The 109,927-nt window shown below is 70.3% G+C and carries 107 protein-coding genes (2 of these 107 running past the window's edge); 41 read left to right on the top strand and 66 right to left on the bottom strand.

Translation table 11 applies throughout. The features are described 5' to 3' along the window. The 6 genes from DES41_RS12960 to DES41_RS12935 all read left to right on the top strand — a co-directional run. On the top strand, positions 1-1,199 hold the 3' portion of the coding sequence (locus DES41_RS12960) for a hybrid sensor histidine kinase/response regulator (RefSeq protein WP_114468064.1). The gene continues 778 nt to the left of window position 1, outside the view; 1,199 of the gene's 1,977 nt are visible here — the last part of the coding sequence; its start codon lies beyond the left edge, outside the window; its stop codon occupies positions 1,197-1,199. Then, on the top strand, positions 1,196-1,942 hold the full coding sequence (locus tag DES41_RS12955; RefSeq protein WP_114468063.1) for a response regulator transcription factor: 747 nt from the start codon (positions 1,196-1,198) through the stop codon (positions 1,940-1,942). Before DES41_RS12960 ends, DES41_RS12955 begins: the two co-directional genes overlap by 4 nt. A 100-nt stretch (positions 1,943-2,042) precedes the next feature. Further along, the gene (locus DES41_RS12950) at positions 2,043-2,360 is read left to right on the top strand and encodes a DUF485 domain-containing protein (RefSeq protein WP_425466359.1); all 318 of its coding nucleotides are present in this window, start codon (positions 2,043-2,045) and stop codon (positions 2,358-2,360) included. Next, positions 2,357-4,084, top strand: coding sequence for a cation acetate symporter (locus tag DES41_RS12945; RefSeq protein WP_114468062.1), 1,728 nt, complete (start codon positions 2,357-2,359; stop codon positions 4,082-4,084). The genes DES41_RS12950 and DES41_RS12945 overlap by 4 nt, the downstream gene beginning before the upstream one ends. A gap of 141 nt (positions 4,085-4,225) precedes the next feature. Then, positions 4,226-4,660 carry a YeeE/YedE family protein gene (locus tag DES41_RS12940; RefSeq protein ID WP_114468061.1) on the top strand — a complete coding sequence of 145 codons (435 nt, stop codon included), beginning with the start codon at positions 4,226-4,228 and terminating at the stop codon, positions 4,658-4,660. 10 nt (positions 4,661-4,670) lie between these two features. Further along, the gene (locus DES41_RS12935) at positions 4,671-5,090 is read left to right on the top strand and encodes a YeeE/YedE family protein (RefSeq protein WP_114468060.1); all 420 of its coding nucleotides are present in this window, start codon (positions 4,671-4,673) and stop codon (positions 5,088-5,090) included. Positions 5,091-5,221: 131 nt separating this feature from the next. On the opposite strand, the gene msrA (DES41_RS12930) is transcribed toward DES41_RS12935, so the two are convergent. From msrA (DES41_RS12930) to guaB, 7 genes are all read right to left on the bottom strand, one after another. After that, complete coding sequence (gene msrA / locus DES41_RS12930) at positions 5,222-5,728, bottom strand: peptide-methionine (S)-S-oxide reductase MsrA (RefSeq protein ID WP_114468059.1); 507 nt, start codon at positions 5,726-5,728, stop codon at positions 5,222-5,224. Between the two features lies 1 nt (position 5,729). Then, a complete protein-coding gene (gene msrB / locus DES41_RS12925) occupies positions 5,730-6,173 on the bottom strand; it encodes a peptide-methionine (R)-S-oxide reductase MsrB (protein ID WP_114468058.1) in 444 nt (147 codons plus the stop codon). A gap of 180 nt (positions 6,174-6,353) precedes the next feature. Beyond that, positions 6,354-8,405, bottom strand: coding sequence for a RecQ family ATP-dependent DNA helicase (locus tag DES41_RS12920; protein WP_114468057.1), 2,052 nt, complete (start codon positions 8,403-8,405; stop codon positions 6,354-6,356). 55 nt (positions 8,406-8,460) lie between these two features. Then, positions 8,461-9,063, bottom strand: a complete 603-nt coding sequence (locus tag DES41_RS12915; protein WP_170168169.1) for a 2'-5' RNA ligase family protein — start codon at positions 9,061-9,063, stop codon at positions 8,461-8,463. Beyond that, complete coding sequence (gene guaA / locus DES41_RS12910; RefSeq protein ID WP_114468055.1) at positions 9,060-10,673, bottom strand: glutamine-hydrolyzing GMP synthase; 1,614 nt, start codon at positions 10,671-10,673, stop codon at positions 9,060-9,062. The genes DES41_RS12915 and guaA overlap by 4 nt, the downstream gene beginning before the upstream one ends. Before the next feature lie 58 nt (positions 10,674-10,731). Beyond that, positions 10,732-11,229, bottom strand: a complete 498-nt coding sequence (gene lysM / locus DES41_RS12905) for a peptidoglycan-binding protein LysM (protein WP_114468054.1) — start codon at positions 11,227-11,229, stop codon at positions 10,732-10,734. Between the two features lie 34 nt (positions 11,230-11,263). Further along, positions 11,264-12,733, bottom strand: a complete 1,470-nt coding sequence (gene guaB / locus DES41_RS12900) for an IMP dehydrogenase (RefSeq protein WP_114468053.1) — start codon at positions 12,731-12,733, stop codon at positions 11,264-11,266. A 69-nt stretch (positions 12,734-12,802) separates the two neighbouring features. Here guaB and DES41_RS12895 point away from each other — a divergent pair, with 69 nt between their 5' ends. Then, entirely contained in the window at positions 12,803-13,315 is a 513-nt protein-coding gene (locus tag DES41_RS12895; protein WP_114468052.1) for a DUF4124 domain-containing protein, read from the top strand. Here the strand turns inward: DES41_RS12895 and DES41_RS12890 are convergent. Together DES41_RS12890 and DES41_RS12885 are read right to left on the bottom strand one after the other, a co-directional pair. Beyond that, positions 13,309-13,650 carry an RnfH family protein gene (locus DES41_RS12890; RefSeq protein WP_114468051.1) on the bottom strand — a complete coding sequence of 114 codons (342 nt, stop codon included), beginning with the start codon at positions 13,648-13,650 and terminating at the stop codon, positions 13,309-13,311. The two genes, DES41_RS12895 and DES41_RS12890, sit on opposite strands and share 7 nt — an antisense overlap. After that, complete coding sequence (locus DES41_RS12885; protein WP_114468050.1) at positions 13,647-14,090, bottom strand: type II toxin-antitoxin system RatA family toxin; 444 nt, start codon at positions 14,088-14,090, stop codon at positions 13,647-13,649. Before DES41_RS12885 ends, DES41_RS12890 begins: the two co-directional genes overlap by 4 nt. Before the next feature lie 69 nt (positions 14,091-14,159). Between DES41_RS12885 and smpB the strand changes: the two genes are divergently transcribed. Further along, positions 14,160-14,636, top strand: a complete 477-nt coding sequence (smpB, locus tag DES41_RS12880; protein WP_056900867.1) for an SsrA-binding protein SmpB — start codon at positions 14,160-14,162, stop codon at positions 14,634-14,636. Positions 14,637-14,654: 18 nt separating this feature from the next. Here smpB and DES41_RS12875 read toward each other — a convergent pair whose 3' ends face one another. Next, positions 14,655-16,814, bottom strand: coding sequence for a putative bifunctional diguanylate cyclase/phosphodiesterase (locus DES41_RS12875; RefSeq protein WP_114468049.1), 2,160 nt, complete (start codon positions 16,812-16,814; stop codon positions 14,655-14,657). A gap of 107 nt (positions 16,815-16,921) precedes the next feature. After that, positions 16,922-19,096 carry a putative bifunctional diguanylate cyclase/phosphodiesterase gene (locus DES41_RS12870; protein WP_114468408.1) on the bottom strand — a complete coding sequence of 725 codons (2,175 nt, stop codon included), beginning with the start codon at positions 19,094-19,096 and terminating at the stop codon, positions 16,922-16,924. A gap of 138 nt (positions 19,097-19,234) precedes the next feature. Here DES41_RS12870 and DES41_RS12865 point away from each other — a divergent pair, with 138 nt between their 5' ends. Together DES41_RS12865 and DES41_RS12860 are read left to right on the top strand one after the other, a co-directional pair. Continuing rightward, entirely contained in the window at positions 19,235-20,245 is a 1,011-nt protein-coding gene (locus DES41_RS12865) for a P1 family peptidase (RefSeq protein WP_114468048.1), read from the top strand. Next, complete coding sequence (locus tag DES41_RS12860; RefSeq protein WP_114468047.1) at positions 20,242-21,594, top strand: TAXI family TRAP transporter solute-binding subunit; 1,353 nt, start codon at positions 20,242-20,244, stop codon at positions 21,592-21,594. Before DES41_RS12865 ends, DES41_RS12860 begins: the two co-directional genes overlap by 4 nt. Here DES41_RS12860 and ettA read toward each other — a convergent pair whose 3' ends face one another. Next, positions 21,595-23,256, bottom strand: a complete 1,662-nt coding sequence (gene ettA / locus DES41_RS12855; RefSeq protein ID WP_114468046.1) for an energy-dependent translational throttle protein EttA — start codon at positions 23,254-23,256, stop codon at positions 21,595-21,597. Positions 23,257-23,518: 262 nt separating this feature from the next. Between ettA and DES41_RS12850 the strand changes: the two genes are divergently transcribed. After that, positions 23,519-25,249, top strand: a complete 1,731-nt coding sequence (locus DES41_RS12850; RefSeq protein WP_114468045.1) for a DEAD/DEAH box helicase — start codon at positions 23,519-23,521, stop codon at positions 25,247-25,249. Positions 25,250-25,254: 5 nt separating this feature from the next. Here the strand turns inward: DES41_RS12850 and DES41_RS12845 are convergent, their stop codons facing one another. Continuing rightward, on the bottom strand, positions 25,255-25,638 hold the full coding sequence (locus DES41_RS12845; RefSeq protein WP_114468044.1) for a cupin domain-containing protein: 384 nt from the start codon (positions 25,636-25,638) through the stop codon (positions 25,255-25,257). Between the two features lie 71 nt (positions 25,639-25,709). On the opposite strand from DES41_RS12845, the gene DES41_RS12840 reads away from it, so the two are divergent. Together DES41_RS12840 and DES41_RS12835 are read left to right on the top strand one after the other, a co-directional pair. Continuing rightward, positions 25,710-26,606, top strand: a complete 897-nt coding sequence (locus DES41_RS12840; RefSeq protein ID WP_114468043.1) for a 2-dehydro-3-deoxygalactonokinase — start codon at positions 25,710-25,712, stop codon at positions 26,604-26,606. Positions 26,607-26,610: 4 nt separating this feature from the next. Then, the gene (locus tag DES41_RS12835; protein ID WP_114468042.1) at positions 26,611-27,249 is read left to right on the top strand and encodes a 2-dehydro-3-deoxy-6-phosphogalactonate aldolase; all 639 of its coding nucleotides are present in this window, start codon (positions 26,611-26,613) and stop codon (positions 27,247-27,249) included. A 22-nt stretch (positions 27,250-27,271) separates the two neighbouring features. On the opposite strand, the gene DES41_RS12830 is transcribed toward DES41_RS12835, so the two are convergent. Together DES41_RS12830 and DES41_RS12825 are read right to left on the bottom strand one after the other, a co-directional pair. Beyond that, positions 27,272-31,063, bottom strand: a complete 3,792-nt coding sequence (locus DES41_RS12830) for an EAL domain-containing protein (RefSeq protein ID WP_114468041.1) — start codon at positions 31,061-31,063, stop codon at positions 27,272-27,274. Between the two features lie 89 nt (positions 31,064-31,152). Next, positions 31,153-31,638, bottom strand: a complete 486-nt coding sequence (locus DES41_RS12825) for a MarR family winged helix-turn-helix transcriptional regulator (RefSeq protein WP_114468040.1) — start codon at positions 31,636-31,638, stop codon at positions 31,153-31,155. 48 nt (positions 31,639-31,686) lie between these two features. On the opposite strand from DES41_RS12825, the gene DES41_RS12820 reads away from it, so the two are divergent. Together DES41_RS12820 and gloA are read left to right on the top strand one after the other, a co-directional pair. Next, on the top strand, positions 31,687-32,229 hold the full coding sequence (locus tag DES41_RS12820; RefSeq protein ID WP_211332965.1) for a PaaI family thioesterase: 543 nt from the start codon (positions 31,687-31,689) through the stop codon (positions 32,227-32,229). Between the two features lie 26 nt (positions 32,230-32,255). Beyond that, positions 32,256-32,666, top strand: coding sequence for a lactoylglutathione lyase (gloA, locus tag DES41_RS12815; protein WP_114468038.1), 411 nt, complete (start codon positions 32,256-32,258; stop codon positions 32,664-32,666). Positions 32,667-32,696: 30 nt separating this feature from the next. On the opposite strand, the gene DES41_RS12810 is transcribed toward gloA, so the two are convergent. The 5 genes from DES41_RS12810 to edd form a co-directional block, all read right to left on the bottom strand. Continuing rightward, positions 32,697-33,692, bottom strand: coding sequence for a tripartite tricarboxylate transporter substrate-binding protein (locus DES41_RS12810; protein ID WP_114468037.1), 996 nt, complete (start codon positions 33,690-33,692; stop codon positions 32,697-32,699). Positions 33,693-33,736: 44 nt separating this feature from the next. Next, positions 33,737-34,918 (bottom strand): CaiB/BaiF CoA transferase family protein, encoded by a 1,182-nt coding sequence (locus tag DES41_RS12805; RefSeq protein WP_114468036.1) that lies wholly within the window; start codon positions 34,916-34,918, stop codon positions 33,737-33,739. A 22-nt stretch (positions 34,919-34,940) separates the two neighbouring features. Further along, positions 34,941-35,918, bottom strand: coding sequence for a tripartite tricarboxylate transporter substrate binding protein (locus tag DES41_RS12800; RefSeq protein ID WP_114468035.1), 978 nt, complete (start codon positions 35,916-35,918; stop codon positions 34,941-34,943). A 105-nt stretch (positions 35,919-36,023) separates the two neighbouring features. Further along, a complete protein-coding gene (locus tag DES41_RS12795) occupies positions 36,024-36,671 on the bottom strand; it encodes a bifunctional 4-hydroxy-2-oxoglutarate aldolase/2-dehydro-3-deoxy-phosphogluconate aldolase (protein ID WP_114468034.1) in 648 nt (215 codons plus the stop codon). Further along, positions 36,662-38,506 carry a phosphogluconate dehydratase gene (gene edd / locus DES41_RS12790; protein WP_114468033.1) on the bottom strand — a complete coding sequence of 615 codons (1,845 nt, stop codon included), beginning with the start codon at positions 38,504-38,506 and terminating at the stop codon, positions 36,662-36,664. The genes DES41_RS12795 and edd overlap by 10 nt, the downstream gene beginning before the upstream one ends. A gap of 187 nt (positions 38,507-38,693) precedes the next feature. Here edd and DES41_RS12785 point away from each other — a divergent pair, with 187 nt between their 5' ends. Further along, complete coding sequence (locus DES41_RS12785; RefSeq protein ID WP_245965710.1) at positions 38,694-39,239, top strand: gamma-glutamylcyclotransferase; 546 nt, start codon at positions 38,694-38,696, stop codon at positions 39,237-39,239. Here DES41_RS12785 and DES41_RS12780 read toward each other — a convergent pair. The 4 genes from DES41_RS12780 to DES41_RS12765 form a co-directional block, all read right to left on the bottom strand. Further along, positions 39,223-39,774, bottom strand: a complete 552-nt coding sequence (locus tag DES41_RS12780) for a nucleotidyltransferase family protein (RefSeq protein ID WP_114468031.1) — start codon at positions 39,772-39,774, stop codon at positions 39,223-39,225. The two genes, DES41_RS12785 and DES41_RS12780, sit on opposite strands and share 17 nt — an antisense overlap. Before the next feature lie 5 nt (positions 39,775-39,779). Continuing rightward, entirely contained in the window at positions 39,780-42,002 is a 2,223-nt protein-coding gene (locus DES41_RS12775) for a xanthine dehydrogenase family protein molybdopterin-binding subunit (RefSeq protein WP_245965709.1), read from the bottom strand. A gap of 53 nt (positions 42,003-42,055) precedes the next feature. After that, positions 42,056-42,514, bottom strand: a complete 459-nt coding sequence (locus tag DES41_RS12770) for a (2Fe-2S)-binding protein (protein ID WP_114468030.1) — start codon at positions 42,512-42,514, stop codon at positions 42,056-42,058. 87 nt (positions 42,515-42,601) lie between these two features. Then, a complete protein-coding gene (locus tag DES41_RS12765) occupies positions 42,602-43,174 on the bottom strand; it encodes a TetR/AcrR family transcriptional regulator (protein ID WP_114468029.1) in 573 nt (190 codons plus the stop codon). 71 nt (positions 43,175-43,245) lie between these two features. Between DES41_RS12765 and pdxH the strand changes: the two genes are divergently transcribed. The 3 genes from pdxH to DES41_RS12750 all read left to right on the top strand — a co-directional run bounded on the left by pdxH (position 43,246) and on the right by DES41_RS12750 (position 46,096). Continuing rightward, on the top strand, positions 43,246-43,893 hold the full coding sequence (gene pdxH / locus DES41_RS12760; RefSeq protein ID WP_114468028.1) for a pyridoxamine 5'-phosphate oxidase: 648 nt from the start codon (positions 43,246-43,248) through the stop codon (positions 43,891-43,893). Between the two features lie 122 nt (positions 43,894-44,015). Further along, the gene (locus DES41_RS12755) at positions 44,016-44,963 is read left to right on the top strand and encodes a sugar ABC transporter substrate-binding protein (RefSeq protein ID WP_114468027.1); all 948 of its coding nucleotides are present in this window, start codon (positions 44,016-44,018) and stop codon (positions 44,961-44,963) included. A gap of 11 nt (positions 44,964-44,974) precedes the next feature. Next, positions 44,975-46,096 carry a nucleoside hydrolase gene (locus DES41_RS12750; RefSeq protein ID WP_114468406.1) on the top strand — a complete coding sequence of 374 codons (1,122 nt, stop codon included), beginning with the start codon at positions 44,975-44,977 and terminating at the stop codon, positions 46,094-46,096. Positions 46,097-46,198: 102 nt separating this feature from the next. Here DES41_RS12750 and DES41_RS12745 read toward each other — a convergent pair whose 3' ends face one another. The 14 genes from DES41_RS12745 to DES41_RS12680 form a co-directional block, all read right to left on the bottom strand. After that, entirely contained in the window at positions 46,199-46,648 is a 450-nt protein-coding gene (locus DES41_RS12745; protein WP_114468405.1) for a GNAT family N-acetyltransferase, read from the bottom strand. A gap of 22 nt (positions 46,649-46,670) precedes the next feature. Then, positions 46,671-47,063 carry a D-ribose pyranase gene (gene rbsD / locus DES41_RS12740; protein ID WP_114468026.1) on the bottom strand — a complete coding sequence of 131 codons (393 nt, stop codon included), beginning with the start codon at positions 47,061-47,063 and terminating at the stop codon, positions 46,671-46,673. Continuing rightward, positions 47,060-48,001, bottom strand: coding sequence for a ribokinase (rbsK, locus tag DES41_RS12735; protein WP_114468025.1), 942 nt, complete (start codon positions 47,999-48,001; stop codon positions 47,060-47,062). Before rbsK ends, rbsD begins: the two co-directional genes overlap by 4 nt. Further along, positions 47,998-49,008, bottom strand: a complete 1,011-nt coding sequence (locus DES41_RS12730) for a LacI family DNA-binding transcriptional regulator (protein WP_114468024.1) — start codon at positions 49,006-49,008, stop codon at positions 47,998-48,000. The genes rbsK and DES41_RS12730 overlap by 4 nt, the downstream gene beginning before the upstream one ends. Before the next feature lie 2 nt (positions 49,009-49,010). Further along, the gene (locus DES41_RS12725; protein ID WP_114468023.1) at positions 49,011-49,991 is read right to left on the bottom strand and encodes an ABC transporter permease; all 981 of its coding nucleotides are present in this window, start codon (positions 49,989-49,991) and stop codon (positions 49,011-49,013) included. A gap of 56 nt (positions 49,992-50,047) precedes the next feature. Further along, a complete protein-coding gene (locus DES41_RS12720) occupies positions 50,048-51,586 on the bottom strand; it encodes a sugar ABC transporter ATP-binding protein (RefSeq protein WP_114468022.1) in 1,539 nt (512 codons plus the stop codon). A gap of 2 nt (positions 51,587-51,588) precedes the next feature. After that, positions 51,589-52,539: a sugar ABC transporter substrate-binding protein gene (locus DES41_RS12715; protein WP_114468021.1), complete on the bottom strand. Its 951-nt coding sequence runs from the start codon at positions 52,537-52,539 to the stop codon at positions 51,589-51,591. Positions 52,540-52,832: 293 nt separating this feature from the next. Continuing rightward, the gene (fahA, locus tag DES41_RS12710) at positions 52,833-54,104 is read right to left on the bottom strand and encodes a fumarylacetoacetase (RefSeq protein ID WP_114468020.1); all 1,272 of its coding nucleotides are present in this window, start codon (positions 54,102-54,104) and stop codon (positions 52,833-52,835) included. A gap of 13 nt (positions 54,105-54,117) precedes the next feature. Then, the gene (locus DES41_RS12705; RefSeq protein ID WP_245965682.1) at positions 54,118-55,104 is read right to left on the bottom strand and encodes a Bug family tripartite tricarboxylate transporter substrate binding protein; all 987 of its coding nucleotides are present in this window, start codon (positions 55,102-55,104) and stop codon (positions 54,118-54,120) included. A gap of 27 nt (positions 55,105-55,131) precedes the next feature. Beyond that, complete coding sequence (gene hmgA / locus DES41_RS12700) at positions 55,132-56,442, bottom strand: homogentisate 1,2-dioxygenase (protein ID WP_114468019.1); 1,311 nt, start codon at positions 56,440-56,442, stop codon at positions 55,132-55,134. Between the two features lie 10 nt (positions 56,443-56,452). Beyond that, on the bottom strand, positions 56,453-57,409 hold the full coding sequence (locus tag DES41_RS12695) for a Bug family tripartite tricarboxylate transporter substrate binding protein (RefSeq protein WP_114468018.1): 957 nt from the start codon (positions 57,407-57,409) through the stop codon (positions 56,453-56,455). A 27-nt stretch (positions 57,410-57,436) separates the two neighbouring features. Next, positions 57,437-57,640 carry a DUF2783 domain-containing protein gene (locus DES41_RS12690; RefSeq protein ID WP_114468403.1) on the bottom strand — a complete coding sequence of 68 codons (204 nt, stop codon included), beginning with the start codon at positions 57,638-57,640 and terminating at the stop codon, positions 57,437-57,439. Between the two features lie 11 nt (positions 57,641-57,651). Next, positions 57,652-59,304 carry an FAD-dependent oxidoreductase gene (locus DES41_RS12685; protein ID WP_114468017.1) on the bottom strand — a complete coding sequence of 551 codons (1,653 nt, stop codon included), beginning with the start codon at positions 59,302-59,304 and terminating at the stop codon, positions 57,652-57,654. A gap of 24 nt (positions 59,305-59,328) precedes the next feature. Beyond that, a complete protein-coding gene (locus DES41_RS12680; protein ID WP_114468016.1) occupies positions 59,329-60,288 on the bottom strand; it encodes an MBL fold metallo-hydrolase in 960 nt (319 codons plus the stop codon). A 106-nt stretch (positions 60,289-60,394) separates the two neighbouring features. Here DES41_RS12680 and DES41_RS12675 point away from each other — a divergent pair, with 106 nt between their 5' ends. Beyond that, the gene (locus DES41_RS12675; protein WP_114468015.1) at positions 60,395-61,255 is read left to right on the top strand and encodes an IclR family transcriptional regulator; all 861 of its coding nucleotides are present in this window, start codon (positions 60,395-60,397) and stop codon (positions 61,253-61,255) included. 198 nt (positions 61,256-61,453) lie between these two features. On the opposite strand, the gene DES41_RS12670 is transcribed toward DES41_RS12675, so the two are convergent. Next, on the bottom strand, positions 61,454-61,963 hold the full coding sequence (locus DES41_RS12670; protein ID WP_114468014.1) for a hypothetical protein: 510 nt from the start codon (positions 61,961-61,963) through the stop codon (positions 61,454-61,456). A 167-nt stretch (positions 61,964-62,130) separates the two neighbouring features. Between DES41_RS12670 and DES41_RS12665 the strand changes: the two genes are divergently transcribed. Continuing rightward, positions 62,131-62,844: a response regulator gene (locus tag DES41_RS12665; protein WP_114468013.1), complete on the top strand. Its 714-nt coding sequence runs from the start codon at positions 62,131-62,133 to the stop codon at positions 62,842-62,844. A 26-nt stretch (positions 62,845-62,870) separates the two neighbouring features. Then, positions 62,871-64,793 (top strand): sensor histidine kinase, encoded by a 1,923-nt coding sequence (locus tag DES41_RS12660; protein ID WP_170168167.1) that lies wholly within the window; start codon positions 62,871-62,873, stop codon positions 64,791-64,793. Positions 64,794-64,826: 33 nt separating this feature from the next. Here the strand turns inward: DES41_RS12660 and DES41_RS12655 are convergent, their stop codons facing one another. Beyond that, positions 64,827-65,447 (bottom strand): glutathione S-transferase, encoded by a 621-nt coding sequence (locus DES41_RS12655; protein ID WP_114468402.1) that lies wholly within the window; start codon positions 65,445-65,447, stop codon positions 64,827-64,829. Between the two features lie 115 nt (positions 65,448-65,562). Here DES41_RS12655 and DES41_RS12650 point away from each other — a divergent pair, with 115 nt between their 5' ends. Further along, positions 65,563-66,465: a LysR substrate-binding domain-containing protein gene (locus DES41_RS12650; protein ID WP_114468011.1), complete on the top strand. Its 903-nt coding sequence runs from the start codon at positions 65,563-65,565 to the stop codon at positions 66,463-66,465. Positions 66,466-66,495: 30 nt separating this feature from the next. Then, positions 66,496-66,849 (top strand): hydroxyisourate hydrolase, encoded by a 354-nt coding sequence (locus tag DES41_RS12645; RefSeq protein ID WP_114468010.1) that lies wholly within the window; start codon positions 66,496-66,498, stop codon positions 66,847-66,849. A gap of 4 nt (positions 66,850-66,853) precedes the next feature. Here the strand turns inward: DES41_RS12645 and DES41_RS12640 are convergent, their stop codons facing one another. The 3 genes from DES41_RS12640 to msrA (DES41_RS12630) form a co-directional block, all read right to left on the bottom strand. Continuing rightward, positions 66,854-68,932, bottom strand: a complete 2,079-nt coding sequence (locus DES41_RS12640) for a TonB-dependent receptor (protein WP_114468009.1) — start codon at positions 68,930-68,932, stop codon at positions 66,854-66,856. Between the two features lie 81 nt (positions 68,933-69,013). Beyond that, positions 69,014-69,334: a hypothetical protein gene (locus DES41_RS12635; RefSeq protein WP_114468008.1), complete on the bottom strand. Its 321-nt coding sequence runs from the start codon at positions 69,332-69,334 to the stop codon at positions 69,014-69,016. A 7-nt stretch (positions 69,335-69,341) separates the two neighbouring features. Continuing rightward, positions 69,342-69,872: a peptide-methionine (S)-S-oxide reductase MsrA gene (gene msrA / locus DES41_RS12630; RefSeq protein WP_114468007.1), complete on the bottom strand. Its 531-nt coding sequence runs from the start codon at positions 69,870-69,872 to the stop codon at positions 69,342-69,344. Between the two features lie 99 nt (positions 69,873-69,971). On the opposite strand from msrA (DES41_RS12630), the gene DES41_RS12625 reads away from it, so the two are divergent. From DES41_RS12625 to DES41_RS12605, 5 genes are all read left to right on the top strand, one after another. Beyond that, the gene (locus DES41_RS12625) at positions 69,972-70,751 is read left to right on the top strand and encodes a YdcF family protein (protein WP_114468006.1); all 780 of its coding nucleotides are present in this window, start codon (positions 69,972-69,974) and stop codon (positions 70,749-70,751) included. Between the two features lie 75 nt (positions 70,752-70,826). Continuing rightward, a complete protein-coding gene (locus DES41_RS12620; protein ID WP_114468005.1) occupies positions 70,827-71,528 on the top strand; it encodes a TetR/AcrR family transcriptional regulator in 702 nt (233 codons plus the stop codon). A gap of 32 nt (positions 71,529-71,560) precedes the next feature. After that, a complete protein-coding gene (locus tag DES41_RS12615) occupies positions 71,561-72,247 on the top strand; it encodes a protein-L-isoaspartate O-methyltransferase family protein (RefSeq protein WP_114468004.1) in 687 nt (228 codons plus the stop codon). Between the two features lie 4 nt (positions 72,248-72,251). Further along, positions 72,252-72,578 carry a rhodanese-like domain-containing protein gene (locus tag DES41_RS12610; protein ID WP_114468003.1) on the top strand — a complete coding sequence of 109 codons (327 nt, stop codon included), beginning with the start codon at positions 72,252-72,254 and terminating at the stop codon, positions 72,576-72,578. Positions 72,579-72,587: 9 nt separating this feature from the next. After that, entirely contained in the window at positions 72,588-73,946 is a 1,359-nt protein-coding gene (locus DES41_RS12605) for a TolC family outer membrane protein (protein ID WP_245965681.1), read from the top strand. 11 nt (positions 73,947-73,957) lie between these two features. On the opposite strand, the gene DES41_RS12600 is transcribed toward DES41_RS12605, so the two are convergent. From DES41_RS12600 to glgC, 6 genes are all read right to left on the bottom strand, one after another. Continuing rightward, positions 73,958-75,217, bottom strand: a complete 1,260-nt coding sequence (locus DES41_RS12600; RefSeq protein WP_114468002.1) for a 3-deoxy-D-manno-octulosonic acid transferase — start codon at positions 75,215-75,217, stop codon at positions 73,958-73,960. After that, complete coding sequence (gene waaC / locus DES41_RS12595; protein WP_114468001.1) at positions 75,217-76,200, bottom strand: lipopolysaccharide heptosyltransferase I; 984 nt, start codon at positions 76,198-76,200, stop codon at positions 75,217-75,219. The genes DES41_RS12600 and waaC overlap by 1 nt, the downstream gene beginning before the upstream one ends. Positions 76,201-76,222: 22 nt before the next feature. Then, positions 76,223-77,620, bottom strand: a complete 1,398-nt coding sequence (locus DES41_RS12590) for a phosphomannomutase/phosphoglucomutase (RefSeq protein ID WP_114468000.1) — start codon at positions 77,618-77,620, stop codon at positions 76,223-76,225. 63 nt (positions 77,621-77,683) lie between these two features. After that, positions 77,684-78,874 (bottom strand): AAA family ATPase, encoded by a 1,191-nt coding sequence (locus tag DES41_RS12585; RefSeq protein ID WP_211332964.1) that lies wholly within the window; start codon positions 78,872-78,874, stop codon positions 77,684-77,686. Beyond that, the gene (gene glgA, locus DES41_RS12580) at positions 78,871-80,322 is read right to left on the bottom strand and encodes a glycogen synthase GlgA (RefSeq protein ID WP_114467999.1); all 1,452 of its coding nucleotides are present in this window, start codon (positions 80,320-80,322) and stop codon (positions 78,871-78,873) included. Before glgA ends, DES41_RS12585 begins: the two co-directional genes overlap by 4 nt. Then, positions 80,319-81,587, bottom strand: a complete 1,269-nt coding sequence (glgC, locus tag DES41_RS12575; protein WP_114467998.1) for a glucose-1-phosphate adenylyltransferase — start codon at positions 81,585-81,587, stop codon at positions 80,319-80,321. The genes glgA and glgC overlap by 4 nt, the downstream gene beginning before the upstream one ends. A gap of 177 nt (positions 81,588-81,764) precedes the next feature. Here glgC and DES41_RS12570 point away from each other — a divergent pair, with 177 nt between their 5' ends. The 5 genes from DES41_RS12570 (at position 81,765) to DES41_RS12550 (ending at position 90,771) form a co-directional block, all read left to right on the top strand. Beyond that, complete coding sequence (locus DES41_RS12570) at positions 81,765-84,200, top strand: glycogen/starch/alpha-glucan phosphorylase (protein WP_114467997.1); 2,436 nt, start codon at positions 81,765-81,767, stop codon at positions 84,198-84,200. Next, on the top strand, positions 84,197-86,116 hold the full coding sequence (glgB, locus tag DES41_RS12565; protein ID WP_114467996.1) for a 1,4-alpha-glucan branching protein GlgB: 1,920 nt from the start codon (positions 84,197-84,199) through the stop codon (positions 86,114-86,116). The genes DES41_RS12570 and glgB overlap by 4 nt, the downstream gene beginning before the upstream one ends. Before the next feature lie 82 nt (positions 86,117-86,198). Then, positions 86,199-88,307: a glycogen debranching protein GlgX gene (gene glgX / locus DES41_RS12560; RefSeq protein WP_114467995.1), complete on the top strand. Its 2,109-nt coding sequence runs from the start codon at positions 86,199-86,201 to the stop codon at positions 88,305-88,307. A gap of 7 nt (positions 88,308-88,314) precedes the next feature. Further along, a complete protein-coding gene (malQ, locus tag DES41_RS12555; protein WP_114467994.1) occupies positions 88,315-89,817 on the top strand; it encodes a 4-alpha-glucanotransferase in 1,503 nt (500 codons plus the stop codon). Positions 89,818-89,844: 27 nt separating this feature from the next. Beyond that, positions 89,845-90,771: a cation diffusion facilitator family transporter gene (locus DES41_RS12550; RefSeq protein ID WP_114467993.1), complete on the top strand. Its 927-nt coding sequence runs from the start codon at positions 89,845-89,847 to the stop codon at positions 90,769-90,771. 3 nt (positions 90,772-90,774) lie between these two features. Here DES41_RS12550 and DES41_RS38400 read toward each other — a convergent pair whose 3' ends face one another. Then, the gene (locus DES41_RS38400) at positions 90,775-91,857 is read right to left on the bottom strand and encodes a helix-turn-helix transcriptional regulator (protein ID WP_170168166.1); all 1,083 of its coding nucleotides are present in this window, start codon (positions 91,855-91,857) and stop codon (positions 90,775-90,777) included. Between the two features lie 233 nt (positions 91,858-92,090). Between DES41_RS38400 and DES41_RS38395 the strand changes: the two genes are divergently transcribed. The 3 genes from DES41_RS38395 to DES41_RS12540 all read left to right on the top strand — a co-directional run bounded on the left by DES41_RS38395 (position 92,091) and on the right by DES41_RS12540 (position 93,445). After that, entirely contained in the window at positions 92,091-92,426 is a 336-nt protein-coding gene (locus DES41_RS38395) for a hypothetical protein (RefSeq protein WP_170168165.1), read from the top strand. A gap of 111 nt (positions 92,427-92,537) precedes the next feature. Further along, positions 92,538-92,696, top strand: coding sequence for a hypothetical protein (locus DES41_RS38390; protein ID WP_170168164.1), 159 nt, complete (start codon positions 92,538-92,540; stop codon positions 92,694-92,696). Beyond that, the gene (locus tag DES41_RS12540) at positions 92,693-93,445 is read left to right on the top strand and encodes a DNA/RNA non-specific endonuclease (protein WP_245965680.1); all 753 of its coding nucleotides are present in this window, start codon (positions 92,693-92,695) and stop codon (positions 93,443-93,445) included. The genes DES41_RS38390 and DES41_RS12540 overlap by 4 nt, the downstream gene beginning before the upstream one ends. 48 nt (positions 93,446-93,493) lie before the next feature. Here DES41_RS12540 and DES41_RS12535 read toward each other — a convergent pair whose 3' ends face one another. Genes DES41_RS12535 through DES41_RS12520 form a run of 4 tightly spaced genes read right to left on the bottom strand, consistent with a single transcriptional unit; the run spans position 93,494 to position 96,596 of the window. Beyond that, entirely contained in the window at positions 93,494-94,237 is a 744-nt protein-coding gene (locus DES41_RS12535) for a 2OG-Fe dioxygenase family protein (RefSeq protein ID WP_114467990.1), read from the bottom strand. A 55-nt stretch (positions 94,238-94,292) separates the two neighbouring features. Beyond that, complete coding sequence (locus tag DES41_RS12530) at positions 94,293-94,613, bottom strand: DUF3325 family protein (protein WP_114467989.1); 321 nt, start codon at positions 94,611-94,613, stop codon at positions 94,293-94,295. Beyond that, positions 94,606-96,285 (bottom strand): PepSY-associated TM helix domain-containing protein, encoded by a 1,680-nt coding sequence (locus tag DES41_RS12525; protein WP_114467988.1) that lies wholly within the window; start codon positions 96,283-96,285, stop codon positions 94,606-94,608. The genes DES41_RS12530 and DES41_RS12525 overlap by 8 nt, the downstream gene beginning before the upstream one ends. 11 nt (positions 96,286-96,296) lie before the next feature. After that, positions 96,297-96,596 (bottom strand): iron uptake protein, encoded by a 300-nt coding sequence (locus DES41_RS12520; RefSeq protein ID WP_114467987.1) that lies wholly within the window; start codon positions 96,594-96,596, stop codon positions 96,297-96,299. An 86-nt stretch (positions 96,597-96,682) separates the two neighbouring features. Here DES41_RS12520 and DES41_RS12515 point away from each other — a divergent pair, with 86 nt between their 5' ends. Further along, positions 96,683-97,477 carry an SDR family NAD(P)-dependent oxidoreductase gene (locus DES41_RS12515; protein WP_114467986.1) on the top strand — a complete coding sequence of 265 codons (795 nt, stop codon included), beginning with the start codon at positions 96,683-96,685 and terminating at the stop codon, positions 97,475-97,477. Positions 97,478-97,523: 46 nt separating this feature from the next. Here the strand turns inward: DES41_RS12515 and DES41_RS12510 are convergent, their stop codons facing one another. Genes DES41_RS12510 through egtB form a run of 3 tightly spaced genes read right to left on the bottom strand, consistent with a single transcriptional unit; the run spans position 97,524 to position 100,091 of the window. Beyond that, on the bottom strand, positions 97,524-97,805 hold the full coding sequence (locus DES41_RS12510; protein ID WP_114467985.1) for a DUF427 domain-containing protein: 282 nt from the start codon (positions 97,803-97,805) through the stop codon (positions 97,524-97,526). A 25-nt stretch (positions 97,806-97,830) separates the two neighbouring features. Continuing rightward, a complete protein-coding gene (gene egtD, locus DES41_RS12505; protein ID WP_114468399.1) occupies positions 97,831-98,790 on the bottom strand; it encodes an L-histidine N(alpha)-methyltransferase in 960 nt (319 codons plus the stop codon). Positions 98,791-98,798: 8 nt separating this feature from the next. Further along, complete coding sequence (egtB, locus tag DES41_RS12500; RefSeq protein WP_114467984.1) at positions 98,799-100,091, bottom strand: ergothioneine biosynthesis protein EgtB; 1,293 nt, start codon at positions 100,089-100,091, stop codon at positions 98,799-98,801. A 242-nt stretch (positions 100,092-100,333) separates the two neighbouring features. Here egtB and DES41_RS12495 point away from each other — a divergent pair, with 242 nt between their 5' ends. Next, on the top strand, positions 100,334-100,771 hold the full coding sequence (locus DES41_RS12495) for a universal stress protein (RefSeq protein WP_114467983.1): 438 nt from the start codon (positions 100,334-100,336) through the stop codon (positions 100,769-100,771). Between the two features lie 261 nt (positions 100,772-101,032). Here the strand turns inward: DES41_RS12495 and DES41_RS12490 are convergent, their stop codons facing one another. The 4 genes from DES41_RS12490 to DES41_RS38385 form a co-directional block, all read right to left on the bottom strand. Next, the gene (locus tag DES41_RS12490) at positions 101,033-101,401 is read right to left on the bottom strand and encodes a DUF1428 domain-containing protein (RefSeq protein ID WP_114467982.1); all 369 of its coding nucleotides are present in this window, start codon (positions 101,399-101,401) and stop codon (positions 101,033-101,035) included. 112 nt (positions 101,402-101,513) lie between these two features. Continuing rightward, a complete protein-coding gene (locus DES41_RS12485; protein WP_114467981.1) occupies positions 101,514-101,798 on the bottom strand; it encodes a hypothetical protein in 285 nt (94 codons plus the stop codon). 143 nt (positions 101,799-101,941) lie between these two features. Then, positions 101,942-103,834 (bottom strand): sensor domain-containing diguanylate cyclase, encoded by a 1,893-nt coding sequence (locus tag DES41_RS12480; protein ID WP_170168163.1) that lies wholly within the window; start codon positions 103,832-103,834, stop codon positions 101,942-101,944. Positions 103,835-103,967: 133 nt separating this feature from the next. After that, a complete protein-coding gene (locus tag DES41_RS38385; protein WP_170168162.1) occupies positions 103,968-104,864 on the bottom strand; it encodes a hypothetical protein in 897 nt (298 codons plus the stop codon). Between the two features lie 152 nt (positions 104,865-105,016). Here DES41_RS38385 and DES41_RS12475 point away from each other — a divergent pair, with 152 nt between their 5' ends. Next, the gene (locus DES41_RS12475) at positions 105,017-105,391 is read left to right on the top strand and encodes a hypothetical protein (protein ID WP_147282846.1); all 375 of its coding nucleotides are present in this window, start codon (positions 105,017-105,019) and stop codon (positions 105,389-105,391) included. Positions 105,392-105,406: 15 nt separating this feature from the next. On the opposite strand, the gene DES41_RS12470 is transcribed toward DES41_RS12475, so the two are convergent. Next, positions 105,407-106,192 carry an SDR family NAD(P)-dependent oxidoreductase gene (locus DES41_RS12470; RefSeq protein WP_114467978.1) on the bottom strand — a complete coding sequence of 262 codons (786 nt, stop codon included), beginning with the start codon at positions 106,190-106,192 and terminating at the stop codon, positions 105,407-105,409. A gap of 192 nt (positions 106,193-106,384) precedes the next feature. Here DES41_RS12470 and DES41_RS12465 point away from each other — a divergent pair, with 192 nt between their 5' ends. Beyond that, positions 106,385-107,548 (top strand): zinc-dependent alcohol dehydrogenase, encoded by a 1,164-nt coding sequence (locus tag DES41_RS12465; protein WP_114467977.1) that lies wholly within the window; start codon positions 106,385-106,387, stop codon positions 107,546-107,548. A gap of 258 nt (positions 107,549-107,806) precedes the next feature. On the opposite strand, the gene DES41_RS12460 is transcribed toward DES41_RS12465, so the two are convergent. From DES41_RS12460 to DES41_RS12450, 4 genes are all read right to left on the bottom strand, one after another. Further along, positions 107,807-108,979 (bottom strand): zinc-dependent alcohol dehydrogenase, encoded by a 1,173-nt coding sequence (locus tag DES41_RS12460; protein ID WP_114467976.1) that lies wholly within the window; start codon positions 108,977-108,979, stop codon positions 107,807-107,809. 13 nt (positions 108,980-108,992) lie between these two features. Then, complete coding sequence (locus DES41_RS12455) at positions 108,993-109,646, bottom strand: SRPBCC family protein (RefSeq protein ID WP_114467975.1); 654 nt, start codon at positions 109,644-109,646, stop codon at positions 108,993-108,995. Further along, positions 109,643-109,810, bottom strand: coding sequence for a hypothetical protein (locus DES41_RS38380; protein ID WP_170168161.1), 168 nt, complete (start codon positions 109,808-109,810; stop codon positions 109,643-109,645). Before DES41_RS38380 ends, DES41_RS12455 begins: the two co-directional genes overlap by 4 nt. Before the next feature lie 85 nt (positions 109,811-109,895). Further along, a protein-coding gene (locus DES41_RS12450; protein WP_114467974.1) for a glutathione-independent formaldehyde dehydrogenase crosses the window boundary here: on the bottom strand, positions 109,896-109,927 show its end. It continues 1,108 nt past the right edge of the window; only the last 32 of its 1,140 coding nucleotides appear in the window; its start codon lies off the right edge, out of view; it ends in the stop codon at positions 109,896-109,898.

Genomic DNA, 109,927 nt, shown 5'->3' with positions numbered 1-109,927 from the left:
ACGGCAGCGTGAGCGGCTGCTTCGAGCTGACCTTCGACATCACCGAGGAGCGGCGCGCCCAGGTGCTGCTGGCGCGCGCGCACAAGCTGGAGTCGCTGACCCACCTGACGGGCGGTCTCGCGCACGACTTCAACAACATCCTGACCGTGGTCATCGGCAACCTCGACGCGCTGGCGCGCAGCCAGCCCGAGGACGCCGCCACACAGGAGTACGTGCTGCCGGCGCTGGGCGCCGCACGCCGCGGTGCCGATCTGGTCAAGGGCCTCATGAGCTTCGCACGGCGCCAGCCGCTGGAGGCGCATTCGGTCAGCGTGGGCGCCCTGCTCGCCACCGTGGCCGGCCTCGTGCGGCGCGTGCTGCCCGAGGCCTTGCAACTGGAGATCGACACCGGCAGCGAACCGCTGTGGACCTGGATCGACCCCACGCTGCTCGAGCAAGCCCTCATCAACATGGTGCTCAACGCGCGCGACGCCTGCGAGTCCCTGGGCCCGCAAGCGCGCATCCGCCTGCGTGCCTGCGCCACGCGCATCGATGCCGCCGCCGCCGCACCCCTGCAACTCTCTCCCGGCGACGCGATCCGCATCGACGTGCAGGACAACGGCATCGGCATGGACGCCCACACGCTGGCCCATCTGTTCGAGCCCTTCTTCACGACCAAGCGCGGCGGCCGCGGCACGGGCCTGGGCATGGCCGTGGTCTATGGCTTCATCAAGCAGTCCGGTGGCGCCGTGGACGCGCGCAGCGCACCCGGGGAAGGCACGACGGTGTCGGTCTGGCTGCCGGCGGCGCAGGCCCCGGCCGAGGCGCCGCGCCAGGAGCGGCCCGCCGCGCGCGCCGCGCCGCGCCAGCGCGGCCTGGCCCTGCTCGTGGACGACGATGCCCAGGTGCGCCGCGTGGTGCGGCGCAACCTGCTCGAACTCGGCTATGTGGTGCTGGAGGCCGAGCACCTGGCGGAAGCCCGCAAGCTCCTGGCCGCCACGCCCGACATCGCGCTGGTGCTGACCGATCTCGTGATGGCCGGCCCGCTGGACGGCGTGCAGCTCGCCCGGGCTGCGCGCGACAGCCGCTGCGCGAAGGCGGTGGTCATCATGACCGGCAACGTGCCCGACGACTGGCCGCGCGATGCGGGCAGCCCTTTGCTGCGCAAGCCGTTCACCACAGAGCAACTGGCCGCCGCCATCGAACAGGGAAAAACATGAGTGCCGAGACACACCACCGCGCCGGCAACGACGCCAGCGCCCCGCCCGCCCTGGTCTATGTGATCGAGGACGATGCCGACGTGGCCAAGCTCGTGCTGACGGCGCTGCGCGACTTCGGCTTCGCCTGCGAGGTGTTCGGCACGGGGGGCGCCGTGCTGCGCCGCCTGCAGTTCGAGAAGCCCGACCTGTGCATCGTCGACCTGGGCCTGCCCGACATGGACGGCCTGGACCTCATGCGCCGCATCGCCGCGGCATCCAGCGCCGGCGTGCTGATCCTGACCGGCCGCGGGCACACGGCCGACCGCGTGATGGGCCTGGAGCTCGGCGGCGACGACTACGTGACCAAGCCCTTCGAGTCGCGCGAACTCGTCGCGCGCGTGCGCAGCATCCTGCGCCGGCGCAGCCTGGCCGCTGGCAGCGCACCGGGCCAGCGCCGCTACGCCAACTTTTTGGGCTGGCGCATCGATTGCGCGGCCAATGTGCTGCGTGCGCCCGATGGCAGCGAACACCTGCTGGGCACGGCCGAGACCCAGGTACTGCGCTGCTTCGTCGAGCGCCCGCACCAGATCCTCACGCGCGAGCAACTGATGGGCGAGCGCGACCTCTCGCCGACCGACCGCAGCATCGACGTGCGCATCTCGCGGTTGCGCAAGAAGATCGAACCCGACGCGCACGAGCCCACCATCATCAAGACCGTCTACGGCGCGGGCTACCTGTTCGCGGCGGATGTCAGCTGGGAGTAAGCGCGATCTCGCGGCCCCATATGACGAATGGTTGCGCCGCCACCGCAAGCCGGCATGCCAGGCAGAAGATGCGCACCAGGAACACTACCTGGAGACAAGCATGGCCAAGGACATGGCGGACGTGGTGCAACGCATCCAGTCCCACCCCCGATACCAGGCGCTGCGGCGCAAACGCAGCCGTTTCGGCTGGACGCTGACGGTTTTGATGCTGGTCGTCTACTACGGCTACATCGGACTCATCGCCTTCGACAAGCCCTTTCTGGCCCAGGCCATCGGCAGCGGCGTCACGAGCATCGGCATCCCGATCGGCCTCGGCGTCATCGTGTTCACCATCCTCATCACGCTGCTCTACATCCGCCGCGCCAACGGCGAGTACGACCGAGAGACCGCCCAGATCCTGAAGGACGCCACACCATGAACGCGCGCCGCAACACCTTCTTCGCGCTGGCGCTCGCTGCCTGCGCCGCCCTTGCACACGCGGCCGGCGGCGACATCGGCCAGGCCGCCAAGCAGCCCACCAACTGGATCGCGATCGGCATGTTCTCGGTCTTCGTGCTGGGAACGCTCTACATCACCAAGTGGGCCGCAGGCCGCACCAAGTCGGCCTCCGACTTCTACACCGCGGGCGGCGGCATCACGGGCTTTCAGAACGGGCTGGCGATCGCGGGTGACTACATGTCGGCCGCCTCCTTCCTGGGCATCTCGGCGGCCGTCATGGCCACCGGCTACGACGGCCTGATCTACGCGATCGGCTTCCTCGTGGGCTGGCCCATCCTGACCTTCCTGATGGCCGAGCGGCTGCGCAACCTGGGCAAGTTCACCTTTGCCGATGTGGCCGGCTACCGCTTCAAACCGGGCCCGATCCGCGCGTTCGCGGCCTCCGGCACGCTGGTCGTCGTGGCCTTCTACCTGATCGCCCAGATGGTCGGCGCGGGCCAGCTCATCAAGCTGCTGTTCGGCCTGGACTACTGGATGGCGGTGGTCATCGTGGGCGTGCTCATGATGGTCTACGTGCTGTTCGGCGGCATGACGGCCACCACCTGGGTGCAGATCATCAAGGCCTGCCTGCTCCTGTCGGGCGTGACCTTCATGGCCATCATGGTGCTGGCGCAGTTCGGCTTCTCGTTCGAGGCGCTGTTCGCCCGGTCGGTCGAGGTGCGCACGCAGATCGCATCCAACACCGGCAAGACGCCGCAGGAGGCCGCGTCCATCGGGCTGTCCATCATGGGGCCGGGCGGCTTCGTGAAAGACCCGATCTCGGCGATCTCGTTCGGCATGGCGCTGATGTTCGGCACCGCCGGCCTGCCGCACATCCTGATGCGCTTCTTCACCGTGCCCGACGCCAAGGAAGCACGCAAGTCGGTGGGCTGGGCCACGGTCTGGATCGGCTACTTCTACCTGCTGATCTTCATCATCGGCTTCGGCGCGATCACACTGGTGCTGACCAATCCGGAGTTCGCCGACACCGTGACGGGCGTCATCCACGGTGGTGCCGGCGCGTCCAACATGGCGGCCGTGCTGGTGGCCAAGGCCATCGGCGGCAACGTGTTCTACGGCTTCATCTCGGCCGTGGCCTTCGCCACCATCCTCGCGGTGGTGGCCGGGCTCACGCTGTCGGGCGCATCGGCGGTCTCGCACGACATCTATGCCACGCTGGTCAAGCACGGCAAGGCCGACAGCGCGTCCGAGCTGCGCGTCTCGCGCATCACCACGCTCGCGCTCGGCGTGGTGGCCGTGGTGCTGGGCATCGCGTTCGAGAAGCAGAACATCGCCTTCATGGTCTCGCTGGCCTTCGCGGTGGCGGCCTCGGCGAATTTCCCGGTGCTGTTCCTGTCGATCATGTGGAAGGACTGCACGACGCGCGGCGCAGTGGTCGGCGGCTTCCTGGGGCTGATCTCCTCGGTTGGCCTGACGATCCTGTCGCCCTCGGTCTGGGAGGCCACGCTGGGCCACCCGGCCGGCTCGGCCCCCTTTCCCTATGCATCGCCGGCGCTGTTCTCGATGACCATCGGCTTCGTCGGCATCTGGCTGTTCTCGGTCACCGACAAGAGCCGCCAGGCCCAGAAGGAACGTCCGCTGTTCGCGGCGCAGCAGGTGCGCTCGGAGACCGGCCTGGGGGCTTCGACGGCTTCGGCGCACTGAGCATTTCCAAGGACTTGCGCCTCGACGGCCACCTTGCGGTGGCCGTTTTTCCTCGGCGGCACATGCAGCCGCGCGTCCCTGCCCGTCGGGCCGGCCGATCTTCTACAGTGGGCAATCGTCTTGCTGCCCGAGGAGCGCCCTTTGACCATCGCCTGGAACACGTTCACCCCTTACGCCGCGCTGGCCGGCGGCGCCCTGATCGGCCTGGCGGCCGCGATCCTGGTGCTCTGCAACGGCCGCATCGCTGGCATCAGCGGCGTTCTGGGCGGACTGCTGCGCCCGTCCGCAGAGGGTGTGGGCTGGCGGCTGGCCTTCTTGGCCGGGCTGCTTGCCGCGCCCATGGTCTACGCCCTCGCCGCCGCCCTGCCCCGGCCGCAGATCGATGCCGGCTGGGCCACGCTCGTGGCAGCCGGCTTGCTGGTCGGCCTGGGCACGCGCTACGGCGCGGGCTGCACCAGCGGTCACGGCGTGTGCGGCCTGTCGCGTCTGTCGTTGCGCTCGCTGGTCGCCACGCTGGCTTTCATGGGCGCGGGCTTCGCCACCGTCTACGTGGTGCGCCACGTGGTGAACGGCTGAGGCACCCGCCATGCCCCTCGTCACCGCGCTGCTCGCGGGCCTGGTCTTCGGCCTGGGCCTGCTCGTGTCCGGCATGGCCGATCCGGCCAAGGTGCTGGGGTTCCTGGACCTCGCGGGGGCCTGGGACCCTTCGCTGGCGTTCGTGATGGCCGGGGCCATCGCCGTTGGCCTGGTCGCCTTCACCTTGGCCAGGCGGCGCACGCGCAGCCTGCTCGGCCTGCCGATGCAGCTGCCGCAAGGCCATGGCATCGACCGGCGCCTGGTGCTGGGCGGCCTCGTGTTCGGCATCGGCTGGGGCCTGGCCGGCTTCTGCCCGGGGCCGGCGCTCGTCGCGTTGGGCATGGGCGAGGCCAAGGCGGCCGTGTTCGTGCTGGCCATGCTGGCCGGCATGGGCATCTTCGAGTACGGGGAACGGCGTACCCGCCGCTGAAGGGGCATGGCGCCGCCCATGCCAGCCCGAATGGGGCGACCTGGAATCACAGCCCCACAACGCGCGCGTGGCCAGCCCGGGCGATCGCTACGGCGCGCTTCCTGTACCGGCTGTCGCAGGGCGGCTAGACGTCAGGCCGCGCCGCGCCGCGGCAAGACCCAGCCGGGCCGTACGAAGTGGCAGGTGTAGCCGCCGGGGTGTTGCTCCAGGTAGTCCTGGTGCTCCGGCTCTGCCTGCCAGAAGTCCCCCACTGGCGCCACCTCCGTGACCACCTTGCCCGGCCACAGGCCCGACGCCTCGACGTCCTGGATGGTGTCGAGCGCTTCGCGCCGCTGGGCATCGGATGCGAAGTAGATCGCCGAGCGGTAGGATAACCCGCGGTCGTTGCCCTGCCGGTTCGGCGTCGTCGGGTCGTGGATCTGGAAGAAGAATTCGAGCAGGCGCCGGTAGCTCAGCACGGCCGGGTCGAACACGATCTCGATGGCCTCGGCATGGGTGCCGTGGTTGCGGTATGTAGCGTTCGGCACGTCGCCGCCCGAGTAGCCCACCCGCGTGGACACGACGCCCGGCATCTTGCGGATCAGGTCCTGCATGCCCCAGAAGCAGCCACCCGCCAGCACTGCGCGTTCGGTCGCCATCTCAAACCTCCTCGACCTGGTTCAGGTACTCGCCATAGCCCTGGGCCTGCATGTTCTCGCGGTGCACGAAGCGCAGCGAGGCCGAATTGATGCAGTAGCGCAGGCCGCCGCGGTCGGCCGGGCCGTCGGGGAAGACGTGCCCGAGGTGGCTGTCCCCGTGGACCGAACGGACCTCGGTGCGCACCATGCCGTGGCTCGCGTCGCGCAGCTCGTTCACGTACGCCGGCACGATGGGCTTGGTGAAGCTCGGCCAGCCGCAGCCCGACTCGAACTTGTCGGACGACGCGAACAGCGGCTCGCCCGAGACGATGTCCACATAGATGCCCGGCGCGTGGTTGTCCAGGTACTCGCCCGTGCCGGGGCGTTCGGTGCCGCTGCGCTGGGTCACGCGGAACTGCTCGGGCGTGAGCTGGGCGATGGCTTCAGGAGACTTGGTGTAGGGCATCTTCGGTTCCAGTTCGTTGCCTTCGGACTCCTCACGTGGGTCCGCAGGGACAGCTTTTCAACCCGGCTGCCTGGCGCGTGGAAGTCGCCGTCGCGCGTCTGCCCTCTCGACGGCGCGCACAATTCAGCCAGGCGGATCAGGCAGGCATCGGCCGCAACGGCTGGCACGGTGTCGGTCAGCTCAAGGCGCCTGGTGCAACACCAGCGGCAGCACCGCCCCGGCACCCGCCTCGCGCAGCAGTGCCGCGGCCACCGTCACAGCCCAGCCGCTGCGGTAGCGGTCGGCGACGAGCAGCAGCGGCCCTTGCGGTACATCGATCCCAGGCTGCAGCGCCAGCGCCCGGTTCAGCGCGGCCACCTTGGCGCCGGATGCGAGATCGGCATCCGGCAACGGCCCGGCCAGCCGCAAGGCATCGACAAGCTGCAGCCGCCCCACCTGCGCCACGTGCGCGGCCACCGATGCCACCAGCCGGGGATGCGTGGCCGAGGGCATGGGCACCACGGCCACCGGCCGCGTGCCCCAGCTGCGCCGCCAGCGGCCGAGCACGGCCACCACGCCGTCCAGCACGGGTTCCGGTGCCTCGGCATCGACGGCTGCGAACAGCGGCAGCAGCGCATCGGCCCAGCCGGGATCGTCGGCGAAGGCCAGCGCGCGGCCTTCACCGCAACCCGTGATGCGGCCCTTGCGCGCACCGCCCGTGGGCCAGAGCTTGCGCGGCTCGATCACCACGTCCTGCCCGCGCGCGTAGGCGCGCGCAGCCTCCACGCGCGCTGCGCCGGGCTGCGCGCCTGGCGCCGGCAGGCGGCCCGTGCACACGCTGCAGCGGCCGCAGTCGCTGGGCGCGGGGTCGTCCAGTGCCTCTTGCAGGAAGCGCATCAGGCAGCCCTGCCCGGCGGCGAACGCCCGCATGAGGCCCGCCTCGCGCTGCCGCACCGCGCCCAACGCCTGCCAGCGCTGTGCATCGAAAGTCCAGGGCTGGCCGGTCAGCGCCCATGCCGGGCCCTCGCGCTGCACCACCTCTTCCACGGCCAGGATCTTGAGCAGCCCTTCGAGCCGGCCGCGCCGGATGCCGGTGGCGTTCTCCAGCGCCACCAGGCCCTGGGCGCCGCCGGCCAGCGCCCCGAGGATCTGGCCCACGCGCCGCTCGTCGGGCACGCCGGCCGTGGCGAAGTAGGCCCAGATGCGCTCGTCGGTCTCGGCCGGCAGCAGCACGGCCACGGCATCGTCCAGCGCGCGGCCGGCGCGGCCCACCTGCTGGTAGTAGGCCACCGGCGAGGACGGCGAGCCGACGTGGATGCAGAAGGCCAGGTCGGGCTTGTCGTAGCCCATGCCCAGCGCGGACGTGGCCACCACGGCCTTGAGCGCGTTGCGGCGCAGCGCGTCCTCGACGTGCTGGCGCGCCGCAGTCTCCAGCCCGCCGTGGTAGGCCGCGACCTCGAAGCCGCAGGACTGCAGGAAGCCGGCCAGCCGCTCGGTCTCGGCCACTGTCAGCGCGTAGACGATGCCCGAGCCCGCAAAGGTGTCCAGCGCATCGGCCACCCAGGCCAGGCGCTCCAGCGGCCCCAGCCCGGGCACCACGGCCAAGCGCAGCGAGGACCGTGCGAGCGAGCCGCGGAAGGTCTGCGTGTCCGGGCCCAGCTGGCGCGCGATGTCCTCGGTCACGCGCTGGTTGGCCGTGGCGGTCGTTGCCAGCACCGACGTGCCGGCCGCGATGCCCAGCAGCGTCTTCGACAGGCGCTGGTAGTCGGGCCGGAAGTCGAAGCCCCAGTCGGAGATGCAGTGCGCCTCGTCGATGACGACCAGGCCGGTCGTGGCGAGCAACTGGGGCAGGCGCCGTGCGAAGCCGGGATTGCCGAGCCGCTCGGGCGAGACCAGCAGCACGTCCAGCCGGTCGGCGGCGATGGCGTCGAAGACGCTGTCCCAGTCGTCGAGGTTGGTCGAGTTGATGGTGGCCGCGCGCAAGCCGCCGCGTGCGGCCGCGTCGACCTGGTCGCGCATCAGCGCCAGCAGCGGCGAGACGATCAGCGTGGGGCCTTTTCCCGTGGCGCGCAGGGCCGAGGTCGCGGCCCAGTAGACCGCAGACTTGCCCCAGCCGGTGGCCTGCACGACGAGCACGCGGGCCTGTTGCTCGACCAGCGCTGCCACGGCGGCGAGCTGGTCTTCACGCGGGCGCGCGGCGGGCCCGGCCATCGCCGCGAGGACCTGGCGCAAATGGGTATCGGCGAGAGACATGGCCGCGATTGTGGAGGGGCCGGACCAGCGCGCCAACCGGTCAGGCGGCCGATGCTCAGGCCAGCGGCCAGTCGCCGATCCGCTGGTACTGCTTGCGGCCCACATGGCTCCAGATCAGCCGCAGCCGGCGCGCCGTCCAATGCGTGGGCGCGACGGCCGTGGGGACGAGCGCCACCGGGCTCCACCACAGGCTCAGGTGGGGGACGAACGTGCGCTGGGGCACCGGCACGCCGGCGTCGGCCAGCGCGATGCCCAACTGCAGGTGCAGGTCGCGCAAGGCCTGGTTGGGCCGGGCGTTGTCGACCACGGCGGGGCGCCTGTCGCCGGCGCCGAAGCTCAGCAACCGGTCAAAGGCCAGGTCGATCGGCGGGAAGTGCAGGCTCTGGCCGGCACGCAGTGCCTGCTCGACCAGGCGCTCGGGCACATGCGCATGCTCGCCCAGGCCATGCAGTGAGACGTGCAGCCGTTCTGGCGCCACCCGGTAAGCCGATGCGCCCTGCAGCAACGCATCGGCCTGCGCCGTCAGCCGCTGCGCGTCCTCGGGTTCGGGCTGCAGCGCGAAGAACAGCGCGCAGGCATGGCCGGGCGCCGGCGGTTCCGGCCGCTCCAGCGGCGCGGGCGCCGGTGCGGCGTCGCCGAACAGGCCGTCCTGGCTCACTCCCACTCGATGGTCGCGGGCGGCTTGCTGCTCACGTCGTAGGTCACGCGGTTGATGCCGCGCACCTCGTTGATGATGCGGCTCGAGACCTTCTTGAGCAGCGCATAGGGCAGCTCGGCCCAGTCGGCCGTCATGAAGTCGCTGGTCTGCACGGCGCGCAGCGCGACCACGTAGTCGTAGGTGCGGCCGTCGCCCATCACGCCCACGCTCTTGACGGGCAGGAACACCGTGAAGGCCTGGCTGGTGAGGTCGTACCAGGTCTTGCCCGTCGTGTCGTCGCGGAAGTTGCGCAGCTCCTCGATGAAGATCGCGTCGGCGCGGCGCAGCAGGTCGGCGTATTCCTTCTTGACCTCACCCAGGATGCGCACGCCCAGGCCCGGGCCCGGGAAGGGGTGGCGGTAGACCATCTCGGGCGGCAGGCCCAGCGCCACGCCGAGTTCGCGCACCTCGTCCTTGAACAGGTCGCGCAGGGGCTCCAGCAGCTTGAGGCCGAGCTGTTCGGGCAGGCCGCCCACGTTGTGGTGGCTCTTGATGGTGACGGCCTTCTTGCTCTTGGCGCCGCCGGACTCGATCACGTCGGGGTAGATCGTGCCCTGGGCCAGCCACTTGGCGCCCTTGGCGCCTGCGCCCACGAGCTTGGCGGCCTCCTGCTTGAACACGGCGACGAACTCGCCACCGATGATCTTGCGCTTGGCCTCGGGGTCGCTGACGCCCGCCAGCTTGCCGAGGAACAGGTCGCTCGCGTCGACGCGGATGACCTTGGCGTGCAGCTTGCCGACGAACATGTCCATCACGAGGTCGCCCTCGTTCAGGCGCAGCAGGCCATGGTCGACGAACACGCAGGTGAGCTGGTCGCCGATCGCGCGGTGGATCAGCGCAGCAGCGACGCTGGAGTCGACACCGCCGGACAGGCCCAGGATCACCTCCTCGTCGCCGACCTGCTCGCGGATCTTCTCGACGGCTTCGGCGATGTGGTCCTTCATGACCCAGTCGGCCCCGGCCGCGCAGATGCCGCGCACGAAGCGCTCCAGGATCGCGTGGCCCTGCTTCGTGTGCGTGACCTCGGGGTGGAACTGCACGGCATAGAAGCGGCGCGCCTCGTCGGCCATGCCGGCGATGGGGCAGCTGTCGGTCGAGGCCATGAGCTTGAAGCCCGGCGGCAGCTCGGTGACCTTGTCGCCATGGCTCATCCAGACGTCCAGCATGCCGTGCCCTTCGGGCGTGGCGAAGTCCTGGATGCCATCGAACAACTTCGTGTGCCCGCGGGCGCGCACCGACGCAAAGCCGAACTCACGCTTGTGGCCACCCTCCACCTTGCCGCCCAGCTGGTGCGCCATGGTCTGCATGCCGTAGCAGATGCCCAGGACCGGAACGCCGAGCTCGAACACGGCCTGGGGTGCCTTGTCCGTCGTGTCCTCGTAGACGCTGGCATGGCTGCCCGACAGGATCACACCCTTCAAGTGGCCGTCGGCCGCGTAGGCGCGCACCCATTCGTCCGTCACGTCGCAGGGGTGCACTTCGCTGAGCACATGCGCCTCGCGCACGCGCCGTGCGATCAGCTGCGTGACCTGGGAGCCGAAGTCGAGGATGAGGATCTTGTCGTGGTTCATGGCTTGCGAAAGTGAAACGGGCAGCGTGTGCTGCCCGTGCCGTGGAGATGCGGGGGAATCAGGCCTGCGGGGGAATGCGCAGCACCTGGCCTGGATAGATCTTGTCCGGGTGCGAGAGCATCGGCTTGTTGGCCTCGAAGATCTTGGGATAGGCGTTGGCGTTGCCGTAGAACTTCTTGGCGATGGCCGACAGCGTGTCGCCGCGCACCACGGTGTGGTACTGGCTCAGGTCGGCCGGCTCGGTCGAAACGATCTCGTCGTTGACACCGACGACGCCCTCCACGTTGCCGCAGCACAGGACGATCTTTTCCTTGATCTCCTGCGTAGGCACCGTTCCGGACACGGTGACGATCTGGCTCGCGCCATCGAAGGCGATCGTCAGCGCATCGGCCGGCAGGTTCTGCGCGCGGATGTAGTCGCCGATGGCCTTGGAGGCCACCGCGTTCGCAGCCGCCAGCTTGTCCTGGCTGCTGGGCTCGGCGGCGGCCGCGGCCACCTCGGGCTTCTTGCCGAACAGTTTCTCGCCAGCTTCCTTGATGAAAGACATCAGACCCATGAATCGCTCCTTGTATACGGTTGAGAGGCGCGGATCATTCTGCCCGATAGTTCGGCGCTTCCTTGGTGATCTGCACGTCGTGCACGTGGCTCTCGCGGATGCCGGCCGTGGTGATCTCGACGAACTCGGCCTTGCTGCGCATCTCCTCGATGCTGGCGCAACCGCAGTAGCCCATGCTGGCGCGCACGCCGCCGGCCATCTGGTAGACGATGGAGATCATCGAGCCCTTGTAGGGCACGCGGCCTTCGATGCCCTCGGGCACGAGCTTGTCGGCGTTGGGGTTGCCGGTGGTCGATTCCTGGAAGTAGCGGTCTGCGCTGCCTTGCTGCATGGCGCCGATGCTGCCCATGCCGCGGTAGCTCTTGTAGCTGCGGCCCTGGAACAGGATGACCTCGCCGGGCGCCTCCTCGGTGCCGGCGAACATGCCGCCCATCATCACGGTGTGGGCACCGGCGGCGATCGCCTTGGCGATGTCACCGCTGTAGCGGATGCCGCCGTCGGCGATCAGCGGGACGCCCGAGCCGGCCAGTGCCGTGGCGACGTTGTCCACCGCCATGATCTGCGGCACGCCGACACCGGCCACGATGCGCGTGGTGCAGATCGAGCCGGGGCCGATGCCGACCTTGACCGCATCGGCGCCGGCTTCCACCAGCGCCAGCGCGGCCGCGCCGGTGGCGATGTTGCCGCCGACCACGTCGACCTGCGGGTAGTTCTGCTTGACCCAGCGCACGCGCTCGATCACGCCCTTGCTGTGGCCGTGGGCGGTGTCGACCACGATGGCGTCGACGCCGGCCTTGACCAGGGCCTCGACACGCTCCTCGGTGCCCTCGCCCACGCCGACAGCCGCGCCGACACGCAGGCGGCCCGAGGCATCACGCGCGGCGTTGGGGAAGCTGGTCTGCTTGGTGATGTCCTTCACCGTGATCAGGCCCTTGAGCTCGAAGGCGTCGTTGACGACCAGCAGGCGTTCGAGCTTGTGCTTGTTCAGCAGCGCCTTGGCGTCCACCAGCGTGGTGCCGTCCGGCACGGTGATGAGGCGCTCGCGCGGCGTCATGATGTCGCGCACCTTGACGTCGTAGCGCGTCTCGAAGCGCAGGTCGCGGCCGGTCACGATGCCGATGACCTTGCCGCCCTCGAGCACCGGGAACCCCGAGATGCCGAGTTCGTCGGACAGCTGCATGACCTGCAGCACCGTGTGGTCGGCGGTGATGACGACCGGGTCGCGCAGCACGCCGGATTCGTAGCGCTTGACGCGCGCCACCTCGGCCGCCTGCTGCTGGGCCGTGAGGTTCTTGTGCACGATGCCCATGCCGCCCTCTTGCGCGATGGCGATGGCCAGGCGCGCCTCGGTCACCGTGTCCATGGCGGCGGACACCAGAGGCAGGTTCAAGGCAATGTTGCGGGAGAAACGGGTCGCGAGGGAGGTGTCCTTGGGCAGGACTTGGGAGAACGCCGGCACCAACAACACATCGTCGAAGGTGAGCGCTTTTCCGAGGAGGCGCATGAGAAAGCTCCAAAAAAAAGATTGTACCCGGGTGCGATTCGCGCGGAAACCGGCCGCTACACTGGCCCGATGCGCACCGTGGTTGCTCTGTTGCTGATCCTGGGAACAGCCTTGTCCATGCCGGCTGCGGCCCAATGGATGTGGCGCGACGCCAACGGCAAGGCCGTGTTCAGCGACCGACCGCCGCCGGCCGACATCCCCGAAAAGAACATCGTGCAACGGCCCAGCGGCGCGGCACGTGCGGTGGCGCCCGCGCCGGCTGCAGTTGCAGCGCTTGCAGCCTCCGCCACGCCCGCCCCGCCCAGCGGCCAGGACAAGGAGCTCGAGCAGCGTCGCCAACAGGCCGAGGCCGCAGAAGCCGCCAAGCAGAAGGCCGCCCAGGAGGTGCAGGCCAAGGCCCGTGCCGAGAACTGCGCGCGTGCCCGGCAAAACAAGGCCAGCCTGGATTCGGGCATCCGCATCACGCGCACCACCGCCCAGGGCGAGCGCGAGTTCCTCGACGATGCGCAGCGTGCCGCCGAGACGCGCCGTACGCAGGACGTCATCGCACGCGACTGCGCGCGCAACGCCCAGCTTCAGTAACCGGCCTTGGCGCCAGGCCGGCGCTTGGCGAACAGGCCTGTCGCGCGTGCGCCCTGCTGCGCGAACCGCTCGCGCCGCGCCACCTTGGGGTCCACCAGCAAAGGCCGGTAGCACTCGACGCGGTCGCCCTCATGCAAGCGCTGCGCGGGCATCGCCTTGCGCCCCCAGATGCCGGTCGGCATCTCGGCCAGCACCAGGCCCCCGAATTCCGCCAGGGCCTGCGCGGCTTGCAAGGCATCGGCCAGGCAGGCGCCGGCCGGCAGCTGCAGACGGGCCTCGACCACCTGCCGCGGCCCGGCCGCCGCCACCACCTCGACGCTGATGGAGGGCGTCATCCGCCGTAGACCTGCTCGGCACGCTTGACGAAGGCGTCGACCAGGCTGCCCGCGATGCGGTCGAACACCGGGCCGACCACGGCCGCCAGCGCCATGCTGGAAAAGCCGTAGCGCAGCTCCAGGCCGACGCGGCAGGCGCCCTGCGTGCCGTCGCCTACGGGCTGGAAGCTCCAGTCGCCCTCGAGCTTGGAGAACGGCCCCTTGACCAGCCGCATGGCGATCTGCCGGCCCGGCACATGGGTGTTGCGCGTGGTGAATCCCTGGTGGATGCCGGCAAAGGCGATGCCGACCTCGGCCGTCATGCCGTCTGCATGGCGCTCGAGCACGGCGGCCCGGTCGCACCAGGGCAGGAACTGGGGATATTGGTCGACCTGGGCCACCAGATCGAACATCTGCTCGGCGCTGTACCAGATCAGGACGGACTTCTGGACGGTTTTCATAGAATCACGGGTTCCGCCGGATTCTAGACAGGCTTGCTTCGCAGGCATTTGTCCCCACCTGCACAGGCCATGGCCAAGAAACCCCAAGCAACTTCCTCCCGCATCGCCGACAACAAGAAGGCCGCCTTCAACTACTTCTTCGAGGAGAAGTACGAGGCCGGCATGGTGCTGGAAGGCTGGGAAGTGAAGGCCTTGCGCGAAGGCAAGGTGCAGCTGACCGATGGCTATGTGATCGTGCGCGACGGCGAGATGTTCATCGTCGGCTGCCAGATCAATCCGCTGCGCTCGGCCTCCACGCACGTGAACCCCGACGCCGTGCGCACCAAGAAGCTGCTGCTGCACAAGGAGCAGATTAAGCGCCTCACGGGCAAGATCGAGCAAAAGGGCTACACGCTGGTGCCGCTCAACCTGCACTGGAAGGACGGCCGCGTGAAGTGCGAGATCGCGCTGGCCAAGGGCAAGGCCGAGCACGACAAGCGCGACACCATCAAGGACCGCGAAGGCAAGCGCGAGGTCGAGCGCGCGATGAAGTCGCGCAACCGCTGAGGCCGCCCGAGCCGCGCTCTACAGCGCGCCCAGCACGGACGCGGAGAACACCAGCGGCGGCTGGGCCGTCTGCTGGCCGCGCGCCCAGGCCAGCAGCGCATCGGCCGGCATCGGCCGGGCGAAGTGGAAGCCCTGCAGTTCGTCGCAACCCATCTGCAGCAGGATCTGGCTCTGGCCGGCGGTCTCCACGCCTTCTGCGACCACGCGCAGGCCGAGCGCATGCGCGAGCCGGATCACGGCATCCACCACGGCACGCGCATCCTGGCTTTGCTCCAGGTCCTGCACGAAGCTGCGGTCGATCTTGAGCTGGTGCGCCGGCAACTGGCGCAGGTAGCTCAGGCTGCAATAGCCCACGCCAAAGTCGTCGATGGCCAGGAACACGCCGACGCGCGCCAGGTCGTCGAACACGCGCTGCGTTTCCTGCACGTCTTCCATCGCCACCGACTCGGTGATCTCGCACAGCAGCTGCGAGGCCGGCACGGCATGGTTCTGCAGCGCCTGGGCGATGCGCTGCACGAGGTCGCTCTCACGCAGCTGGTGCACCGACAGGTTGATGGACACGCGCATGTGCAACCCCTCGCGGGCCCAGGCCGCCATCTGGCGGCAGGCCTCCTCGATGACCCACGCGCCCAACTGGTTGATGAGGCCGAAGCGCTCGGCCAGCGTGATGAAGCGGTCCGGCTCCACCAGCCCGCGCACCGGATGCTGCCAGCGCAGCAGCGCCTCCACGCCGTGGACCACCCCGCGCTGCCCGTCGACCTTGGGCTGGTAGTGCAAGGCCAGCTGGCCGCGCGCCACGGCTTGGCGCAGGTCGTTCAGCAGGCTCATCTGCTCGCCGGCATTGAGGTCCATGTGCGCCTCGAACAGGGCGCAGCCGTTGCCGCCGTTGCGCTTGGCGGCGTACATCGCCGCATCGGCATTGGCCACCAGCTTGTCGCGCTGGCCGTGCTCCGGATAGACCGCCACGCCGACCGAGCCGGCCACCCGGACAGTGCGCCCGGCAGCCAGAAAAGGAGCGTCCAGCGCCTGCACCACGCGGCCGGCCAGCGCCATGCAGTCGGCCACGCTGCCGGCATCCTCCACCAGCAGCAGGAATTCGTCGCCGCCCATGCGCGCCACGGTGTCGCTGTTGCGCGCGAGCCGCTGCAGGCGCTCGCCCGCCTCCCTGAGCACCGCATCGCCGGCGGCATGGCCATAGGTGTCGTTGACGGGCTTGAAGCCGTCCAGGTCGACGAACAGCACGCCGATCTTCTCCGGCTTGCGTCCGCCGCCGCGTTCGGCCGCCCGGTCGTGCCGCTGCAGCGCGTGCAGCAACCTGTCCTCGAACAGCAGGCGGTTCGGCAGACCGGTCAGCGCATCGCTGAACACGCGCCGGTGCAGCGCGTCATTGGCCGACTCCACCGAACGCAACCGCGCATGGGCGGCTCCGAGCGATGCGTTGTCGCGCTGCACGCGGCTGTCCAGCGCGGCCAGAACCAGCGTCGCTGCCAGCAGCACGGCACAGACCAGGCCCACCGCCACCGCCAGGGCGGAGCCGCCCAATGCATCCGCGCTGAGGCATAGCGTTCCTTCCGGAAAGGCCGCGGCCTGCATGCCGGTGTAGTGCATGCCCGAGATCGCCAGGCCCATCACCGCGGCCGCGCCGAACTGGTAGGGCCTGCGCCGCAGGTCGTCGAAGCTGCGCAGCCAGAAGAACAGCCACAGCGCCACGCCCGAGGCCACGACGGCGATCGTCGCCGAGGCCAGCACCCAGGCCGCGTCCCAGACGATGGCGGGCGACATGTCCAGGGCGGCCATGCCGGCGTAGTGCATGGTGCAGATGCCCATGCCCATGACCAGCGCACCGGCCACCAGCCGGGTGGCGTCCAGCCGCCGCTGGCTGGCCACGCCGAGTGCCACGGCGGACGTCAGCACGGCGGCGCACAGCGATGCGAGGGTCAGGCCGTGGCTGTAGCCGAGCTGGGTCGGCAGGGAGAACGCCAGCATGCCGATGAAGTGCATGGACCAGATGCCGACGCCCATCACCAGCGAACCACCCATTGCCCAGAGCAGCGCTGCCAGGCGCTCCGGCCGGTGCACGCGCGACGCCAGGTCGAGCGCGACATAGGACGCCAGCGCAGCGATCACCACCGAGGCCAGGACGCCCCAGGGGTCGTGCGAAGTCGGGAGATAGAGCATCGGGGACACCTCCTGCCTCGCGCTCCCACGCGGACTGCGCAGTGCGGTTTCTATTTGTTACCGGAATCGTACCATTCAGCTGAAACTTTGGTGCGATTTTCCGAGCATCAAACGTTGCCGAGCACCGAGTCGGAAAACGCCAGCGGACTGTTGCCGGCACTGCGGCGGTTGTCGCCGTCCTGGGCCCAGGACTGCAGCGCCTGTGCCGACATCGGCCGGGCGAAGTGGTAGCCCTGCAATTCGTCGCAGCCCATCTGCAGCAGGATGTCGTTCTGCGCCGCAGTCTCCACGCCCTCGGCCACCACGCGCAGCCCCAGGGCGTGCGACAGGCGGATCACCGCGTCGACCACGGCGCGTGCGTCGTTGCTGCTCTCCAGGTCCTGCACGAAGCTGCGGTCGATCTTCAGCTGCCGCGCAGGCAGTTGGCGCAGGTAGCTCAGGCTGGAGTAGCCGGTACCGAAGTCGTCGATCGACAGGTACACGCCGATGCGCGCGAGGTTGTCGAAGGTGCGCTGCGTGGCCTTGATGTCCTCCATGGCCACCGACTCGGTGATCTCGCACAGTAGCTGCGAGGCCGGCACGAAGTTGCGCTGCAGCGCCTGTTCGATGCGCCCCACCAGGTCGCTCTCGCGCAGCTGGTGCACCGAGAGGTTGACCGACACGCGCATGCGCAAGCCCTGGTCGGCCCAGACATGCATCTGCCGGCATGCCTCATCGATGACCCAGCCGCCCAGCTGGTTGATGAGGCCGAAGCGCTCGGCCAGCGGAATGAATTCATCCGGCTCCACCAGGCCGCGTTCGGGATGCTGCCAGCGCAGCAGTGCCTCCACGCCATGCACCTGGCCGCGCTTGCCGTCGATCTTGGGCTGGTAGTGCAGCACCAGCTGGCCGCGCGCCAGCGCCTGGCGCAGGTCGCTCAGCAGGCTCAGCTGCTCACCGGCACTGCGGTCCATGTGCGCCTCGAACAGCGCGCAGCTGTTGCCGCCGTTGCGCTTGGCCACATACATGGCGGCGTCCGCGTTGGCGACCAGCTTGTTGCGTTCGCCCTGGTCCGGGTAGACCACCACGCCGATCGAGCAGCCGATCTGCACGCTGCGGCCCGCCACCTCGAAGGGCTGGCTCAGCGCCTGCGCCACGCGGCCGCCCAGCGTCATGCAGTCCGCGACGCTGCCGGCGTCCTCCGCCAGCAACAGGAATTCGTCGCCGCCTACGCGTGCCACGGTGTCGCTGCTGCGCGCCAGCTCCTGCAGCCGGCCGGCCGCGGCCTTGAGCACCGCGTCGCCGGCGGCGTGGCCGAAGATGTCGTTGACCGGCTTGAAGCCGTCCAGGTCGATGAACAACACGCCGATGCGCTCGGCCTTGCGCTGGCTGATGCTCTCGTCGGCACGGTCGTGGCGCGACAGGGCGTGCGCCAGCCGGTCCTCGAACAGCAGCCGGTTCGGCAAGCCGGTCAGCGGGTCGCTGAAGGCGCGCCGGTGCAGTTCGTCATTGGCCGACTGCAGCTCGGCATTGGCCGCCCGCAGCGACGACGACAACGTGGCCGTGCGGCGCTGCATGCGGTAGTCCCACGAGGAAACGGCCAGCGTCAGCAGCAACAGCAGCACGCAGGCGACACCCACGGCAATGGCCAGCCCGCGGCCGCCCAGGGCATCCACGCTGAGGCAGACAGCGTCCTGCGGGAACGAAGCCGCCGCCATGCCCGCGTAGTGCATGCCGGAGATCGCCAGGCCCATCACCGCCGCGGCCACGATCTGGTAGACCCAGCCGCGCAGCCCCTGGAAACCGCGCAGCCAGAAGAACAGCCACAGGGCCACGGCCGAGGCGCCGACGGCGATCGCCGCCGAGGCCGCCACCCAGCCCATGTTCCAGACGATGCCGGGTGCCATGTCCAGCGCTGCCATGCCCGTGTAGTGCATGGCGCAGATGCCCAGGCCCATGACACCGGCGCCGACCAGCACGCGCACCAGGCCCAGCCGTCCCAGGCTGGCAATGCCCAGGGCCACGCCCGAGGTGAACACCGCCGCGACGAAGGAGGCCGCCGTGAGCCCCGGCGTGTAGCCCAGCTGGATGGGCAGCGAGAACGCCAGCATGCCGACGAAGTGCATGGACCAGATGCCCGTGCCCATGACCAGCGAGCCGCCGAGCCACCACAGCAGCGCCGCCAGCCGGTCGGGCTGGCGTACGCGCCGTGCCAGGTCCAGCGTCACATAAGACGCCACGCTGGCGATCAGCACGGAGGCCAGGACGCCCCAGACGTCGTACGAGGTGGGAAGAAAGCGCATCGAACCGTGCAGCCCCGCGTGGTCCGGAAGCGCGTGTGGCGAAGGCGCCATTATTGCCATTTCCGTTCGATTAATCTGTAGGTTTGTCATCGATTTAAGGACAGATCGGCGGCGCCGGCCCGCCCATAATCGCCGCCCATGTCTTCGCCTACTTGGCCGGCCCGTGCCGGCGCCATCACCGACGTGGACGGCATCGCGGTCGGCCATTTCACAGATCCCCGCCGGCCCACCGGCTGCAGCGTGGTGCTCGCGCGCGGCGGGGCCGTGGCCGGCGTGGACGTGCGCGGCGCGGCGCCCGGCACGCGCGAAACCGACCTGCTGGCGCCGTCCAACCTGGTGGAGCGCGTGCACGCGGTCATGCTGGCTGGCGGCAGCGCGTTCGGCCTGGCCGCCGCAGACGGCGCCATGCGCTGGCTCGAGGAGCAAGGCGTGGGGCTGGACGTGGGTTTCGCCACCGTGCCCCTGGTGCCGGCCGCCGTGCTGTTCGACCTGCCGCTGGGCGACGCCCGCATCCGCCCCGACGCAGCCGCGGGCTATGCCGCCTGCGCCGCCGCCACCCGCGAAGCACCGGCACAGGGCAATGTGGGTGCCGGCGCCGGGGCCATGGTGGGCAAGGTGTTCGGAGCGGCGCGCGCCATGAAGGGCGCCATCGGCACGGCCAGCGTGCGCGTGAACGGCGTGACCGTGGGCGCGCTGGTGGTGGCCAACCCGCTCGGCGATGTCGTCGACCCGGCCACGGGCCGCGTGATCGCCGGTGCCCGCACGGTCGACGGCCGCGCCCTGCTGGACACACGACGCGCGCTGCTGGCCGGCGAGGCGCCCCGCCCCATCCTGGCCGGCACCAACACCACGCTGGCCGTGATCGCCACCGACGCGGCCATCACCAAGGCGCAGGCGCACCGCCTGGCCCAGGCCGGCCACGACGGGCTGGCCCGCACCATCAACCCGGTGCACACCATGTCGGACGGCGACACGGTGTTCGCGCTGGCCACTGGCCTGGCAACGGCGCCTTCGCCCGGCATGATGGTGCTGGCGACCATGGCGGCGGAGGCCGTGGCGCGGGCCGTGCTGCAGGCCGTGTGGGCGGCCGAGGCGGTGAGCGTGGGCGCCCTGCAGCTGCCTGCAGCACGCGATTTCGCCCGTCCATGAAGGGCCTGCCACGCACGCTGCGGCTCGCGCTGCTGGGGCTGCGCGACCTGCTGGTGTCCGCCGGCCCGCTGGTGCTGCTGCCCATCGCCATCCTGGCCGCGGCCTACTGGTATCTGCAGCCCCAGCCGCCGACCAGCCTGCGGCTGGCCACCGGCCCGGCGGGCAGCGCCTACGCGGCCTTCGGCCAGCGCTATGCCGATGCGTTGCGCAGCCACGGCATCGCGGTGGAACTGGTGCCCACCGATGGCTCGCTGGACAACCTCGCGCTGCTGCGCCGGGGCGAGGCCGAGGCGGCGTTCGTGCGCGGTGGCAGCGCCGACCCGGTGGCCGACGAGGAGGCCGGCCTGCAGTCGCTGGGCGCGCTGTTCTACGAGCCACTGTGGATCTTCTACCGGCCCGACGCGCTGCGCCCGGCGCAGCGGCGGGCGGGGCCATTGCAGTCGCTGGCTGCGCTCAAGACCTTGCGCGTGAACGTGGACAAGGCAGGCAGCGGCGTGCCCGACATCCTGGAGCGCATGCTGCGCGCCAACCGGCTCGACCCGGCCGCCATGCAGGTCTCGCACCTGGCGCAAAGCCCGGCCACGGAGGCGCTGGAAGGCGGCCTGCTCGATGTCATGGTGCTGGCCTCGGCCCCCGAGTCGCCGTTGGTGCAGCGCCTGCTGCGCGCGCCCGGCGTCGCGCTGATGGACCTGCGCCAAAGCGATGCCTACACGCGCATCTTTCCGTTCTTCTCGTCCGTGAGCCTGCCGCGCGGCATCGTCGACCTGGCCCAGGATCTGCCGGCCGACGACGTCGCCATGCTGGCGGCCACCACTTCGCTGCTGGTGCGCGAGCAGACCCACCCCGCGCTGCGCCAGCTGCTGGCCCAGGCCGGCCAGGGCATCCATGGCGGTGCCGGCTGGTTCAACCGCGTGCGCGACTTCCCGAACACGCGCACCAGCGAGCTGCCCGTCAGCACCGAGGGCGACCGTGCCATCAATGGCCAGCCGCCGTTCTGGCAGCGCTACCTGCCGTTCTGGGCCAGCAACCTGGTCGAACGCATGTGGCTGGTGCTGGGCGGCCTGCTGGTGCTGCTGCTGCCGCTGTCGCGCGTGGTGCCGCCGCTCTACACCTTCCGCGTGCGCCGGCGCGTGTTCCGATGGTACGCACGGCTGCGCGAGATCGAGGCGCGCACCAGCGATGCCGACGCATCGCCCGACCGGCTGCTGGAAGAACTCGACCACCTCGACCGCGTGGTCGACAAGGTGGCGGTGCCGCTGTCCTACGCGGACGAGCTGTACGCGCTGCGGCACAACATCCACGCGGCGCGCAAGCGGGTGCTCGCGCGCCGCCTGGATCCCGGCGACTGATTACTTCAGCGCCTTGAAGCGCACGCGCTTGGGCTTGGCGCCCTCCTCGCCCAGGCGCTTCTTCTTGTCGGCCTCGTACTCCTGGTAGTTGCCGTTGTAGAACACCCATTGCGAGTCGCCTTCGGCCGCCAGGATGTGGGTGGCAATGCGGTCGAGGAACCAGCGGTCATGGCTGATGACCAGCACGGTGCCGGCGTATTCCAGCAGCGCGTCTTCCAGGGCGCGCAGGGTTTCCACGTCCAGGTCGTTCGACGGCTCGTCGAGCATCAGCACGTTGCCGCCCTGGATCAGCGTCTTGGCAAGGTGCAGCCGGCCACGCTCGCCGCCCGACAGGTTGCCCACCTTCTTCTGCTGGTCCTGGCCGTTGAAGTTGAAGCGGCCCGCGTACGCGCGGCTGGCCATCTGGAACTTGCCGACGTTGATGATGTCCAGGCCGTTGGAGATGTCTTCCCACACGGTCTTGTTGTTGGCCAGCTCGTCGCGGTGCTGGTCGACAAAGGCCATCTTGACGGTCTGGCCGACGATGACTTCGCCGCTGTCGGGCTGTTCCTTGCCGGCAATCAGCTTGAACAGCGTGGACTTGCCCGCGCCGTTGGGGCCGATGATGCCGACGATGGCACCGGGTGGCACGATGAAGTTGAGCTTGTCGATCAACACCCGGTCGCCAAAGCTCTTGCTGACGTCCTTGAACTCGAAGACCTGTTGGCCCAGGCGCTCGGCCACGGGGATGAAGATCTCGTTGGTCTCGTTGCGCTTCTGGTAGTCGACGTCCGACAGCTCCTCGAAGCGCGCCAGCCGCGCCTTGCTCTTGGCCTGGCGCGCCTTGGGGTTCTGGCGCGACCATTCCAGTTCCTTCTTCAGGGCCTTGGCGTGGGCTTCTTCGCTCTTTTGTTCCTGCGCCAGGCGCTCGCCCTTTTGCTCGAGCCAGGTGCTGTAGTTGCCCTTCCACGGAATGCCACGGCCGCGGTCCAGCTCCAGGATCCACTCGGCCGCGTTGTCCAGGAAGTAGCGGTCATGGGTGATGGCGACCACGGTGCCCGTGAAGCGCTGCAGGAACACTTCCAGCCACTCGACCGACTCGGCGTCCAGGTGGTTGGTAGGTTCGTCGAGCAGCAGCATGTCGGGCTTGGACAGCAGCAGCTTGCACAGCGCGACGCGGCGCTTCTCGCCACCGGACAGCAGGCCGATCTTGGCGTCCCATGGCGGCAGGCGCAGGGCGTCCGCGGCGATCTCGATCTGGTGCTCCGAGTCGGTGCCGGCCGCGGCAATCACGGCCTCGAGCTGGCCTTGCTCAGCCGCCAGCGCGTCGAAGTCGGCGTCTTCCTCGGCATAGGCGGCGTAGATCTCCTCGAGCCGGGCCTTGGCGGCGTTGACCTCACCCATGGCCTCGTTGATCGCATCACGCACCGTGTGCTCGGGGTCGAGCTTGGGCTCCTGCTCCAGGTAGCCGATGGACAGGCCGGCCATGGGCATGGCCTCGCCCTCGAACTCCTTGTCGACGCCGGCCATGATCTTGAGCAGCGAGGACTTGCCCGAGCCGTTGAGGCCCAGCACGCCGATCTTGGCGCCGGGGAAGAAGGACAGAGAGATGTCTTTCAAGATCTGCCGCTTGGGCGGCACGGTCTTGGAGACGCGGTTCATGGTGTAGACGTACTGGGCCATGCAGAAGGTCCTGGACAGAGCGAAAAAAAGAAGGGCCGTGAGACCGGCCGAATGGGGGATTATCGTCTGCGTGCGACAATGCGCCGGTCGGTGGCCTTCCAGTTGGCCATCGCACCAGCGCTCTGCTGGGGGGTTTCGCGCATCACTGCTGCAGCCGACACCCTGCTTCTCTCTCCATACGTCTGCCTAAGACTGGTGCGATGGCTCCCCATCGCGACAGGCCGATTCCATAGCGCCCAGGAAGGGTGCCCCATTGCTGTCCATGACATTTGACGAACTGAACCTGGCTCCGGCCATCCTGCAAGCCGTGCGCGAGCAGGGTTACGACACTCCCACCGCGATCCAGGCCCAGGCCATCCCGGTCATCCTCGAAGGCCGCGACCTGCTGGGCGGCGCCCAGACCGGCACCGGCAAGACCGCCGCCTTCACGCTGCCGATGCTGCAGCGCCTCTCGCAATCCGAAGCTCCGCGCAACAAGTTCAACGGCAAGGGCATCCGTGCCCTGGTGCTGACGCCGACGCGCGAACTCGCCGCCCAGGTCGAGGAATCGGTCCAGACCTACGGCAAGTACCTGAACCTGACCTCCACCGTGGTCTTCGGCGGTGTCGGCATGAACCCGCAGATCAACAAGGTCAAGGCCGGCGTTGACGTGCTGGTGGCCACCCCCGGCCGCCTGCTGGACCTGCTGCAGCAAGGCGTGCTGGACCTCGGCCAGGTGCAAATGCTGGTGCTCGACGAAGCCGACCGCATGCTGGACATGGGCTTCATCCACGACGTGAAGAAGGTGCTGGCCGTCGTGCCCAAGGCCAAGCAGAGCCTGCTGTTCTCGGCCACCTTCAGCGACGAGATCCGCGAACTGGCCGCCACGCTGCTGCGCGACCCGCAATCGATCCAGGTCACGCCGCGCAACACCACGGTGCAGCGCATCACGCAGGTGATCCACCCCGTGGGCCGCGCCAAGAAGAAGGCTGCCCTGCTGCACATCATCCAGCAGCACAACTGGAGCCAGGTGCTGGTCTTCACGCGGACCAAGTTCGGCGCCAACCACGTGGCCGAATTCCTGTCCAAGAACGGCGTGACCGCCATGGCCCTGCACGGCAACAAGAGCCAGGGCGCCCGCACCCAGGCGCTGGCCGGCTTCAAGAGCGGCGACATCCGCGCGCTGGTGGCCACCGACATCGCGGCCCGCGGCATCGACATCGACGAGCTGCCGCACGTCGTGAACTACGAGATCCCCAACGTCAGCGAAGACTACGTGCACCGCATCGGCCGCACCGGCCGTGCCGGCGCCAGCGGCGAGGCCGTGAACCTGGTCTGCATGGACGAAGAAGGCTTCATGCAGGACATCGAAGACTTCACCAAGCAACGCATTCCCGTGCAGCTGCTGGAAGGCTTTGGCCCCGAACCCGGCGAAAAGGGCGAACCCATCGCCATGGGCCGCCAGACCCTGTGGGGTGGCGCCGGCAAGCCGCCGAGCCGTGAAGTCATGGCCGCTGCCGCCAAGGCAGCGCGCAGCGAGATGATGCAGCGCATGCGCGACAGCAAGGGCCAGAGCGGTGGCGGTGGCGGCGGTGCTGGCCGTGGCCAAGGCGGCGGCAACGGCGCAGGCCGCTCGGCGCAAGCCCAGCAGCAACGCGGACCGCAAGGCGGTGGTGGCCGTCCGGCCGGAGGCCACAACGGCCCGCGCCACAACGGCGCAGGCGGTGGTGGTGGCTACGGCGGCAACGGTGGCGGCGCAGGTGGCGGCCACGGCCAGCCCGATCCGCTGCGCACGTCCACGCTCGGCGGCCGTGCCAAGCCGGCACCGCGCAGCACTGCAGGCGGCCAGCCTGATCCGATGCGCACCAGCGTGGACAGCATGGGCGGCGGTGGCCGCAACCGCGGCTTCGGCGGCGGTGGTGGCGGCCGTGGCGGCCGCAGCGGTGGCCACGGCGGCGGCGGCGGTGGTTCCCGCGGCGGCTTCGGTGGCGGTGGCGGCGGCTACGGCCGCTGAACCGGCTAGTCCCTGACGAACAGCGTGCGCAGGGGCTGGTCGCCGACCTGGCGACTCCAATGCCCGTGCACGCCGGCATCGAACGTGCTGCCGGCCGGCAGCACGTCGGCCGAATAGAAGTGCTCCCCAGGACCGAAGACACGCGAGCTTCCGTCCTGCAGGCCGATCTCCATCTGGCCCGACAAGATCACCACCCACTGCGGCGTGACCGTCACATGGAACTGGCTGCGAAAGCCCACCGGGCTCTCGCGCAGCTGGTAGCCCCCGCTGGGCCGCAGCGCCGACAGCGCCGACAGCGGCGTGCCTTCATCCAGTGCCACGTCTTCCTCCTTGAAGCGGGCGCGGCCATCGGTGTCGGTGAACAGGATCGTCTTGCGAAAGTTGGGCATCTGGGAGGTCCTCGAAAAGCCCGGCATTGTCGCGTCTGCCTTGCGGCGCGGCCGCGGTATAAACGCCGCCCATGCCTTCCCCTTCTTTCCCTTTGCTCGCCATCGACTGGGGCACGAGTTCGCTGCGCGGCGCGCGCATCGCGGCCGATGGCCAGGTGCTGGAGCAGCGCGGTTTTGCGCGCGGCATCCTGAGCGTGCCGGCCAGCGGCTTCGAGGCCGTGCTCGACGAGTGCTTCGGCGACTGGCGCGCCCAGAGCGCGCGCTGCCTGGTCTCCGGCATGGCCGGCAGCCGCCAGGGCTGGACCGAGGCGCCTTACTGCCCCTGTCCGGCCGGCTTCGCGGAACTGGCGGCCCAGCTGGCCTGGGTCCCCGGTGCGCGCAGCCCGGTGGCCATCGTGCCCGGCCTGTCCATGGACCAGGGCGGCCTGCCCGACGTGATGCGCGGCGAGGAGGTGCAGATCTTCGGCGCCATGCAGTTGGGCGGCCAGTCCGAGGGCCTCTTCGTGCTGCCCGGCACGCACAGCAAATGGGCCCAGGCCGCGGCCGGCCGCGTCACCGGGTTCCGCAGCTTCATGACCGGTGAGGTCTATGCACTGCTGAGCCAGCATTCCATCCTGGCGCGCACGCTGAACGCCGAGGCGCCTTTCGACGAAGCCGCCTTCGTGCAGGGCGTGGCCCGTGCGCGCGATGCGGGTGGCCTTCTGCACCACGCCTTCGGCGCGCGCGCCCTGACCCTCTTCGGCCAGCTGGACGCCGACCGGATGGCCAGCTACCTCTCGGGCCTGGTGATCGGTGCCGAGTTGCAGGGCGCCGCACCCAGACCCGATGCGCCCGTGGTGCTGATCGGTTCCGAGCTGCTTTCGGCGCGCTATGCGCTCGCGCTCGAAGTCCATGGCGTTGCGAGCCGTCGGCTCGGCGCCGAAGCCACCTGGGCCGGGCTGCATGCCCTGGCCCGCACCCTGGATTGACACCATGCCCGCCCACGATCTCCTGAGCGCAGCCATGCGCACCCTGCCCCTGGTCGCCATCCTGCGCGGCCTGACGCCGGCCGAGGCCCCCGCCGTCGGCACGGCGCTGGACGCCGCCGGTTTCGCCATGCTCGAAGTGCCGCTCAACTCGCCGCAGCCGCTGGACAGCATCGCGCTGCTGGCCGCGAGCCACCCGGCCAAGCTGGTCGGTGCAGGCACCGTGCTGACGGCAGCCCAGGTGCGCGAGGTGCACGCTGCCGGCGGCCGCCTGGTGGTGGCGCCCAACTTCGACGCCGAGGTGGTGCGCGAGGCCGTGCGCCTGGGCATGGTCTGCCTGCCCGGCATCCTGACGCCGACCGAGGCCTTCGGTGCGCTCGCGGCCGGAGCGCACGGGCTCAAGCTGTTCCCGGCCGAGATGGGCTCGCCCGCCGTGGTCAAGGCCCTGCTGGCCGTGCTGCCGGCCGGCACGCCGCTGCTGCCCGTGGGTGGTGTCTCGGTGGTCAACATTGCCGAGTGGCGCGCCGCCGGCTCGGCCGGCTGCGGCATCGGCTCGGCGCTGTACAAGCCGGGCAAGAGCGCAGAGGCCGTGGCCCGGGACGCCCGCGCGTTCGCGGCGGCCTGGCACGGCACGCAGGCCGCCTGAGGCCCTCGGCCGGCCGGGGCGGCTAGGGGCCGGCCACGCCCTGCTCGCGCAGCAGCCGGTCCAGCGCCTCGGCCACCAGCGGGCGGCTGAAGAAGTAGCCCTGGAAGGCCTCGCAGCCCTCGCTGGCCAGGAAGTCGCGCTGGGCGGCCGTCTCCACGCCTTCGGCGATCACGTTCAGGCCCAGGCTTTGCGCGAGCCGGATCACGGTGCGCGCGATGGCCGAATCGTTGGCGTCCACCAGCACGTCGCGCACGAAGGACTGGTCGATCTTGAGCTGGTCCAGCGGCAGCTTCTTGAGGTAGGTCAGCGACGAGTAGCCGGTGCCGAAGTCGTCGAGCGCGAAGCGCACGCCCATGTCCTTCAACGCGTCCATCTTGGAGACGATGGCCTGCATGTCGTCGACCAGCACGCTCTCCGTCAGCTCGAGCTTGAGACGGCGCGGGTCGGCACCGGTCTGCTCGATCACCGAGCGCACCTGGCGCACGAACTCGTTGTGCCGGAACTGCCGCGCACTGACGTTGACGGCCATGGTCAGCCCCGCCAGCGCCGGCTGCCGGCCCCATTCGGCCAATTGCCTGCAGGCGATCTCCAGCACGCGGTGGCCCAGCAGCAGGATCATGCCGGTCTCCTCCGCGAGCGGGATGAACTCGGCCGGCGAGACCAGGCCGCGCGTCGCGTGGCGCCAGCGCACCAGCGCTTCCACGCCCGTGATGCGGCTGGCGCCATCGACCTGCGGCTGGTACTGCAGGAAGAACTCGCGCTGCACGAAGGCCTGGCGCAGGTCGCCCTCCAGGGCCGCACGCGCCGTCACCGCGGCCTCCAGGCCCGGATCGAAGAAGCGCAGCGTGTGCTTGCCGGCCGCCTTGGCCTGGTACATCGCGATGTCGGCCTGCTTGAGCAGCTCGCCCGCGCTCTCGGTGCCGGCGCCGAAGCTGGCCACGCCGATGCTGGCCGTGCTCTGGTGTTCGTAGCCTTCGAGCCGGTAGGGCTGGGCCAACGCGGCCAGGATCTTCTCGCCCACGCGGCGTGCCTGCACGGCGATCTCCTGCGGCACGGCGCTGAGTTCCTCCAGCACGATCACGAACTCGTCGCCCCCCAGCCGCGCCACCGTGTCGACCTCGCGCACGCAGGACACCAGCCGCATCGCCACCTGCTGCAGCAGCATGTCGCCCTTGTCGTGGCCGAGCGTGTCGTTCAGGGTCTTGAAGTTGTCCAGGTCCATGCACAGCAGCGCGCCGCCGGTGCGGTGGCGCACGCAGCTGGCCAGCGCCTTGTGCAGCCGGTCCTGCAGCAGCTGGCGGTTGGGCAGGCTGGTCAGGCCGTCGTAGAAGGCCAGCTTCTGGATCTTGGCCTCGGCCTGCTTGCGCTGGGTGATGTCGGTGTCGATCATGAGCACGGAGCGCGGCACGCCCTGCTCATCGCGCACCAGCGTCCAGCGTGCCTCCACCTGCACGGCCTGGCCCAGCTTGCGCCGCCGCGACACCTCGCCGTTCCATTCGCCGCTGGCCATGAGCTCGTCATGGGCGTGGCCGCCCATGGCTTCGTCGTCGAACAGCAGCCTGGCCACCGGTTGGCCCATGGCCTCGTCGGCGCGCCAGCCATACAGCCGCTCGGCGCTCTTGTTCCAGTACTGCACGCGGCCGCCGGTATCGGCCACCACGATGGCGTCGCGCGCCTTGTCCAGCAACGAGGCCTGGTGGCGGATGTGCTCGTCGGCCTTGCGGCGGTCGAGTTCGGCGGCCACACGCACGGCGAAGATGCGCAGCGTGGAGACGAGGAATTCCTGCTGGCGCAGTGGCTCGGAGAACACCACCAGCACCAGGCCGCTCACGCGTTGCCCGGCGTCGAACAGGCTGTGCCCGGCATAGGCCTGGCCGCCGATGGCGGCGAGCAGCGGATAGGGCGCGAAGGCCTCGGCCACGCCCTCGGTGACCACGTAGGCACCGCGGTCCAGCAGGCTCGCCAACCGGCTGCCCTCCAGCGGCGCATCGAAGTTGCGCCGCACCTGCCCGTGCACCACCGCGCCCAGCGTGCGTGCCACCATCGAGCCCGGCTTCAGCGTGGCGATGAAGCTGGCCTGCGCGCCCAGCGCGTCGGCCATGTTCAGCGCCAGCTGCTCGAAGAACTCCGTGCCGGTGCTGGCCGACACCGCAGCCGCCACCTTGAGCATGGCCGTCTGCACGCGGTGCTGGGCTTCCTGCGTAAGACGCTGCTGCTCGCGCGCACGCAGCGTCACGAGGCCGAAGGCCAGGTCTTCCGCCAGCGCCTGCAGCAGCGTCACCTCGTCCTCGGACGGCGTCGCCACCTCGGCCGAGTACAGGTAGAACAGGCCGAAGGTGCGCTCACCGTCGCGCAGCGGCAGGCAGACCAGGCCGCGGTAGCCGTGCGCCAGGGCGTTGGCCGCCCAATTCGTGCAGCGCGGGTCGTCCTCGACGTTGGGCACGATGATGAGCTGGCCCGTGCGGATGGTGAGCCCCACCGGGCCCTGCCCGGCCGGCGTGTCGGCCGCCCAGCTCATCGGGAAGCTGCCGATGTAGCCGCCCTCGTCGCCCACCTTGGCGGCCGGTTCGACGCTGCGCTCGGCATCGTCGCGCGCGAAGCCGACCCAGGCCATGGCGTAGCCGCCGATGTCCACCGTGATGCGGCACAGCTCCTCGAGCAGCGATTGCTCGGAACTTGCGCGGACCAGGCTCTCGTTGCAGGCCGACAGCATGCGCTGGGCCCGGCTCACGCGGGCCAGGGCCGCCTCGGCGCGCAGGCGCGCGCTGACATCCAGGCTGCGCACCAGGCGTGCCGGCCGGCCGGCGAAGTCGATCGTGGTGCCGGAAACCTCGACATCGAATTCGCTGCCGTCCTGGCGGCGGTGCCGCAGCCGCAGGTTGGCGAAGGCATCGCCCGGCATGGCGACGCGCGGCGCCATCTCGCCGGGCGCGCGCAGGTCGGTCATGGGCCTGCCGAGCAACTCCTGCGGCTCGTAGCCGTACATCTGGGCTGCGCTGCGGTTCACGGCCAGCACGCGCAGCGTCGGCAACTCGGTCACGAACATGGGCTGCGGGTTGAGGTCGAACAGCGCGCGGTACTTGTCGGCCGCTTCGCGCAGCCGGGCGTGCATGCGGTGGCGGTCGATGGTCACGCCCAGCGTCTCGCCCAGGATCTGCAGGTTGCCGATGTCGCGGTCGTAGAAGGCCTGGGGCGCGGCATAGGCCGCCAGCAGCACGCCGACCATGCCCTCGCCCGAACGCAGGGGCGCAACGATCATGGAGCGCACGCCATCGGCCCGGGCCCGCGCGCGGTCCAGCCGGTCGTCGAACAGCGTGTCGTCGCTGATCATCACGCGGCCTTGCGCCAGGGCCTTGGCCGCCAGGCTGATGTCCATGTTGGAGCGTCGGCCGACCTGCTCGCGCAGCAGGCCGGAGCCGGCAGCGAGCACCAGCACGCCCTGCTCGTCGGCCAGCTCCAGCGACATGCCGTCGGCGTTCAGCAGTTCCTGCGTGCGCTGCACGGCGCGGTCCATCAGCGACTGCAACGGCACATCGAGGGCGGCGAATTCCTGCTGCAGCTGGGCGATGCGGATGCGGTCCTGTGCATCGCGCCGGCTTTCCTGCTTGGCGCGGGTGTGGGCCGTGAGGTCGGTGCGGCCGGCCATCTCCAGGAAGCGCTGCTGGCTCTCGGCCACCGCGCTGCGCAGCGGCTCCTGCTCGGCGTGCACGCCGAGCGCCTGCAGCAAGGGGGCCAGCATCCAGTCGAACTCCGGGTCCGGCGGCCCCGCCGGCGGCAGCCGGACACTGTCGGGGGGAATGTCGGGCGGGGGCATGTTCACAGTAGACCATGCTGGCACAGCGCCAAGCCAGGGCCTGGACCCCGGGGCGCCGCGCGTCGGGCCCGGCTGGCCGTCCGGCCGCCTCAGCCCGGGTCTTCGGCCGCGTCTTCGGCCGGGTCCGCCGGCTCCGGCGCCAGCAGCGCCAGCGATTCCTGCAACAGCGCATGCAGCGCCGCCACACGCGCATCGCCCAGCAGGCGGTTGAGCTCCAGCTGGGCGCATTTCCAGCACTGGCGCGCCTCCGCGCACTTGGCGCGGCCGGCGTCGGTCAGCTGCACCAGGCGGCTACGGCCGTCGCCGCCAGGGCCCTGCTCCACCCACCCCGCGGCCACCAGCGGCTGCAGGTTGCGTGTGAGCGTCGACGGCTGCAACCGCAAGGTCTTCGCCAGCTGCCCGGGCTGGACCGGGCCCAGCTTGTGCAGCGCGCTGAGCAGCGAGAACTGCGTGGTCTTGAGCCCGGCCCTGGCGAGTTCGGCGTCGTACAGCCGCGCCACGCGGCGCATGAGCTGGCGCAGCTGCAAATGGGTGCAACCCTGCGGTATGGCCTTGGCCTGGAGCGCGGTTCCCATAGAATGATTGTAGCTACAACAGTTGTGGCTGCAATCGACGGAGAAGACATGAGCACAGAAGAAGAAACCCGTGTCCGGTGGGAGCAGGAACTCGACGCCACCGTGCTGCGCATGCGCACGGGTGGCGGCAAGGCCGGACTGGCCCGGCCCGAGCAGATCGCCGGCAAGACCGGGCTGCAGACCATGCAGGCCATGCTGGCCGGCGAACTCCCCTACCCCCACATCGCCGACACGCTGGACTTCGCCCTGGTCGAGGTCGGCTATGGCATGGCCGTGTTCCAGGGCACGCCGCAGCTCAAGCACTACAACCCGCTGGGCAGTGTGCACGGCGGCTGGTTCGCCACGCTGCTGGATTCGGCGCTGGGCTGCGCCGTGCACACCACCCTGCCCGCCGGCCGCGGCTACACCACGGCCGAGCTGGGCCTGAACATCGTGCGCGCCGCCACCGTCAAGAGCGGCCCGCTGCGCGCCATTGGCAAGGTGATCCACAGCGGCAGGCAACTGGCCACCGCCGAGGCCCGCATCGTGGGGCCGGACGACAAGCTCTACGCCCACGCCACCACCACCTGCCTGGTGTTCGAAGCACGGTGAGGCCGGGGCCGCGGCAAAATGGCCGCATGCGACTACTCCACACGATGCTGCGCGTTGGCAACCTCCAACGCTCGATTGACTTCTACACGCAGGTGCTCGGCATGAAGCTGCTGCGCACCTCGGAGAACCCCGAGTACAAGTACTCGCTGGCCTTCGTGGGCTATGGCAACAACCCGGACCATGCCGAGCTGGAGCTGACCTACAACTGGGGCGTGGAAAGCTACGAGCTCGGCACGGCCTACGGCCACATCGCGCTGGGCGTGCCCGACGCCTACGCGGCCTGCGAGCGCATCAAGGCCGCCGGCGGCAAGGTCACGCGCGAAGCCGGCCCGGTCAAGGGCGGCACCACGGTGATCGCCTTCGTGACCGACCCCGATGGCTACAAGGTCGAATTGATCCAACGCGCGGACGAGGCTAGCGGCGGCGGCCTGCGCTGAACCGCCGGCAGGCGCCTGCGCCGCGCAGCGCTACTCTGCGCTGACGCCGGCCGCCTTGATCACCTTGCCCCACTTCTCGGTCTCGGCCGCGAGATGGCTGCGCAGCCCCTCGGGCGTGACCTTGTCCATGGGCACGATCTCCGAACTCAGGTCTGCCAGCCGCTGCTTGACCATGTCGTCCTGCAGCGCGCTGCGCAGGGCCTGGTTGATCTTGGCCAGCACCTCCGGCGGCGTGCCCTTGGGTGCGTACACGCCGTGCCAGACCTTCACGTCGAAACCCTTGAGGCCCTGCTCGTCCAGCGTCTTCACGTCGGGCAGGCTGGCCAGGCGCCTGGGCGTGGTCACGCCGAACACCTTGACACGCTGGCCGTCCTTGATGACGGGCACGGTCTGCGTGGTCTGGTCGCAGATCAGGTCGACCTGCCCGCTCATGATGTCGGCCAGCGCCGGGCCAGCGCCCTTGTAGGGCACGGTGGTGAGATCCACGCCGATCTGGTGTGCCAGCAGCATGCCGCACAGCTGCGAGACCGCGCCGATGCCGGCGTTGGCCAGCGTGACCTTGTCCTTGTGCTGCTTCACATAGGCCAGCAGCTCGGGGAAGGTGTTGGCCGGGAAGTCCTTGCGCGAGAGCAGCGTCATCGGCACGTCCATGACCTGGCCGATGTACTCGAAGTCCTTCAGCGGGTCGTAGGGCAGCTTCTTGTACAGCGCCGGCGCGGTCGCCATGCCCATGTGGTGGATCAGGATGGTGTAGCCGTTGGGCTGGGCCTTGGCCACGCGCGCCGGGCCGATGGTGCCGCCGGCGCCCACGGTGTTCTCGACCACCAGCGGCTGGCCCAGCGTCCTGGCCATGGGAATGGCCAGCATGCGCGCCACCACGTCGGTCGGGCCCCCGGCGGAATACGGCACCACCAGGGTCACCGGCCGTTCGGGCCAGGCGGACTGTGCCCAGGCCGCGCCTTGCAGCAGCAACACTGCGGCCAGGGCCGCGCAGCGGCGGACGCCGGTGGGGGAACAGAACTTCATGCGGTCTCCTTGGTCTCGATCTGTGGGGGTGGAAAAACCGGGCCTCAGATGGCGCCGGCGGCACGCAGCGCAGCGATGGCGGCCGCATCCAGGCCAACTTCGCGCAGCAGCGCTTCCGTATGCTCGCCGACAGCCGGCACCGCGTCCATGCGGGCTTGCCAGCGGTTGCTGCGGCCCGGCGGCAGCAGCGCCGGCAGTTCGCCGGCCGGCGAGCCGACGGTCTGCCAGCGCCCGCGCGCCTTGAGCTGCGGATGCGCCCACAGACCGGCCATGTCGTTCATGCGTGCATTGGCGATCTGTGCCTCGTCCAGCCGCGCGAGCACCTGGTCGGTCGACAAGGTCGAGAAGGTCTCGTCGATCCGCGCCGCCAGCGCGGCGCGGTTGGCATTGCGCTGGGCGTTGCTCGCAAAGCGCGGCTCGGTCGCCAGCGGCGTGTCGCGCAGCACCACATCGCAAAAGACCTTCCACTCGCGCTCGTTCTGCAGGCCCAGCATCACGGTGCCGCCGTCGCCCGCCTGGAACGGGCCATAGGGGTAGATCGTGGCGTGCGAGGCCGCGTTGCGCGGCGGCGGCGTGGCGCCGTCGAACGCGTAGTACATGGGAAAGCTCATCCACTCGGCCAGCGATTCCAGCATCGAGACGTCGATGTGCGCGCCCTCGCCCGTGCTGGCGCGGCGCAGCAGCGCGGCCAGGATGTTGGTGTAGGCGTACATGCCGGCCGCGATGTCGGCGATCGAATTGCCGGCCTTGCTGGGCTGCTCCGGCGTGCCGGTGACCGAGAGGAAGCCGGCCTCGCTCTGGATCAAGAGGTCGTAGGCCTTCTTGTCGCGGTAGGGGCCGTCCTCGCCGTAGCCGGAGATGTCGCAGACGACCAGCCGCGGGTTCAATTGGCTCAGCGTCGCGTAGTCCAGCCCCATGCGTGCAGCGGCGCCGGGCGCCAGGTTCTGCACCAGCACGTCGGCGCCGGCCAGCAGCTTGCGCAACGCGGCCATGGCGTCGGGGTTCTTCAGGTCCAGCGTGAGGCTTTCCTTGGAGCGGTTGGTCCAGACGAAGTGGGACGACAGGCCCTTGACGCGCTGGTCGTAGGCGCGCGCGAAGTCGCCCACCTCGGGCCGTTCGACCTTGATCACGCGGGCGCCCAGGTCGGCCAGCTGGCGAGTGCAGAACGGTGCGGCGATGGCGTGCTCGAGCGAGACGACGGTGATGCCTTGGAGCGGGAGGGTCATGGTGTGTGCAGGGAAGGAGAAATCAGTCGACGGCGGCGCCGGAGGACTTGACGATGCGGGCCCACTTGGCTAGGTCGTCGTTGAGCAGCGCGGCGAACTGCGCGGGCGTGGTCGGCGGCGCGATTTCCACGCCCTGCTGCTCCAGCTTGTCGCGCAGGTCCTTCGCGGCGAGCGTCTTGCGCATGCCGTCCTCCAGCTGGGCCTGCACGGCTGCCGGCAGGCCGGTGGGTGCGAACAGGCCGATCCAGAGCTGTCCGTCGTAGCCGGGCACGGCTTCGGCCATGGCCGGCACGTTCGGCAGGGTCGGTGAACGCCTGGCCCCGCTGACGGCAATGGCGCGCAGCTTGCCGGCCTGGATGTGCGAGAGCGCCGAGGGCAGGCTCGCGAACAGCATGGGCAGCTGGCCGCCCAGCACGTCGTTCAAGGCCGGCGCCACGCCCTTGTAGGGCACATGCTGCAGCTTGAGCCCGGCCATGCTGTTGAGCATCTCGCCCAACAGATGGTTCAGGGTGCCGTTGCCGGCCGAGGCGTACTGCAGGTCGGCCCCGCTCTTGCGCGCCAGCGCCAGGAACTCGGTGAGGTTCTGCGCCGGGTACGAGGGGTTGACCAGCAGCACATTGGGCACGGTGCCCACCAGGCCCAGCGGCACGAAATCCCGGACGGGGTCGAAGCCAGGGTTCTTGTACAGCGAGGGGTTGATGGCCTGGCTGCTGCTGATGGTCATCAGCAGCTGGTGGCCATCCTTGGGGCCGCGCGCCACGTACTGGGTGCCGATGTTGCCGCCCGCGCCGGGCCGGTTCTCCACCACGGCGCTGCCGCCCAGCACCTCGCCGAGCTTTTGGCCGACGATGCGGCCCACGATGTCGTTGGTGCCGCCGGCGGCCTGGGGCACGACCAGCACGATGGGGCGCGACGGATAGCCCGATTGGGCGGCGGCCGGCAGCGCGCAGGCGGCGGCCAGGGCCAGCAGGGCGCGGCGGCTCGCGGAAATGGAAGGCATGGGCGGCGTCTCCTGGTCAGAAGCCGCGGATCATCCCGCGCGCCGGCCACCCCGGCAATCAGCGATTGCGAAAGCCGGTGTTCCGCTGCGCCGAAGGGCGCGGCCTCAGCCGCGCGGCAGAGCGGCGGCTTCGCGCGCCAGTTGCTCGATGCGGCCCCAGTCGCCCGCGGCGATGGCGTCGTTGGGCACGATCCACGAGCCGCCCACGCAGGCCACGTTGGACAGCGCCAGGAACTCGCCCGCATTGGCCGCGCTGACGCCGCCCGTGGGGCAGAACTTGACCTCGCCGAACGGACCTTGCCAGGCCTTCAGCATGGGGATGCCGCCGGCCTGCAGCGCCGGGAAGAACTTGAGTTCGGTGAAGCCGTCCTCCTGCGCCATCATGATCTCGCTGCCCGTGGCCACGCCGGGCAACAGCGGCAGGCCGGCATCGCGGCAGGCCTGGCCGACCTTGGAGGTGTAGCCCGGGCTGACGCCGAAGCGTGCGCCGGCGCGCACCGAAGCCGCCACGTCGGCCGGCGTGCGGATGGTGCCGGCGCCGACCACGGCCTCGGGCACGGACTTGGAGATGGCTTCCATCGAGGCCAGCGCCTGCGGCGTGCGCAGCGTGACCTCGAGCATGCGGATGCCGCCGGCCAGCAGCGCCCGTGCGAGCGGCACGGCATGGGCCACGTCGTGCAGCACGATGACGGGAATGACCGGCGCGTCGCGCATCACATCGCGGGCGGTCAGGTCGTTGTTGTTCAAAGCCATGTCGGCGCTCCTTCTTCTGCGGTGGCGGCATTGCGGCGCATGCCGGCGAACAAATCACGGCCCAGGCCCAGGCCGTTGGCCTCGCGCAGGGCCTCGGGCATCGTGGCCAGCGGGCGCGCCGCCCATTCGGCTTCGGGTACCAGTACGTCCAGCCGGCCGGCCGGGGCGTCGAGCCGCACCACATCGCCGTCGCGCAGCTTGGCCAGTGGCCCGCCGGCGGCAGCCTCGGGCGTCAGGTGGATGGCGGCCGGCACCTTGCCGGAGGCGCCGCTCATGCGGCCGTCGGTGACCAGCGCCACCTTGAAGCCCTTGCCCTGCAGCACCGCCAGGGGCGGCGTGAGCTTGTGCAGCTCAGGCATGCCGTTGGCCTGCGGGCCCTGCCAGCGCACCACGCAGACCAGGTCGCGTTCGAGTTCACCGGCCGAGAAGGCCTTCTGCAGGTCTTCCTGCGAATCGAAGATGCGGGCCGGTGCCTCGATCACATGGCGGTCGTCGGGTACCGAGGAGACCTTGATCACGCTGCGGCCCAGCGGGCCCTGCAGCAGTTGCAGGCCGCCCGTGGGGCTGAACGGCGCGGTAGCCGGCCGCACGATGGCTTCGTCCTTGCTGGCGCCGGTGGCCTCCCAGCGGAGTGCGGCGTCGACCAGTTGCGGTTCGTGCGTGTATTCGCGGATGCCACCGGGGCGCACGGTCAGCACGTCTTCGTGCATGAGGCCGGCGTCCAGCAGCTCGCGGATCACGTAACCCGTGCCGCCCGCGGCCTGGAACTGGTTCACGTCGGCGCTGCCGTTCGGGTAGACGCGCGCCAGCAGCGGCACCACGTGCGAGAGCGCTGCGAAGTCGTCCCAGTCGATGGTGATGCCGGCCGAACGTGCCACCGCCACCCAGTGGATCAGGTGGTTGGTCGAGCCGCCCGTGGCCAGCAGCGCCACCATGGCGTTGACGATGGCGCGCTCGTCGACCAGCCGGCCGATCGGCGGGACCACGCCGCGCGCCTTGGCCGCATGGCCGTCCAGCGTGGTGCCGTAGCCCAGCACTGTGCGTGCGGCCTCGCGCGTGAGCGCCTCGCGCAGCGGCCCGCCTGGCGTCACGAAGGCCGTGCTCGGCACGTGCAGGCCCATGGCCTCGAGCAGCATCTGGTTGCTGTTGGCCGTGCCATAGAAGGTGCAGGTGCCGGCCGCGTGGTAGGCGGCAGACTCGGCCTCCATCAGTTCCTTGCGGCCGACCAGGCCCTGCGCAGCCTGCTCGCGCACCTTGGACTTGGCACTGTTGGACAGGCCCGAGGCCATCGGGCCGGCCGGCACGAACACCGTGGGCAGGTGGCCGAAGTGCAGTGCGCCGATCAACAGGCCCGGCACGATCTTGTCGCACACGCCGAGCATGAGCGCGGCGTCGAACATGTCGTGCGTGAGCGCCACGGCCGTGGCCATGGCGATCACGTCGCGGCTGAACAGCGAGAGCTCCATGCCCGGCAGGCCCTGGGTCACGCCGTCGCACATCGCCGGCACGCCGCCGGCCACCTGGGCCGTGGCGCCGAAGTGGCGCGCCTCGTCCTTCACGAGATCGGGGTAGTGCTGCAGCGGCTGGTGCGCCGACAGCATGTCGTTGTAGGCGTTGACGATGCCGATGTTGGGTGCGCGCTCGGCCACGACCTTGAACTTGTCGCTGGAGGGCATGGCGGCGACGGCATGGGCCACGTTGGCGCAGCCCATGCGGTCGGAGCCGCGTGTGCGCGCGGCCATGGCGGCCAGGCGTTCGAGGTAGGCGGCTCGCGCGGCTGCGCTGCGCGCGCGGATGCGGTCGGTGACGTCGGCGACAGTGGTGTGGGTATTCATCGTTCTGGGCCGCAGCAGACGCGGCGGCACATGAAGAGGGGGCGCGGTGATCCTACCCTCGATGATCCCCGCAAGGGCTGCAGGGGGTTACCAGTGGGTTACCAAAGCACGGGGCTGGCCGCGGCTTGCTAGAGTGGCGGCCGTGACACCGCATCCCCACCCCGTTCCGCTGCGCGACCCACTGCCCATGCTGGAGCGTACCCGGCGCGAATGGGGCGGCCAGCAGGACTACTGGGTGTTCGGCTACGGGTCGCTGATCTGGCGTCCGGAGTTCGAGCATGTCGAGCACCGCCTGGCGCGCGTGCACGGCTGGCACCGGGCCCTCAAGATGTGGAGCCGCATCAACCGCGGCACGCCCGAATGCCCGGGCCTGGTGTTCGCGCTGCTCACAGGCGGCAGCTGCCAGGGCGTGGTGTTCCGCATTCCCCAGCGCGATGGCGAGGCCGTGCTGGAGCGGCTCTGGGCACGCGAGATGCTGATGGGCGTGTACGACCCGCGCTGGCTGCACTGCACCACGCCCGAGGGGCCGGTGAAGGCGCTGGCGTTCACGCTGTCGCGCCACAGCCCCAGCTTCACGCGCACGCTCAGCGACGAGGACTACCGGCGCGTGTTCATGCAGTCCTGCGGGCGCTTCGGCACCACGCTGGACTATGCGCGCGAGACCTTCGAGAGCCTCAAGAAGCACCAGATCCGGGACAAGGCGTTGGAGAAGCTGCTCAGGCTGGCGGGCTGAGCAGCAGCCGCTCGGCCCGCGCGAGATCGCCCAGCGTGTCGATGTCGGTCACGCAGCCGGGGCCCTCGAGCGCCAGTTCCAGCACCTGCCCGGCCCGCTTGCGCGCCTGCACGATGGCGGCCGCGCCGGCCTCGCCCGACAGGGCCAGCAACTCGTCGCGGCAGGCGACGGAGAAGCCCACCGGATGGCCGCGCGTGCCGCCATGGCTGGGCAGCACCACGTCAGCCCGGGCCAGTGCCGCGGCCACGCGCTGCAGCGCCTGCGGCTCGACCAGCGGCAGATCGCCCGGCAGCACCAGCCAGCCGCCTGCGCCCTGCGTGGCCCGCACGGCGGCGGCGATGGAGTCGCCCATGCCGGGGTGACCTGCATCCTCCAGATGCCAGGCCAGCCCGCTGGCGCGCGCCGCGTCCAGCGTGTGCTGCAACACCGGCTTGCCGGCCAGCAGCGCCTGCAGCTTGTGCACCTGGCCGCCCGAGGCGCGGAAGCGCTCGCCCCGGCCCGAGGCCAGCACCAGCACGACGGGCGCAGCCGGCATCGCGCTCAGGCCAGCTTGAACGGCAGCTCGCGCAGCGGCTTGCCGGTCAGCCGCGCGATGGCGTTGGCGAAGGCCGGCGCCAGCGGCGGCAGGCCGGGCTCGCCCATGCCGGTCGGCGCGTCTGCGCTCGGCACGATGTGCACCGCGATCGTCGGCATGTCGGTGATGCGCGGCACCACGAAGTCGCCGAAGTTGCTCTGCTCGACCACGCCGTCCTTGAGCGTGACGGCCGCGCCGGGCAGGCACATCGACAGGCCCATCAGCGCGGCGCCCTGGATCTGCGCCTCCACGCTCTTGGGATTGACCGCCAGGTTGCAGTGCACGCCGGCCGTGACCTGGTGCAGCTTGGGCGTGCCGTTCTCCACCGACGCCTCGACCACGTAGGCCACCACCGAATCGAACGACTCGTGCAGCGCCACGCCCCAGGCCCGGCCCGCGGGCAGTTGCCGCTTGCCGTAGCCCGAGCGGTCGACCGCCAGCTGCAGCGCGGCGCGGTGGCGGGTGGCCTTGGCGTCCATCAGCGCCATGCGGTAGGCGACCGGGTCTTGCTTCGTTGCGCGGGCGATCTCGTCGACCAGCGTCTCCATCACGTAGGCGGTGTGGGTGGAACCCACGCTGCGCCACCACAGCACCGGCACGTTGTCCTTGGGGTGGTGGGCCGACAGCCGCATCGGCACGTCGTACGGCGCGCGCATGCCCTCGACCATGGTGGTGTCCACGCCGTCCTTGACCATGGCCGACTCGAAGAAGGTGCCCGCCATGATGGACTGGCCGACGATCACGTGGTCCCAGGCCAGCACCTTGCCCTGGGCGTCGAAGCCGATCTCGGCACGGTGCACGTGCATGGGCCGGTAGTAGCCGCCGCGGATGTCGTCCTCGCGGCTCCACAGCGTGCGGATCGGCGCCTCGATGCCGGCGGCCTGCGCGGCCTTGGCGATGGTGCAGGCCTCGACCACGAAGTCGCTGGTCGGCAGGCCGCGGCGGCCGAAGCCACCGCCGGCCATCTGCACCTCCATGGCCAGGTTCTCGGGCTTGATGCCGAGAACGCGCACCGCCGCGGCGGCTTCCAGGCCGGGCATCTGCGTGCCGACCCAGAGCTTGGCCTTCGCGTCCGCACCGCGGCCGGTGAGCTGCACGGTGCAGTTCAGCGGCTCCATGGGCGCGTGGGCCAGATAGGGGAAGTGGAACTCGGCGCTGATCTTGTTCGGCGCGCCGGCCAACGGCGCCATGTCGGCCTGGTATTTCACCTGGCCGGTCTTGGCGGCCAGCGCGCGGTAGCTGGCCAGTTGCGCGGTGCTGTCGACCTTCTGGCGGCCGGCGTCGCTCCACTGCAGCTTGAGCGCGTCGCGGCCCTGCTTGGCGGCCCAGTAGCCGTCGGCGATCACGGCCACGCCTTCGCCGCCGTCGTGCAACGGCACGCGCAGCACAGCCTTCACACCCTTCACGGCGCGCGCGGCGGCGTCGTCCACCGACACCACCTTGCCGCCGAACACGGGCGGATGCTGGCACACGGCGGTCAGCATGCCGGGCAGGCGCACGTCGATGCCGAAGTTCTGCCGGCCGCTGGACTTGGCCTGCGCGTCGAGCCGGCCGGTGGGCTGGCCGATCAGCTTGAAGTTCTTCGGGTCCTTCAGCGTGACCTGGGTCGGCACGGGCAGCTGCATCGCGGCTTCGGCCAGTGCGCCGTAGTCGAGCCGTTTGCCGCCGGGGCCGATGACCACACCGCGCTCGGTGGCCAGCGACGCGGCCGGCACGCCCCACTGCGTGGCGGCGGCCTGCACCAGCATGGCGCGGGTGCGGGCGCCGAGCTCGCGGTACTGGGTGTAGGAGTTCTTGATGGCCGTGGAGCCGCCCGTCAGGTGCATGCCGTAGGCCGGGTCGGCATAGGCGATGGCCGCGTTGCCGTGCGTGGCGCGCACTTTGCTCCAGTCGGCATCCAGCTCCTCCGCCAGCACCATGGCCAGGCCGGTGTGCGTGCCCTGGCCGAATTCGAGGCGGTTCACCGTCACCGTGACGATGCCGTCCTTGGCGATTTGCACGAAGGCGGCCGGTTGCTGCGCGGGCTTGAGCCCGGCCGCGGCCGGAGCCTGCGCCTCGGCCAGCAGCGGGAACGCGCCGAGCGCGAAACCGGACACGGCCGTCATCTTGAGGAAGCTGCGGCGCGGCAGGCCGGCGGTGCCGCTGTCGGCGTCATCGTCCAGGCGGCGGGCCAGTGCGGGCGGCAGCATGGCGCGGATCTGGTCGGCAGAGAGGTTTTGCAAGAGCATGGTGTTCTCCGGTTTCAGGCCAGCGACGCGGCTGCGTCCTTGATCGCCGCGCGGATGCGCGTGTAGGTGCCGCAGCGGCAGATGTTGCCGGCCATGGCGGCGTCGATGTCGGCGTCACTGGGCCTGGCGTTGGACTGCAGCAGCGCGGTGGCGCTCATGATCTGGCCGCTCTGGCAGTAGCCGCACTGCGCCACGTCGATCTTGACCCAGGCCTCGTGCACGGCCTTGCCGACACGGTCGGAGACGACGGCCTCGATGGTGGTGATCTTCTGGCCCGCCGCAGCCGCGATCGGCGTCACGCACGAACGGATCGCCGCGCCGTTCATGTGCACGGTGCACGCGCCGCACAGCGCGGCGCCGCAGCCGAACTTGGTGCCCGTCATGCCCAGCGTGTCGCGCAGGGCCCAGAGGATGGGGGTGGAGTCGTCGACGTCGACGTTGACGTCCTTGCCGTTGATGTTCAGCGTGGCCATGGGTGTGCTTTCGTGGGGTGGGAGAACTGTTGATGAATGAGGATTCATTCGCTTATTTATGGGGAGCCGGGGATGCGTGCATGGCGGTCAGGCCTTGATGCCATCCCAGAAGATCGTGAACGCCTGCGCCAGCGCGGCTTCGGTGTCCGGCAGATCGCCGCTGCGCAACAGGCCTGCGGTCTCGCGCACGGAGCCGAAAAAGGTCGACGCCAGCAGCATGGTGGGCACGTCCTTGACGATCTGCTGCGCGCGCGCCTCGTCGAAGAAGCCCAGGCATTCGCTCGTGAACCGGGCCGAGAACTGGCGCGACGCCTCGCTGAACCAGGGCGAGTTGTAGTACTGCTCCATGAACACCGTCTCGGCGTAATGCGCCTGGCGGTGGCGCAGCAGCCGCAGCCAGTTGCGCTGGAACCGTGCGCGGAACGGCATGGCTGCACCCGCCGGTTCGGTGATCAACTGCACCAGCGCGCCCTTGACCTGCTCGTACAGCGCATTGAGCAGGTCTTCCTTCGACTTGTAGTAGACGTACAGCGTGCCGGTGGCGATGCCGGCCTGCCGCGCAATCGCCGCCATGGTCAGGCCCGACAGGCCGACCTGTGCCACCAGCGCGAAGGTCGCGTCCGCAATGGCCTGCTGCTTGTCGTCGTCCTTGGGTTTCACGGCGGCGATCTTAGGCGAATGAATGTTCAGTCGTCAATGGCGCTCTGCAGCCGGGCGCACAATCGCGCGCCATGAGCGAACTTCAGACCTCCATCGCCGCCCTGCGCAAGAGCTACGAACGCGCAGAACTTGACGAATCAGCCTCGCATGCCGACCCGGTGCAGCAGTTCGACCAGTGGCTGAACGAAGCCATCACGGCCCAGGTGCCCGAGCCCAACGCGATGACCCTGGCCACCGTCGGCAGCGACCTGCGCCCGTCCACGCGCATCGTGCTCGTCAAGGGCTACGACGCGCGGGGCCTGGTCTTCTATACCAACTACGAGAGCCGCAAGGGCCAGGAACTGGCCGGCAACCCCTACGCCGCGCTGCAGTTCCACTGGGTCGAGCTCGAACGCGTGGTGCGCATCGAGGGCGTGGTCGAGAAGACCAGCGCGGCCGAGAGCGACGCCTACTACGACAGCCGCCCGCTCGATTCGCGCATCGGTGCCTGGGCCAGCCCGCAGAGCCAGGTGATCTCGGGCCGGGGCGTGCTGGTGGCCAATGCGGCGAAGTACGGCGCGCAGTTCCTGCTGCGCCCGCCGCGGCCGCCGCACTGGGGCGGCTACCGGCTGGTGCCGACGGAATGGCAGTTCTGGCAGGGGCGCAAGAGCCGGCTGCACGACCGGCTGCACTACCGGCAGGACGGCGGCAAGTGGGTGCGCGAGCGGCTCGCGCCCTGAGCGACATGTTTAACCTCTTGTAACCTTCTCGCGGGAAACCACTGATCGCAAACGTTTGCGCAAACGTTTGGTGCTTTCTATATTGGCTGCTCCGCACACACAGCCAAAACAGGAAACACCTTATGCGCGACACCCGCAGCACCCTTACTACCGCCCTGGCCCTGGCCGGCTTGCTGGCCGCAGCGCCCGTGTGGGCGCAGAGCCCGCCCAAGGTGGCCCTGGTCATGAAGTCTTTGGCCAACGAGTTCTTCCTGACCATGGAGGAAGGCGCCAAGGCGCACCAGAAGGCCAACGCCAAGCAGTACACGCTGGTGGCCAACGGCATCAAGGACGAAACCGACGCGGCGGCGCAGATCCGCATCGTCGAGCAGATGGTGGCCCAGAAAGTCGACGCGCTGGTCATCGCCCCGGCCGACTCCAAAGCCCTGGTGCCGGCCATCAAGGCCGCGGCCGACAAGGGCGTGCTGGTCGTGAACATCGACAACCGGCTGGACGAGGCAGCGCTCAAGGAGAAGGGCCTGTCCGTGCCCTTCGTGGGCCCGGACAACCGCGCCGGCGCCAAGCTGGTGGGCGATGCGCTGGCCAAGACGCTCAAGGGCGGCGACAAGGTGGGCATCATCGAAGGCGTGTCCACCACCTTCAATGCGCAGCAGCGCACGCTGGGCTACCAGGACGCGATGAAGGCCGCCGGCATCACGGTGGTGGGCGTGCAGTCGGGCCAGTGGGAGATCGACAAGGGCAACCAGGTGGCCTCCAGCATGCTGCGCGAGCACCCCGACCTGAAGGCCCTGCTGGCGGGCAACGACTCCATGGCGCTGGGCGCGGTGGCCGCGGTCAAGGCCGCGGGCAAGACCGGCAAGGTGGCCGTGGTGGGCTACGACAACATCAGCGCGATCAAGCCCATGCTCAAAGACGGGCGGGTGCTGGCCACGGCCGACCAGTTCGCGGCCAAGCAGGCGGTGTTCGGCATCGAGACGGCGCTCAAGGCGCTGGCGGCCAAGACGCCGCAGAGCGGCATGCCGGCCGCGATCAAGACCGACGTGGTGCTGGTGACCAAGGATTCCAAATGAAGGGCCCGACCATGCAACGACGCACCTTCGGGGCCGTGCTCGCCGGCCTGGCACTGGCACTGCAAGGCTGCGGCGGCAGCGACGACGATGACGCGCCCAAGATCATCATCGACAGCGACTACAACACCATGAGCGACGATGGCCAGCTCGGCGTGATGGCCGCCCAGCTGCAGGCCGAAGGCAAGCTGCAGGTGCTGGGCATCACCGTGGTGTCGGGCAACAAGTGGCTGGACCAGGGCGTGGCCGAGGCGCTCAAGTCCATGGAACGGCTGGGCATGGGCCAGCGCATCCCGGTGTACGCGGGCGAGAACTACGCGCTGTCGCACGACTGGGCCACCATCGAGCGGGAGATTGCCGCAGGCGCCGAGAACGACGGCTATTACGGTGCCTGGAGCGTGCAGAAGACGGCTCCTACCGCCGCCGAGCTGACGGCGCCATCGGATGGCTTCGCGACGACCACGACGCTGCAAGCCCAGCATGCCGTCGACTTCCTGATCGACAGCATCAAGGCCAACCCGCGCGAGGTCGTCATCCTGGCCATCGGCCCGCTGACGAACATCGCCAAGGCCATGCGCAAGGCCCCCGAGATCGTGCCGCTGATCAAGCAGATCATCTACATGGGCGGGGCCGTGCACGTGCCGGGCAACACTACGAAGACAGCAGAATTCAACTGGTGGTTCGATCCCGAGGCTGCGCAATACGTCGTGCGCCAGCCGGTACCGCAGGTGGTGGTTCCGCTGGATGTGACCGACACGGTGCTGCTGACCACGCCGGTCTACAACCGCATCGCACACGGCCCGCGCGAGACCGCCGTCACCAAGCAGTTCAAGGAGGTCATGGGCCCTGGCTTCAACGGCATCGGCTTCGAGGGCGACCCGAACTACACCTTGAACGTGTGGGACACGCTGACCATCGCCTACCTCATGGACCCGGCCTATGCGACCGAGGTCAGCGAGGAGTATGTGGACGTGGTCAACGTGCCGGGTGCCGCCAACAACGGCCAGTCCATCGGCTACGCCACACAGCCGGCCGGGGCCACGCTGCAAAAGATGAAGGTGGTGAAGAAGTTCGACAACGCGCGCTTCTTCGAGTTCTACGTGGACCTGCTGACGCGGCCGGTGCCGATTCCCTGAGTCCCCTGCGCACGACAGCCACAGGGCGCCGCACGGACCGTGCGGCGCTTTTTCTTGGTGGGTGGGCCGGGCCCCGCCCCTGGCCCCCACGCCCGGGATCTCTCAACCCGCTTTGGTCATGTCGATGTGGGCGATGCCGTCTTCGTCGTACGGCTGCCCGTCGGGCACGAAGCCCAGCGACGCATAGAACGCCTGCAGTCGCGCCTGTGCGCCGATCTTGATGCCCTGGCCGGGAAACGCCTGGTGCGTGAATCGGATGGCCTCCTGCATCAGGGACCGGCCAAGGCCATGGGCCCTGAAATCCTGCATGGTCATCACCCGGCCGATGGAAGGCTGCACGTACTTCAACCCGGGATCGACGACGCGCGCGCAGGCGGCGAGCGCGCCGCCGACCCGCGCAGTGAGGTGCCATGCCTGCAGGTCCAGCCCGTCGGCCTCCTGGTACGGGCATTGCTGTTCCACCACGAACACGCTCTCACGTGCCTGGATGAGCGCGTAGACCTCCAGCGCCGAGAGAGCGTCGAAACGCGTCCACTTGAATTGCAGTTGCATGGGCATGCGCGAGCCACCGAAGTCAGAACGTCACGCCTGCATAGAGGAGCACGTTCATGTAAGGCGTGCATTCGCCGGTGCGCACCATGGCCTTCGCGGACAGGCACAGCTGTTTGAGTTGCGGGTGCGGCACGGTGGCCGGCACGAGCGGCTGCATCTGCTGGCACCAGTCGGGCGTGACGCCGCCCGGCCCGCAGGCCTCCTGCGCGATCACGGCACGCTCGACCTGCAGCTCACTGAGCACGGCGTGCAGCACGTCGGCGAAGCGTGGGACGCCGCGCATGACGGCCAGATCGATGCGCAGCGGCCCGGCCGGGATCGGCAGGCCGGCATCGCCGATGACGAGCAAGTCGCCATGGCCCATGCCGGCGATGACGCGCGAGAGCTCGGCGTGCAGCAAGGTGGTGCGTTTCATGGCAGCTCCTTTGCGGCGGGCGCCTCGGGTTGGGCGTCGACCTCGGCGGCAGTCGGGATCGACACCTGCGCGCCCACGCGCGTCACACACACGGCCGCAGCGCGAACACCGCGCGCGGTTGCCTGCGCCAGGCTTTGGCCCTGGGCCAATGCCACGGCCAGGGCGCCGGCAAAGGTGTCGCCGGCCGCCGTGGTGTCGACGGCCTGCACCTGTGGCGCGGGCTGGAGGCTGCAGCCGCCCTGCTCCACCGTGACGGCGCCCTGCGCGCCCAGCGTCACCACCACGCGCGCCACACCGCGCGCGCGCAGCGCCTGGCCGGCCGCGGCAGCCTGCTCGGGCGTCGCGACCGCACAGCCCGCGTAGGCCGCGGCCTCGACCTCGTTGACCACCAGCGTGTCCAGCTGCGGCCACAGCGTGTCCGGCAGCGGCTGCATCGGCGACGGGTTCAGCAGCACTGCGCAGCCGGCGCGGTGCGCAGCGGCCACGGCCTGCAGCACCGCCGGCAACGGCGATTCGAGCTGCGTGACGAAAAACTGCGCGCCGGCGAGTTGCCGCGCCAGCAGGGCCTCGTCCACCTGCAGCGTGGCATTGGCGCCCGGCAGCACGACGATGCGGTTCTGCGCGGAGTCTTCCAACATCACCAGCGCGCGGCCGGTGGGCGTCTGCGCGTCCACCTGCAGCGCATCCAGCGCGATGCCGTCATGCGCCAGCGCGGCGCGCAAGGCCTGCCCGTCGGCATCGCGGCCAATGCGCGCCAGCAGCCGCACCTGCGCGCCCTGGCGCGCGCAGCTGACGGCCTGGTTGCCGCCTTTGCCGCCCGGGAACAGCGCCAGCGAATGGCCGATCAGCGTCTCGCCGGCCTCGGGCGCACGCGGCACGCGCAGCAGCAGGTCCATGTTCAGGCTGCCCAGCACCAGGATGTTCGGCACTTCGGTCATGCCGCCGACTCCCGGTACGGCGCGCTCGAGGCGCGCACGCGCAGTTCGGGCTGCAGCACGACCTTGCGCACATCTTGGCGGCGGCCTTCGATGCGCTCGAGCAGCATGTCCACCGCCATCGCGGCGATGCGCTGCTTGGGCTGGGCGACTGTGGTCAGCGGCGGGCAGGCGAAGCGGGCCAGCTCGATGTCGTCGAAGCCGACCAGCGAGAGTTCGTCGGGCACGGCCACGCCGCATTCGTGCGCGGCGCACAGCGCACCGATCGCCATCAGGTCGTTGGCAACGAAGACGGCGCTGGGCCGCGGCGTCTGCCGCAGGATGGCGTGCATGGCGGCATAGCCGCCCTCGCTCGTGAAGTCGCCGGGCTGCAGCAGGCCGGCGCTGGCAAGGCCCAGGCCGGCCAGCGCCATGCGCCAGCCCTCCGCACGCTGGTCGGCCGTGGCCACGCCGGCCGGGCCGCCGATGCAGGCGATGCGGCGGTGGCCCAGCGCCGTGAGGTGCTGCACGGCCAGCAGCGCGCCCTGCATGTGGGCCGTCTCCACCAGGTCACAGGGCAAGGTGTCGATCTCGCGGTCGACCATGACGGTGGGCATGCGCAGGCCGGCCAGCAGTTCGGGCAGGGCCGGGTCTTCGCCGGAGGACACCACGATGAGGCCGTCCACACGGCGCTCGGCCAGCACCTGCAGCACCATGCCCTGGCGGCGCGGCTCGTCGTCGGTGTTGCACAGCACCAGGTTGTAGCCGGCACCGAAGCAGCGGTCCTCGATGCCGCGCACGATCTCGGCGAAGTACGGGTTCGAGCTGTTGGGGATCAGCATGCCCAGCGTGTTGGTGGCGCTGCGCTGCAGGCTGCGCGCCACCGCGCTGGGCACGTAGCCCAGTTCGCGGATGGCCTGCTCGACGCGGTTGCGTCCTTCCTCGCTGACGAAGCGGGTCTTGTTGACCACGTGCGAGACGGTGGTCACGGAGACCCGGGCCTGGCGGGCCACGTCCTTGATGGTCGCCATGCTCAGCCCCTCGCGGCGCGGCGCTGGCGCAGCGTGTCGACGATCACCGCCACGACGATCACGCAGCCCGTGATGATGCGTTTGCTCGGCTCGCTGGCGCCGACCTGGGCCAGCCCCGCCTCCAGCACCGCGATGATGAGCACGCCGATGAAGGTGTTGACCACCGAGCCACGACCGCCCATGAGGCTGGTTCCGCCGATCACCACGGCGGCGATCACGCGCAGCTCCATGCCCTGCCCTGCATTGGGGTCGGCGGCTTCCATGCGCGCGGCCTGCATCAGTCCGGCCAGGCCGGCCAGGAGGCCTGTGAGCGTGAACACGGCGATGCGCACCGGGCGCGGGTCCACGCCGGCCAGGCGCATGGCCTCCTCGTTGGTGCCGATGCCCACCACGCTGCGTCCGAACACGGTCCGCGTGAGCAGCAGTTGGCCGACGACGACCAGCAGCACCGCGATGAGGAAGGCCACCGAGACCCCACCGACGAGCGGCGCGGCCAGGCCGGCGATGCGCTCGCCCACGTACTGCGTGCGCGAGCCCGTGACGAGGTAGGCCGAGCCGCGCACCACCTCCAGCATGCCCAGCGAGACGATGAAGGACGGCAGCCGCCAGGCAACCGAGACCGAACCCAGCACCAGGCCGCACAGCGCGCCGGCGGCCAGGCCCAGCAGCGCGGCGGCCAGCGGCGTCCAGCCCCACTGCAGCACCGCCATGGCGCTCAGCGCGGCGCTCAGCGCCAGCACGGAACCCACCGACAGGTCGATGCCGGCGATGATCAGCACGAAGGTCATGCCCACCGCCATCACGGCCAGCGCCGGGATTTCGTTGACGATGGCGACGAAGGTGTCGGTCGTGAAGAAGTATTCGCTCAGGCTGCTGAACAGCGCCACCATGCCGAGCAGCACGACGGCCAGGCCCAGGTAGGTGCCCAGCTGTGCGTTCAGGCCGGTGCGTGGTGTCTTGGTGTCAGGGAGGGCGGCGCTCATGAGTGTTCCTTCGCCTTGGGCTACGGTGCGAGCGCCTGCTGGCGGCCGGGCGGCGCTCATGCGGACGCCTCTTCGGGGCGTGGTGCGCTGACGCCGCTGAATGCGGCGGCCAGCAGGGCTTGTTCGGTCCAGGCGCCGCGCTCGAACACCTGGACGAGGCGGCCGCCGCTCATGACGCCGATGCGGTCGCACATGGCCATCAGTTCGCGCAGGTCGCTGGAGACCATGAGCAGCGCACGGCCGTCGGCCGCCATGCGGTCCAGCTCGGCATAGAGGTCGGCGCGGGCGCCGACGTCGACCCCGCGCGTGGGTTCGTCCAGCAACAGCACCTCGCAGTCGCGGTGCAGCCAGCGCGCGAACACCACCTTCTGCTGGTTGCCGCCCGACAGCGCGGCCACGGGCTGCTCCTCGTCGCGGCAGCGCACGCGCAGCTTGCGGACCAGCCCCTGCACGATGCCGCGCTCGCGGCCCGGTTGCAGCCAGCCGCCTCGGGCCACCGCACGCAGGTCGCTGAGTGTGGTGTTGACACGGATGGGCTGGGACAGCAGCAGGCCTTCGGACTTGCGGTCTTCGCTGACCAGGCCGACGCGCCGGCGCACCGCCTGCACGGGGCTGGACCAGCGCGGCGCGGCCTGGCCCGTGGCGTCCAGCAGCTCGACGCTGCCGCGGTCGGCCCGGTCGGCGCCATAGACCAGGCGCAACAGCTCGGTGCGGCCGGAGCCCACCAGGCCGGCGAGGCCGAACACCTCGCCCGCGTGCACATCCAGGCTCACGTCGCGCACGGCCTGCCCGCGGCCCAGGCCGCGCAGGCGCAGCTTGGTCGGGCCCGCCGGGCGGCGTGGCCGCACCGCCTCGTCGGCCAGTGTCCGGCCGATCATGCGCTGCACCAGGTCGGCCTCGCTGACGCCGGCCATGGGCCGCGCATCGACGAGCCGGCCATCGCGCAGCACGGCCACCTGGTCGCAGATGCGGCGCAGTTCCTCCAGCCGGTGCGAGACGTAGACCAGCGCCACGCCGGCCGCCGCGAGCTGGGCGATCTGCGCGAACAGACGCTCGGACTCGCGCGCGGTCAGCATGGCCGTCGGCTCGTCCAGGATCAGCACGCGCGTGTCGTCCTGCAGGTTGCGCGCGATCTCCACCATCTGCTGGTGGCCGATGCCCAGCCGCGCCACCGGTGTGGCGGGGTCGATGTCGGTCAGGCCGATGCGCGCCAGCTGCCGCTCGGCCAGCGCGCGCAAACGGCCCTGGTCGACCCAGCCGGCGCGGCTCGGCAGGCGGCCCAGCAGCAGGTTCTCGGCGACCGTCAGCGTGGGCACCAGGCCCAGCTCCTGCATGACCATGCGCACGCCGCGGGCCTCGGCCTCGCGGCGCGAACGCGGCGCGAAGGGCTCGCCACCCAGCTGCATGCTGCCGCGCGTGGGCGCGACCAGGCCGCAGACGATCTTGGACAGCGTGCTCTTGCCCGCGCCGTTCTCGCCCGTCAGCGCCAGCACCTGGCCGGCGTGCAGCTCCAGGCCGACACCGTCGAGCACGGTGGCCGCATAGTCCTTGCCGATGCCCTGGAGCGCCAGCACCGGGGGCTGCTGCCCGGCCATGCTTACTTGCTATCCTTGGTGACAAGGACCACGTCGGTCTTGATCTGCGCGGGCATGCCGCTCTGCGGCGTCTTGGCCGCCAGCGCCTTGAGCGCCGTCTCGATGCCGAACACCGCCTGCTTGGCCGCGAACTGGTCGGCCGTGGCCAGCACGCGCCCGTCTTTGAGCATGGGCTTGATCGCGCTGATGTTGTCGTAGCCCACCACGGCCACCTTGCCGGTCTTGCCTGCAGCCTTGACCGCTGCCACCGCGCCCAGCGCCATCGAGTCGTTGCCCGCCAGCAGGGCCTTCAGGTCCGGGTGCTCGCGCAGCATGCTGGAGGCCACCTGGTTGGCCTTGTCGATCTCCCACTGGCCCGACTGCACGCCCACCACCGTGATGCCGGCCGCCTTCATCGCATCCTGGTAGCCCAGCGTGCGATGCTGCGCATTGAAGGTGGTGGACACGCCTTCGATGATGCCCACCTTGTCGCCGCTCTTGAGCGTCTTGGCCAGCGCATCGCCCACCAGCTTGGCGCCGGCGCGGTTGTCCGGGCCCACGAAGGGCACGGACAAGCCCTTCTCCTTGAGCGCTGCCTCGTCCAGCCGGTTGTCGATGTTCACGACCAGCACGCCCTTGTCGGCGGCGGCCTTGATGGCCGGCACCAGGGCCTTGGAATCCGCGGGGGCGATCACCAGCGCGTCGACCTTCTGGGCCACCATCTGCTCGACGATGCGGATCTGCGCTGCCGCGTCGGTCTCGTCCTTGATGCCGTTGGCCACGAGCGTGTACTGCTTGGCATTGGCCTTCTGGTGGGCCTTGGCGCCTTCCTCCATGGTCAGGAAGAACTCGTTGGCCAAAGACTTCATGACCAGGGCCACCTTGGGCGGAGGGCTTTGTGCCAGGACCGGCGTGGCGGCCAGGACGCCGGCCAGGGCCAGCGCGGTGGTGAGGGTGCGGCGGGTCGAACGCATGGATGTCTCCTTCGGTGGTGCGTGCAGGACAGGGGCGGAAGTATAGAGACGGAAACGTTTGCGCAAACGTTTGCTAAACAGCTGTCACATTGGGACTTTCCCGCGTTGCACCGGCGCCGCCAAGGCAGTGCGTGGGCGCAGTTCTGTGGCGCTGAACCCGTTCCGCGAGCCGTTCCTCGACGGTTCCGCGGCCGAATGCCACCCGCTGTATGTCGCCGCGTCAGGGTGGACGGCGGGCTTGCGAAAGCCCGCCAACTTCGCCGCATCCCCGGGCGGGGGATGCGCCGCCCGCCTCAGCCGATCACCGTGCCGCGCGCCTCGCCCAGGCCGATGCGCACGGCGCCTGCGCGTTCGCACCAGCCGCGCAGGATCAGGGTGTCGCCGTCCTCCAGGAAGCTGCGCGTCTCGCCGTTGGGCAGGCTGATCGGCTGCTTGCCACCCTGCGACAGCTCCAGCAGCGAACCGGCCTCGCCCGGTGTCGGGCCCGACAGCGTGCCCGAGCCGAGCAGGTCGCCCGGGTTCAGGTTGCAGCCGTTCACCGTGTGGTGCGCGACGAGTTGCGCGGCCGTCCAGTAGGCGGCCTGCGTGGTGTTGCCACGCGTGAGGCGCACGCCCTCCTCGCCCGCCGCGCGCATCTTGGCGGTCTGCAGCCAGACCTCCAGCGTGATGTCCAGCGCGCCCTGCGCGCGGTTGGCCGCGCTGTCCAGGTAAGGCAGGGGCTGCGGGTCGCCCGCGGGCCGCGTGAACGGTGCGCGGAACGGCGCCAGCGCTTCCATGGTCACGATCCAGGGCGAGACCGTGGAGGCGAAATTCTTGGACAGGAACGGGCCCAGCGGCTGGTATTCCCAGGCCTGCAGGTCGCGCGCCGACCAGTCGTTGAACAGGCCCACGCCGAACAGGTGCGCCTCGGCCGAGTCAATGCCGACCGGCTCGCCCAGCGCATTGCCCTGCCCCACGAAGTAGGCCAGCTCCAGTTCGTAGTCGAGCCGCTTGCAGGGGCCGAACGTGGGAACGGCCGCATCGGCTGCCTTGGTCTGGCCTTGCGGGCGCTTGAACGCGGTGCCGCTGACCATGATGGAACTGGCGCGCCCGTGGTAACCGATGGGCACCCACTTGTAGTTGGGCAGTAGCGGGTTGTCGGGCCGGAACTGCTTGCCCACGGTCGTGGCGTGGTGCACGCTGGTGTAGAAGTCCGTGTAGTCGCGCACCTCGCAGGGCACCGTGTAATCGCACTGCGCTTGCGGCACGAGCGCCTGGGCCCAAGCCGCTTGCTGCGCACTGCCTTCGGCCAGGCCGGCGGACAGGCGCTCGCGCAAGGCCCGGCGCTCGGCGGGCGTAGCGCCCATCAGCGCGTTCATGTCGGCGTGGGCGACAAGGCCTGCGGCCTTCAGGTCCAGCACCTGGTCGCCGATGGCCACGCCGATGCGGAAGGCCTCGGCGCTGCCGGCCGGGCGGAAGCGGCCGAACGGCAGGTTCTGGATCGGGAAGTCGCAGCCCGCCACGTTGGCGGAAGCGACCCAGCTGCGCAGCTGCGGGGCGTGGGTGGTGTCGGTGTTCATCGTCATCGGGATTCCTGTGTCAATCGACGCTCATGGCGGCCTTGCGGGCGACGTCGCCCAGGCGCTGGTATTCGGATTGGGTCAGCTGGGTCAGCGCCTCGGCGCTGGAGCCGCGCGGGTTGAAGCCGGCGGCCAGCAGCTTGTCCTTGACCTCGGGCATGGCCAGCGCCGTCGTGAACGCCTTGTTCAGCGCCTGCACCACGGCCGGCGGCAGGTTCGCGGGACCGTAGACGCCGAACCAGGGGTCGACCGCATAGTCCTTGAGCCCGGTTTCCGCAATGGTGGGCACCTCGGGCAACGACGGTGAGCGGGCGGCCCCGGCCACGGCCAGCGCGCGCAGCCGGCCCGCCTGGATGTGCGGCAACGAGGCCGGCAGGTTGTCGAACATCACGCCGACGGTGCCGCCCAGCAGATCGGTGATGCCGGGGCCGCTGCCCTTGTAGGCCACGTGCGTCAGCTCGGTGCCCGTCATCTGCGCGAACATCACGCCGGACAGGTGCATCGACGTGCCGGCGCCGGCCGTCGCGTACGGCAGGCCGGGCGACTTCTTCGCGGCGGCGACCAGATCGGCCACGCTCTTGATCGGCGACGTGGCGGGCACTTCCAGCACGATGGTCGAGGTGCCGAGCAGGCTGATGGCGGTGAAGTCCTTGCGCGGGTCGAAGGCCATGGACTTGTAGACATGCGGGTTCAGCGCATTGGTCGAGATCGCGCCGAAGCCGATGGTGTGGCCGTCGGGCGCCGACTTGGCGACCAGGTCCATGCCGATGTTGCCGCCGGCCCCGCCGCGGTTGTCGATGACGACCGGTTGGCCCAGCAGCTCGCCCACCTTCTGGCCGACGGTGCGGGCCACCAGGTCGGTGGTGCCGCCGGCCGCATAGGGCACGACGAAACGGATCGGCTTGGTGGGGAAATCCGCCGCATGCAGCGTGCTCGCGGACAGGGCAATGCAGGCCGCCAGCAAGCCCAGGTGGCGGCGGCGCGATGCGATGGAAGGATGGGGCAAGGTGTGTCTCCGTTCTTCAGCGGATCGTCATGGTTTGAATTGGTCCTTGAGGCCAGCCCAGCAGTCGGCGTAGTCGTGGTCCAGCGGCGCGGTGTTCAGCGCCCACGCGGTCGGGATGAAGCGGTAGCGGCTTTCGAACATGAAGGCCAGCGTGTTGTCGAGTTTCTGCGGCTTGAGGTCCACGGATGAGGCCTTCTCGAAAGCCTCCTCGTCCGGACCGTGCGGCACCATGGCATTGTGCAGGCTGGCGCCGCCGGGCTTGAAGCCGCCGGGCTTGGCGTCGTACTCGCCGTACACCAGGCCCATGAACTCGCTCATGAGGTTGCGGTGGTACCAGGGCGGACGGAAGGTGTCCTCCATCACCAGCCAGCGCGGCGGGAAGATCACGAAGTCGCAGTTGGCCGTGCCGGGCGTGTCGCTGGGCGAGGTCAGCACCGTGAAGATCGACGGGTCCGGGTGGTCGAAGCTGATCGAGCCGATGGTCATGAAGTTCTTGGTGTCGTACTTCACCGGAGCCAGGTTGCCGTGCCAGGCCACGACGTTGAACGGCGTGCCCCGGGCCGGCGCGCGCCAGAAGCGCCCGCCGAATTTCTTGATGAGCTCGTAGGGGCCGGCGGCCTCCTCGTAGGCCGCCACGGGCGCGAGGAAGTCGCGCGCATTGGCCAGGCCGTTGGAGCCGATCGGCCCCAGCTCGGGCAGGCGGAACTGCGCGCCGTAGTTCTCGCAGACGTAGCCGCGCGACAGGCCCGCGCCAGCGTCGGTGTCCGGCAGTTCGACCTTGAAGGCCAGGCCGCGCGGCAGCAGCGCGATCTCGCCGGGTGCGACATCGAGCACGCCCAGCTCTGTCGTGATCAGGAGCCGGCCCTGCTGCGGCACGACCAGCAATTCGCCGTCGGCATTGACGAACGCGCGCCGGCCCATGGATTTGCCGGCCACGTAGACGAGCGAGCCCACGCCGGTCTGCGCGTCGGCATCGCCATTGGCGGCCAGCGTGCGCATGCCGTCGACGAAATCGAGCTCCGCGCCGTCCAGCGGCATCGGATGCCAGCGCAGGGGTTCGGGCGCCAGTGCGATCTCGCGGTCGCCGCCCGTGGTCCACAGCGGCTGGGCATAGGGCTGGTAGCGCCCCGCGACCACCGAAGGCTGGCGCCGGTACATCCAGCTGCGCCGCTGTTCGTGGCGCGGCGCCGTGAACGCCGTGCCCGAGACCAGTTCGGGGTACAGATCGTGCGGCGCCCGCTGCGGGCTGTTGCGCCCCTGCGGCAGGCTGCCGGGCACGGCCTCGGTGGCGTACTCGTTGCCGAAGCCGCTTTGGTAGCGCAGCTGGTCCTGGGCCATGGTGTTCCTTTCAGTCGATGCGGATGTTGTTGCTGCGGATCACGCGGCCCCAGCGCTCGCGCTCCTGCTTGACGTAGGCGGCCATCTGCTCGGGCGTGCCCGGCAGGCCTTCCACGCCCAGCGCCTCGTAGCGCGCCTTCACGGTCGGCGAGGCCAGTGCCTCTTGCAAGGCTCGGCTGTAACGGGCCACGGTGGCGTCGGTCGCGCCGGCCGGCACGGTCAGGCCCTGCCAGGCATAGGCCTCGTAGCCGGAGAGGCCCTGCTCGGCCAGCGTGGGCACGTTGGGCAGGCTGGCGATGCGGGCCGCGCTGGCCACGCCGATGGCTTTGAGCTTGCCCGACAGCACGAACTGGTTGCCGCTCGCGGTGTCCACGAGCATGAACGGCACCTGGCCGCCCAGCACATCGGCCACCGCGGGCGCCGCGCCCTTGTAGGCCACGTGCGTGAGCTTCAGGCCGCCCTGCTCGCCCAGCAGCTCGGTGGCCAGGTGGTGCGGGCTGCCGACCCCTGCCGAGGCGTAGTTGACATTGCCGTTCTGGGCCTTGGCCCAGGCCACGAACTCCTTCCAATTGCTGGCCGGCACCTGCGGGCCGACCACCAGCACGAGGGGGAAGCGCGCCAGCAGGCCCACGGGCCTCAGGTCCTTCTCGGCGCTGTAGGGCAGCTTGGGAAACAGGAAGGGGTTCACGGCCAGGGTGGCGAAGTCGGCCGTGAAGACGGTGTTCTCCAGGTCCTTGGCGCGCACCGCGTACTCGGCCGCGATGTTGGTGGCCCCGCCGGGCTTGTTGTTGATGACGATGGGCGCGGCCAGTGTCTTGGCCATGGCCTCGGCCGTGGCGCGCGCCACGGCGTCGGAGCCGCCGCCGGCTGCATAGCCGACGATCCATTCGATGGGCTTGCCGGACTGCGCCGTGGCGGCGAAGGACAGGGTGGCGGCCAGCAGGCCGGTGGCGAGGAAGCGGGTCATGGTTGTCTCCAGTGGTTGTGAAAATCTTCAGGCTTCGCGCGCGGCGGCCAGGGCTTCGCGCAGCACCGGCAGTGTGCCGATCTGGTTGGCCAGCAGCAGCACCAGGCGCGCATTGAGCGCATGGCTTTCCTCGGTCGACAGGCCCTGGTGGGCGTCGATCAGGGCTTCGTAGAAGTCGTCGGGTGCGGCCAGCCGCGCGCTGGTGTCCAGGTGTTCGGGTATCGCTTGCATGCCGGTCTCCATCAGGCCCTGGCCAGGGCGCGGTCGTGGGCGGCGCGCAGGGCGGCGGCCGTGGGCCGGCGCCAGCGCGCGCAGACATGCTGGTCCGGGCGCAGCAGGTAGGTCGTGCCGTCCTGCGCGTCGTAGCGCGCTGCAGCCAGCGCGTGGGCTGCGTCCAGCGGCAGGCGCTCGACCTGCAGCGGCAGCTCGGCCGCGGTCAGCGCCCGCAGGCTGGCCTGGGCGCCCTCGCCTTCGCCGAACACCACGGCCGCGAAGCGCGTGCCCGCCAGGCGCTGCAGCAGCCAGCCATCGGCCACCGGTGCATCTGCAGCGACCGCGCCGGGCACCATGCGGCCGGCGAAACCGTCCGCATCCTCGGTGTTCAGCACCGAGCCGTGCAAGGTGGCCGGCACCGACAGCCGCCCGCTGTTGACCATCCGCCGTGCGAACTCGTGCCGGCGGGCAAGCTGCAGCACGGCGTCGCGGAACAGCCGGCTGATCTCGCTCTTGGGCGTGATGAAGTCGGTGGCGCGCGTGGAGTTCTGGATGTTCTCGTCGGCCGCCATCTCGCGTTCGCGCGCATAGCTGTCGAGCAGTGCATCGGGCGCCTGCCGGCGCAGCACGGCGGCGAGCTTCCAGGCCAGGTTCTCGGCGTCCTGCAGGCCGGAATTGGCACCGCGTGCGCCGAACGGCGAGACGCCGTGCGCCGCGTCGCCCGCGAACAGCACGCGGCCGTGGCGGAAGGCATCCATGCGCTGGCAGGCAAAGGTGTAGACGCTGGCCCATTCGAGCTCCACCTCGGCGCCCTTGAACGGCGAGGCCTCGAGCAGCGCGCGCACGCGCGGCATGATGTTCTCGGGCCGCTTCTCGACCTCCGGGTCGGCGTCCCAGCCCAGCTGGAAATCGATGCGCCAGACGCCATCGGGCTGCATGTGCAGCAGCACGCTCTGGTTGCGGTGGAAGTCCGGGTCGAACCAGAACCAGCGCTCGGCCGGGAAGTCGACCTTCATCTTCACGTCGGCGATCAGGAAGCGGTCGCGGAACACGCGGCCATGGCTCTCCTGGCCCAGCAGCTGGCGCACGGCGGAGCGCGAGCCGTCGCAGGCGGCCACCCAGTCGGCCTGCAACTGGTAGGGGCCGTCCGGCGTCTCGATGGTCAGCAGCGCGTGGTCGCCCTTCTGTTCGACGCCCGTGACCTTGTTTTGCCAGCGCACGTCGATCAAGGGCAGAGCCGCGGCGCGCTCGGCCAGGAAGCCCTCGACGTAGTACTGCTGCAGGTTGACGAAGGCCGGGCGCGCATGGCCGTCCTCGGGCAGCAGGTCGAAGCTGTAGACCTCCTCGCCGCGCAGGAACACGCGGCCGACCTTCCACGACACGCCCTTGGCGGCCATGGCTTCGCCGCAGCCCAGGCGGTCGAAGATCTCCAGCGAGCGCTTGGAAAAGCAGATGGCGCGCGAGCCGGTGGAAAGCCGGTGGTCGTTGTCCAGCAGCACCACGGGCACCTGCTGCTGGGCCAGGTCGATGGCCAATGCCAGGCCGACCGGGCCGGCACCGACGATGACGACCGGGTGGCGCGCCGGCGTGGCGGCGTGCTGGTCGGGATGGGGCTGGTAGTCGAACACCAGCTTCTGGTAGTCGAGCGGCCTCTCGGCGCCCGCGAGCTCTTGCAGCTTCATGTCGTTGTCTCCTCCGCGCGCCGCTCAGCCTTCCAGCGTCTTCCACATCTGGATATCGCGCTCGGCGGTCCAGATGCGCGGGTCGGCGTATTGCGTGGCTTCGTCGTAGCAGCGCGTCACGTCGAAGGGCATGCAGTGGTCGAAGATGACCCAGTGGCCGTACTTGGGCTTGAGCGCGGCGAAGGTGTCCTTGTAGACGGCGTTCAGGTCCTTGCCGGCGGCCACGCCCTTCTGCACGTTGGCGTAGACGTCGGCGATGAAGTCGCGCGTCTCGCGCAGGCCCTTGGCCACATCCGCTGGCGTGGTCAGCGCGGCGCCGCGGCCCGGCACCAGCGCACGCGGCTCCAGCGCGGCCAGGTTGTCCAGCGTCTTCGGCCAGTCCTTGAAGTAGGCGTCGCCGGCGTAGGGCGTGGCGCCGAACTCCACCAGGTCGCCGGACAGCAGCGCCTTCTCGCCCGGCAGCCAGACGACGGTGTCGCCCTTGGTGTGGCCGCGGCCCAGCTGCAGCAGCTGCACCTCCAGCTTGCCCAGCCAGACGGTCATCTTGCCGGTGAAGGTCATGGTCGGCCAGGTCATGCCGGCCGGCACCGTCTCCACGTTCTGGAACAGGCGCGGGAAGCGGCCGATCTCGCTGGCCTTGTCCTGCTCGCCGCGCTCGACGATCAGGTCGTAGGTGTCCTGGCTGGCCAGGATCTGCTGCGGCTGGTAGGCGCTGGCGCCCAGCACGCGCACCGCGTGGTAGTGGGTCAGCACCACGTACTTAATGGGCTTGTCGGTCACCTCGCGGATGCGGCGGATCACGTCGGCCGCCATCGCCGGCGTGGCCTGGGTGTCGGCCACCAGCACGGCGTCGTCGCCGATGACGATGCCGGTGTTCGGGTCGCCCTCGGCTGTGTAGGCCCAGGCGTGCTCGGAGATCTGGCTGAAGGTGACCTTCTTCTCTTCCAGGTCGGCCTGGGACGCGAACTTCTTTTCCGTGCTCATCGGGGTGTCTCCTGCGGGGTTGATATTTGTCAATGACAAACTGGTTTGCATTATTTCTGTTTGCACGAGTTTGTCAAATGGATTTGCGTATTGCAAACTCGCCGCCATGGACAGGACACAAGACAAGGGCCAGCGCGCGGTGCAATCGGCCGAGGTGGGCGCGCGGTTGCTGCTGGCCCTGGCGGGCCGGCCCGGCGCGATGTCGCTGAAGGACCTGGCCGCGGCGGCCGACATGCCGCCATCCCGCGCCCACCCCTACCTCGTGAGCTTCAGCCGCCTGGAGCTGATCGCCCAGGACACGGGCAGCGGCCACTATGCGCTGGGGCCGGCGGCCCTGCAACTGGGGCTGACCTACCTGCACCAACTCGACCCGGTGAAGGCCGCCACGCCGGTGGCCGAGGAACTGGCGCAGCGCACGGGCTATGCCGTGGCGCTGGCGGTGTGGGGCAACTTCGGCGCCACCATCGTGCGCATGATCGACGCGCGCCAGCCGCTGCATGTGTCCATGCGGGCGGGCACTGTGATGTCACTGCTGGGCACGGCCACGGGCCGGGCCTTCGCCGCGGTGTTGCCGCTCGAGCGGATCGAGCGCACGCTCGCCGGCCCGCTGGGCGACCCGGACCAGGCCGGCCGGCCGCTGTCGGCAGCGCAGCGCACCGAACTGCAAGATGCGGTGGAGGAATGGCGTGCACACGGGGTGGCGCGCGCCAACGGCCGGCCGATGCCGGGCGTCAATGCGTTCAGTGCGGCGGCCCTGGATCACGAGGGCCAACCCGCCATCGTGGTGACGGCACTCGGCCACCAGGACCACTTCCCGGCGCAGTGGGATTCGGCGGCCGCACGCGCCGTGCGCAGCGCCGCGGCCGAGGTGTCGCGCCGGCTGGGCTGGCCCGGACAGGCTGCTGCGCCACCGGCTCCCGCGGTGGCCGCCCGGACCGCAACGTCCCCAGCAGCCGGAAGGCGTTGATCGGCACCAGCACGCAATGCAGTGCCAGCACCGGCCAGAGATGGGCGGACAAGCCGTAGGCGATGAAGGCGGCGTTGGCCACCAGCGCCCAGCACCGCAGGCGCAGCATGTGGTGGCAGGAGAACGTCAGCAACGTGAATGCAGCGGCAGCCCAACCCAGGGCGTCGCCCAGGTACGGCATGGTGTCCATGGCCGGTCCTAGTCGTCCCAGGTGCGCACGCAGGCCAGCCGCGTGCCGCGCAACTGCACGAAGCGGTCGCGGCCGGACGCCCCCACCGCGTGGCCCTGCTCTGCCATGTGGATCGGCTGAGCTGGTCCGCCGGCCTGCGCCGGCATGAACGCGGCGGCGTACGCGGGCCATGGCGCACCTTCGATCGCGGAACCGAAGGCCAAGACGTTGTCTGCGCTGTCCGTCCAGACGATCACGGATGCCTGTACCTCGCTGCCCACCGTCGGCGCGCACTGGAACATGCCGGCCGCGCCGGCCATCTGCGCCGGCCATTCCCACAGCAGGCCATCGGCAAAGCCGTCGTCCTGTGCCGTCATGGGGTGCACCAGCGGTACGGCCCTGGGTGCGGACGACAGCGGTGCGTTGCCCGGCAGCCAGGCATGGCAAGCCAGCAACGCCACGGCGGCGAGTCCCGCGCCGACCAGCCCGGGGCGGGCGCTGCGCGGCATGGAGAGCGACGGGTTCGGCAACAGCGTCATGGCCGTCCTTCGGGAGTGGATGCAGGTTTGCCGTCGATGCTAGGGACGCCTCCTGCCTGCGTCTGTCCCAAAAACAGGTGACAGAAATCACGCATTTGCGGATTTTTTGAACGCTGTATCGGCAAAATGCAGCACCACCACCCCGGGACTGCGCCTTCGCAAGCTGTATGGACATCCCGTCTTGCCCCCCGCCGAACACCGGTCGTCCGATCCAGGTCGCGCTGGTCGAGGACGACGCCGCATTCCAGCAGGCGATGGCGGCCGCCATCGCCGCCGCGCCTGACCTCGCACTGCAAGGCTGTGCCACCAGCCTCGCGCAAGCCTTTGCCATGCTCGACCAGGCGCCCGCCGACGTGCTGGTGGTCGACCTGGGCTTGCCGGACGGCTCGGGCATCGACGTGATCCGGCATGCGCGCCAGCGGTGGCCGGCGTGCCACGCCATGGTCAGCACCACCTTCGGCGACGAAGGCCATGTGATCCGCTCGCTGGAGGCCGGTGCCTACGGTTACCTGCTGAAGGACCAGGCTCCGGGCGAACTGGTCGCGGCCATCCGCAGCCTGCACGCCGGGGGCAGTCCGGTGAGTCCGCTGATCGCCCGCAAGGTGCTGGCGCACTTCCATCCGGGCGCCAGCCCGGCCGCGCAGGCGGGCACTGCGCCTGGCCAGGCCGAACCGTCCGTGACGCTGTCGGCACGCGAGCGCGAGGTGCTGGGCCACGTCACCAAGGGCTTCACCGTCCACGAGATCGCAGGGTTCATCGGGGTGTCGCACCACACGGTGCAGACCTATGTGCGCCGCACCTACGAAAAGCTCAACGTCAGCTCCCGCATGGAGGCCATCTACGAAGCGCGGCACCTGGGCCTGCTCGGCGACCTGCGATGACGCCGGCGCGGCCCTGGCGGCAGCGCATGCACACCGACAGGGTCCGCTGGCTGCTTCCATTGCTTCTTGCGCTGTGCCCGCTGCTGCACTGCGCCGCGGCGCCGGCAGCCGATCCGCCCTTGGAGATTGCCCCCGCCAGCGCCGATGCCATCTCGCTCGCACCCCATCTGTCGGTGCTGGTCGACACCGGGCGCGGCATGACACTGGACGACGTGCAGCAGCCCGCGGCACAGCAGCGCTTCATGCCCGCCAGCGACCGGCCGGGCGCCTTGAACTACGGGTTCACGGATGCGGCGCTGTGGTTCCGCCTGCGCCTGCGCAACGGCTCTGCCGTGGCTCTCGAGCGGCTCCTGGAGATCAACTTTCCGATGCTCTCGCAGGTGGACTTCCACGCGCCCTCGCCGGCCGGCGGCTGGGACACGGTGTCGACCGGGGCCGCGCGGCCGTTCGCCACACGGGCCTACCCTAGCCGGTTCTTCGTGTTTCCCGTCACGCTGCCGGCGCACGCGGAGCAGACCTTCTACCTGCGGGTGCAGGGACACAACGGCATCGTGGTGCCGGCGACGCTGTGGGAGCCTGCCGCCTTCCGCGCGGACGACCGCGCCCAGGACCTGGTCCAGGCCGCCTACTTCGGCCTTGCGGCCGCTTTGGTCGTCTACAACCTGCTGATGCTCGTGACGCTGCGCGATGCGGTCTATTTCTGGTATTGCGTCTTCGCGAGCGCGATGGCGCTGACCATCTCCACCGTGAACGGCTTCGCCGCCGAGTTCCTGTGGCCTGCGGCTTCGTCGTGGGCCGGCATCTCGTTCAATGTGCTGTATTCGCTGGCCATGGCCGCGCAGGTCATGTTCATCCGGCGCACGCTGGACTTGCGCGCCACCGCGCCGCGCATCGACCGGGCCATGCAGGTGCTGATCGGCGCCACGCTGTCGCTGGCCGGGGGCTTCCTGGTGGCGCCGCAGGCCCTGACCGCGCCGGTCTCCGTGGTGTGGGCGATGTCGGGGCTGGCGCTGCTTGCCGTGGTGGCGCATGGCGCGGTCGTGCGGCGCCAACGCATCGCCGCGCTGCTGTGCATCGCGTTCTCCATGCTGCTGCTGGGCGGCTTCATGATCGAGCTCAAGACGCTGGCCGTGATCCCGCACAACAGCTTCACGCAGCAGGGGCTGCAACTGGGTTCGGCGCTGGAGATGCTGCTGCTGGCCTTCACGCTGGCCTACCGCTTCCACCTGCTGCGCAGCGAAGCCACGGCGGTGGTGCAGCGGTCCAACGACGCGCTGGCGCTGCACCTGCGCGCCAAGGAAGCCGAGCTGACCGCCACCCACCTGGAACTGCGCGAGAGCGACCGCCTGCAGACCCTGAGCCAGGAGCGCCAGCGCTTCATGCAGGACATGCACGACGGCGTGGGTTCCTCGCTGACCACCGCCCTGCGGGTGGTGGAGCGCGGGCACCTGGACGAGGCCGCCGTGGCGCAGGTGCTCAAGAGCTGCATCGATGATCTCAAGCTGGCCATCGATTCGATGGAGCCGGTCGAATCGGACCTGCTGTTGCTGCTGGCCACCCTGCGCTTTCGGGCCGGACCGCGCCTGGAGGACAGCGGCCTGCAGCTGCAGTGGGACGTCCAGCCGATCGCGGCGCTCGAGTGGCTGGAGCCCAAGGCCTCGCTGCACATCCTGCGCATCCTGCAGGAGGCGCTGGCCAACATCGTGAAGCATGCCGACGCCACGCGCATCACCCTGGCCACCCGCATGCAGGGCAACGAGGTGGCCGTGTCGGTGCGCGACAACGGCCGCGGCTTCCGCGTTCCACCGCCGCTCGCCGGGGCCACCGGCAAGGGCCTGGCGAACCAGCAGCGCCGTGCGAAAGACATCGGTGCCAGCGTGCAGCTGGAATCCAGCGGCGCGGGCACCTGCCTCACCCTGTTGCTGCCGGTGGACCGGCGTCAGGCCTGAAGGCAGATGGCCCCGTGCAGGGCCGTGCGCCCGTCAGGCATGCGGCCAGGCGGCGAAGGCCGGCAGCGCCTCGGCCCGTTCCGAGGCCGCACGCTGCAGCGGGAACGGCGCCTCGGGCAGGTGCTCCGGCACGAGCTGCCGCGCGAAATGCCAGACCACGGCCAGCGTCAGCTCGGCCTGCCCGACCGGCTGGCCGCCGGCTGGCTGCGGCGGCGGGCCGCGCCGCAGTTCGTCCTCCAGCGCACCGAAGCCGGCCAGCATCTGGGCATGGACCCGGTCCAGCCAGGGCTGGTGCCGCTTCTCGGGCGGGCGCACCTGCTGCTCGTAGACGATCTGCACGGCCTTCTCGCACGCGGCCAGCGCCAGGCCCGTGAGCCGCAGCGCGCGCAGGCGCTCGGCCGCCGCCGCGGGCCACAGGCTGCGGGCGGGGCCGGCCAGGCTTTCCGCATGGTCCAGGATCAGGCTGGAATCCATCAACACCACCCCCTCGGTCGTCACCAGCGTGGGCGCCTTGATGACGGGGTTGATCGCACGGAAGGCGTCCATCTGCCGGAACACCGAGATCGGCCGCGATTCGAACGGCAGTCCCAGCAGTTCCAGACCCACGGCAACGCGGCGCACATAGGGCGAGTCGAGCATGCCGACCAGCTGCATCATTTCAGTTCTCCTTCATCGGCCCGCAGCCATCTGCGGGCGAGCGGAAAATTTATCCAATAAACGCTTGGCCTACCATCGACATCTTGTTGTCGAACCCGTTAGAAAAACTGACATGAACGACCTGCCACCCATGAACGCCCTGCGCTGCTTCGAGGCCGTGGCGCGGCTGGGCAGCGTGGGCCGCGCGGCCGAGGAGCTGCATGTCACGCACTCGGCCGTGAGCCAGCAGCTGCGCCAGCTCGAAAGCCTGCTGGGCCTGGCGCTGTTCGAGCGCGAGGGCCGCGGCGTGCGCCTCGCGGAGAACGGGCGGCTCTACGCCCTGCAGGTACGCGAGGCGCTGCACGGCATCGGCGACGCCACGCGCGCCCTGCGCATCCGGCCGCGTGCGGGCGAATTGGTGGTGGCGCTGATGCCCTCGTTCGGGCAGCACTGGCTGCTGCCGCGGCTGCCGCGCTACCTGGCGGCGCATCCGGGCCGGCGCGTGCGGCTGCAGGCCAGCCTGGATCTGCAGGACCTGCGCCAGGCCGGCGCGCAACTGGCCATCCGCATGGGCCAGGGCCCGTGGGACGGCCTGGTGCAGGAGGAGCTGTTCACCGATGAACTGGTGATGGTGGCCGCGCCCGGCCTGAACGGCGGTGCGCTGTCGCGCACGCCGGCCGAGGTGCTGCAGTGCCCGCTGATCCGTTCGGCCGAGTCCTGGGCGCCCTGGTGCCAGCGCGCCGGCCTGCCCGAGCCTTCGCCCGAGGGCGGTCTCTGGATCAACGATTCCAACCTCTCGCTGGAGGCCGCACGGCTGGGAATGGGCGTGGCGCTGGAACGCCTGAGCCTGGCAGACGGCCTGCTGCGCCGCGGCGAGCTCGTCGCGCTGACCGACATCCGCGCACCCTATGCCTACCCCTACTGGCTGGTATGGCCGCAGGCCGGCGCGCCGCCGCTGGACTTCATCGCCTGGTTGCGCGAGGAAGCACAGCGCTACGCGGCCGAGCGGCAAGGCGCAGGCCCGCCGGCACGTTAGGATGCGGCGCCTCCACTCCCCGCACGCGCCATGCAAACCATTTCCGTCCACGTCGTCGATGTCGCCAATGGCCAGGTCGCGCGCAACATGCGCGTGGACGTGCTGTCCCAGGAGGGCGGGCAGTGGCGGGAGGTGGTGTCGGGCCAGGTGGGCAGCAACGGCCTGGTCGCGGCCATCGAAGGCGTGGCCGAGCCCATGGCCGCAGGCCGCTACGAGCTGCGGCTGCACGTGGCCGACTACTACCGCGCGCGCGGCACGCAGCTGCCCGAGCCCGCGTTCATGGACGTGCAGGTGTTCCGCTTCGCGGTAGCCGACACCACGCGCCACTACCACCTGCCCGTGAAGCTGACGCCCTGGGGCCTGTCCTGCTTCCGCGGCGCCTGACGCTTCAGAAGTTCAGCCGCACGCCCAGCCGCGCGCTGCGCCCTGGCAGCGGCGCCTTGGGGAAGGCGGTGGTCGTCAGCACCGAGACGGCGCTATAGGCCAACTCGTCGGTGATGTTGTCCACGCGCGCGAACCACAGCAGCTCCGAGCTGCCCAGCGGCATGCGGTAGCTCAGTGCCGCATTCCACAGCGCATAGCCGTCGGTCGCGCGCTGGCCCTCGGCCGGCACGCGGCGCTGTGCGCGCAAGAGGTCCACGCCCAGTTGCGCGCCCCAGGGGCCGCGCGCCCACGACAGCGTGCCGCCCAGGCGGGCCGGGGCGATGCGCGGCAGCGGCTCGCCGCTGTCCAGGTTGGTCGCGCGCACGAGGTCGGCGCGCCACAGGAAGTCCAGCGTGCCGACTTCATCCGCACGGCCCAGGCCGCCCGCGCCGAGCAGGCGTAGCGTGCCGTTGACCTCGGCGCCGTAGAAGCGCGCGCGCACGCCGGCGTAGCGCAGGTCGGCCAGGGCCTCTTCGGGGTCCGTCGGGTTGATCTCGCCCTCCGCACTGCGCGTGTTGCCGGTGTCCGCCAGGCCGATGTAGTTGGTGAAGCGGCTGGCATAGACGTTCAGCGCCGCCTTGTGCGGGCCGGACTGCCAGGCCAGGCCCAGGTCCACACTGTTGGACTTCTCCTTGGCCAGCGAGGCGTTGCCGGTCTCCCAGGCCGCCGTGGCCAGGTGCGGGCCGTTGGCGAAGAGTTCGTAGTCGCGCGGCGCGCGCTCGCTGTGGGCCACATTGGCCGTGAACTGCCAGGCCGGCGAGAGCTTGACGAGCGCACCGCCGGCCAGGCTCAGTGGCGTGAAGCTGCGCTCGCCGGTTTCGAAGCGCGTGACATCCGGGTCGCTGCTGCCGTCCGAGCGCACGCGCACGCGCTCGACCCGGCCGCCCAGCGTCCACTTGCCCCAACTGGTGGGCAGTTCCTCGTACACGAACAGCGCAGCCTGGCGCGTGCGGCTGGCCGGTGCGAAAGCCTCCTCGCCTTCGGCCGAGAAGCGGTTGCTGTCCAGCTGCAGGCCGACCACGCCTTCGAGCGGGCCGATCGGCCGGTGGCGGGCCTCGAGCCGCAGGTCGTTGCCCTGGTTGCGAAAGCGCGTGCCGACCTCGTCACCCTCGAACTCGGTGTGGCGGTAGCGCGTGTGGGCGGCCTGCAGCTTGATGCTGCTGAACCAGCCCGGCAACTGGCGCCATTCGCCGGCCAGCGCGTAGCGGCGCGAGCGCATGCCGATGGTGACCTCGTCTTCGGCCACGGTGCCGTAGTCGCTGCGGTAGTCGGTGACCGAGGCGCCCAGGTAGCCGTGGTCGAAGAACAGCGAGCCGCCGACCGAGCCGCTCTCGGTGTCGCTGGCGGAGTTGCAGATGCGCCGGGCCTGCTCGGCGCTGCCGGGCCTGCTGCAGGCCAGGTCGACGGGCACGGACACGTCCTCGGTGCGGCGCTTGCTGACATCCACGTGCAGCCCGTAGCGGTCGTTGCCGCCTTCGAGCAGCACGGCGCCATCGCGGCCCTTGTTGCCGGTGGACACGCCGGCCTCGGCCGCGCCCGTGATGCCGCCCGTGGCGTCGAACTGCGGCGCGCGCGGGATGCGGTTGTCGATGAGGTTGACCACGCCACCCACGGCGCTGCCGCCGTACAGCAGCGCGCCGGGGCCGCGCAGCACCTCGATGCGCTCGACGGTCAGAGGGTCGGAGGGCACGGCATGGTCGAAGCTCAGCGCCGAGGCGTCCAGCATGGCGCCGCTGTTCTGCAGCACGCGGATGCGGTCTCCGTCCAGGCCGCGGATCACCGGCCGGCTGGCGTTGGGGCCGAAGTAGGTGCTGCCCACGCCGGGCAGGCCGTCCAGCGTCTGGCCCAGCGTGCCCTGGCGGCGCAAGGTCAGTTCGTCGCCTTCCAGGCGGGTGGTGGGCGCAACGGCGTCCGGCGTGCCGAGCGGGTTGCCCGTGACGGTGACGTCCTTCAGCGTGGCGGATTCGAACTGCGCCCACACGGGGGCAAGGCAGGCCAGCGATACGGCGGCGGCAACAGCGCCGCGCGAGAAATGAGGAGACATGGAATGGCTTCGTTGAAATCGGTCGTGCATGCGGCCGCGCGCACCTGTCTTGAGACAGGCGCGCGGCCAAGAACGGGGAATTCAGCGAAGCGCGGGCGGGCCGCGGGCCTGGAACGGCGGTGGCGCCGGCGCGCGCAGCGCCGGGCTCCGGCTTGCCGGCGGCGCCGGCGCCACCACGGCAGGCAGCGCCAGCAAGGGCACTGCGGCCAGCAGATCGGCCGCGCCGGCATGGTCGTACAGCTGGCAGTCGGCTGCGGCATGGCCGGCGTGGAAATGGTCGTTGGCGCTGCCATGCACCTCGCGGTGGGCGAGCGCCAGCGTCTGCGCCGAGAGCCAGACGCCCAGCAGCAGGCCCAGCCACCACAGTGGCCGGCGCTGGAGCAGGCGCAGGCGGTGCGTCATGCGCAGTTCAGTGCTTGGCCAGGCGGCTGAAGGTCTTGCGGAACTTGGCGACCTTGGGCGCCGCCACGGCCATGCAGTAGCCCTGCGTGGGGTTCTTCTCGAAGAAGTCCTGGTGGTACTCCTCGGCCGGCCAGTAGTTGGCCACCGGCACGACCTCGGTCACGATGGGCGCGCTGCTGTGGCCGGCCAGTTCGGCGATGACCTCGCGCGCGACCGGCTCCTGCGCCGGGTTGTCCAGGTAGATGCCGCTGCGGTACTGCGTGCCCACATCGTTGCCCTGGCGGTTCAGCGTGGTGGCGTCGTGCACGACGAAGAAGATCTCCAGGATCTCGCGCAGGCTGATCTGTTCGGGGTCGAACTGCAGGCGCACGACCTCGTTGTGGCCGGTGCGCCCGGTGCAGACCTGCTCGTAGCTCGGCTTGGTCAACTGGCCGTTGCTGTAGCCGCTCTCCACGTCCAGCACACCCTGGACTTCCTTGAACACCGATTCGGTGCACCAGAAGCAGCCGCCGCCCAATGTGATGGTTTCCGTTGCCATGCTGTGCCCTTTGCCAGAAATTGCAGCCGGCATTGTGCCGTGGCGATCCACGAGAATGCCGGCCCGTCCCCGATCAACCCTGCCGCACCGCTTTCCCCCATGAACCCTGCCGAGTGGCGCCCCATCCTTTCCTCCCTGGTGCTGCCGCCGGCCGGCCCGCTGCTGTTGATCGCATTCGGCTGGTTGCTGGCGCGCCGCCGGCGCGGGGCCGGGCGGGCGCTGGGCCTGGCCGGCCTGCTGCTGCTGTGGCTGATGTGCAGCAATGCGGTGGCGGTGCGCCTGTCCGACCTCCTGCTGCCGCCCGTGGCGGCGTTGCCGCCCACCGAGGCCGTGGCCCGGCTGCAGGCGCGGCAGGTGCAGGCCGTGATCGCGCTCGGCGGTGGCCTGTACCCGCGCGTGCCCGAACTCGAGGGCCCGCAGCCCTCCGGCCAGACCGGCACGCGTGCCCTGTACGGCGCCTGGCTGGCACGCGAGAGCGGCCTGCCGCTGGGCTTTGCCGGCGGCGTCGGCTGGGCCAACGCGGGTGAGGCCGAGCACCCCGACGAAGCCGACGCGGTGGCGCGCCTGCTGGCCCGCACGGGCCTGGCGCCGCTGCGCTGGGCCGACAGCCGTTCGCGCGACACGGTGGAAAACGCCCAGAACATGGCCGCGCTGTTGCGCCGCGACGGCATCGAACGCATCGCGCTCGTCACCAGCGCCTGGCACATGCCGCGCGCCGTGCGGGCCTTCGAAGCGACGGGGCTCACCGTCCTGCCCGCACCCATGGGGTTTGCCGTGCCGCTGCAGCGGCCCGTGCTGGAGTGGCTTCCATCGACGCATGGGCTGGCCAACACCTCGGCCGTGGTGCGCGAATGGCTGGCGCTGCGCCTGGGGCGCTGAACGCCGGCGCCGGCGGCCTGCCTTGACAGGCCGATTCCGGACTGCCTACATTACTAACCGGTCAGTCATTAAGGAATGCAGAACCCGTCCGACACCCCCAGCAGCAAGGCCGCCGGCAAGCGGACCCGGCGCAAGGACGCGCGCCCGAGCGAGTTGCTGGACGCGGCGCTGGAACTGTTCGTCGAGAAGGGCTTCGCCGCCACCACCGTGGAGGCCGTGGCCGCCCGGGCCGGCGTGTCCAAGGGCACGCTGTTCCTGTACTTTCCCAGCAAGGCCGAGCTGTTCAGGGCCGTCGTGCAGGAGAACCTGGCCGCCCGCTTCGCCGACTGGAACGCCGAATACGAAGCCATGGACGGCGACAGCGGCAGTGCCGCCGACATGCTGCGCCACGCGCTGCAGTCCTGGTGGACACGGGTGGGCGCCACCAAGCTCACCGGCCTCACCAAGCTGGTGATCAGCGAGGCGCAGAACTTCCCCGAAGTGGCGGCCTGCTACCACAGCGAGGTGGTGCAACCCTCGCAGCGGCTGCTGCGCCGCGTGATCCAGCGCGGCATCGACCGCGGCGAGTTCCGCCCGCTGGACGCCGAGTACGCCGTCTACAGCGTGACCAGCGCCATTCTGTACCTGGTCATGCACAAGCATGCGATGGGCCTGCTGGCACCGGCGTCGGGCCAATTGATGCCGGAACGCTACATCGCCTCCCAGCTGGACATCATCCTGCATGGCCTGTTGGGACCGGCCCAGGCCCTGCCCTCTAGAATCCCTGCTCTGTCGTGACTCCGCGTCTCCCGCTACGCATTCCTGAACAAATGACCCCCGCCGAAATCGAACGCGCCCGTTTCAACATGATCGAGCAGCAGATCCGCCCCTGGGATGTGCTGGATGCAGCCGTGCTGGAACTTCTGGGGCAGGTGCGGCGCGAGCAGTTCACGCCGGCTGCATTGCGTGGCCTGGCGTTCATGGACACCGAGGTGCCGCTGCGCACCCCGCACGACGAGGCCCTGCGCCAGGGCCATTGCATGCTGGCCCCGCGTGTGGAAGCGCGCAGCGTGCAGGACCTGAAGCTGCAAAAGACGGACCGCGTGCTCGAGATCGGCACCGGTTCGGGCTATTCCGCCGCGCTGATGGCCAGCCTGGCCGCCAGTGTGCTGACGCTGGAGATCGAGGCCGCACTGGCAGAAGCCGCCCGCGCCAACCTGCGCGAAGCCGGCATCACCAACGCCGAAGTGCGCCACGCCGATGGCGCCCAAGGTGCCGCAGCCGATGGCCCGTTCGACGCCATCTTGCTGAGCGGCTCGGTGGCGGCCGTGCCGCCGGCCCTGCTGCAGCAGCTCAAGCCGGGCGGCCGGCTGTTCGCCATCGTCGGCGGCGAGCCCATGATGCGTGCCCAGGTCATCACCCGGGCAGGCGAAGGCCGCTTCGAGACCACCTCGCCCTGGGACGCCGTCGTGCCGCGGCTTCAGAACTTCCCGGAACCGTCGCCTTTCCAGTTCTGAGCCGATGATCGACCACGTCCATCCCTCCCAACTCGGCGACTGGCAACCCGGGCGGATCACGGTCCTCGACGTGCGTGAACCTGCGGAACTCGCAGTGGCCAGCGTGAAGCCCGAGGGGTTCACGCTGCTCGCGATCCCCATGGGCGAGATACCCGCCCGGCTGGCCGAGCTCGATCCCGACCAACCCATCGCCTGCCTGTGCCACCACGGCGCACGCAGCATGCGCGTCGCGCAGTTCCTGGTCCAGCAGGGCTTTGCGCAGGTCGCCAACATCAGCGGCGGCATCGACGCCTGGTCACAACAGCGCGATCCAACCGTTCCACGTTACTAGGACAAAGGCATGGCCATGGTGCAGACAAGAAAACACAAGACCGCACACCGACGCAGCACCACCGGCCTGCTGCTCCTCCTGGCCTTCGGCACGCTGCCGGCCGCGGCGTCCGCCCAGACACTGGTGCAGCTGTTCGACGCCGCACGCAGCACCGATGCCACCTACCAGAGCGCGCGCGCCCAGTACGAAGCCAACCTGGCCAAGGCCGACCAGTCGCGCGCGCTGATCCTGCCCAGCGCCAGCCTTTCGGCCGGCGCTTCGCGCAACACCTACGACAGCACCACGCCGAACATCGATGGCCCCTACACCGCGCTGACGGCCAGCGTGGGCGCCACGCAACCGCTGTACCGCCCCGGCAACTGGGCCGGTTACGAGCAGGGCCTCAAGCTGACCGACATCGCCAAGGCCCAGCTGATGGTGGCGGAGCAGGACCTGGTCATCCGCGTGGCGCAGGCCTATTTCGACGTGCTGGCCGCACAGGACACGCTGGCCTTCGTGCAGGCGCAGAAGGCCGCTGTGGCCGAGCAGCTGGCTTCGGCGCGCCGCAACTTCGAGGTCGGCACTGCGACCATCACCGACACCCGCGAAGCCCAGGCCCGGCACGACCTCGTCATGGCGCAGGAGATCGCCGCTGCCAACGACCTGCGCGTCAAGAAGCTGGCGCTGGACACCGTGGTCAGCCGCACCGATGCGCGCCCCACCCCGCTGGCCCAGCCGGTGCCGCTGCCCGTGCTCACCGGCGATGCCGAGACCTGGGTGCAGCAGGCCGAAGGCCATCCCGTCGTGCAGCAGGCACGGATCGGCGTGGATGTGGCGCGGCTGGAGACCGAGAAGGCGCGCGCCGGCCACAAGCCCACGGTCGACCTGCAGGCCACCTACGGCATCAACCGCTATCCACAGGGCTACCCGAGCAACAGCCTGGCCTTCGGCACGCGCCAGAACCAGGGCTCCCTGGGCGTGCAGGTCACGGTGCCGCTGTTTGCCGGCTATTCGGTGCAGAACCGCGTGCGCGAAACCCTGTCGCTCGAAGACAAGGCCACGGCCGACCTGGAGGCGGCGCGCCGCATCGTGGTGCAGAACACGCGCACAGCCTATTACGGCGTGATATCGGGCAAGGGCCAGGTCGAGGCGCTGCAGGCTGCCGAGACCTCCAGCCAGAGTGCGCTGGATGCCAACAAGCTGGGCTACCAGGTCGGCGTGCGCATCAACATCGACGTGCTGAATGCGCAGAGCCAGCTCTACCAGACCAAGCGCGACCTGGCCCAGGCCCGCTACAACGTGCTGCTGGGCGAGCTGCGCCTGCGCCAGGCCAGCGGCAGCCTGCGTGCCGAGGACCTGCAGGGCATCGAAGCGCTGCTGGTGCGCTGAGCCGGGCGCGCTCAGCGCCGGGCCAGTTCTGCGATCGCCTCCGCCGTGCGGGCTGCCGCGCCGCGGTGGGCCGCGGCAAAAGCCAGGCCGGCATCACTGGCCTGCCGGCGCGCTGCAGGGTCGGCCCCCAACTGCTGCACGGTCTGCAAGGCTTGCGCCAGATCGTCCACGCGCAAGGCCGCGCCGGCCTGCTCCGCCAGCTCTGCCGCCTCGGCGAAGTTGAAGGTGTGCGGGCCCATCAGCACCGGGCAGCCGCAGGCGGCGGCCTCGATCAGGTTCTGCCCGCCCAGGGGCTCGAAGCTGCCCCCCAGCAGCGCCATGTCGGCCAGGCCGTAGTACAGCGCCATCTCGCCCAGCGAATCGCCGAGCCAGACCGCAGCCGCAGCGGCCGGCGGCGCATCGCCCCATCCGCTGCGGCGCGCCAGGGCAAAGCCATGCGCCCGCACCAACTCGGCCACAGCATCGAAGCGCTGCGGATGGCGCGGCACGATCAGCCATTGCACGGCAGCGGCCGCGGCCGGATCGGCCTGCAGCAGCGCCAGCAAGGCCGCCTCCTCGCCTTCGCGCGAACTGGCGAACAGGGCGACCGGCTTGCCCGCCAGGGCCTGCCATTGGCGCCCACGCGCCAGTTGCGCCGCATCGGGCGCGGCATCGAACTTGAGATTGCCGAACACGCCGGCCACCGGCGCACCGGCACTGCGCAGCCGCGCCGCGTCGTCTTCGGTCTGCGCGTAGGCGGCCGCCAGCGCGGCATAGGCCGGCGGCAGCAGCGGCACCCGCTGCGCGCCCTGCAGCGATTTCTCGGACAGGCGCGCATTGGCCAGCACCAGCGGCACGCCGGCCCGGCGGCAGTTGGCGATCAGCCAGGGCCAGATCTCGGTTTCCATGAGGATGCCGACGCGCGGTTGGAACTGCGCGAGGAATCGCGCGGTAGCGCCCGGCGTGTCCCAGGGTTGCCAGACCTGCAGGTCACCTTCGCGCAGCAGCCGCGCACCCTCGGCCCGGCCCGTGGCCGTGCCGTGCGTCAGCAGCAGCCGCATGCCGGGCAGGCGCTCGCGCAGCGCGGCGACCAGCACGGCGGCAGCACGCGTCTCGCCGAGCGAGACCGCATGCACCCAGACCCAGCCGCTGGAGGGCGGCTGCTGGTAGTGGCCGAAGCGCTCTGGCACATGCGCGCCGTAGCCGGGCTCGGCCACGGCCCGGCGCGCCAGCTTGCGCCGCAGCAGCGGTTGCGCCAGCCAGGTCAGCCAGCCGTACAGGCGCAGCAGCATCAGCGCGGCACCGGCCTGGGCGTGGCGGCCAGAACGCCTTGCCAGGCGGCCCAGACCTCGTCCACGCTGGGTGCGCGCTCGCCGCCCACCGGCACCTGGTGTGCATGGCCCACGGGGCCGGCCCGCCAGGCACGTGGATAGCTGAAGATCTGCACGTGGAGCAGGTCCAGCGCCACGGCCATGTGGCTGAGACCGGAGTCCACGCCGATCGCGCCGGTGGCGGCCGCCATCTCCCGCAGCACGCCGGCCAGCGACAGCCGCGGCCAGATGCGGGCCTGGGGGCCGATGCTGGCGGCCAGCGCGGTGGCCAGGCCCAGTTCGGCGTCCGAGGCGTGCGGCAGCCAGACCTCGAAGCCATCGGCCGCCAGCCGCTGGCCGATAGCCGCCCAATGCGCCTGCGGCCATTCGTTGTCGGGCCGCGTCGTGCCGTGCGCCAGCACGACCGCGCGCACCGGCGCCGGCCGCTCCACGCGCAGGCCATAGACGGGCGGCGTCTTCAGTTCATAGCCCAGCGCGCCGGCGGCCAGCACGCGGTAGCGCTGGACCGCATGCACGCGCCGGGGCATGGGCACCAGGCGGTCGGCAAAGAAGCGCACCGGCCACTCGTAGCCGCACTCCTCGCTGGGGTTGCCGTAGGTTGCGCGAAAGCCCCCGGCCGACACACGCGCCCTGCGCGCCACCATCCCCGACTTGATGAGGCCCTGGATGTCGAGCACGGCGTCGTACGCCACGGCCCGCAATGCGGTGAAGAATGCCGTCCGCTCGCCGCGCGTCGCCGCGTCCAGCCAGGACCGGCGCCAGCGGCGTCCGGCAAAGCGCAGCACGCGCTCCACTCCGACCACGCATTCCACGAGCGGCGCGAACGACTCCTCGACGACCCAGTCGATCGTCGCGTGCGGCAGCGCCGCGCGCAGATCGCTCACGACCGGCATGGCCTGCACCACATCGCCCAGCGACGAGAGCTTGACGATCAGGATCCTCATGCGACGGCCCGGCCGCCCACGTTCAATGCGCGGCCGCCTGGATCTGTGCGTCGGGCTTGGCCGAGCGGAGCAGCGCCATCATCTGCGTCTGGATGCGTTCCAATGCCGCCTCGGTCTGGCCTTCAAAGCGCAGCACCAGCACCGGCGTGGTGTTGGACGCGCGGATCAGGCCGAAGCCGTCCGGCCAGTCCACGCGCAGGCCGTCGATCGTGTTGACGGCCGCGGGCGCGTCGAACTTCGCGGCTGCCACCAGCTGGGCTACCAACGTGTGCGGCTCGCCTTCGGCGCAGCCGACGTTGAGTTCGGGCGTGGAGAAACTGGTGGGCAGCGCGTCGAGCACGGCACTCGCGTCGGGCGATTGGCTGAGGATCTCCAGCAGCCGCGCGCCGGCGTAGGTGCCGTCGTCGAAGCCGAACCAGCGTTCCTTGAAGAAGATGTGGCCGCTCATCTCGCCGCCCAGCGGCGCCTGGCCGCCTTCGGCCTCGATGGCCTTCATCTTGGCCTTGATCAGCGAGTGGCCGGTCTTGAACATCAGCGCCTTGCCGCCCGCCGCCTCGATGGCCGGTGCCAGCCGCTGCGAGCACTTGACGTCGAACAGGATGGTGCCGCCCGGCACGCGCGAGAGCACGTCCTGTGCGAACAGAGCCATCTGGCGGTCCGGGAAGATGTTGTTGCCTTCGCGCGTGACGATGCCCAGTCGGTCGCCATCGCCGTCGAAGGCCAGGCCCAGCTCTGCGCCGGTGGTCTTGAGCGCGGCGATCAGGTCGTGCAGGTTCTCGGGCTTGCTCGGGTCCGGGTGGTGGTTGGGGAAGTTGCCGTCGACCTCGCTGAAGAGTTCGGTCACCTCGCAGCCCAGCGCGCGGAAGATGGCCGGCGACGAAGCACCGGCGATGCCGTTGCCCGAGTCGATCACGATCTTGAGCGGGCGCGCGAGCTTCACGTCGGAGACGATGCGCTCGCGGTAGGCCGGCAGCACATCGGCCTGGCGCACGTTGCCGCCGGGAACGTCCAGCCAATCCTCGGCCTCGATCATGCTGCGCAGCGCCTGGATCTCCTCGCCATAGATGGCGCGGCCCCCCATGATCATCTTGAAGCCGTTGTAGTCCTTCGGGTTGTGGCTGCCCGTGATCTGGATGCCGCTCTTCGCCAAGGTGTGTGCGGCGAAGTACAGGATGGGCGTGGTCACCATGCCCACGTCGATGACCTGCACGCCAGCGGCCACCAGGCCGCGGATCAGCGCGGCCGCGAGGCTCGGGCCCGACAGGCGGCCGTCGCGGCCCACCGCCACCGTGGTCTCGCCCTCGCGCCGGGCGATGGTGCCGAAGGCGCGTCCCAGGCCTTCGGCCACGGCCTCGTTGAGCGAAGACGGCACGATGCCGCGGATGTCGTAGGCCTTGAAGATGGACGCGGAAACTTGCATGGAACTCCTGGACAGGGGGCTGGCGGTGCGGGCGATTATGGGGGAAACCCCAGGCCCCGGCCCTCAGCGCGCCAGCCACTCCCAGCGCGGAATCCGGTCCATCTCCAGCCCGGCCAGCTGCGTCTCGCCCAGCGGCTTGTGCAGTTCCAGCCGCTGCGTGTCTGGCGCCGGGCCGTCCAGCGCGGCCAGCAGCCGCGGCGCGTGCGTGACCACGATGACCTGCGAGGCGCGCGCCGCCTGCGCGATGAGCCGGCCCAGGGCAGGCAGCAGGTCCGGGTGCAGGCTGGTCTCGGGCTCGTTGAGCACCAGCAGAGCCGGCGGCCGCGGCGTCAGCAGTGCGGCGATCCAGAGCAAATAACGCAGCGTGCCGTCGGACAGTTCGGCTGCGTCCAGCGGCCGCAGCAGGCCGTGCTGGCGCATGCGCAGCGCAAAGCGCTCGCCCTGCAGGTCGATCTCCACCTGCGCGCCCGGAAAGGCGTCCTGCACCGCGGCGTCGAGCGCGGCGCGGTCGCCGATCTCGCGGATGGTCTGCCAGGCCGCGGCCAGGTCGCTGCCGTCGTCGCCGAGCACGGTCGTCGTGGTGCCCAGCTGCGGCACGCGCGCAGGCGCGTCGGCGTCGCTGCGGAAATGGTCGTAGAAGCGCCAGCCGCGGATCTGCTCGCGCAGGCTCAGCATCTCGGGCGCGGCCCGCGGCTCGGCGTACTCCGTCATCATGCTGGCGAAGGCCGGGATCGGCCGCGCCACGCCTTCCCAACCGCCCCCCTGCCCGTCTCTGCGGATGCGCAGCGCAGCGCCGCGGCGTTCGACCAGCAGGGAGGCCGGGCGCATGAAGGGGCCGTTCCAGACAGCCTCGCGCTTGATCTCCGGATCGTGGTTGAACACCGAGGTGCTGCGCGGGATCGGCAGGCCGATGTCGATGGCGTAGCCATAGCCGTCGGCCGCGTCGGAGCCGAAGCCCAGCTGCAAGGACACCGGGCCGTTGCGCTGCGTGCCCTGCACGGGCTGCTCGCCGCGGCGCATGGCGGCCGAGAACTGCTCGGGCCCGGCCCACAGCGTGGACGCGAGGCCGCCCTCGCGCGCCAGCGCCCGCACCACGCCGCCCTGGGCCACGGCCGCGAGCAGCCGCAAGGCACGGTAAACGCTGGACTTGCCGCTGCCGTTGGCGCCGGTGACCAGGGTCAGCTGCCCCAGCGGCAGCACCAGCCGGCGCAGCGAGCGGTAGTTGGCGATGGCCAGCGCCGACAGCACGCTCACAGCGCCGCGATGGCTTCCTTGTAGAGCGCGAGGTACTGCTGCGCCACGGGCTCCCACGAGAAGTTCTGCGCCATGCCGCGGCGCACCAGCTGCTGCCACTGCGCGCTCTGGCGGTAGGCCAGCACGGCGCGCTGCAGCGTGCGGTCCAGCGCGTCGGCCGTGGCCGGGCCGAACTGGAAGCCCGTGGCCACGTCGCGCGCCAGGGTGTCCTCGTTCGCGTCGACCACGGTGTCGGCCAGGCCGCCCACGCGGCGCACGATGGGCACGGTGCCGTAGCGCAGCGCGTAGAGCTGGGTCAGGCCGCAGGGTTCGAAGCGCGAAGGCACCAGCATGGCGTCCGCCCCCGCGATGAGTTGGTGCGCGAAGGCCTCGTCGTAGCCCAGGCGCACGGCCACGCGGCCCGGGTGCTGGGCCATCGCCTGGCGGAAGGCGCCTTCCAGCGCTGCGTCGCCCGTGCCCTGCACGGCAAACTGCGCGCCCTGGGCCAGCAGGTCGGGCAAGGCTTCGAGCACGAGATCCAGGCCCTTTTGCGAGGTCAGCCGGCTGACCACGCCGAACAGCGGGGCATCGGCTTCCGGCAGCAGGCCCAGCGCCTGCTGCAACCGGGCCTTGCACTGCGCCTTGCCAGCCAGTTCGTCCGCGCTGTAGCGCGCGGGCAGTTCAGGGTCGGCCGTCGGGTCCCAGACCTGCGGATCGACCCCGTTCAGGATGCCCGAGACCTCGTTGCCGCGTGCACGGATCACGCCGTCCAGGCCGCTGCCGTACTCGGGCGTACGGATCTCGCGCGCATAGGTCGGGCTGACCGTGGTCACGCGCGTGGCGAACTTGAGGCCGGCCTTGATGAACGAGAAGTGCCCGTGGAATTCGAGCGCCGAAGGCGCCATGAAGCGGCCCGGAAGTCCGAGCAGGAAGAAGTCGGTCGGCTCGAACAGGCCATGGAACGCCAGGTTGTGCACGGTGAAGACCGTGGCCACGTCGCGCACCGGCCGCGCCGCCAGGTAGGCGCAGGACATGGCGGCATGCCAGTCGTGCGCATGCATGACCTGCGGCTTCCAGTCCGGATCCAGCTCGCCGGCGGCCACATGCGCGGCCACCCAGCCCAGCAAGGCAAAGCGCTGCAGGTTGTCGGCCCACTCCAGGCCGTCGGCGCCCAGGTAGGGGTTGCCGGGCCGCTCGTACAGGAACGGCGCGTCGACCACATAGACCGCCTGCACGCCGGCCAATTGCCCGCGCAGCAGCCGCACACGGCCGGCGCCGAACATCGGCCCCAGCGAGACCACCTCGGACAGGCCCTCGATGCCGCGCAGCACGGCCGGCAGGCCGGGCAGCAACAAGCGCACCTCCGCGCCCTGGGCCGAAAGTGCTTGCGGCAAGGCACCGACCACGTCGGCCAAGCCCCCCGTCTTGACCAGCGGATAGACCTCCGCCGCAACCTGCAGAACCTTCATGAACCGAGCTTGTCCAGCATGGGTTGGGTGACGAGCACGATGCCGTTGGGGCTGCGGTGGAAGCGCGCGGCGTCTGCCTCGGCATCCTCGCCGATGACCATGCCATCGGGAATGCTCACGCCGCGGTCGATGATGGCGCGCGTGATGCGTGCATGCCGGCCGATCTGCACGCCCGGCAGCAGCACCGACCAGTTCACGCTGCAATAGGAGTTCACGCGCACGCTGGAGAACAGCACGGAACGCAGCACGCTGCCCGAGACGATGCAGCCGCCCGAGACCAGCGACTCCACCGCCGAGCCGCGCCGGTCGTCGGCGTTGTGGACGAACTTGGCCGGCGGCAGCTGCGACTGGTAGGTCCAGATCGGCCAGCGGGTGTCGTACATGTTGAGCTGCGGGTCGGTGGCCGTGAGGTCGATATTGGCGTCCCAGTAGGCATCGATGGTGCCCACGTCGCGCCAATAGGCCTCCTCGCCCACGCGCATGTTCACGCACGAGAGCTCGAACGGGTGCGCCGCGGCCTGCCCGTTCTTGACCGCGCGCGGAATGATGTCCTTGCCGAAGTCGTGGCTGGAGTTCGGGTCGGCCATGTCGCGCTCGAGCTCCTTGTAGAGGTAGCGCGCGTTGAAGATGTAGATGCCCATGCTGGCCAGCGACATGTCGGGCCGGCCCTGCATGGGCGGCGGATCGGCGGGCTTCTCCAGGAAGTCCGTGATGATGCTGTTCCCGTCCACCGCCATCACGCCGAAGGCCGACGCCTCGGCGCGCGGCACGGCGATGCAGCCCACCGTGCAGTCGCGGCCCTTGGCCACATGGTCGGCCAGCATGATGGCGTAGTTCATCTTGTAGATGTGGTCACCTGCCAGCACCACGATGTAGTCGGGCTTGTAGCTGGCCAGGATGTCCTGGTTCTGGTAGACGGCGTCGGCCGTGCCGCGGTACCAGCTCTCCTCGTCCACGCGTTGCTGCGCGGGCATGAGGTCGACGAACTCGTTCATCTCGGTCTTGAGGAAGCCCCAGCCGCGCTGCACATGGCGCAGCAGGCTGTGGCTCTTGTACTGCGTGATCACGCCGATGCGGCGGATGCCCGAGTTCAGGCAGTTGGACAGCGCGAAATCGACGATGCGGAACTTGCCGCCGAAGTACACGGCCGGCTTGGCGCGCCGGTCGGTGAGGTTCATGAGGCGGCTGCCGCGGCCGCCCGCCAGTACCAGGGCCACGGCCCGCTTGGGCAGGTCGAGTTGCTGGGCCAGGTCCAGCGATTTCATGCGTTCTACTGCGGCCATCACGTTCGCTCACAAGTTGGTGGAGACTAGCGTCTAGGATAGCCGCAGTCGCGCTGCATGCCACGTGCCATGCAAGAAATCGGCGCTTGTCTGGCATGGACCCTGCTAGCTCGCGCTTGCTTCATCCGCCAACGAGTACGGGACCAGAAAAGGAACGCCATGAGCCCAACCCCTTCCACCCACAGCTTCGCTGCCCGCACCGAAGAGCATTTGCTGCACACCGTCGGCGTGGCCCCAGCCGCCGCCAGTTCGACCGAGCTGATGCACGCTGTCTCGCAGGCCGCCCGCGCCGAGCTCTCGCAGCGCTGGGTGCAGACCCAGGCCGCCGACCGCGGTGCACGCGCACGGCGCGTCTACTACCTGTCGATGGAGTTCCTGATCGGGCGCACGCTCTCCAATGCGCTCGCCGCGCTGGGGCAGAACGACGGCGCGGCCGAGGCCCTGGGCGCGCACGCCAAGGCCATGGAGGAAGTGGCCGACCGCGAGCCCGATGCCGCACTCGGCAACGGCGGCCTGGGCCGGCTGGCGGCCTGCTTCCTCGATTCCATGGCCTCGCTGGGCCTGCCCTCCTTCGGCTACGGCATCCGCTACGAGTACGGCATGTTCGCGCAGGAGATCCAGAACGGCACCCAGGTCGAGCACCCCGATCCCTGGCTCAAGGACGGCACGCCATGGGAGTTCCCGCGCTGGGAACTGAGCTACCCCGTGCGCTTCGGCGGTTGGGTCGAGCATGTGGAGGGCAAGGCCGTCTGGCGCCCGGCCGCCGAGGTCGCGGCCAAGGCCTACGACCTCGTGATCCCGGGCCACGGCACCAAGAAGGTCAGCACGCTGCGCCTGTGGAAGGCCACGGCGCCGGCGCACATCGACCTCAACGCCTTCAACACCGGCGACTACCAGCGCGCCGCCACGGCCAAGAACGAGTACGAGAACATCTCCTGGGTGCTCTACCCCAACGACAGCACGCCGGCCGGCCGCGAGCTGCGGCTCAAGCAGGAGTACTTCTTCGTCGCCGCCTCCGTCCAGGACATGGTCAAGCGCCACCTGGACGAGCACGGCACCTTGTCCAACCTGGCCGACCAGGTGGCCATCCACCTGAACGACACGCACCCGGCCATCGGCGTGGCCGAACTCATGCGCGTGCTCGTGGACGAACACGGCATGGGCTGGACACCGGCCTGGGCCATCTGCCGCCGCACCTTCAGCTACACCAACCACACCCTGATGCCCGAGGCGCTGGAGACCTGGCCGGTGGGCCTGATGCAGCACGTGCTGCCGCGCCACCTGGAGATCATCTTCCGCATCAACAAGGAGTTCCTGGACTTCGCGGCCCAGCATCGGCCCGGCGACAACGGCTTCCTGTCGCGGCTGTCGCTGATCGACGAGGCCGGCGAACGCCGCGTGCGCATGGCGCATCTGTCGATCGTCGGCAGCCACAAGGTCAACGGCGTGTCCAAGCTGCACTCCGACCTCCTGGTGCAGACCATCTTCGCGGACTTCGCCGCGCTGTGGCCCGAGCGCTTCACCAACATGACGAACGGCGTCACGCCGCGGCGCTGGCTGTCGCAGGCCAACCCGGGGCTGTCCAGCCTGCTGGACCGGCACATCGGCCATGGCTGGCGGCGCGACCTGGACGAGCTGCACAAGCTCGCCCCTCTGGCCGGCAACGCCGAGGTGCGGGCCGAGTTCATGGACGTCAAGCGCGCCAACAAGGCGCGGCTGGCGGCGCTCATCGCCCGCACCACTGGCGTGCAGGTCAACCCCGACGCGCTGTTCGACGTGCAGGTCAAGCGCATCCACGAGTACAAGCGCCAGCTGCTCAACGTGCTGCACGTGATCGGCCGCTACCAGGCCATCCTGGCCAACCCCAAGGGCCCGGACGGCCAGGGCTGGGTGCCGCGCGTGGTGCTGTTCGCGGGCAAGGCCGCATCCAGCTACCACATGGCCAAGCAGATCATCCGGCTGATCCACGACGCCGGCCGCGTGATCAACAACGACCCGCGCGTGGGCGAGCTGCTCAAGCTGGTGTTCATCCCGAACTACGGCGTCTCGGTGGCCGAGACCATCATGCCCGGCGCCGACCTGTCCGAGCAGATCTCCACGGCCGGCACCGAGGCCTCCGGCACGGGCAACATGAAGCTCGCGCTCAACGGCGCGCTGACCATCGGCACCGACGACGGCGCCAACATCGAGATCCGCGAGGCCGTGGGCGACGCCAACATCTTCATCTTCGGCCTGAAGACGCCCGAGGTGCAGGCCCTGCGCGCGAGCGGCTACCAGCCCATGCGCCACTACGAGGGCCAGCCCGAACTCAAGGCCGTGCTGGATGCGATCACGGGTGGCCAGTTCTCCCCCGAGGAGCCGGGCCGCTACCGCGGCCTCGTCGATGCGCTGCTGTGGGGCGGCGACCACTACATGCTGCTGGCCGACTACGCCAGCTACGTGGCGACGCAGCGCGAGGTCGACGCGCTGTACCGCCAGCCGGCGGCATGGTGCCAGCGCGCCATCGCCAACGTGGCCGGCATGGGGGTGTTTTCGTCTGACCGTACGATCAGGGAATACGCCCGCCAGATCTGGCGCATCGAACCCAAGCCATGACCCCACCCGCCTCCAGCCCAGCCCAGAACGATTTCCTGGTCTCCGAAACCGACCTGTGGCTGCTGGCCGAAGGCACGCACCTGCGGCCCTACGAGGTGCTGGGCGCGCATGCCTTCACCCATGCTGGCGTGGCCGGCACGCGCTTCGCGGTGTGGGCGCCCAATGCGCGGCGCGTGAGCGTGGTCGGTGATTTCAATCGCTGGGACGGCAGTGCCCATCCCATGCGGGCCCGGCCCAGCGCCGGCCTGTGGGAAGCCTTCGTACCCGGCGTGGGGCCCGGCGCGCTCTACAAGTACGCGCTGGAAGATCCCAACGGCCAGCTGCTGCCACTCAAGGCCGACCCCTATGGGCTGGCCGCGCAGCTGCGGCCCGAGACCGCCAGCCAGGTCGCCACGCTGCCCGCGCTGGTGCCGGCCAGCGCCGCGCGGCAGGCCGCCAACGCGGTCGACGCGCCCGTCAGCATCTACGAGGTGCACCTGGCCAGCTGGCGCCGCAAGCCCGAGCAGGGCAACCGCTGGCTCGATTGGGAGGAACTCGCCGCCGAGCTGATCCCCTATGCCGTGGACATGGGCTTCACGCACCTGGAGCTGCTGCCCGTCAGCGAGCATCCGTTCGACGGCTCCTGGGGCTACCAGCCCATCGGGCTGTATGCGCCGACCTCGCGTTTCGGCGATGCGGCCGGCTTCACGCGCTTCGTCGCCAAGGCCCATGCGCAGGGCCTCGGCGTGCTGCTGGACTGGGTGCCCGCGCATTTCCCGAGCGACGCGCACGGCCTGGCCCGCTTCGATGGCACGGCGCTGTACGAGCATGCCGATCCGCGCGAAGGCTTCCACCAGGACTGGAACACGCTGATCTACAACTTCGGCCGCACCGAGGTGCGCAACTTCCTGGTCGGCAACGCGCTGTACTGGCTCGAGCGCCATGGCGTGGACGGCCTGCGCGTGGACGCAGTGGCCTCCATGCTCTACCGCGACTACAGCCGCAAGGACGGCGAGTGGGTTCCCAACCGCCACGGCGGCCGCGAGAACCTAGAGGCCATCGCCTTCCTCAAGCGCATGAACGAGGTGATCGGCGCCGAGCGGCCCGAGGCCACCACCGTGGCGGAGGAGTCGACCTCCTTCCTGGGCGTCTCGCGCCCCACGTTCGCAGGCGGATTGGGCTTTCACTACAAGTGGAACATGGGATGGATGAACGACACGCTGCGCTACTTCGGCCGCGAACCCGTGCACCGGCGCCACCACCACCACGAGTTGACCTTCAGCATGGTCTACGCCTACAGCGAGCAGTTCGTACTGCCCTTCTCGCATGACGAGGTGGTGCACGGCAAGGGCTCGCTGCTCACGCGCATGCCGGGCGACCGCTGGCAGCAGTTCGCCAACCTGCGCGCGCTGTACGGCTACATGTGGGCCCATCCGGGCAAGAAGCTGCTGTTCATGGGCTGCGAGTTCGGCCAGGCGCGCGAGTGGAACCACGAGGCCAGCCTGGATTGGCACCTGCTCGGCGACAGCCTGCACGCGGGCGTGCAGACCCTCGTGCGCGACCTCAACCGCGTGCTGCGCCACCACCCGGCCCTGCACGCGCAGGACAGCGAGCCCGCCGGCTTCGAATGGATCGAGGCCGACGATTCGCAGCACAGCGTCTTCGCCTTCGTGCGCCACGGCCGCGAAGACGGCCAGACCATGCTTGTCGTCTGCAACCTGACGCCCGTGGTGCGGCGCGACTGGCGCCTGGGCGTGCCGCGGCCGGGGCGCTGGCATGAACGGCTCAACACCGATTCCGTGCACTACGGCGGCAGCAACGCGGGCACGCCCTGGGGTGTGGCGGGCACCGAGCCGATCCCCTCGCACGGGCGCACGCATTCGGTCCTGCTGACACTGCCGCCGCTGTCCACCGTGTTTCTGGAGTGGGCTCCTTGAACGAACACGCGTCCCGCGCTTCCCGCTTCGCGTGGTCGCTGCCGCCCAAGGCGGCGTTGTTGCATCCAGGGACGGCCCGGCGATGAAAACGCCCGACGCCCACGCCTTGCAAGCCGGCCAGCCCTGGCCGCTCGGGGCGCATTTCGACGGCAAGGGGGTCAACTTCGCCATCGTCTCCGAGCACGCCCAGGCCATGGAGCTGTGCCTGTACGACGCGACGGGCCAGCACGAGATCGGGCGCACCGCCCTGCCCGGCCGCAGCAACGATGTCTGGCACGGCTACCTGCCCGGCGCCCTGCCGGGCCTGGTCTACGGCCTGCGCGCGCACGGCCCCTGGCGGCCCGAGCGCGGCCACCGGTTCAACCCCTTCAAGCTGCTGCTGGACCCGTATGCGCGCGAGATCGTCGGCGACTTCGCCTGGCGCGACCAGCACTTCGGCGCCGACCTGCGCCATCCGCTGCACCTGGACCAGGCCGACAACGCCGCCTGCGCGCTGAAGGCCCGCGTGGTGCACGACGACCACGACTGGGCCGGCGACGAGCCGCCGCGCACGCCGCTGGCGGACAGCGTGCTCTACGAGGTCCACGTCAAGGGCTTCTCCGCCCGCAACCCCGCCGTGCCCGAAGCCCTGCGCGGCAGCTACGCGGGCCTGGCGCACCCGGCCTCCATGGCCCACCTGAAGCGCCTGGGCGTCACGGCCGTCAGTCTCCTGCCCGTGCACTACGCGCTCGACGAGCAGCGCCTCGTCCACATGGGGCTCACCAACTACTGGGGCTACAACACGCTGGGTTTCTTCTGCCCGTCGCCGCGCCTGGCCAGCAGCCAGGGCGGCGCGGCGCAACGCACCGAGTTCCGCACCATGGTGGCGGCGCTGCACGCCGCCGGCATCGAGGTGCTGCTGGACGTGGTCTACAACCACACGGCCGAGACCGACGAGACGGGGCCCACGCTGTCTTTCCGCGGGCTGGACAACGCGCTGTACTACCGCCTGCCGCCCGAGCAGAAGGCCTTGTACGAGAACCACACCGGCTGCGGCAACACGCTGGACATCCGCGAGCCGCGCGTGCTGCAGCTCGTGATGGACAGCCTGCGCTACTGGGTCACGCAGATGCACGTCGATGGCTTTCGCTTCGACCTGGCGCCCGTGCTGGGCCGCGGCGACAACGGCTTCGAACGCGGCGGCCCGTTCTTCGCGGCCGTCGCGCAAGACCCGGTGCTCTCGCGCGTCAAGATGGTCGCCGAGCCCTGGGACATCGGCCCGGGTGGCTACCAGGTCGGTGGCTTTCCGCGCGGCTGGATGGAGTGGAACGACAAGTTCCGCGACAGCATGCGCGGCTTCTGGACGCAGGCCGCCGCGGGCCGCCCGGCCCCGGACCGCGGCGAGTTCGCGCTGCGCCTGTGCGGCTCCTCCGACCTGTACCAGCCGCGCAACCGCGTGCCCGGCGAGTCGGTCAACTACGTGGTCTCGCACGACGGCTTCACGCTCGCCGACCTCGTGGCCTACGACCAGCGCCACAACGCCGCCAATGGCGAGAACAACCGCGATGGCCACGGCCACAACCTGGGCTTCAACTGCGGTGCCGAAGGCCCCAGCGACGACCCGCAGGTGCTGGCGCTGCGGGCCAAGCTGCAACGGGTGCTGCTGGCCAGCGCGCTGCTCGCCCAGGGCACGCCCATGCTCGCGGCCGGCGACGAACTCGGCCACAGCCAGGGCGGCAACAACAACCCGTATTGCCAGGACAACGCCACCACCTGGATCGACTGGTGCCGGGCCGATGCGGACCTCACCGCATTCACCGCACGCGTGCTGGCCCTGCGCCGCCAGGCCCTGCCCTTCGGCGGCCATTGGTACAGCGGCCTGTCCGATCCGCTGGGCCTGCACGACCTGACCTGGCTGCAAGCCGATGGCACAGCGCTCACGGGTGCGGCCTGGCAGGACGCCGGCCAGCGCGTGCTGGGCTGCCTGATCGGCAAGCCCGGCCGCGCCAGGGCGCCGCTGCTGCTGCTGGTCAACGGCAGCCAGGCCGACGCTGACTTCCTGCTGCCCGCCGGCGTGTGGCGCTGCTGGCTGGACAGCACCCATCCCCAAGGCCATTCGCGCTGGTACGACCAGGGCGAGCAGGCCTACGCATTGCCGGCGCTGAGCCTGTCCCTGCTTGCGGCAGAAGGCGCCAACATCAAGATCGATTGAACCTCCCATGCGACTGCCCCGCGCCAGCGGCATCCTGCTGCACCCCACCTCCCTGCCCGGCCCGCACGGCGCCGGCGACCTCGGCCCCGCCGCCTACCACTTCGTCGACTGGCTGGCCACCGCCGGGCAGAAGCTCTGGCAGATCCTGCCGCTCGGCGGCGTCGGCCCCGGCAACTCGCCTTACATGAGCCCCTCGGCCTTCGCCGGCAACGTGCTGCTGGTCGATCTCGCGGCGCTGGCGGACCAGGGCTGGCTGCCCGCCGGGGCGCTGGCGCGGCCGCCGGCCTTCGACGCACTGCGCATCGACTTCGCGGCCATGGTGCCCTGGCGCATGGCCCTGCTCGCGCAGGCGGCCCAGGCCTTCGCCACCGACGCCAGCCCCGCGCAGCGCGCCGCGCACGAGGCCTTCTGTGCCGAGCACGCAGCCTGGCTGGAGGACTACGCGCTCTTCATGGCCTTGAGCGAAGCCCACCCCGGCGGCGACTGGGCCGACTGGCCGGCGCCGCTGGCGCGCCGTGTGCCGGCCGCGCTGGCCGAGGCGGCGGCGCAGCATGCAGCGCGCATCGCGTTCTGGCGCTTCGTGCAGTGGCAGTTCTTCGTGCAGTGGCGCCAGCTCAAGGCCTACGCCAACGCCAAGGGCGTGGCCATCGTCGGCGACGCGCCCATCTTCATCGCGCCCCAGAGCGCCGAGGTCTGGGCCCGGCAGGACCTGTTCGAACTGCAGCCCGACGGCCGCCTGAGCGTGGTGGCTGGCGTGCCGCCCGACTACTTCAGTGCCACGGGGCAGCGCTGGGGCAATCCGCTGTACCGCTGGAGCGCGCATGCGGCCGAGGGCTATGCCTGGTGGACGGCGCGCATCCGCCACACCTTCGCGCTGGTGGACGTGGTGCGCATCGACCATTTCCGCGGCTTCGCGGCCCACTGGGAGATCCCGGCCAGCGAGCCCACGGCCATCCACGGCCGCTGGGTCGAAGGCCCCGGCGCCGCATTGTTCGAGGCCATTGCCGCCGCGCTGGGCCCGCTGCCCATCATCGCGGAGGACCTCGGCATCATCACGCCCGACGTTGACGCGCTGCGCCGCGGCGCCGACCTGCCCGGCATGCGGGTGCTGCAGTTCGCCTTCGACGGCAAGGCCGAGAACCCCTACCTGCCCCACCACTACGAGGCCGCGACGGTGGTCTACACCGGCACGCACGACAACGACACCACGCGCGGCTGGTGGGCCACGGCCAGCGCGGCCGAGCGCGTCCAGGCCGCGGCCTACATGGGCCAGGAGCCCGAGCAGCTGACGCCCGTGGTCCATTGGGCGCTGATCCGCCTGGCCTGGGCCAGCGTGGCCGACACGGCCATCGCGCCGCTGCAGGACGTGTTGGGCCTGGCCACCGAGCACCGTATGAACCTGCCCGGCGAGGGCGAAGGCCACTGGGCCTGGCGCTTCGGCTGGGACATGGTGCGGCCGGGGCATGCCGAGCAGCTCGCCACGCTGACCCGGCTGTACGGGCGCGGCTGAAGGCGCGGCCAGCCACAGCGCACGCTCATGCCCGCCAGCCCCACCCCGCAGACGCTGCTCAAGATCTCGGCCGGCGTCGCGCTCGTCACCATCGCGCTCAAGACGCTGGCCTGGGCGCTGACAGGTTCCATCGGCCTGTTGTCCGATGCGATGGAGTCCTTCGTGAACCTGGCCGGGGCGCTGTTCGCGCTCTGGATGGTGGGCATCGCGCAGCGCCCGGCCGACGCCGGCCATCCCTATGGGCACCACAAGGCCGAGTACTTCTCGGCCGGCTTCGAAGGGCTGCTGGTGATGGGCGCGGCCGTGGCCATCGTCTGGGCCTCGGTGCTGCGGCTGCGCGAGCCGCAGCCGCTGGCGCAGCTGGACATCGGGCTGGCCCTGTCGGTGCTGAGTTCGGCGCTGAACGGCGCGCTGGCCTGGGCACTGTTCCGCGGTGCGCGCGCGGCACGCTCGATGGCCCTGGAGGCCGATGCGCGGCACCTGATGACCGATGTTTGGACCTCGGCCGGCGTCGTCGTCGGCCTGGTGGCGGTGGCGCTCACGGGCTGGCACTGGCTGGACCCGGTGCTCGGCATCGCTGTGGCGCTGAACATCCTGCGCGAAGGCGGGCACCTGGTCTGGAAATCCTCGCAAGGCCTCATGGACAGCGCCCTCGAACCCGAAACCGCGGACCGCATCGCGGCCCTGCTGGACGGCTTCGCGGCGCGCGAAGGTGCTGCCGTCCGCATCGACCATGTGGCCACGCGCGGCGCCGGCCACCGCCGCTTCGCCGACCTGCACCTGCATGTGCCCGGCGACTGGCGCCTGGCCCGTGCCGCGGCCTTGCGCGACGAGATCGAGGCGGCGCTCATGCGCGAGGTGCCCGGGCTGTCCACCACCATCCAGCTGCTGCCGCTGGGCATGGAAGCGCGGGCGGTGGCCGAGGACGGCGCCATGCCGCCCGCCGAGCGCTGAAGCTCAGCCCAGCGCGCAGGCCTTGCGCACCAGGTCGACCTGGCGCGAGCAGCCCATCTTGGCCATCAGCACGGCGATCTGCGTGCGCACGGTGCTGATCGCCACGCCCTGTCTTGCCGCATGCTCGGCCGGCGTCACGCCTTCGGCCAGCGCAGCCAGCACACCGGCCTCGGCCGCGGTGAGCCCGAAGGCCAGGCGCAGCTGCTCGGCCTGCAGCGGCCGGCGCTGGCGGTCCGGCGCGATGCGCACGAGGACCAGGGCCTCGCCGCCGCACAAGGCTGCCGGCGCGGCGGCCAGCGCGAGCCGGTGCGCCGCGCCATGGCCGGCCGGCAGCGCCAGCGCCTGCGCCTGGCCGGCAGCGGCACGCTGCAGCGCGGCCAGCCAGCTGGCGTGCACCGCAGGTTCGCGGTGCTGCAGGCGCCCGCCGCGCGGCACCAGCGCGCCAGCCCGGGCGAACCAGGCCTGCGCGGCCGGCCCGGGCGCATGCACCAGCGTGCCCGAGCGCGCCACCAGCAGCACGGCTTCGCCGAACGAGGCCAGCGCAGCCTCCACGGCGGCCAGGGCCTGGCCGGTGCGCGCCCGCCCGCGCCCGATCGCCTGGGCCACGGCCTGCGTCAACGCGCGCATGGGCTCGGCCGCCAGTGCGTCGGCGATGCGTCCGTCCACCCGGCTGCGCTGCACGCAGACCGCGCTGAGCCGCTCGGGCGAGACCTCGGTCATGAAGGCCAGCATCTGGTGCAGGCGGTGCTTGCACATGAAGTCGGCATAGAACATGTTGCGCTGCAGGCTGGCCGGCGAATAGAACTGCGCGCTGTCGAGCCAGGCGCCGGCGGGGGCGCCGCGCGCCACCGGGGCCATGATGTCGTGCGGGTGGTAGTGGTCGACGTAGTCGCGCTGGGCCGCGGCATCCCCGCCGCGGATCTCGAAGGCCAGCAGGCTGCCTGCGCCGTCGAACGCCGTGTAGGTGGCCGAATCGGCCCCCGTCAGCTCGCCCAAGCCCTCCAGCACCTCCTGCCAGGGCGGTGCCGCACCGTCGAGGTGCTGCGCCGCATCCAGGGCCCGGCGCACCAACGTTCCGACTTGCATGCTGTTCTCCCGCAACCGTGGACTGGCCCCACCGGGACGGGGCGCGCCCCTTGTACCCCGCGCGCCGGTTCGGCGTCGCAGGCCTGCGATGCGGCGCGTCCTCCATCCGGGGGATGTTCCAGGGGAATTGGGCGGGCGCGGGGCCACCGCACCTACCATCGCGCCCGCCATGTTCCGCCGGAGTTCCTGATCCTGCCACCGATGTCGCACCGCCGCCCGTGGCAGGCCGGCCGATGAACACTGCCCGCACCACGCTGGGCCTCTGGCTGCTGCTGCAATTGCTGCTCGGCAGCCTGCACGGCCCCGCGGCGCCGGCGCCGCAGGGCGAGACCCTGGCGACGCAGTGGCGTGACGAGACCGCCCGGCACGCACATGCCGGCGCAAGGGTCGAAGCCCCGCGCGCGCAGCGCCCGGCCACGGCGTCTGCCGACGACATGCTCGCCGGCACCGGCGCGCCCATCCCGCAGCCGCCAGACCTACAGGCGCAGCCCGCCTCGCCCACGCCCGGCCGTGCCGCAAGCCCGGCCCTGGCGGCCTACCGCGCCCGCGCGCCGCCACCGGCGACGTGACGCGCCGCGCGCCAGCCCACGGGTCGGCGCGCATTTTTTCCGACGAAACCTCCCAGGCACGGAGCCGCCCGCGGGCGCGCCCCTGCTCCTTTCTTTTGTCTCACGATTGCCATGAACGCCTACACCGCCCTGACCGGGCTCGTCGCCCTCGTCCTGCTGCACGCCGCCTGGCGCGACCGCGCACGTGGCAACCCACGCGATACCAAGGCCTTGACCGCCTGCGCCGCCGGCCTCGGTGCGTTGGGCGCCGCCTTCGGATGCACGCTGTGAAGCAGTCGCTGCGCATTGGCCTGGCCACGGTCGGACTGGCCCTGAGCAGCCTGCCCGCCCAGGCCGCCTTCGACGGCTGCCTGGCGCTGTTCGTGCAGCGCCATGTGCCGCAGCTGCCGCAGGGCTTCGCGCATGCCACGCGGCCGCTGTGCTTCGACGGCTTCGCCATCCTCTACTCGGCCACGAGCAAGACGCCGGTCTATGCCGTGGAGCGGCTCAACCGCCACGACTTCGAAGACGCGACCCGGCGCAAGCGGGGCCGCAACCCCTTCTACGAGGAGGCCCGGCTGCCGCGTGCCGAGCGCGCCACGCTGCAGGACTACCGCGCCACGCTGGCCGGTGGCCAGCGCATGGACCGCGGCCATGTGGTGCCGGCGGGCGACATGACGCAGGCCAGGGGGTTCGCGCAAAGCTTCTCGCTGGCCAACATGGTGCCGCAGGTGCCTGCCGCCAACCAGGGGCCCTGGAACCGCATCGAGCAGGACACGCGCCAGTACGTCCGCCGCGCCCGCGGCGATGTCTACGTCATCACGGGCCCGGTGTACGGCCCGCGGCCCGCGCGGCTGGGGCCTGGGCAGGTCTGGGTGCCCGATGCGATGTTCAAGCTGGTCTACGACGCGAGCAGCAACCGGGCCTGGGCCCACTGGCTGGACAACAGCGCCGATGCGCGCGTGCAGCGTCCCATCTCCTACGAGGTGCTGACGCGGCGCCTCGGCATGCGGCTGCTGCCGGGCGCGCCGGAGGACTGAGCACGCGCCGGCTGCAACCGCGCCGACGGCCTGCCGGTGCCGGCGCGCTCAGGCGTCCTGGAAGCCGTTGGCGCGGAAGGTCAGCACCAGCGTGTCGCGGTGCCCGCCCGCATCCAGCGGCTGGATCGGCGTGGATTCGTGGATCACGCGCGCGTCGTCCAGGAACAGCAGCGACCACGGTTCGGTCAGCGTGAAGCGCTGGCCGTTCGGGCCCTGGGCCTCGAACACGCGCGTCTCGCCGCCCTTGATGCCGTGGCGGCCCACCAGCACCACCGCGACGAAGTCCACGCCGTCACGGTGCGCCCCCTCGGGCGTGGGCCGGCCGATGCCGTCGGTGGTGTCGATGCGGAACTGGTGTGCCTCCACGTACCAGCGCGCCTGGGCGTCGCCGCGCAGGCGGCTGCACAGGCCGGCCAGGCCGAGCACGAGCTGCTGCCACGCCGGCAGTGCCAGGTCGGCCGCCAGCATGGGTTCGAACCAGCGCTCCATGCCGCCGTGCAGCGCGTTGTAGGCCACGGGCTGCCAATGGGCGCGGTGCGGCACGGCCTGCAGCTGGCCGGCCTCGGCGATGCAACTGGCATGGCGGCGGCGCCGGTAGCGGCCGCCGTCCTTGAGGTAGGCGTCGGGTGGCAGGTCGGACCAGGACGGTTCCAGCGCGCGCAGCGCCTTGGGCGCGCAGCCCGCCAGCGCGCCCACGGTGGCCGCTGCCAGCACGGCATAGCCCTGGCGGTGCACGGTGGCGAGCACCTGGTCGGGCGGGGTCAGCGGGGGAACGAACGAGGGCGTGGTCATGCGGCAGTCCAGACGGGCCCGCGCCGGGCCCAAGGTGCGTATGGTGCCACCGTGTTCAGGCCCTGGGCGCGCCGGGCACCAACAGGCGCAGCCAATGCGGCCGCCAGCTCAGCGCCATGGCCACGGCCAGCGCGGCCGCGGCCAGGGACATGACCCAGACCAGCGCGGCCATCGAGGCATGGTCCACCGCCAGGCACAGCCCGAGCGATGCCGCCAGCGCCAGCATGCCCAGCACCCGCAGCAGCCGCGCGCGCGCCGGCGGCTGTGCGGCCGCGCCGCAGGCCTGCTCCCAGTGCACGTCCATGGCCAGGGCCAGCCAGCCCATGCCGGCCAGTGCGGCCAGCACGGCGGCGCCCAGCATCAGGGCATCACGCATGGGCCGTCTCCCGTGCCAGGCCATTGCCGGCCGGCTGCCCCGCCGCCCCGCGGCGCAGCCGGCGGGCCGCCAGCGCGGCGATGGCCGCGCCGGCCAGCAGGAACAGGTCGACCCCGGCCACCGGCCAGTAGCCCGCGCCCAGTGTCTTGAGCAGGTGGTCGCCCGTGGTCAGCCAGTTCAGCGCCACGGCCAGCACGGCGAGCACGGCCACCGCCATGCACTGCTCGCGCCAAGCCGGGTTGGAGCGCCCCTGCGCCACGGGCGCGCTGCGCCACAGCCCATGCACGAGCGCGAGGGCCCAGGTGGCCCAGAAGGCATAGCGCTCCAGGTCACCGCGGCCGGGCCAGCCGGCCGGCAGGGTGTCGGGCAGCAGGCGGTTGGCGATGAGCATGCCCAGCGCGGCCAGCAGCATGCCCGTCACCGTGCCCACGGCCAGCGCGTCGACCAGGCGCACGCCCTGGCTGCCCTGCCGCGCATGCTGCTTCTTGCGCTTCTCGACGAAGAACACGAAGCCGGTGGCGATGCAGACGCAGCCGGCCAGACCACCCAGCACGTAGAACCAGCGCAGCAGCCAGTGGCGGAAGTGCTGCAGGTGCAGGCCGGTCAGGAATTCGTTGACGCTGTCGACCGCGCTTTGCGGCGGGTCCTCGCGCAGCAGCTCGCCCGTGGCGGCCTTGAAGTGGATGCCCTCGCCGACCAGCGCGATGCGGTCGGTGCCGGCGCGGTAGACGCTGACATAGCCATTCGCGTCACCCACGTGCTGCAGCGCCACGAAGCCGACCTCGCCGGCCATGCCCTTGTCGTGCCAGCGGCGCTGGGCCTCGGCCACCATGGCGTCCACCGAGGCCAGCGGCGCGGCCACACCCGCGCGCTTGTGCGGCAGGCCGGTCTCCTCGGCCTCGAGCTTCTCGTGCAGTTCGTGCAGCGGGTTCAGCTGGGTGTGGCCGACCGGGAAGTAGATGCCGGCGAAGATCACGAGGCCCGTGAACGCGAAGAAGAAGTGGAAGGGCAAGGCCACCACGCCCGTCATGTTGTGCAGGTCCAGCGCGCTGCGCTGCGTGGCCTTCTTCGGCCGGAAGGTGAAGAACTCGCGGAAGACCTTGCGGTGCATCACCACGCCGCTGACCAGCGCGGCCAGCATCATCAGCGCTGCGAAGCCAACGATCCAGGTGCCGAGGCTCATCCAGTTCAGGGTCAGGCTGTAGTGCAGCGGATAGAAGAATTGGCTGCCGATCTTGAGCCGGTCGTCCGGCAGCGCGGCGCCGCTGCGCGGGTCGATGGTGCGCAGGGCCCAGATCAGCTCCTCCGGGTCCTTGGCGTTGGGCACTTCGAAGCCCGCGAAGATGCCCAGCACCGGGTCGCGGTGCGTGGTGTAGGCGCCCAGGCGTTGCACGGTGTCGAAGCGCGCCGGCATGGGGCCGTCCACGCGGTCCCGCATGAGCTCCACGCTCTCCGCCGTCGGCTGCATGGTCTCGAAGATCGGCCGCAGCATCCGGTCGTAGGACGGCATGGGCTGCGGCGCGAAGCGCGAGGACGGGATGGCCCAGCGGTCGATCTCGCGGTCGAACACCGACAGCGCGCCGAAGAAGAAGACCACCATCAGCACGAAGCCCAGCACCAGGCCGAACCAGGTGTGCAGCCAGGCCATGGTGAGGCGGAAATTCGGGAACATCCTCAGCCCTTTCAGCGCAGCAGCGCGGTTTGCAGCAGCGAGGCCGCGCCCGCCATGAGCGCCCCGCCTCCGGCCAGCACCAGCCACACGCGCGGCAGGCTGCGCGCTGCGAAGGCCCACAGGAACACCACCAGGTAGACCAGCATGGCCAGCATGGCCGTCAGGTGCTCGGCGTCGTGGAAAGGCATGTCCAGCGCGAACAGGCCGGCCATGCCCAGCGCAACCATGCCCCAGGAGAAGGCATAGCCGCCCAGGACAGCGGCGGCGATCCGCGCCAGGAGATGCGAACGGGTGACAGCAGGTGCGTGCATGTTCTGTTGTTGCGAGTTGTTCTCATTCTATGGTCATCGGGGCGGGTCGGGGTATAAGCGCGGCCACCCACATTCCGAGACACACCATGAACAACTCTTCACCCACCACCGCCCCTGTGGCCATCGTCACGGGCGGCGCCCGCGGCATCGGCCTGGCCGTGGCGCGCTGGTTCCTCGCGCGCGGCCAGCGCGTGGCGCTGCTGGACATCGAGGCCGATGCGCTGCAGCGCACCGTCGCCGACCTGGCCGCCCCCGAATCCGTGCTGGGCCTGCCCTGCGACGTGTCCGACCCGGCCCAGGTGCAGGCCGCGGTCGACCGCGTGGCCGCCGCCTTCGGCCGCATCGACGCGCTGGTCAACAACGCCGGCATCGCCATCTTCAAGCCCATCGCGGAGACGGGTTACGCGGACTGGCGCCGCGTGCTGGCCGTGAACCTGGACGGCCCCTTCCTGTGCAGCCAGGCCTGCGTGCCGCACATGCTGGCGGCCGGCGGCGGCGCCATCGTCAACATCGCCTCGATCTCGGGCCTGCGCGCCAGCACGCTGCGCGTGGCCTACGGCACCAGCAAGGCCGCGTTGATCCATTTGACGAAGCAGCAGGCCACCGAACTGGGTACCCAGGGCATCCGTGTGAACTGCGTGGCGCCCGGCCCGGTGGACACCGAGATGGCCAAGCAGGTGCACAGCCCGGCGATCCGCAAGGACTACCACGACGTGATTCCGCTGGAGCGCTACGGCACGCCCGAGGAGATCGCCGAAGCCGTGGGCTTCCTGTGCAGCCCGGCGGCCAGCTACGTCAACGGCCAGCTGCTGGCCGTGGACGGCGGCTTCGACGCGGCCGGCATCGGCCTGGCGACGTTGCGGCAGGGCGCGGCGCGCTGAGCCGCATCACGGCGCGCCGGCCGCCGCCGCCGTGCCGTGCGCCCAGTCAGGGCTCGACCTTCACGCCCTTCCAGAAGGCCACTCGGTTCTTGATTTCTTCGGCCGCGGGCTTGGGATCGGCGTAATACCAGGCCGCGTCCTGGTTCAATTCGCCATCGACCAGCAGGGAGAAGTAGCTGGCCTGGCCCTTCCAGGGGCAAGTGCTCTTGTGGTTGCTGTAGGTGACGTACTGGCGGTCCAGCGCCTCCATCGGGAAGTACTGGTTGCCCTCGACCAGCACCAGGTCGTCGCTCTCGGCGACGACCTTGCCGTTCCATATTGCTTTCATGGTGCTTTCCTCTCAAAGAGGACCATCATGCCGGAGCGGCCAGCCAGTGCAGGCTGAACAGACGGTTCGGGTCGGTCCACACCGGGCCCGCGGTGAAGCCGGCCTCGGCCGCCAGCGCGCGCAGGCTGTCGACGCTGAACTTGTGCGAGTTCTCGGTGTGCAGCGTCTCGCCATCCTCGAACAGGTAGGTCTGGCCGTCCAGCTGCACGCGCTGTGCGCGGCGGCTCACCAGGTGCATCTCGATGCGCCGCTGCGGGCTGTTGTAGAAGGCGCCGTGCGCGAAGCCGTCCAGGTCGAAGTCCGTGCCGAGCTCGCGGTTGGCCCGCGCCAGCAGGTTCAGGTTGAACGCGGCCGTGACGCCGGCCTCGTCGTTGTAGGCGGCGTGCAGCACGGCCGGATCCTTGACCAGGTCGGCGCCCAGCAGCAGCGCGCCACCGCGCAGCACGCGCGCGGCCATGCGCAGGAAACGCAGCGCCTGCTCGGGGTCGAAGTTGCCGATGGTCGACCCCGGGAAGAAGCCCAGGCGCATGCCGGACTTGCGGGTGCCCGCGGGCAGCTGCAGCGGCTGCGTGTAGTCGGCCGCCACGGGGTGCACGGCCAGGCCGGGATAGTCGCTGCGCAACTGCGCGGCGGCCTGCGCCAGGTGCTCGCCCGAGATGTCGATGGGCACGTAGCTGGCCGGGTTCTCCAGCGCGTCCAGCAGCAGCCGCACCTTGCGCAGCGAGCCGGCACCGAACTCCACCACTTCGGCCTCGCGCCCGGCCAGCGCCGCGATCTCGGCGGCATGGCCGCGCAACAGGGACAGCTCGGTGCGCGTGGGGTAGTACTCACGCAACTCGCAGATCGCGTCGAACAGCTGCGAGCCCCGCGCGTCGTAGAAGTACTTGGGCGAGATGCTGCGCTGGGGCGCGGCGAGCGCGGCGTGCATGTCCGCGCGGAAGTCGCGCTCGGGCGCGCTGTCCACCACACGCAGGTGGGGTTGCATGACAAAACTCATTCGCGGATCTCCTGGCTGGCTTGCGTGGAAGGTTGTGGATCGCGCGCCAGCCGCAGTCCGGAGAACTGCCAACGCGCGTGCGGTGGAAAAAAGTTGCGGTAGCTCGGCCGCGCATGGCCGGGCGGCGTGGCCAGGCTCGATCCGCGCAGCACGATCTGGCCGACCATGAACTTGCCGTTGTATTCGCCGACGGCCCCCGCCAGCGGCCTGAAGCCCGGGTAGGGCTCGTAGGACGAGCGCGTCCATTGCCAGACCTTGCCGGCCATGTCGCGCAGCGCGGGCGCGCCGTGCGCCGCCTCCCATTCGAACTCGGTCGGCAGCCGGGCACCGGCCCATTCGGCATAGGCTGCGGCCTCGTAGAAGCTCAGTTGCATCACGGGCGCGGCGGGGTCCAGCGGCTGCACGCCAGCCAGGCCGAACACCTGCCAGTCGTCAGAAGGCGCACGCGGATCGCCGGGCGCCAGCCAATACGCCGGCGCCTGCCAGCCCAGTGCCTGGACCTGGGCCCAGCCGTCGGACAGCCACAGGCCGGCGCGGCGGTAACCACCGTCTTCGATGAAGCGCAGGTAGTCGCCGCAGTTGACCAGCCGCTCGGCGATCTCGTAGGCCGGCAGCAGCCGGCGGTGCCGCGGGCCTTCGTTGTCGAAGGCGAAGCCTTGGCCGCCATGGCCGACCTCGACGATGGCCTCGGGCCGGGGCAGCCAGCGCAGCGGCTCGGGCTGCTCGCGCACCAGGCGCAGCGGCGCCGCCTCGGCCGGCGCATAGGCCGGCAGCAGCGGGTTGCACGAGAGTGCGTGCAGCACGTCGGTGAGCAGCAGTTCCTGGTGCTGCTGTTCGTGCTGCAAGCCCAGTTCCAGCAGCGGCCCCGCCGCGGCCCACGCCTGCGGATCGGCCATGCCGGCGAAGCGCTCGAGCGCCGCATCCACATGGCGGCGGTAGGCCAGCACTTCCGCGGCCGCAGGCCGGGTGAGCAGGCCGCGCTGCGTCCGCGGATGGCGGGGGCCCAGCGCTTCGTAGTAAGAGTTGAACAGGTAGAAGAAGCGCGGATCGAACACCGCATAGCCCGGCCACAGCGGTTGCAGCACCACGGCCTCGAAGAACCAGCTGGTGTGCGCGAGATGCCACTTGGTCGGGCTGGCGTCCGGCATGGACTGCACGCACTGGTCCTCGGGCGACAATGGCGCGGCCAGGGCCAGCGAATGGGCGCGCACCGCAGCGAGGCGCTGCAGCAGGTCCTGGCGTTCCGGCGGCACGCCGGACAGGTCGGCAGGACGAGATGAAAGGGTCATGCAAGGCCTCGTTCTCGTAGGTTCTTGTGCTGGCTTCGCACAGCGAAGTGCAGACCATAGGGTGCCTCCCACGGGCTGCACGTGGCCGGCCGGCCGCTGCCTTCGTGGGCGCCGGCCTGCCGTGTGTGCAGGACCAAGCCTACATGCCTCCACACATTCCTGCGTGACAAGGGCATTCCCGGATTCGACGGCAGTGCGGCGCTTGCCTAGACTGCGCGCACCACAACCCAGGGAGTTCCGCCATGTACAAGCGCATCCTGCTCGCCTACGACGGTTCCGAAGCCGGCCAGAAGGCCTTGCTCGACTGCGGCGACCTGGCCCACCTCAGCGGTGCGGCCCTGACCCTGGTCGCCGTGATGCCCCTGCACGTCGGCTCCATCGGCCTGGAGGTGGGGGTCTACGACCAGGTGGCCGAGGAGCGCGAGCGCGGACGCCACCAGTCCGTGCTCGACGCCGGCCTCGCGCGGCTGCGCGCCGCCGGCCACAACGTGAGTGGCGAGGTGGTCACGGGCGACTCGGTGACCGAGATCACGCGCCGCGCCCGAGACATCGACGCCGACCTCATCGTGGTCGGCCACAAGCACCTGGAGAACTGGGCCGCGCGCTGGTGGCAGGGCGCCATTTCCGGCGCGCTGATCGAGCACGCGCACTGCAGCGTGCTCGTGTCCATCATCCGCTGAGAACGGTTGCCGCGCACTGGCCGATGCCGAAGCGGTCGACCAGGCCTTCGGCGGCATCGCCAGGCGGCGTGCTGCGGACGGTTACCGCCTGGTCGCCAGCGTCTAGTCGCGGCGCGCGCGGCGGCGCCGGACACGGGGCGGCGCAGGCGGAACGCGGGCGGCACGCGGACAGCGCGCGGGCCGCCACAGTCCCGCCACATTCGGTGGCCCCGGATGCCGAGAAGTCGCCAAGCAGGCGCGCGGGGCCGTGCCGCACCAGCCTCACGCCTTGACTTCGACCACCTGCTCGAAGCCGCCGAAGATCATGCGTTTGCCGTCGAACGGCATGGGCGGGTTGCCCGGTGCGGACGGGTCCATGCGCGGGTCTTCCATCATCTTCTTCATGCCGGCGTCGCGCGTGGCCTTGTCCGGCCACTCGACCCACGAGAACGCCACCGTCTCTTCGGCCGTGGCCTGGACGGCGCGGCGGAAGTCGGTGAGCTTGCCGTCAGGCACATCGTCGCCCCATCCCTCGATCACGCGGATGGCGCCGAGCTCGATGAAGAGCGGGTCGAGCTGGCGGGCGTGCGCGATGAACTTCTGTTTGTTGGCGGTGGGAACGGCGATCACGAAACCATCGATGTAGGACATGTCTTCACTCCTGTTGGATTGATCGGTGGCGCCACTGCCCCGGGCGCCCCGTACCCCCTCGACGAACGACAGGACTCCGAATCGACAACGCCTGGCAGAGCGGCGCCGCCGCCTACCACTCCAGGGCGCCGCGTGCGGAGTCGCGCGTCAGCGCCAGCCGGGCCCGCCCGAGGGCCGAGATCCTGCGCACCACCGCGATCTTCCCGGCGTCGACTGGCGACCGGCCGATGCCGCCTTCGACCAGGCCGGCGCGCAGCAGTGCCTCGACCTCCGCCACCAGCGCCGGCGTGCCGACGCGGAACGGAAAGTTCGCGCGCTCGATTCGGCGCAGCACGTCCAGCAAAGCGTCTTCGCCGTTCGCTGCGGCTCCCTGCCCTTCGCCCTCTTCATCGGCCACGTCGCCCCCTTGTTCATGTCGGCGCCGATCTTAGAGAAGGCGCATGGCATGACCGCCCCCCTTGACTGGCAAACCTGACAGGTAAACCGCGGGCCACGCCCCGCGATCCGCCCGCCGCGCCCCCTGTGTGGGGCGCCGATCCTTCAACGGCCCAGCGCGCCGTGCAGCAGGGCATCCGCCCGGGTCAGCAGCGAAGTCCAGGGCTGGCCCGGCTTCAGGCCCCAGGCCACCCCGACGCGCGCGGCACTCGCCACCCGCAGCGATTCGATTTCGAAAGGGTCTTGCGCCGCAGCGCTGACCTTGTCGGCGACTGCGCCCGCATGCAACGCATCCGCGATGCCGGCCAGCACGACGGCGAAGGTGCTGCGGCCCAGGCGGGCGACCGCGTCCCTGGGCCGCACCAGGCCACCCAGCCGCTGCGCGAACAGCTGCAGCAGCCGGTCGCGCACGGCCGGCCCATGGCGCGCCAGGCCCGGGGCCGGCGGCGCCAGTTCGATGCACAGCACCGCCAGCGTGGCGCCGCCGTTCTCGGCCATCTGGCGCTCCATGTAGGCGACGAGGCCGGCACGGTTCAACAGGCCTGTCAGCGGATCGCGCTGGCTCGCAGGCATCGGCCGGCCGGCCTCGATCCGGTGCTGGCGCACGGCATGGGCAACCTGGACGAAGCCGTCCGTGCGGCCCGGCTCGTTCCACAGCGGGATGTAGGTGACAGCCCATGGCGCGCTGTCGCGGCGGCCGACGCATTCCGTCTCGAAGCTCACGGTCTCGCCCGCGGCCACGCGTTCGAACCAGGGCAGGCTGCGCTCGTACTCCACACGGCCCAGCACGTCGGCCAGCGGCCGGCCCAGGATCTCGGTGCGGGGTGCGCCGCACCACCGCTCGAAATTGCCATTGGCGAACTGCAGGACGCCGTGGCGGTCGACGACCGAGACATTGGCCGGCACGGCCTCGACCACCGCGCGCAGCGTGGCGCCCTGGCGCGCCACCAGCTGCTCCAGGCCCTTGCGTTCGGTCACGTCCTGGAAGGCGCCCAGCATGCGCACGGGCTGGCCGTCCTCGCACACGACCTCGCCAACCGCCCGGACCCAGATGGCGCGGCCCTTGGCCGTGACCAGGCGCAACTCCAGATCCCAGGGGTGCGCGGCGCGCATGCCGGCGTCGATGGCCTCGCGGATGGCCGCCCGCGACTCGGGGGCATAGAAGTCGATCGCATGGTCGACGGTGGGCACGAAGGCGTCGTCCACCTCGTGGATCCGGCGCGTCTGCTCGGACCAGGTGAGGCGCTCTGTGCCCAGGTCCAGCGCCCATCCGCCGATGCCCGCGACATGGCCGGCCTGGGAAAGGAACTGCTGGCTGGTGCGCAAGGCTTCTTCCGCACGCGCGCGCCCGCCCGTGCTGTCGCCCGCGCGGTGCAGCAGCGCATAGGCCAGCTGGTCGTCGACCGGCGCATCGGCGCACAGCCCGCGTTCGGCCAACGCCTGCGCGCGCGCGGCCGCCTGGCGCGGCACGGCGTCGGCCGAGCGCGCCTGCTCGCGCAACAGCGCGCCGCGCATCTCCAGCGCCTGCGTGGCGATGCGCGCCAGGGATTGCAGCGCGTCGATCTGCACCGGGTCCAGCTGGCGCGGACTGCGGTCCACGACACACAGCGCGCCGACGCGCGCCCCATCGGCCAGCACCAGCGGCGCGCCCGCATAGAAGCGCACATACGGCGGGCCGCGCACGCTCGGCTTGTCCCCGAAGCGCAGGTCCGCCGCCGCGTCGGGCACCAGCAGCAGCCGGTCGCTCAGCACCGCGTGGTTGCACAAGGACGCATCCCTGGCGGTTTCCGTGATCCCGGGCATTCCGACCTGTGCCTTGACCCACTGCCGCTGCACGTCGATCAGGGTCAACAAGGCGATGGGCGTGCCGCAGGCGCCCGCAGCCATCTGCACGATGGCGTCGAAGATCTCCTCCGGCTCACTGTCCAGCACGCCCAGCGCGTGCAGCGAGGACAGGCGTTGTGCCTCCGACAGGGGGGCTGCCGCGCAATCGTGCATGGGCAGTGCTTCCTTTCTTGGACGGCCGACCGGCGCTGTGACCTGGAGCTTGTACCCGCGGGCGCGCACTGTACGCCGGACAACCCGGACAGTCGCCGTCAGCCATCGACGCGCAGGCGGGGCGCTGCCTGCATCAATGCAGCCAGGACGAAGGCGCCCCCGCCCCCCCCGCCCAGTCCCCGTGCGCGAGGCTGGGCGGCAGGGCGCGTGGCAGGGCACTGCAGCCCGGCACATTGGCGCTCCATGCAGCGGCCGGCTTGAGCAGCTCCAGCGCACACCCGAGGGCGCCCGCCAGGCCCTGCTCTGCCGCATCTTCCGCGGCGCTGCCATCGTGCACGGCGTGGACGGGGAACGGCGCCGCGGCACCAGGCGCGCAGCGCGCGATGCCGACCAGAAGCACCACATGGTCCTGCAGCCGCAGCTCCGTCTGTTCGACCAGTGCGACGTGCGCGCGCGTGGCGGCATCCTGCTGCGCCGCGGCCGTGGCGAGGGTCTGCATGGCGGCGGCAGGACGGCCGGCGCACAGGTGCAGCTTGAGCAGGTGCACTTCGCCGAGGCTCAGGAACATGGCCTCGTGCGCACTGACCAACCAGGGCAGCACCGCGACCTCGGCGTCCGGCGCCACCTGGCTGCGGCCGAGCGCGCTGGCGATCGCGGCCTGTTGCCCGCCGGCCAACGCGGTCGACCGGTGGCGCGGGCGCTCGGGCCCGGCGATGGCCATGGGCAGCGCGAACAGGTGCGCGCGCCGGCCATCCTGCGCGGCCACGTGTTCCTCGCTGCAGCGCACCGCCGCCGCATGGATCTGCGAACGCAGCGCAGCGCCGGCGGCGCCCCCACCCTGCGACGCCGCGAGCGCGGCCAGGCTCTGCAGCCCATCGGGCGGCAGGCCGTCGACCATCTCGCTCAGCGTCGCCACCATGGCGTCTTCGTCGCACTGGCGGTAGAGCACGCGCTCGGCGTGCCGGCGCAGCAAGCTTGCGTTCGCCGCCAGCTGGCTCTGCGCTGCGGCCTGGTTCCTGAAGTGTTCCATGCGGTGCCTCTCTCCCTGTTGTTGGATGCCCGCACGAGGTTGTGGCCTGCCGCGCCACAAGGCATCCTTCAAATCAACGAGAGTTCTGAAATTTGTGTGTAAAAGCGATGACGCACCGGGCCGCAGGCGGCGCCAGGCAATGCTTCACCTCCATGCGCGCGATCAGCTTGCTGTCCTACGTGCGCGCCTGCGGGGCGTTGACACAATTTGCGACATGTCTACGGCGGGTGGTGCCGCGCGCATGTCGCAAAGGTGGTGATGCCATGAACGAACAGTTGTCCTTTCCCGATCTGCAGCAGCCGGCTGCCTTCGCCCGCTGCGTTGCGCGGAGCTGTTCGGCGGGCGTTTTGAGCGCGGAGATCGAGGGCCAGGAGCAGGCGGTCCGCGCGCTGGCCGCCAGGATGCAGGACGGGCCGCTGCGTGCACGGTTCGGGCCGCAGTCCATCAAGCTGCTGCGCTTCACGGTGCTCGACCAGGGCACGCCCTCGCGCCTGGTGTTCCTGGCGGACTACCGGCGCCATCCCTGACCGCGGGCCGCCGGGTCAGCGCTCCGCCGTGCCCGGCTCGGCCTGCTTGCGGTGCTGTTCGGCCACCACCTGCGAAGGTGTCACCTTGGCCAGCATGACCTGCAGCTTGTTCTTCAGGCCCGCCACCACATCGGCCTCCCCGTCCTGCATGGCCTTGAAACCGACTTCGGCGACGTCGGCCGGGTCCATCTTGCTGCCCGTGCCCACCTTGGTGTCCAGCAGGCCGGCACGCTCGAAGAACTCGGTGTCGGTCGCGCCCGGCATCAGGCAGCTCACCGTCACGCCCGTGTCCTTGAGTTCGTTGCGCAGCGCCGCCGTGAACGAGTCCACGAAGGCCTTGGACGCGTTGTAGACGGCCTGGAAGCTGCCGGGCTGGAAGCCGGCGATGGAGCCCGTGACAAGGATCCGGCCGCTGCCCGCATCGCGCATGCGGCGGCCCAGGCGCTGCAGCAGGTACAGCGTGCCGGTGATGTTGGTGTCGATCACATGCTGGATGTCGGCGAACTGCTGGTCGAGGAAGGCCTGGCCGAGCCCGTGCCCGGCATTGGCCAGCAGCGCGCCCACGGGGCGCCCGCCGACCATGTCGCACAGTTCGTCCACACCTTCGCGGCTCGCGAGTTCCACCTGCAGGGTCTGCACGCCGACGCCATGCGCCTCGCAGGCCGCCTTGACGGTCTCCAGCGAGGTGTCGGCCGCCAGCACCAGGTCGTAGCCCGCCTTGGCGCAGCACAGCGCGAGATGGAAGCCGATGCCCGAAGAGGCGCCGGTGACGACAGCCAGCGGCGCGGTGGGGGTGTTCATGGAGATCTCCTTGTCGGTGGGTTGGTCTGTCTGCCACCTTAGGGAGGCACCGGCGGCAGCGCCGAAGGCGGGCCGGTGCTCCGGGCGTGCGCCGTTTCCTACCGGCGCAACCGTGCCCGGACGGCACGGCGCGCCGGCGCAGCGGCCAACACTGCGGGCAGCTCAACCACCCTCCTCCGACAAGGAACCACCATGCTGGCATTGACCTACCAAGGCTCCAAGGACGTGCGCGTCGAACAGGTCCCCGATCCCGTGCTCCAGGCCGACGACGACATCCTGCTGCGCGTGACCGCCACCGCCATCTGCGGCTCGGACCTGCACATCTACCGCGGCAAGATCCCCATGGTGAAGGACGGCGACATCCTGGGCCACGAGTTCATGGGCGTGGTCGAGGAAGTGGGCCGCGGCGTGACCGCGCTGCGCCCTGGCGACCGTGTCGTCGTGCCCTTCGTGATCGCCTGCGGCCAGTGCTTCTACTGCGACAAGGCGCTGTTCGCCGGCTGCGAAAACACCAACCCGGGCCGCGGCGCCATCCTCAACAAAAAGCACAGCACCGCCGGCGCGGGCCTGTTCGGCTACAGCCACCTGTACGGCGGCTACCCGGGCGGCCAGGCCGAGTACGTGCGCGTGCCCAAAGCCAATGTGGGGCCGATCCAGATTCCCCAGGTGCTGCGCGACGACCAGGTGCTGTTCCTCTCCGACATCCTGCCCACGGGCTACCAGGCCGCCGTCAACGCCGAACTGGGCCCTGGCAGCAGCGTGGCCATCTTCGGTGCCGGCCCGGTCGGCCTCATGGCCGCGGCCAGCGCGCGCCTGCTGGGTGCCGAGCAGATCTTCATGGTCGACCACCATGCCTACCGGCTGCGCTTCGCGCAGGAGACCTACGGCGTGGTGCCGATCAACTTCGACCAGGACGACGACCCGGCCGACACCCTGCTCAAGGCCACCCGCGGCCACGGCGTGGACGCCACCATCGACGCCGTCGGCTTCGAGGCCAAGGGCAGCGCGCTCGAAACCGCCCTCACCGCCGTCAAGCTCGAAGGCTCCAGCGGCAAGGCGCTGCGCCAGTGCATCGCGGCCACGCGGCGCGGCGGCGTGGTCAGCGTGCCGGGCGTGTACGCGGGCTTCATCCACGGCTTCCTGTTCGGCGACGCGTTCGAGAAGGGCCTGACATTCAAGATGGGCCAGACCCATGTGCAGCGCTTCATGCCCGAGCTGCTGGAGCACATCGCCGAAGGCCGGCTCCAGCCCGAGGCCATCGTCACCCACCGCATGCCGCTGGCCGAGGCCGCGCGCGGCTACGAGATCTTCGAGAAGAAGGAAGAGGACTGCCGCAAGGTGATCCTGGTGCCGTAGCGCCTGGGCACACCACGAGCTCAGGTTCGCACGGCGGGGCTGGCGGCAACGACCGTTCGAAGTGCCGCCAGTCAATCCGACCGGAGGAGATCGCGCAGCGGACGAGGCGTATCGAACAGCGTGCGAAGCGTGGATCGAAGGACAGACCCTTTTTTATCAGCACGGAGTCGTGTGGTTGGCCGAGGGACCGATCGCGCAACCCTCCTCGGTCGCGGGGCCCTGACAAACAGCGCGCACTGCGAACAATGCAGACGGTTCCTACGGCGCAAACACCGCGCGCACGCAGCCATCCGTCTTGTGCTTGAACATGTCGTAGCCGCGCGGCGCGTCCTCCAGGGCAAAGCGGTGCGTAGCGAGATACGCTGGATTCAGCTCGCCCTTCTGGGCGTGCGCGAGCAGCCGGTCCATGTAGGCTTGTCCATGCTGCTGCGCGCTGCGCACCGTCATGCCTTTGTTCATGATGACGCCCATTGGGAATTTGTCGATCATTCCGTAGACACCAAGAACCGAAAGCGTGCCGCCCTTGCGGCAAGCCATGACCGCCTCACGCAGCGCCTCGCCGCGATCCGTCTCCAGGCGCAGCGCCTGCTTCACGCGGTCGTACGCGTACTGCGGCCCGGTGCCGTGCGCCTCCATCCCCACCGCGTCGATGCAGGCGTCGGGACCGCGCCCGCCCGTCATTTCCCTGAGCGTTTCAAGGACGCTGTCGACCTGCGTGTAATCGATCGTCTCCGAGCCAGCATGATCACGGGCCATCTGCAGCCGCTCGGGGAATCGATCGATTGCGATCACCCGCTCGGCGCCCATCAATCGCGCGCTCTGCTGTGCCATCAGACCCACGCCGCCGCAGCCCCAGACGGCGACCGTGTCACCAGGCTGGATGTTGCAGAAATCGGCGCCCATGTAGCCTGTCGGCGCGGCGTCCGAGAGGAACAGCGCCGTCTCGTCTGCCACCCCGTCGGGGATTCCGAAGCAGTCGTTGTCGGCGAACGGAATGCGCACGTACTGCGCATGCGCGCCCGCGTAGCCGCCGAAGGCGTGCGTGTACCCGTAGATGCCGGCGGTGTGATGGCCGCCGAGCAGCGGGGCCTGCAGCTCGGACTTGGGATGGGTGTTGTCGCACAGCGAGTAGAGGTCGTGCTGGCAGTACCAGCACTGGCCGCAGACGATGAACGAGGGCACGACGACGCGGTCGCCCTTTTTCACCCGTTTCACCTCGGCGCCGACCTCCTCGATCACGCCCATGAACTCGTGGCCGATGACGTCGCCGGACTTCATGGAGGGGATGTAGCCGTCGATGAAATGCAGGTCCGAGCCGCAGGTCGTGGACAGGCCGACGCGCAGGATGGCGTCGTGCGGGTTGACGATCTCGGGGTCCTTCACGGTGCCGACGCGCAGGTCGTTCACACCGTTCCAATAGAGTGCTCGCATGGTCGGGTCTCCTTCAGCGTGTATGGGCGCGAGCGGCGGGCTGGCGCTCGGTCGTGGGGATCTCGCCGGTTTCGACGAGGCTCTTGAAGCGCCGCAGCACGCCGTCGACGGCCAGGTCGATCGGCCTGGTTCCCAGGAGCCTGACGGCAGCATCGCCGAGCGCGCCGCCGGGTGGGTCCAGGCGCAGGCGCAGCGTGGCGACTGTGCCGCGATCGCTCGGGGCCGGGCGGAAGCGGATCGAGCCCTCGTTCGAGACGGCCGCACCGGGCAGCGAGCGCCAGCCGATGCCCTCGCCGGGCCGGTCGTCGACGGTCTCGGAGTCCCATTCGCGCGCGCGGCCGAGCGGCCCGTCCACCCTCCAGTGCATGCGACCGTCGCCGCTGGCGCGCACGGTCGCCAGTCCCGCCATGACCCTTGGCAGGGTCCGGGGGTCACTCCAGCACTGGTGGAGTTCGTCCGCAGTCCTGCCGATGGTGATCGAACGCTCGACCTCCGGCTCGCCGACGGCGGCGCCACCGCGCCTATTGCCGCGCGCCCCGGGGCGATCGAACCATCCCCCGCGCACCGCTGCCACCGCGATCGCGCCCGCGAGCGCGGTGAGCGCGAGTGCCGTGGTGCCCTTGATCCGGTGGCCTGAGCCGGCCGGGTCGACCGGTCGGGTCGTCATGGCCGCCCCCCGGCCCGCGCGGGGATCGTGGATGCGGCGCCGATGCGCTCGGCCATCGTCCGTCGGTCGGAGGCGGGAGCACCGCCCGCGTGGCGCTTCCCGAGGAACTCGCGTTCATCTTCGGGAAGGACCACGGCTTCTTCGTAGGCAATCGCTGTAGACACGGAATACTCCTTCGAGGAAAACACCGCCCGGACGTCGTGCCCGGACGATGGGCATGCGGGTCACCGCCCGCACTCGGTGGTGGCGTTAGCTGCCGGGCTTCAGGACCACCTTGGTCC

This window comes from Pseudorhodoferax soli, assembly GCF_003337555.1.
Classification (GTDB): domain Bacteria; phylum Pseudomonadota; class Gammaproteobacteria; order Burkholderiales; family Burkholderiaceae_C; genus Pseudorhodoferax; species Pseudorhodoferax soli.
This window is presented reverse-complemented; position numbering and strand designations above follow the sequence as displayed.

Bases quoted from the DNA above. Each gene is read 5' to 3' on its own strand.
- DES41_RS12955 (WP_114468063.1), top strand. From the start codon at position 1,196: ATGAGTGCCGAGACACACCACCGCGCCGGCAACGACGCCAGCGCCCCG.
- DES41_RS12950 (WP_425466359.1), top strand. From the start codon at position 2,043: ATGGCCAAGGACATGGCGGACGTGGTGCAACGCATCCAGTCCCACCCC.
- DES41_RS12945 (WP_114468062.1), top strand. From the start codon at position 2,357: ATGAACGCGCGCCGCAACACCTTCTTCGCGCTGGCGCTCGCTGCCTGC.
- DES41_RS12935 (WP_114468060.1), top strand. From the start codon at position 4,671: ATGCCCCTCGTCACCGCGCTGCTCGCGGGCCTGGTCTTCGGCCTGGGC.
- msrA (WP_114468059.1), bottom strand. From the start codon at position 5,728: ATGGCGACCGAACGCGCAGTGCTGGCGGGTGGCTGCTTCTGGGGCATG.
- msrB (WP_114468058.1), bottom strand. From the start codon at position 6,173: ATGCCCTACACCAAGTCTCCTGAAGCCATCGCCCAGCTCACGCCCGAG.
- DES41_RS12920 (WP_114468057.1), bottom strand. From the start codon at position 8,405: ATGTCTCTCGCCGATACCCATTTGCGCCAGGTCCTCGCGGCGATGGCC.
- guaA (WP_114468055.1), bottom strand. From the start codon at position 10,673: ATGAACCACGACAAGATCCTCATCCTCGACTTCGGCTCCCAGGTCACG.
- lysM (WP_114468054.1), bottom strand. From the start codon at position 11,229: ATGGGTCTGATGTCTTTCATCAAGGAAGCTGGCGAGAAACTGTTCGGC.
- guaB (WP_114468053.1), bottom strand. From the start codon at position 12,733: ATGCGCCTCCTCGGAAAAGCGCTCACCTTCGACGATGTGTTGTTGGTG.
- DES41_RS12895 (WP_114468052.1), top strand. From the start codon at position 12,803: ATGCGCACCGTGGTTGCTCTGTTGCTGATCCTGGGAACAGCCTTGTCC.
- DES41_RS12890 (WP_114468051.1), bottom strand. From the start codon at position 13,650: ATGACGCCCTCCATCAGCGTCGAGGTGGTGGCGGCGGCCGGGCCGCGG.
- DES41_RS12885 (WP_114468050.1), bottom strand. From the start codon at position 14,090: ATGAAAACCGTCCAGAAGTCCGTCCTGATCTGGTACAGCGCCGAGCAG.
- smpB (WP_056900867.1), top strand. From the start codon at position 14,160: ATGGCCAAGAAACCCCAAGCAACTTCCTCCCGCATCGCCGACAACAAG.
- DES41_RS12875 (WP_114468049.1), bottom strand. From the start codon at position 16,814: ATGCTCTATCTCCCGACTTCGCACGACCCCTGGGGCGTCCTGGCCTCG.
- DES41_RS12870 (WP_114468408.1), bottom strand. From the start codon at position 19,096: ATGCGCTTTCTTCCCACCTCGTACGACGTCTGGGGCGTCCTGGCCTCC.
- DES41_RS12865 (WP_114468048.1), top strand. From the start codon at position 19,235: ATGTCTTCGCCTACTTGGCCGGCCCGTGCCGGCGCCATCACCGACGTG.
- DES41_RS12860 (WP_114468047.1), top strand. From the start codon at position 20,242: ATGAAGGGCCTGCCACGCACGCTGCGGCTCGCGCTGCTGGGGCTGCGC.
- ettA (WP_114468046.1), bottom strand. From the start codon at position 23,256: ATGGCCCAGTACGTCTACACCATGAACCGCGTCTCCAAGACCGTGCCG.
- DES41_RS12850 (WP_114468045.1), top strand. From the start codon at position 23,519: ATGACATTTGACGAACTGAACCTGGCTCCGGCCATCCTGCAAGCCGTG.
- DES41_RS12845 (WP_114468044.1), bottom strand. From the start codon at position 25,638: ATGCCCAACTTTCGCAAGACGATCCTGTTCACCGACACCGATGGCCGC.
- DES41_RS12840 (WP_114468043.1), top strand. From the start codon at position 25,710: ATGCCTTCCCCTTCTTTCCCTTTGCTCGCCATCGACTGGGGCACGAGT.
- DES41_RS12835 (WP_114468042.1), top strand. From the start codon at position 26,611: ATGCCCGCCCACGATCTCCTGAGCGCAGCCATGCGCACCCTGCCCCTG.
- DES41_RS12830 (WP_114468041.1), bottom strand. From the start codon at position 31,063: ATGCCCCCGCCCGACATTCCCCCCGACAGTGTCCGGCTGCCGCCGGCG.
- DES41_RS12825 (WP_114468040.1), bottom strand. From the start codon at position 31,638: ATGGGAACCGCGCTCCAGGCCAAGGCCATACCGCAGGGTTGCACCCAT.
- DES41_RS12820 (WP_211332965.1), top strand. From the start codon at position 31,687: ATGAGCACAGAAGAAGAAACCCGTGTCCGGTGGGAGCAGGAACTCGAC.
- gloA (WP_114468038.1), top strand. From the start codon at position 32,256: ATGCGACTACTCCACACGATGCTGCGCGTTGGCAACCTCCAACGCTCG.
- DES41_RS12810 (WP_114468037.1), bottom strand. From the start codon at position 33,692: ATGAAGTTCTGTTCCCCCACCGGCGTCCGCCGCTGCGCGGCCCTGGCC.
- DES41_RS12805 (WP_114468036.1), bottom strand. From the start codon at position 34,918: ATGACCCTCCCGCTCCAAGGCATCACCGTCGTCTCGCTCGAGCACGCC.
- DES41_RS12800 (WP_114468035.1), bottom strand. From the start codon at position 35,918: ATGCCTTCCATTTCCGCGAGCCGCCGCGCCCTGCTGGCCCTGGCCGCC.
- DES41_RS12795 (WP_114468034.1), bottom strand. From the start codon at position 36,671: ATGGCTTTGAACAACAACGACCTGACCGCCCGCGATGTGATGCGCGAC.
- edd (WP_114468033.1), bottom strand. From the start codon at position 38,506: ATGAATACCCACACCACTGTCGCCGACGTCACCGACCGCATCCGCGCG.
- DES41_RS12785 (WP_245965710.1), top strand. From the start codon at position 38,694: ATGCTGGAGCGTACCCGGCGCGAATGGGGCGGCCAGCAGGACTACTGG.
- DES41_RS12780 (WP_114468031.1), bottom strand. From the start codon at position 39,774: ATGCCGGCTGCGCCCGTCGTGCTGGTGCTGGCCTCGGGCCGGGGCGAG.
- DES41_RS12775 (WP_245965709.1), bottom strand. From the start codon at position 42,002: ATGCTGCCGCCCGCACTGGCCCGCCGCCTGGACGATGACGCCGACAGC.
- DES41_RS12770 (WP_114468030.1), bottom strand. From the start codon at position 42,514: ATGGCCACGCTGAACATCAACGGCAAGGACGTCAACGTCGACGTCGAC.
- pdxH (WP_114468028.1), top strand. From the start codon at position 43,246: ATGAGCGAACTTCAGACCTCCATCGCCGCCCTGCGCAAGAGCTACGAA.
- DES41_RS12755 (WP_114468027.1), top strand. From the start codon at position 44,016: ATGCGCGACACCCGCAGCACCCTTACTACCGCCCTGGCCCTGGCCGGC.
- DES41_RS12750 (WP_114468406.1), top strand. From the start codon at position 44,975: ATGCAACGACGCACCTTCGGGGCCGTGCTCGCCGGCCTGGCACTGGCA.
- DES41_RS12745 (WP_114468405.1), bottom strand. From the start codon at position 46,648: ATGCAACTGCAATTCAAGTGGACGCGTTTCGACGCTCTCTCGGCGCTG.
- rbsD (WP_114468026.1), bottom strand. From the start codon at position 47,063: ATGAAACGCACCACCTTGCTGCACGCCGAGCTCTCGCGCGTCATCGCC.
- rbsK (WP_114468025.1), bottom strand. From the start codon at position 48,001: ATGACCGAAGTGCCGAACATCCTGGTGCTGGGCAGCCTGAACATGGAC.
- DES41_RS12730 (WP_114468024.1), bottom strand. From the start codon at position 49,008: ATGGCGACCATCAAGGACGTGGCCCGCCAGGCCCGGGTCTCCGTGACC.
- DES41_RS12725 (WP_114468023.1), bottom strand. From the start codon at position 49,991: ATGAGCGCCGCCCTCCCTGACACCAAGACACCACGCACCGGCCTGAAC.
- DES41_RS12720 (WP_114468022.1), bottom strand. From the start codon at position 51,586: ATGGCCGGGCAGCAGCCCCCGGTGCTGGCGCTCCAGGGCATCGGCAAG.
- DES41_RS12715 (WP_114468021.1), bottom strand. From the start codon at position 52,539: ATGCGTTCGACCCGCCGCACCCTCACCACCGCGCTGGCCCTGGCCGGC.
- fahA (WP_114468020.1), bottom strand. From the start codon at position 54,104: ATGACGATGAACACCGACACCACCCACGCCCCGCAGCTGCGCAGCTGG.
- hmgA (WP_114468019.1), bottom strand. From the start codon at position 56,442: ATGGCCCAGGACCAGCTGCGCTACCAAAGCGGCTTCGGCAACGAGTAC.
- DES41_RS12695 (WP_114468018.1), bottom strand. From the start codon at position 57,409: ATGACCCGCTTCCTCGCCACCGGCCTGCTGGCCGCCACCCTGTCCTTC.
- DES41_RS12690 (WP_114468403.1), bottom strand. From the start codon at position 57,640: ATGCAAGCGATACCCGAACACCTGGACACCAGCGCGCGGCTGGCCGCA.
- DES41_RS12685 (WP_114468017.1), bottom strand. From the start codon at position 59,304: ATGAAGCTGCAAGAGCTCGCGGGCGCCGAGAGGCCGCTCGACTACCAG.
- DES41_RS12680 (WP_114468016.1), bottom strand. From the start codon at position 60,288: ATGAGCACGGAAAAGAAGTTCGCGTCCCAGGCCGACCTGGAAGAGAAG.
- DES41_RS12675 (WP_114468015.1), top strand. From the start codon at position 60,395: ATGGACAGGACACAAGACAAGGGCCAGCGCGCGGTGCAATCGGCCGAG.
- DES41_RS12670 (WP_114468014.1), bottom strand. From the start codon at position 61,963: ATGACGCTGTTGCCGAACCCGTCGCTCTCCATGCCGCGCAGCGCCCGC.
- DES41_RS12665 (WP_114468013.1), top strand. From the start codon at position 62,131: ATGGACATCCCGTCTTGCCCCCCGCCGAACACCGGTCGTCCGATCCAG.
- DES41_RS12660 (WP_170168167.1), top strand. From the start codon at position 62,871: ATGCACACCGACAGGGTCCGCTGGCTGCTTCCATTGCTTCTTGCGCTG.
- DES41_RS12655 (WP_114468402.1), bottom strand. From the start codon at position 65,447: ATGCAGCTGGTCGGCATGCTCGACTCGCCCTATGTGCGCCGCGTTGCC.
- DES41_RS12650 (WP_114468011.1), top strand. From the start codon at position 65,563: ATGAACGACCTGCCACCCATGAACGCCCTGCGCTGCTTCGAGGCCGTG.
- DES41_RS12645 (WP_114468010.1), top strand. From the start codon at position 66,496: ATGCAAACCATTTCCGTCCACGTCGTCGATGTCGCCAATGGCCAGGTC.
- DES41_RS12640 (WP_114468009.1), bottom strand. From the start codon at position 68,932: ATGTCTCCTCATTTCTCGCGCGGCGCTGTTGCCGCCGCCGTATCGCTG.
- DES41_RS12635 (WP_114468008.1), bottom strand. From the start codon at position 69,334: ATGACGCACCGCCTGCGCCTGCTCCAGCGCCGGCCACTGTGGTGGCTG.
- msrA (WP_114468007.1), bottom strand. From the start codon at position 69,872: ATGGCAACGGAAACCATCACATTGGGCGGCGGCTGCTTCTGGTGCACC.
- DES41_RS12625 (WP_114468006.1), top strand. From the start codon at position 69,972: ATGAACCCTGCCGAGTGGCGCCCCATCCTTTCCTCCCTGGTGCTGCCG.
- DES41_RS12620 (WP_114468005.1), top strand. From the start codon at position 70,827: ATGCAGAACCCGTCCGACACCCCCAGCAGCAAGGCCGCCGGCAAGCGG.
- DES41_RS12615 (WP_114468004.1), top strand. From the start codon at position 71,561: ATGACCCCCGCCGAAATCGAACGCGCCCGTTTCAACATGATCGAGCAG.
- DES41_RS12610 (WP_114468003.1), top strand. From the start codon at position 72,252: ATGATCGACCACGTCCATCCCTCCCAACTCGGCGACTGGCAACCCGGG.
- DES41_RS12605 (WP_245965681.1), top strand. From the start codon at position 72,588: ATGGCCATGGTGCAGACAAGAAAACACAAGACCGCACACCGACGCAGC.
- DES41_RS12600 (WP_114468002.1), bottom strand. From the start codon at position 75,217: ATGCTGCTGCGCCTGTACGGCTGGCTGACCTGGCTGGCGCAACCGCTG.
- waaC (WP_114468001.1), bottom strand. From the start codon at position 76,200: ATGAGGATCCTGATCGTCAAGCTCTCGTCGCTGGGCGATGTGGTGCAG.
- DES41_RS12590 (WP_114468000.1), bottom strand. From the start codon at position 77,620: ATGCAAGTTTCCGCGTCCATCTTCAAGGCCTACGACATCCGCGGCATC.
- glgA (WP_114467999.1), bottom strand. From the start codon at position 80,322: ATGAAGGTTCTGCAGGTTGCGGCGGAGGTCTATCCGCTGGTCAAGACG.
- glgC (WP_114467998.1), bottom strand. From the start codon at position 81,587: ATGAAATCGCTGGACCTGGCCCAGCAACTCGACCTGCCCAAGCGGGCC.
- DES41_RS12570 (WP_114467997.1), top strand. From the start codon at position 81,765: ATGAGCCCAACCCCTTCCACCCACAGCTTCGCTGCCCGCACCGAAGAG.
- glgB (WP_114467996.1), top strand. From the start codon at position 84,197: ATGACCCCACCCGCCTCCAGCCCAGCCCAGAACGATTTCCTGGTCTCC.
- glgX (WP_114467995.1), top strand. From the start codon at position 86,199: ATGAAAACGCCCGACGCCCACGCCTTGCAAGCCGGCCAGCCCTGGCCG.
- malQ (WP_114467994.1), top strand. From the start codon at position 88,315: ATGCGACTGCCCCGCGCCAGCGGCATCCTGCTGCACCCCACCTCCCTG.
- DES41_RS12550 (WP_114467993.1), top strand. From the start codon at position 89,845: ATGCCCGCCAGCCCCACCCCGCAGACGCTGCTCAAGATCTCGGCCGGC.
- DES41_RS38400 (WP_170168166.1), bottom strand. From the start codon at position 91,857: ATGCAAGTCGGAACGTTGGTGCGCCGGGCCCTGGATGCGGCGCAGCAC.
- DES41_RS38395 (WP_170168165.1), top strand. From the start codon at position 92,091: ATGAACACTGCCCGCACCACGCTGGGCCTCTGGCTGCTGCTGCAATTG.
- DES41_RS38390 (WP_170168164.1), top strand. From the start codon at position 92,538: ATGAACGCCTACACCGCCCTGACCGGGCTCGTCGCCCTCGTCCTGCTG.
- DES41_RS12535 (WP_114467990.1), bottom strand. From the start codon at position 94,237: ATGACCACGCCCTCGTTCGTTCCCCCGCTGACCCCGCCCGACCAGGTG.
- DES41_RS12530 (WP_114467989.1), bottom strand. From the start codon at position 94,613: ATGCGTGATGCCCTGATGCTGGGCGCCGCCGTGCTGGCCGCACTGGCC.
- DES41_RS12525 (WP_114467988.1), bottom strand. From the start codon at position 96,285: ATGTTCCCGAATTTCCGCCTCACCATGGCCTGGCTGCACACCTGGTTC.
- DES41_RS12520 (WP_114467987.1), bottom strand. From the start codon at position 96,596: ATGCACGCACCTGCTGTCACCCGTTCGCATCTCCTGGCGCGGATCGCC.
- DES41_RS12515 (WP_114467986.1), top strand. From the start codon at position 96,683: ATGAACAACTCTTCACCCACCACCGCCCCTGTGGCCATCGTCACGGGC.
- DES41_RS12510 (WP_114467985.1), bottom strand. From the start codon at position 97,805: ATGAAAGCAATATGGAACGGCAAGGTCGTCGCCGAGAGCGACGACCTG.
- egtD (WP_114468399.1), bottom strand. From the start codon at position 98,790: ATGCAACCCCACCTGCGTGTGGTGGACAGCGCGCCCGAGCGCGACTTC.
- egtB (WP_114467984.1), bottom strand. From the start codon at position 100,091: ATGACCCTTTCATCTCGTCCTGCCGACCTGTCCGGCGTGCCGCCGGAA.
- DES41_RS12495 (WP_114467983.1), top strand. From the start codon at position 100,334: ATGTACAAGCGCATCCTGCTCGCCTACGACGGTTCCGAAGCCGGCCAG.
- DES41_RS12490 (WP_114467982.1), bottom strand. From the start codon at position 101,401: ATGTCCTACATCGATGGTTTCGTGATCGCCGTTCCCACCGCCAACAAA.
- DES41_RS12480 (WP_170168163.1), bottom strand. From the start codon at position 103,834: ATGCACGATTGCGCGGCAGCCCCCCTGTCGGAGGCACAACGCCTGTCC.
- DES41_RS38385 (WP_170168162.1), bottom strand. From the start codon at position 104,864: ATGGAACACTTCAGGAACCAGGCCGCAGCGCAGAGCCAGCTGGCGGCG.
- DES41_RS12475 (WP_147282846.1), top strand. From the start codon at position 105,017: ATGCGCGCGATCAGCTTGCTGTCCTACGTGCGCGCCTGCGGGGCGTTG.
- DES41_RS12470 (WP_114467978.1), bottom strand. From the start codon at position 106,192: ATGAACACCCCCACCGCGCCGCTGGCTGTCGTCACCGGCGCCTCTTCG.
- DES41_RS12465 (WP_114467977.1), top strand. From the start codon at position 106,385: ATGCTGGCATTGACCTACCAAGGCTCCAAGGACGTGCGCGTCGAACAG.
- DES41_RS12460 (WP_114467976.1), bottom strand. From the start codon at position 108,979: ATGCGAGCACTCTATTGGAACGGTGTGAACGACCTGCGCGTCGGCACC.
- DES41_RS12455 (WP_114467975.1), bottom strand. From the start codon at position 109,646: ATGACGACCCGACCGGTCGACCCGGCCGGCTCAGGCCACCGGATCAAG.